The sequence below is a fragment of the Desulfomonile tiedjei DSM 6799 genome, from assembly GCF_000266945.1.
GTDB classification, from domain to species: Bacteria; Desulfobacterota; Desulfomonilia; order Desulfomonilales; family Desulfomonilaceae; genus Desulfomonile; species Desulfomonile tiedjei.
Window position 1 is genome coordinate 1,268,773 of record NC_018025.1, and the last position, 115,343, is coordinate 1,384,115.

Annotated in this window: 97 protein-coding genes, 1 tRNA gene and 1 pseudogene (2 of these 99 only partly in view); 59 read left to right on the plus strand and 40 right to left on the minus strand. The window is 50.1% G+C overall.

The genetic code is table 11. From position 1 onward, the window contains the following. Window positions 1-713: the beginning of a translation elongation factor 4 gene (lepA, locus tag DESTI_RS05295; RefSeq protein ID WP_014808934.1), read on the minus strand. Its footprint begins 1,087 nt before the window's first position; only the first 713 of its 1,800 coding nucleotides appear in the window; the start codon lies at window positions 711-713; its stop codon lies off the left edge, out of view. Window positions 714-731: 18 nt separating this feature from the next. Continuing rightward, window positions 732-2,324, minus strand: a complete 1,593-nt coding sequence (locus tag DESTI_RS05300; protein ID WP_014808935.1) for a CDP-alcohol phosphatidyltransferase family protein — start codon at window positions 2,322-2,324, stop codon at window positions 732-734. Window positions 2,325-2,827: 503 nt separating this feature from the next. On the opposite strand from DESTI_RS05300, the gene DESTI_RS05305 reads away from it, so the two are divergent. The 7 genes from DESTI_RS05305 (at window position 2,828) to DESTI_RS05335 (ending at window position 9,650) form a co-directional block, all read left to right on the plus strand. Beyond that, window positions 2,828-3,457, plus strand: coding sequence for a histidine phosphatase family protein (locus DESTI_RS05305; RefSeq protein WP_014808936.1), 630 nt, complete (start codon window positions 2,828-2,830; stop codon window positions 3,455-3,457). A gap of 789 nt (window positions 3,458-4,246) precedes the next feature. After that, window positions 4,247-4,705 (plus strand): Hsp20/alpha crystallin family protein, encoded by a 459-nt coding sequence (locus DESTI_RS05310; RefSeq protein WP_014808937.1) that lies wholly within the window; start codon window positions 4,247-4,249, stop codon window positions 4,703-4,705. Between the two features lie 21 nt (window positions 4,706-4,726). Then, window positions 4,727-5,443 (plus strand): Na/Pi cotransporter family protein, encoded by a 717-nt coding sequence (locus tag DESTI_RS05315; protein ID WP_041285982.1) that lies wholly within the window; start codon window positions 4,727-4,729, stop codon window positions 5,441-5,443. A gap of 90 nt (window positions 5,444-5,533) precedes the next feature. Continuing rightward, complete coding sequence (locus DESTI_RS05320; RefSeq protein WP_014808938.1) at window positions 5,534-5,980, plus strand: universal stress protein; 447 nt, start codon at window positions 5,534-5,536, stop codon at window positions 5,978-5,980. 612 nt (window positions 5,981-6,592) lie between these two features. Then, on the plus strand, window positions 6,593-7,639 hold the full coding sequence (locus tag DESTI_RS05325) for an arginine N-succinyltransferase (RefSeq protein ID WP_014808939.1): 1,047 nt from the start codon (window positions 6,593-6,595) through the stop codon (window positions 7,637-7,639). A gap of 33 nt (window positions 7,640-7,672) precedes the next feature. Beyond that, a complete protein-coding gene (gene astD / locus DESTI_RS05330) occupies window positions 7,673-9,139 on the plus strand; it encodes a succinylglutamate-semialdehyde dehydrogenase (RefSeq protein ID WP_014808940.1) in 1,467 nt (488 codons plus the stop codon). A gap of 103 nt (window positions 9,140-9,242) precedes the next feature. After that, the gene (locus tag DESTI_RS05335; protein WP_014808941.1) at window positions 9,243-9,650 is read left to right on the plus strand and encodes a hypothetical protein; all 408 of its coding nucleotides are present in this window, start codon (window positions 9,243-9,245) and stop codon (window positions 9,648-9,650) included. A 726-nt stretch (window positions 9,651-10,376) separates the two neighbouring features. On the opposite strand, the gene DESTI_RS05345 is transcribed toward DESTI_RS05335, so the two are convergent. From DESTI_RS05345 to DESTI_RS05375, 6 genes are all read right to left on the minus strand, one after another. Next, window positions 10,377-13,322: a cation-translocating P-type ATPase gene (locus DESTI_RS05345; RefSeq protein WP_014808942.1), complete on the minus strand. Its 2,946-nt coding sequence runs from the start codon at window positions 13,320-13,322 to the stop codon at window positions 10,377-10,379. 515 nt (window positions 13,323-13,837) lie between these two features. Continuing rightward, entirely contained in the window at window positions 13,838-14,641 is an 804-nt protein-coding gene (locus DESTI_RS05350; protein ID WP_014808943.1) for a cytidylate kinase-like family protein, read from the minus strand. Window positions 14,642-15,273: 632 nt separating this feature from the next. Beyond that, window positions 15,274-16,059, minus strand: a complete 786-nt coding sequence (locus DESTI_RS05355; RefSeq protein WP_014808944.1) for a TerC family protein — start codon at window positions 16,057-16,059, stop codon at window positions 15,274-15,276. A gap of 395 nt (window positions 16,060-16,454) precedes the next feature. Next, window positions 16,455-17,885: an efflux RND transporter periplasmic adaptor subunit gene (locus tag DESTI_RS05360; protein ID WP_014808945.1), complete on the minus strand. Its 1,431-nt coding sequence runs from the start codon at window positions 17,883-17,885 to the stop codon at window positions 16,455-16,457. A 313-nt stretch (window positions 17,886-18,198) separates the two neighbouring features. Next, entirely contained in the window at window positions 18,199-20,307 is a 2,109-nt protein-coding gene (locus DESTI_RS05370) for a site-2 protease family protein (protein WP_014808946.1), read from the minus strand. A gap of 61 nt (window positions 20,308-20,368) precedes the next feature. Beyond that, the gene (locus DESTI_RS05375; RefSeq protein WP_157212100.1) at window positions 20,369-21,814 is read right to left on the minus strand and encodes a TolC family protein; all 1,446 of its coding nucleotides are present in this window, start codon (window positions 21,812-21,814) and stop codon (window positions 20,369-20,371) included. 426 nt (window positions 21,815-22,240) lie between these two features. On the opposite strand from DESTI_RS05375, the gene DESTI_RS05385 reads away from it, so the two are divergent. After that, window positions 22,241-24,412: a hypothetical protein gene (locus tag DESTI_RS05385; protein ID WP_014808948.1), complete on the plus strand. Its 2,172-nt coding sequence runs from the start codon at window positions 22,241-22,243 to the stop codon at window positions 24,410-24,412. A 548-nt stretch (window positions 24,413-24,960) separates the two neighbouring features. Here DESTI_RS05385 and DESTI_RS05390 read toward each other — a convergent pair. Genes DESTI_RS05390 through rffA form a run of 3 tightly spaced genes read right to left on the minus strand, consistent with a single transcriptional unit; the run spans window position 24,961 to window position 27,884 of the window. Beyond that, complete coding sequence (locus DESTI_RS05390; protein ID WP_014808949.1) at window positions 24,961-25,935, minus strand: glycosyltransferase family 2 protein; 975 nt, start codon at window positions 25,933-25,935, stop codon at window positions 24,961-24,963. A gap of 40 nt (window positions 25,936-25,975) precedes the next feature. Then, a complete protein-coding gene (locus tag DESTI_RS05395) occupies window positions 25,976-26,734 on the minus strand; it encodes a hypothetical protein (RefSeq protein ID WP_014808950.1) in 759 nt (252 codons plus the stop codon). Continuing rightward, window positions 26,724-27,884 (minus strand): dTDP-4-amino-4,6-dideoxygalactose transaminase, encoded by a 1,161-nt coding sequence (rffA, locus tag DESTI_RS05400; protein WP_014808951.1) that lies wholly within the window; start codon window positions 27,882-27,884, stop codon window positions 26,724-26,726. Before rffA ends, DESTI_RS05395 begins: the two co-directional genes overlap by 11 nt. 358 nt (window positions 27,885-28,242) lie before the next feature. Here rffA and DESTI_RS05410 point away from each other — a divergent pair, with 358 nt between their 5' ends. The 9 genes from DESTI_RS05410 (at window position 28,243) to DESTI_RS05455 (ending at window position 41,413) form a co-directional block, all read left to right on the plus strand. Beyond that, window positions 28,243-29,430, plus strand: coding sequence for an ABC transporter permease (locus DESTI_RS05410; protein WP_014808952.1), 1,188 nt, complete (start codon window positions 28,243-28,245; stop codon window positions 29,428-29,430). Window positions 29,431-29,443: 13 nt separating this feature from the next. Beyond that, a complete protein-coding gene (gene ald, locus DESTI_RS05415) occupies window positions 29,444-30,604 on the plus strand; it encodes an alanine dehydrogenase (protein WP_014808953.1) in 1,161 nt (386 codons plus the stop codon). Window positions 30,605-31,114: 510 nt separating this feature from the next. Then, window positions 31,115-32,068 carry a zinc metalloprotease HtpX gene (locus tag DESTI_RS05420; protein ID WP_014808954.1) on the plus strand — a complete coding sequence of 318 codons (954 nt, stop codon included), beginning with the start codon at window positions 31,115-31,117 and terminating at the stop codon, window positions 32,066-32,068. Between the two features lie 336 nt (window positions 32,069-32,404). Further along, window positions 32,405-32,899 carry a 2-C-methyl-D-erythritol 2,4-cyclodiphosphate synthase gene (gene ispF / locus DESTI_RS05430; RefSeq protein ID WP_014808955.1) on the plus strand — a complete coding sequence of 165 codons (495 nt, stop codon included), beginning with the start codon at window positions 32,405-32,407 and terminating at the stop codon, window positions 32,897-32,899. Between the two features lie 105 nt (window positions 32,900-33,004). After that, window positions 33,005-34,447 carry a cysteine--tRNA ligase gene (gene cysS, locus DESTI_RS05435; protein WP_014808956.1) on the plus strand — a complete coding sequence of 481 codons (1,443 nt, stop codon included), beginning with the start codon at window positions 33,005-33,007 and terminating at the stop codon, window positions 34,445-34,447. Between the two features lie 8 nt (window positions 34,448-34,455). Next, window positions 34,456-35,310 (plus strand): ATP-binding cassette domain-containing protein, encoded by an 855-nt coding sequence (locus DESTI_RS05440; RefSeq protein ID WP_014808957.1) that lies wholly within the window; start codon window positions 34,456-34,458, stop codon window positions 35,308-35,310. Continuing rightward, window positions 35,307-35,999, plus strand: a complete 693-nt coding sequence (locus DESTI_RS05445) for a LolA family protein (protein ID WP_014808958.1) — start codon at window positions 35,307-35,309, stop codon at window positions 35,997-35,999. The genes DESTI_RS05440 and DESTI_RS05445 overlap by 4 nt, the downstream gene beginning before the upstream one ends. Beyond that, a complete protein-coding gene (rimO, locus tag DESTI_RS05450; RefSeq protein ID WP_014808959.1) occupies window positions 35,986-37,296 on the plus strand; it encodes a 30S ribosomal protein S12 methylthiotransferase RimO in 1,311 nt (436 codons plus the stop codon). The genes DESTI_RS05445 and rimO overlap by 14 nt, the downstream gene beginning before the upstream one ends. Window positions 37,297-38,329: 1,033 nt before the next feature. Then, on the plus strand, window positions 38,330-41,413 hold the full coding sequence (locus DESTI_RS05455) for a type IV pilus secretin family protein (RefSeq protein WP_014808960.1): 3,084 nt from the start codon (window positions 38,330-38,332) through the stop codon (window positions 41,411-41,413). Between the two features lie 399 nt (window positions 41,414-41,812). Here the strand turns inward: DESTI_RS05455 and DESTI_RS05460 are convergent, their stop codons facing one another. The 8 genes from DESTI_RS05460 to DESTI_RS05495 form a co-directional block, all read right to left on the minus strand. Beyond that, window positions 41,813-42,670, minus strand: coding sequence for a hypothetical protein (locus tag DESTI_RS05460; RefSeq protein WP_014808962.1), 858 nt, complete (start codon window positions 42,668-42,670; stop codon window positions 41,813-41,815). Window positions 42,671-42,857: 187 nt separating this feature from the next. Further along, a complete protein-coding gene (locus DESTI_RS05465) occupies window positions 42,858-43,382 on the minus strand; it encodes a hypothetical protein (RefSeq protein ID WP_041285990.1) in 525 nt (174 codons plus the stop codon). A gap of 28 nt (window positions 43,383-43,410) precedes the next feature. Then, window positions 43,411-44,667, minus strand: coding sequence for a glutamate-5-semialdehyde dehydrogenase (locus tag DESTI_RS05470; protein WP_014808964.1), 1,257 nt, complete (start codon window positions 44,665-44,667; stop codon window positions 43,411-43,413). 324 nt (window positions 44,668-44,991) lie between these two features. Next, a complete protein-coding gene (locus DESTI_RS05475; protein ID WP_014808965.1) occupies window positions 44,992-45,597 on the minus strand; it encodes a methyltransferase domain-containing protein in 606 nt (201 codons plus the stop codon). A gap of 79 nt (window positions 45,598-45,676) precedes the next feature. Further along, the gene (locus DESTI_RS05480) at window positions 45,677-46,696 is read right to left on the minus strand and encodes a class I SAM-dependent methyltransferase (RefSeq protein ID WP_014808966.1); all 1,020 of its coding nucleotides are present in this window, start codon (window positions 46,694-46,696) and stop codon (window positions 45,677-45,679) included. A 72-nt stretch (window positions 46,697-46,768) separates the two neighbouring features. After that, complete coding sequence (locus DESTI_RS05485; RefSeq protein WP_014808967.1) at window positions 46,769-49,795, minus strand: efflux RND transporter permease subunit; 3,027 nt, start codon at window positions 49,793-49,795, stop codon at window positions 46,769-46,771. Continuing rightward, on the minus strand, window positions 49,792-50,988 hold the full coding sequence (locus DESTI_RS05490; protein ID WP_014808968.1) for an efflux RND transporter periplasmic adaptor subunit: 1,197 nt from the start codon (window positions 50,986-50,988) through the stop codon (window positions 49,792-49,794). The genes DESTI_RS05485 and DESTI_RS05490 overlap by 4 nt, the downstream gene beginning before the upstream one ends. 6 nt (window positions 50,989-50,994) lie before the next feature. Next, window positions 50,995-51,576, minus strand: coding sequence for a MarR family winged helix-turn-helix transcriptional regulator (locus tag DESTI_RS05495; protein WP_014808969.1), 582 nt, complete (start codon window positions 51,574-51,576; stop codon window positions 50,995-50,997). 325 nt (window positions 51,577-51,901) lie between these two features. On the opposite strand from DESTI_RS05495, the gene mobB reads away from it, so the two are divergent. Further along, window positions 51,902-52,399: a molybdopterin-guanine dinucleotide biosynthesis protein B gene (gene mobB, locus DESTI_RS05500; protein WP_014808970.1), complete on the plus strand. Its 498-nt coding sequence runs from the start codon at window positions 51,902-51,904 to the stop codon at window positions 52,397-52,399. A gap of 6 nt (window positions 52,400-52,405) precedes the next feature. Here the strand turns inward: mobB and DESTI_RS05505 are convergent, their stop codons facing one another. Then, the gene (locus DESTI_RS05505) at window positions 52,406-53,212 is read right to left on the minus strand and encodes an IclR family transcriptional regulator (RefSeq protein WP_014808971.1); all 807 of its coding nucleotides are present in this window, start codon (window positions 53,210-53,212) and stop codon (window positions 52,406-52,408) included. Between the two features lie 1,155 nt (window positions 53,213-54,367). Between DESTI_RS05505 and DESTI_RS05515 the strand changes: the two genes are divergently transcribed. The 5 genes from DESTI_RS05515 (at window position 54,368) to DESTI_RS05535 (ending at window position 59,154) form a co-directional block, all read left to right on the plus strand. Continuing rightward, a complete protein-coding gene (locus tag DESTI_RS05515; RefSeq protein ID WP_014808973.1) occupies window positions 54,368-55,255 on the plus strand; it encodes an FAD binding domain-containing protein in 888 nt (295 codons plus the stop codon). Window positions 55,256-55,290: 35 nt separating this feature from the next. After that, entirely contained in the window at window positions 55,291-55,773 is a 483-nt protein-coding gene (locus DESTI_RS05520) for a (2Fe-2S)-binding protein (RefSeq protein WP_014808974.1), read from the plus strand. A 1-nt stretch (window position 55,774) separates the two neighbouring features. Further along, a complete protein-coding gene (locus tag DESTI_RS05525) occupies window positions 55,775-58,120 on the plus strand; it encodes a xanthine dehydrogenase family protein molybdopterin-binding subunit (RefSeq protein WP_014808975.1) in 2,346 nt (781 codons plus the stop codon). A 128-nt stretch (window positions 58,121-58,248) separates the two neighbouring features. Continuing rightward, complete coding sequence (thiS, locus tag DESTI_RS05530) at window positions 58,249-58,452, plus strand: sulfur carrier protein ThiS (protein WP_014808976.1); 204 nt, start codon at window positions 58,249-58,251, stop codon at window positions 58,450-58,452. Window positions 58,453-58,605: 153 nt separating this feature from the next. Beyond that, entirely contained in the window at window positions 58,606-59,154 is a 549-nt protein-coding gene (locus DESTI_RS05535) for a class I SAM-dependent methyltransferase (RefSeq protein ID WP_014808977.1), read from the plus strand. Between the two features lie 59 nt (window positions 59,155-59,213). Here the strand turns inward: DESTI_RS05535 and DESTI_RS05540 are convergent, their stop codons facing one another. Continuing rightward, window positions 59,214-60,023, minus strand: coding sequence for a hypothetical protein (locus DESTI_RS05540; protein ID WP_014808978.1), 810 nt, complete (start codon window positions 60,021-60,023; stop codon window positions 59,214-59,216). Between the two features lie 402 nt (window positions 60,024-60,425). Between DESTI_RS05540 and DESTI_RS05545 the strand changes: the two genes are divergently transcribed. The 6 genes from DESTI_RS05545 to DESTI_RS05570 all read left to right on the plus strand — a co-directional run bounded on the left by DESTI_RS05545 (window position 60,426) and on the right by DESTI_RS05570 (window position 66,416). Next, window positions 60,426-61,184 (plus strand): slipin family protein, encoded by a 759-nt coding sequence (locus DESTI_RS05545; RefSeq protein WP_014808979.1) that lies wholly within the window; start codon window positions 60,426-60,428, stop codon window positions 61,182-61,184. 80 nt (window positions 61,185-61,264) lie between these two features. After that, window positions 61,265-61,696, plus strand: coding sequence for a phage holin family protein (locus DESTI_RS05550; protein ID WP_014808980.1), 432 nt, complete (start codon window positions 61,265-61,267; stop codon window positions 61,694-61,696). Window positions 61,697-61,762: 66 nt separating this feature from the next. Beyond that, window positions 61,763-62,935, plus strand: coding sequence for an exo-beta-N-acetylmuramidase NamZ family protein (locus DESTI_RS05555; RefSeq protein ID WP_014808981.1), 1,173 nt, complete (start codon window positions 61,763-61,765; stop codon window positions 62,933-62,935). Window positions 62,936-63,195: 260 nt separating this feature from the next. Next, window positions 63,196-64,422, plus strand: a complete 1,227-nt coding sequence (locus tag DESTI_RS05560; RefSeq protein ID WP_041285993.1) for a M20 family metallo-hydrolase — start codon at window positions 63,196-63,198, stop codon at window positions 64,420-64,422. 126 nt (window positions 64,423-64,548) lie between these two features. Beyond that, a complete protein-coding gene (locus DESTI_RS05565) occupies window positions 64,549-65,961 on the plus strand; it encodes a TolC family protein (protein WP_014808983.1) in 1,413 nt (470 codons plus the stop codon). A gap of 11 nt (window positions 65,962-65,972) precedes the next feature. Further along, window positions 65,973-66,416 (plus strand): hypothetical protein, encoded by a 444-nt coding sequence (locus DESTI_RS05570; RefSeq protein WP_014808984.1) that lies wholly within the window; start codon window positions 65,973-65,975, stop codon window positions 66,414-66,416. A 219-nt stretch (window positions 66,417-66,635) separates the two neighbouring features. Here the strand turns inward: DESTI_RS05570 and DESTI_RS05575 are convergent, their stop codons facing one another. After that, window positions 66,636-66,953, minus strand: a complete 318-nt coding sequence (locus DESTI_RS05575; RefSeq protein WP_014808985.1) for a TusE/DsrC/DsvC family sulfur relay protein — start codon at window positions 66,951-66,953, stop codon at window positions 66,636-66,638. A gap of 217 nt (window positions 66,954-67,170) precedes the next feature. Continuing rightward, a complete protein-coding gene (locus DESTI_RS05580; protein ID WP_014808986.1) occupies window positions 67,171-67,605 on the minus strand; it encodes a tetratricopeptide repeat protein in 435 nt (144 codons plus the stop codon). Between the two features lie 245 nt (window positions 67,606-67,850). On the opposite strand from DESTI_RS05580, the gene DESTI_RS05585 reads away from it, so the two are divergent. Next, a complete protein-coding gene (locus DESTI_RS05585) occupies window positions 67,851-70,448 on the plus strand; it encodes a 1-acyl-sn-glycerol-3-phosphate acyltransferase (protein ID WP_014808987.1) in 2,598 nt (865 codons plus the stop codon). Window positions 70,449-70,456: 8 nt separating this feature from the next. Here DESTI_RS05585 and DESTI_RS05590 read toward each other — a convergent pair whose 3' ends face one another. Next, the gene (locus tag DESTI_RS05590; RefSeq protein WP_014808988.1) at window positions 70,457-70,804 is read right to left on the minus strand and encodes a hypothetical protein; all 348 of its coding nucleotides are present in this window, start codon (window positions 70,802-70,804) and stop codon (window positions 70,457-70,459) included. 435 nt (window positions 70,805-71,239) lie between these two features. Here DESTI_RS05590 and DESTI_RS05595 point away from each other — a divergent pair, with 435 nt between their 5' ends. Together DESTI_RS05595 and DESTI_RS05605 are read left to right on the plus strand one after the other, a co-directional pair. Continuing rightward, window positions 71,240-71,722, plus strand: coding sequence for a Crp/Fnr family transcriptional regulator (locus tag DESTI_RS05595; RefSeq protein WP_014808989.1), 483 nt, complete (start codon window positions 71,240-71,242; stop codon window positions 71,720-71,722). Window positions 71,723-72,540: 818 nt separating this feature from the next. Beyond that, window positions 72,541-74,079: a putative sulfate exporter family transporter gene (locus tag DESTI_RS05605; RefSeq protein ID WP_014808990.1), complete on the plus strand. Its 1,539-nt coding sequence runs from the start codon at window positions 72,541-72,543 to the stop codon at window positions 74,077-74,079. 98 nt (window positions 74,080-74,177) lie between these two features. Here DESTI_RS05605 and DESTI_RS05610 read toward each other — a convergent pair whose 3' ends face one another. After that, entirely contained in the window at window positions 74,178-75,602 is a 1,425-nt protein-coding gene (locus tag DESTI_RS05610; RefSeq protein WP_014808991.1) for an MBL fold metallo-hydrolase, read from the minus strand. 439 nt (window positions 75,603-76,041) lie between these two features. Between DESTI_RS05610 and ndk the strand changes: the two genes are divergently transcribed. From ndk to menA, 12 genes and pseudogenes are all read left to right on the plus strand, one after another. Beyond that, window positions 76,042-76,455, plus strand: coding sequence for a nucleoside-diphosphate kinase (gene ndk / locus DESTI_RS05615; protein WP_014808992.1), 414 nt, complete (start codon window positions 76,042-76,044; stop codon window positions 76,453-76,455). Beyond that, window positions 76,455-77,519, plus strand: a complete 1,065-nt coding sequence (gene rlmN, locus DESTI_RS05620) for a dual-specificity RNA methyltransferase RlmN (RefSeq protein WP_014808993.1) — start codon at window positions 76,455-76,457, stop codon at window positions 77,517-77,519. The genes ndk and rlmN overlap by 1 nt, the downstream gene beginning before the upstream one ends. Then, window positions 77,480-79,114 (plus strand): bifunctional aminoglycoside phosphotransferase/ATP-binding protein, encoded by a 1,635-nt coding sequence (locus DESTI_RS05625; protein WP_014808994.1) that lies wholly within the window; start codon window positions 77,480-77,482, stop codon window positions 79,112-79,114. The genes rlmN and DESTI_RS05625 overlap by 40 nt, the downstream gene beginning before the upstream one ends. Before the next feature lie 57 nt (window positions 79,115-79,171). After that, on the plus strand, window positions 79,172-80,065 hold the full coding sequence (locus tag DESTI_RS05630; RefSeq protein ID WP_014808995.1) for a tetratricopeptide repeat protein: 894 nt from the start codon (window positions 79,172-79,174) through the stop codon (window positions 80,063-80,065). Between the two features lie 156 nt (window positions 80,066-80,221). Then, window positions 80,222-80,800: pseudogene (locus DESTI_RS05635) on the plus strand (IMP cyclohydrolase); the annotation flags it as partial. A 42-nt stretch (window positions 80,801-80,842) separates the two neighbouring features. Beyond that, complete coding sequence (purE, locus tag DESTI_RS05640; RefSeq protein WP_014808997.1) at window positions 80,843-81,340, plus strand: 5-(carboxyamino)imidazole ribonucleotide mutase; 498 nt, start codon at window positions 80,843-80,845, stop codon at window positions 81,338-81,340. A 484-nt stretch (window positions 81,341-81,824) separates the two neighbouring features. After that, the gene (locus DESTI_RS05645) at window positions 81,825-82,517 is read left to right on the plus strand and encodes a TetR/AcrR family transcriptional regulator (RefSeq protein WP_014808998.1); all 693 of its coding nucleotides are present in this window, start codon (window positions 81,825-81,827) and stop codon (window positions 82,515-82,517) included. After that, the gene (locus DESTI_RS05650) at window positions 82,517-83,458 is read left to right on the plus strand and encodes an ABC transporter substrate-binding protein (protein WP_014808999.1); all 942 of its coding nucleotides are present in this window, start codon (window positions 82,517-82,519) and stop codon (window positions 83,456-83,458) included. The genes DESTI_RS05645 and DESTI_RS05650 overlap by 1 nt, the downstream gene beginning before the upstream one ends. Further along, complete coding sequence (locus DESTI_RS05655) at window positions 83,439-84,200, plus strand: ABC transporter ATP-binding protein (RefSeq protein WP_014809000.1); 762 nt, start codon at window positions 83,439-83,441, stop codon at window positions 84,198-84,200. Before DESTI_RS05650 ends, DESTI_RS05655 begins: the two co-directional genes overlap by 20 nt. Beyond that, the gene (locus DESTI_RS05660) at window positions 84,197-84,940 is read left to right on the plus strand and encodes an ABC transporter permease (protein ID WP_014809001.1); all 744 of its coding nucleotides are present in this window, start codon (window positions 84,197-84,199) and stop codon (window positions 84,938-84,940) included. Before DESTI_RS05655 ends, DESTI_RS05660 begins: the two co-directional genes overlap by 4 nt. Continuing rightward, window positions 84,925-85,662, plus strand: a complete 738-nt coding sequence (gene ubiE / locus DESTI_RS05665) for a bifunctional demethylmenaquinone methyltransferase/2-methoxy-6-polyprenyl-1,4-benzoquinol methylase UbiE (protein ID WP_014809002.1) — start codon at window positions 84,925-84,927, stop codon at window positions 85,660-85,662. Before DESTI_RS05660 ends, ubiE begins: the two co-directional genes overlap by 16 nt. After that, window positions 85,659-86,549, plus strand: a complete 891-nt coding sequence (gene menA / locus DESTI_RS05670) for a 1,4-dihydroxy-2-naphthoate octaprenyltransferase (RefSeq protein ID WP_014809003.1) — start codon at window positions 85,659-85,661, stop codon at window positions 86,547-86,549. Before ubiE ends, menA begins: the two co-directional genes overlap by 4 nt. Before the next feature lie 364 nt (window positions 86,550-86,913). On the opposite strand, the gene DESTI_RS05675 is transcribed toward menA, so the two are convergent. From DESTI_RS05675 to DESTI_RS05715, 9 genes are all read right to left on the minus strand, one after another. Then, on the minus strand, window positions 86,914-87,168 hold the full coding sequence (locus tag DESTI_RS05675; protein ID WP_014809004.1) for a hypothetical protein: 255 nt from the start codon (window positions 87,166-87,168) through the stop codon (window positions 86,914-86,916). Window positions 87,169-87,338: 170 nt separating this feature from the next. After that, the gene (locus DESTI_RS05680; RefSeq protein WP_014809005.1) at window positions 87,339-89,837 is read right to left on the minus strand and encodes a spermidine synthase; all 2,499 of its coding nucleotides are present in this window, start codon (window positions 89,835-89,837) and stop codon (window positions 87,339-87,341) included. Between the two features lie 3 nt (window positions 89,838-89,840). After that, window positions 89,841-90,608 (minus strand): protein-L-isoaspartate(D-aspartate) O-methyltransferase, encoded by a 768-nt coding sequence (locus tag DESTI_RS05685; RefSeq protein WP_014809006.1) that lies wholly within the window; start codon window positions 90,606-90,608, stop codon window positions 89,841-89,843. After that, complete coding sequence (rimI, locus tag DESTI_RS05690; RefSeq protein WP_014809007.1) at window positions 90,608-91,108, minus strand: ribosomal protein S18-alanine N-acetyltransferase; 501 nt, start codon at window positions 91,106-91,108, stop codon at window positions 90,608-90,610. The genes DESTI_RS05685 and rimI overlap by 1 nt, the downstream gene beginning before the upstream one ends. Before the next feature lie 27 nt (window positions 91,109-91,135). Continuing rightward, a complete protein-coding gene (locus tag DESTI_RS05695) occupies window positions 91,136-91,831 on the minus strand; it encodes a PTS sugar transporter subunit IIC (RefSeq protein WP_014809008.1) in 696 nt (231 codons plus the stop codon). Between the two features lie 376 nt (window positions 91,832-92,207). Further along, entirely contained in the window at window positions 92,208-92,702 is a 495-nt protein-coding gene (locus DESTI_RS05700; protein WP_014809009.1) for a PTS sugar transporter subunit IIB, read from the minus strand. Window positions 92,703-92,743: 41 nt separating this feature from the next. Continuing rightward, complete coding sequence (locus DESTI_RS05705) at window positions 92,744-93,154, minus strand: PTS sugar transporter subunit IIA (protein WP_014809010.1); 411 nt, start codon at window positions 93,152-93,154, stop codon at window positions 92,744-92,746. 25 nt (window positions 93,155-93,179) lie between these two features. Continuing rightward, on the minus strand, window positions 93,180-94,040 hold the full coding sequence (rapZ, locus tag DESTI_RS05710; RefSeq protein WP_014809011.1) for an RNase adapter RapZ: 861 nt from the start codon (window positions 94,038-94,040) through the stop codon (window positions 93,180-93,182). Beyond that, window positions 94,037-94,519, minus strand: a complete 483-nt coding sequence (locus DESTI_RS05715) for an HPr kinase/phosphorylase (RefSeq protein WP_083846635.1) — start codon at window positions 94,517-94,519, stop codon at window positions 94,037-94,039. The genes rapZ and DESTI_RS05715 overlap by 4 nt, the downstream gene beginning before the upstream one ends. A 137-nt stretch (window positions 94,520-94,656) precedes the next feature. Here DESTI_RS05715 and DESTI_RS28485 point away from each other — a divergent pair, with 137 nt between their 5' ends. The 5 genes from DESTI_RS28485 (at window position 94,657) to DESTI_RS05745 (ending at window position 99,746) form a co-directional block, all read left to right on the plus strand. Then, window positions 94,657-95,283, plus strand: a complete 627-nt coding sequence (locus DESTI_RS28485) for a peroxiredoxin family protein (RefSeq protein WP_014809013.1) — start codon at window positions 94,657-94,659, stop codon at window positions 95,281-95,283. A gap of 195 nt (window positions 95,284-95,478) precedes the next feature. After that, a tRNA-Val gene (locus DESTI_RS05725) sits at window positions 95,479-95,553 on the plus strand. A gap of 107 nt (window positions 95,554-95,660) precedes the next feature. Beyond that, complete coding sequence (thrS, locus tag DESTI_RS05730) at window positions 95,661-97,571, plus strand: threonine--tRNA ligase (protein WP_014809014.1); 1,911 nt, start codon at window positions 95,661-95,663, stop codon at window positions 97,569-97,571. A gap of 52 nt (window positions 97,572-97,623) precedes the next feature. Then, window positions 97,624-98,160: a translation initiation factor IF-3 gene (gene infC / locus DESTI_RS05735; RefSeq protein ID WP_014809015.1), complete on the plus strand. Its 537-nt coding sequence runs from the start codon at window positions 97,624-97,626 to the stop codon at window positions 98,158-98,160. A 614-nt stretch (window positions 98,161-98,774) separates the two neighbouring features. After that, window positions 98,775-99,746, plus strand: a complete 972-nt coding sequence (locus tag DESTI_RS05745) for an IS110 family RNA-guided transposase (protein WP_014809017.1) — start codon at window positions 98,775-98,777, stop codon at window positions 99,744-99,746. 424 nt (window positions 99,747-100,170) lie between these two features. On the opposite strand, the gene asnS is transcribed toward DESTI_RS05745, so the two are convergent. Beyond that, window positions 100,171-101,463: an asparagine--tRNA ligase gene (asnS, locus tag DESTI_RS05750; protein WP_014809018.1), complete on the minus strand. Its 1,293-nt coding sequence runs from the start codon at window positions 101,461-101,463 to the stop codon at window positions 100,171-100,173. Between the two features lie 139 nt (window positions 101,464-101,602). Between asnS and DESTI_RS05755 the strand changes: the two genes are divergently transcribed. Together DESTI_RS05755 and DESTI_RS05760 are read left to right on the plus strand one after the other, a co-directional pair. Beyond that, window positions 101,603-102,421, plus strand: coding sequence for a hypothetical protein (locus DESTI_RS05755; protein WP_014809019.1), 819 nt, complete (start codon window positions 101,603-101,605; stop codon window positions 102,419-102,421). A gap of 92 nt (window positions 102,422-102,513) precedes the next feature. Continuing rightward, on the plus strand, window positions 102,514-103,833 hold the full coding sequence (locus tag DESTI_RS05760) for a 3-deoxy-D-manno-octulosonic acid transferase (RefSeq protein ID WP_014809020.1): 1,320 nt from the start codon (window positions 102,514-102,516) through the stop codon (window positions 103,831-103,833). 640 nt (window positions 103,834-104,473) lie between these two features. On the opposite strand, the gene DESTI_RS05765 is transcribed toward DESTI_RS05760, so the two are convergent. Genes DESTI_RS05765 through nrdR form a run of 3 tightly spaced genes read right to left on the minus strand, consistent with a single transcriptional unit; the run spans window position 104,474 to window position 106,734 of the window. After that, window positions 104,474-105,082 (minus strand): L-threonylcarbamoyladenylate synthase, encoded by a 609-nt coding sequence (locus tag DESTI_RS05765; RefSeq protein WP_014809021.1) that lies wholly within the window; start codon window positions 105,080-105,082, stop codon window positions 104,474-104,476. A 13-nt stretch (window positions 105,083-105,095) separates the two neighbouring features. Next, window positions 105,096-106,292 (minus strand): bifunctional diaminohydroxyphosphoribosylaminopyrimidine deaminase/5-amino-6-(5-phosphoribosylamino)uracil reductase RibD, encoded by a 1,197-nt coding sequence (gene ribD, locus DESTI_RS05770; protein ID WP_083846636.1) that lies wholly within the window; start codon window positions 106,290-106,292, stop codon window positions 105,096-105,098. Next, the gene (nrdR, locus tag DESTI_RS05775; RefSeq protein ID WP_014809023.1) at window positions 106,216-106,734 is read right to left on the minus strand and encodes a transcriptional regulator NrdR; all 519 of its coding nucleotides are present in this window, start codon (window positions 106,732-106,734) and stop codon (window positions 106,216-106,218) included. The genes ribD and nrdR overlap by 77 nt, the downstream gene beginning before the upstream one ends. Before the next feature lie 318 nt (window positions 106,735-107,052). Between nrdR and DESTI_RS28490 the strand changes: the two genes are divergently transcribed. Both DESTI_RS28490 and DESTI_RS05785 read left to right on the plus strand, forming a co-directional pair. Then, on the plus strand, window positions 107,053-107,421 hold the full coding sequence (locus tag DESTI_RS28490; RefSeq protein WP_014809024.1) for a NusG domain II-containing protein: 369 nt from the start codon (window positions 107,053-107,055) through the stop codon (window positions 107,419-107,421). Further along, on the plus strand, window positions 107,418-107,972 hold the full coding sequence (locus DESTI_RS05785) for a Gx transporter family protein (RefSeq protein WP_014809025.1): 555 nt from the start codon (window positions 107,418-107,420) through the stop codon (window positions 107,970-107,972). The genes DESTI_RS28490 and DESTI_RS05785 overlap by 4 nt, the downstream gene beginning before the upstream one ends. Window positions 107,973-108,010: 38 nt before the next feature. Here the strand turns inward: DESTI_RS05785 and DESTI_RS31190 are convergent, their stop codons facing one another. Then, window positions 108,011-108,355, minus strand: a complete 345-nt coding sequence (locus DESTI_RS31190; protein ID WP_014809026.1) for a hypothetical protein — start codon at window positions 108,353-108,355, stop codon at window positions 108,011-108,013. Window positions 108,356-108,675: 320 nt separating this feature from the next. On the opposite strand from DESTI_RS31190, the gene DESTI_RS05795 reads away from it, so the two are divergent. Continuing rightward, complete coding sequence (locus DESTI_RS05795) at window positions 108,676-109,878, plus strand: coiled-coil domain-containing protein (RefSeq protein WP_014809027.1); 1,203 nt, start codon at window positions 108,676-108,678, stop codon at window positions 109,876-109,878. 365 nt (window positions 109,879-110,243) lie between these two features. Here the strand turns inward: DESTI_RS05795 and DESTI_RS05800 are convergent, their stop codons facing one another. Next, on the minus strand, window positions 110,244-111,143 hold the full coding sequence (locus DESTI_RS05800; RefSeq protein ID WP_169316372.1) for a LysR substrate-binding domain-containing protein: 900 nt from the start codon (window positions 111,141-111,143) through the stop codon (window positions 110,244-110,246). A gap of 140 nt (window positions 111,144-111,283) precedes the next feature. On the opposite strand from DESTI_RS05800, the gene DESTI_RS05805 reads away from it, so the two are divergent. From DESTI_RS05805 to DESTI_RS05830, 5 genes are all read left to right on the plus strand, one after another. Then, window positions 111,284-112,234 carry a carboxymuconolactone decarboxylase family protein gene (locus DESTI_RS05805; RefSeq protein ID WP_014809029.1) on the plus strand — a complete coding sequence of 317 codons (951 nt, stop codon included), beginning with the start codon at window positions 111,284-111,286 and terminating at the stop codon, window positions 112,232-112,234. Between the two features lie 362 nt (window positions 112,235-112,596). After that, window positions 112,597-113,706, plus strand: a complete 1,110-nt coding sequence (locus DESTI_RS05810) for a PilZ domain-containing protein (protein ID WP_014809031.1) — start codon at window positions 112,597-112,599, stop codon at window positions 113,704-113,706. Between the two features lie 466 nt (window positions 113,707-114,172). Further along, window positions 114,173-114,484: an RNA-binding regulator gene (gene rbp / locus DESTI_RS05815; RefSeq protein ID WP_014809032.1), complete on the plus strand. Its 312-nt coding sequence runs from the start codon at window positions 114,173-114,175 to the stop codon at window positions 114,482-114,484. Between the two features lie 509 nt (window positions 114,485-114,993). Next, a complete protein-coding gene (locus tag DESTI_RS05825) occupies window positions 114,994-115,326 on the plus strand; it encodes a hypothetical protein (RefSeq protein ID WP_014809033.1) in 333 nt (110 codons plus the stop codon). Further along, a protein-coding gene (locus DESTI_RS05830) for a hypothetical protein (RefSeq protein ID WP_014809034.1) crosses the window boundary here: on the plus strand, window positions 115,310-115,343 show its beginning. It continues 1,694 nt past the right edge of the window; the window shows 34 of its 1,728 coding nt (coding positions 1-34); its start codon is at window positions 115,310-115,312; the stop codon falls past the right edge of the window. The genes DESTI_RS05825 and DESTI_RS05830 overlap by 17 nt, the downstream gene beginning before the upstream one ends.

Here is a 115,343-nt window from a genome sequence, read left to right on the forward strand (position 1 = left end):
CCGATTTCTTCCACTTTATACGTAGCGTTATTGGACCAGAATTTGATAACCTCACCGGGTTTGAGCTTCCCGTCAAAGAGCCGTAAATGGACGATTGTGCCCCTGTACGGGTCCCAATGGGAATCGAAAATAAGAGCTTTCAGCGGCGCATTCGGGTCCCCTTTCGGGTGAGGAATCCTGTTCACCACGGCTTCAAGCACTTCTTCTATTCCGGTTCCTTCTTTTGCCGAAATAGCCAGAGCATGATCGGAATCCAACCCGAGATCTTTTTCGATCTGGGCCTTTACTCGATCCACATCGGCGGAAGGAAGATCTATTTTGTTGATTACCGGAATCACTTCCAGATCCAATTCCAAAGCCATATAAAAATTGGCCAGCGTCTGCGCCTGAACACCTTGGGCCGCATCGATCACGAGAAGAGCACCTTCGCACGCGACCAGAGCCCGGGATACCTCGTACGAAAAATCGGCATGCCCCGGTGTATCAATGAGATTCAGAACGTAATCTTTGCCGTCTGAAGCACGATAGGGAAGCGCCACACTCTGGCTTTTGATCGTAATCCCTCGTTCACGCTCGATATCCATGGTGTCGAGCATCTGATCCCGAAATTCGTGGTCTCCAACTACACCCGTAATTTGGAGGAGCCGATCTGCCAGAGTAGACTTGCCGTGGTCTATATGAGCAATAATGCTGAAATTTCTAATGTTGTCCATGAACTCTTCGCCATCTCCTTAATGAGGAGTTCTCTTTGAATCCGATTTTTGAGTCGTCACAAGAAAAGCAGCCAGGGGCAATTTGTAAAGCTTACCTTCCGGAGAAAGCACCACGAGACTGTCGCCATAGATAGCCGGTCCGAACACATCATCCCGTGGAGCAAAAAAAGAAGTCTTGGCTGCATCCATCAGGTTCGTTCCTGCAATAACAGATTTCAGAGGAGCAGCATAGATGAGTTTTTGGAGTGGAGAGCGATTGTACTCGATGACTGTACGATCGCGGATTACCATGCCGTGTGGATATCCGGCATTGACGTATGACGCGATAAGCCCACCCAAAAGGTAACCTTTCTTAAGCGCTTTTTCAGGATCTATCACGTAGGTCCTTCGAGTGTATAGATAATTTGCGGCGAGCCACACTTTCTTGCCTTTCCACTCTCCCGTGGTCATTGCCGTCACCCTCAGGTACTTGAACGGCAAAGTCATCACCATCACCGCCTGTCGTGCAGCGAATGAAGCGTCAAGATCGATGCCCATGAGAAGTCTTGTCGTATCGTCCGGGATCAACAGAATGTTCCGATCCACGGGAAAGGTCCCGAACATGGGAGAAACGTATTCCGGAATAGTGAAACTTTGTCCGGCTTGTCCTGATTCGGAAAAACGAGTGACTTCGAGGTGGTCGTCGGGCTTTCGACAGAGCACCAGAAAATCTTTATTCTGAATTCCGAATCCCAGCAATTGTTCGGTCTTCTCTTCAGGAATCAACGGAATTCCTTGAGACCACGAAACAGACTGTTTCGGTATATCGATCATTGCTCGCAGCGGAATCCAATTACCCCAGATCAGGATGATCAACAACACCAGAGCGGGAATGGCCAGGTTAAAGATATAATTCAACTTTCCCGAATACGGATCTCCAGCCGAAAAGCGTACTTCGGAGTCAAATTTCTTTCTGATCCCTCTCTTGAGTCTAAGATAGCCTATGAGCACCTGCAGAGCCATAATTGCAGAGAAAAAGGTCATCATAGGGGCGAAGAGATTCACTTCCCAAATCGCCCATGCAGCGTACGTGAGATACAGGAAATATTTGCTGGTAACCGTGATACGGGTTTTGAGACCTATGGCATTAATAATTACACCGAAAACGACCACCATCAGGTAAAGCGCCATATACACGGCTCCAATGAGCGGCGCCACCATATGGTGGAAGATGACCATCAGCGAGACAACGACCATTCCGAACTGATCGCATACGAGATCGGTGAAAGCACCGGATTGCGATGCTTTGCCCGTGTGCCGAGCATATGCCCCGTCAACTCCGTCAAAAAATACGTGTCCCGCCAGGAAAAGCACTGCCACAACGGGATTTCGCACAAAATAGAGGATTACTCCTGCAAGAAAGGTAATCCCTACGTACGAGATTGTATCGGGTACGATTCCCATTCGGGAAAAGATCGGAACAATGTGTGAAATAAGTCTGGTTCGGAATTCTGCAAATCGGTCATGAACGACACGTTCTTCACCGAAGTAGTTGAAAAAATCTTTATAAGATTTCGACTTCGGAGGATTCGCTCCTGCCGTTTCGTTTTTATTATCAACTGGTTCTAACATTTAGAGACGCCGAATTCTTTCTTATATGATGCACGTTACCGAATAGTTCGCAAACAAGCAAGGACTATTCGAGTCTGCATTCTCCCTCAAAAAATGAATAGTTAAGCAGAGTAGCGAGACTGTCCCGGAGGGATTCGGTGAATCGTCGCAAACAAAATGTCCTTAACTTTGTCGATAGCTAAGTATCGGTTGCGGATATCTCTGGAAGACTGGTTACGGTGCGAATTGAGATGAAAAACAATGGGCGACCACCAGCAGAGTCGAACCGGAATACACTGAAACCATCGGATCATCCATGAGAATCCCCTAACGTCCCGGGAGAGAAGCAAGTTGTCTCGCAGGAAACGGTTTAATAATAGCAAAAATTCTTGTCATCAGGAATCCCCAACATGCCGCGACGAGGATAGTCACGCCGGGTCGACTTGATAACCCCGGTGCACCTGCCTAAAATCAAAGCAATCACCATAATGAGAAATGGTAACTGACGCAAGGAATAGGAACGAATGAACACAAGCAGCGAACCACGAAGAATTATTCTGATGCGACACGGAGAAACCAAAGCAAACCGCGAGGGTCGTGTCTTGGGCTCGGCAGATTCGCCATTGACTGCCGAAGGCTTGGAGGCTGCAAATAAGTTGACTGCATTCGTGTCGCGGCAAGAGGTGGGCACAGTGTTCTCAAGTCCTCTTGGAAGAGCAGTCACCAGTGCCGGGATCTACACACAGGAGAAGAAAACGATCGTCGTCCGACCGGCTCTTGCCGAATTATGCGCGGGAGAATGGGAGCTGAAATTAAGGGCCGATGTAGTCCCCGGCAAGCCTCACATTCGCCCCACATGGTGGGATAGACCTCCGGGGGGGGAGAGTTACGCGGATGCGGAAACCCGAATGAGTCAATTCCTGGAAGAATTGCGGGTTATGGTTCCGGAAGAGCCTGTTCTTCTGGTAGGCCACGCAGGAATTAACAGAGTCTTCCTCAAGCTCTGGCTCGATCTGTCTCCGGACTATGCAGTGAGAGTCGATTGTCCGCACGATACTGCTTACGTCCTGAACGGCAGGTCAGTGTCCGGGTTTTCCGTGAGTAGAGGTCCCATTCACGAACTTCTTGTTTGGGCGAATCCGTCGAGCAGTTAGATCGCCTTTCTTGGCGGGATTTGACAATGTGTAAAAAAAGCTGACATCGCCATGTGAATACGCGATGTGACAGGCTCCGGAAAACCGTTATTTCTTGGGGATCACGAGAACCCTCGTGGAAAACGATTCTCTGGTACATTATTTGCTCTTTTTGAAGATAGCTTTGTCCTCCTTCCAAACTCAGGTGCCACGCTGATCGATGCGCTATCCAAGCCGGCGCATCGTTTACTGTAGGGGTACGCCGGCCGTGCCCCTACTTTAGTATACCATGTCAGAATTTTTGTCCGATTGCGAAAGCGCTTCTCCGAAAATTGGCGGGTGTCGGCCTGCGGTGCCGTTCGGTTTGCCTCACATCTGTTTAGATCTTGTCTTTTTCTACCTGAAGAAACTCGTACGTACGCGGGCAGATTTCAGAATACTTACTCGTGATACCATTTCGCAGTTATGCTCATAAGATAGCGAAGGCTGGGGTGTCCCGAGCGGAGTGATTAGACGGCTTTGCGTCGTCCGGAGCGAAGGATACTCCAGCCTCCCAGATTATGAGAAGATAAGCAAATCGGTATGAGACTCAGCGGCTCATTGTTTTCTCTTTGTGATTATTATACTCGGCAAGAAGCTTCGGTTGTTACGAATTCACTCGGGCACTAATCACAACTTGTCATGCGAGGATTCGGAGCTACATTATTATAAGAAAAGTGCTCAAACAATTAATTATGGATATTCATAGATATTTTCACGTATTAGCAATGTCAGCAAAAAAACAATTTTTCAATAAAGGGGATTTGCATTATGTTTGATCTTATATCGCGTGGAGAAAATGAACGGGAAATTCGGCCCTCCGATCGGATAAGAAAATTATATCAAGAAATGGACGCGTTTATCAGCCGGTTCAAAGAATTCGGGATCGCATCTGCAGAAGGGTTCTTTCCGGCAGTCGACGTTTCGGAAACTGAAAAAGAGATGATCGTCAGGGCGGAATTACCGGGAATGACGTGCGAAGAATTGGACTTAAGCGTTAGCAGTAACGTACTGACCATCCGAGGAGAAAAGAAAGCAGAACATATGGAAAACCAAGAAGATGTACGCATGAATGAGTGCTTCTTCGGCCGTTTTTCCAGATCGGTGACTCTGCCAAGTCAAATTGACCAAGACGCGGTAGAGGCTGAATACAAACAAGGGGTGCTCACGGTAAAGCTTCTGAAGTCTGGGGCCTCCGAACAGGGAGTGTCGCAGATAACAGTTCAATAACATGAAGAAAGGGACTTGGATATGAAAGACAAGCACATTTTTTTCAATCCGTTGAGAATGATCAGCCCAAAATTGGATCACGAAGTTGCCAGAATAGAAGAGCTTCATGAGGCACCGGTGTCTGAATCCGTGACACTGGAAGAAGGCCTGGTGATCATGTTGAGCAAGCTCATTAAGATGACCGGGCTGCTGGAGACCGGATTTGTTCGTGATTGTCCCGACGAATTCGGGACGTGCGATCAGTTGGCTTCGGAAGTGCATCAACAGGAAAAACTGCTTACCAAAAATCTTCTCTGTTCAATAGATGTCGCTCCGGAGCTGTGCAGATTGATTGTGATGTTTCCAGCTCACCTCGAGCGCGTAGGAGATTCGCTCGAGAGCATTCTCAACTGCATACGAATAAAATGCCGAGAACAAGTTCCTTTTGATGACAAAACTATAGAGGAAATCCGTGAAATGTTTGCGGAAACGAGTGGTATTTTAACCGATTTCAGGGACGCAATCATCGCACCCAACAAATTTCTTCTGGAGAGCGTGATTTCACGACAGGCATCCCTGGATCAGAAATGTCAGGATTGGGAACTGGCGCACGTGGATCGTTTGCTCAATGGAACGGCTTCACACCTCAGTTCTTCTATATATTTGGATATGCTCGAGTCCACGCAAAACCTGAGCAGGCACGCAAAAGAAATGGCTGGGCGCATGCTTGAGCTTCTCGCTCGACAGCAGGCGGCGTAGAACGATTCATTGCCTTAACTGCGGTGTGAGTGCTTGAAAGCATTCGCACCGCTTATCCTGCAATGCAGATAGGTGTGAGCGGGTGCCATCATGATTCCCAAGAAAATACTTGTTTGTACAGATTTTTCCGAGAACTCCGTTCCGGCGAGGGTCCTTGCCATCGAATTTGCGCGCGCTTTTCAGGCCGAGCTTTTGATCCTTCATGTCGTAAATACCCGTTTTTTCGGTTATCCTACCTTTGCAGACCGTATTCCTATGGATTTGGCTCTGATTCAACAGAATATCGAAGAAGGGGCTGCTGAAGAATTGGAGTTGCTTGCAAATGATAGCAGCCGGGAAGTAGAGCACGTTCGAGCGTTCCGCCGTTCCGGAGCCCCCGCAGAAGAGATTATCAAATTCGCGGAGGAAGAAGGCGTTGGGCTCATTGTGATGGGCACTCACGGCTGGACCGGTGTGAGACACCTTATACTCGGGAGTACCGCAGAAAATGTGGTTCGGATGGCCAATTGTCCGGTGCTTACCGTACGCGTCGAGTAGACCCCGGGTGATCCTTATCATCCATTCCTTTCAGCCTGTATCGCGCACTGCTAAGTTACGATTCAAATCCTGACAGCCACGGCAAGCGTCCCTGCCGGCCAGAACCAATTGATGTTTATAGTGTTTCTCAACAATTTTGAAGTAAACCGAAAACTGTAAAGAACTGTAAAGAAAAGTATTGGTAGCGCCCGGCGTCTCTGCCGGGCAAAACTAATTGATTTGTTTAGATATTGTCCACCGGCACGGAGGCCGTTGGCTACCAATTTCGAGGAATCGCTGTTCACAATCCGCGATTACTCTCGAGAATTACTATATCCGAAAAATGTACCGGCACAGAGGCACGGCACCTACCAATTGCGAAGAAGTGCTTTCCGCAATTGGACGCTGTTTTATACACTTGCTATAGGAAAGACCAATAAATCGATTCAACGTCATAACCATGACCCTGCTTTGGAGAGTCTGCCTCTCTTGAACGTATTCATCTCATCAAAATTGAACCATTCGGATACTACATTAATATAAGAATACGTGAAATTCACTTCCGAAAAGCTCTCAAACCATTTCGAAATGCATTAAACTATGAGTGGAGTATACGATTGCGAGGGTAATGCGATGCTGGTTATTCGTCCAGTTGAATTAAGAGATTTGGACCGGTTGTATGAGCTGGCTAATCTGGCGGGATTCGGATTGACCTCACTGCCCAAGGATAAGGAAGTACTGAGGAAAAGAATCCTTGAATCTGTGCATACTTTCGAAAAGCCAATACATCGACCGGGAGGAGAGTTGTATATTTTTGTTTTGGAGGATCTGGAGAAAAACATTGTCGCCGGGACCAGTTGTATTGTCTCAAAAGTTGGCGGATTCGAACCCTTTTACGCATACAAATTGCAGACAATGGTGCATCGGTCGAGACCGTTGAACATTTCGAAGGAGATACCCGCTCTTGTGTTGGTTGCTGAACACAACGGGCCCACGGAAATCGGCGGACTGTTTTTGGCTCCGGATTATCGGAAACACGGGGCCGGACGCTTACTGTCTCTGTTTCGTTTTCTCTACATGACCTTGCACGCGGACTCCTTTGAAAAAAAGGTCATTGCCGAGATGCGAGGAGTTGTCGACGACAGCGGATATTCCCCATTCTGGGAAGCTCTGGGGAGACATTTTTTCGATATGGATTATGCAAAAGCCGATCTTCTCAGTGTTGCCGATAAGAGCTTTATTGCAGACCTTATGCCCATATATCCCATTTACGTATCGCTGCTGCCTCCTGAAGCTCGAGAAGTTATCGGAAAAGTTCATGAAAAAGCGCAGCCTGCATTGAGCATGCTCCAGGATGAAGGTTTCACCTTCAGCGGAATGGTAGACATCTTTGAAGCAGGTCCAATCATCGAATGCGCCCTGGATCGGGTCCGCATCATTCGGGAGAGCCGTATTACAGCGATCGACCAAATCACGATTGAAGAGGTTGATTCCCCCACGTTTGTAATTGCACGTGCTGAAGGCAGTTTCCGAGCCGGCATTGCTCCGTTGGATCAGACCCCCCGAGAGGGAATTCGCGTAAACGCCCGCATTGCAAAGGCTCTTGACCTTTCCCTGGGTGCAAAAATCATTGTCTCTCCTTTGCGGCCTTCTGATTCGCTTCAAGGCGGCCCAGGGTAAAAACGGTTGCTCGATTTTTTGCGAGTGAAGAAAATGGAAACACATTACATAGATGACCTTTGGATCGAGGGAAGTGGCGACGAGTTTGTCTCCACCGATCCGGCCACTGAAAGGATCAACTGGAAAGGCCGGGCCGCGACAGGGAAAGAGGTTGATGCAGCATATCGTGCAGCACTCCGGGCATTCGAGAAGTGGTCGGACCTTCCTGCAGAAGAGCGTATCGGGTACTCGCAGTCCTTCAAAGAAAAGGTCATTGAACACAGAGACGAACTCGCCGAGTGTATCAGTCGAGAATCGGGAAAGCCACTGTGGGAATCGTACACTGAGGTAGACGCCATAGTCGGAAAAGTCGGCTTATCGATAGAAGCCCACAAAGAGCGGCGACACGACGCGAAACAAGACCTCGGAGGTGCCGCATCTGCACTCCGATACAGACCCCACGGTGTTATTGCCGTTTTCGGACCGTTCAACTTACCCGGACATCTACCTCACGGACACATTATCCCAGCGCTCATTGCAGGAAATACGGTCGTATTCAAACCAAGCGAACAGGCTCCCCTGGTTGCTCAAAAGCTAATGGAATGCTGGATTGAAGCGGATCTTCCCCCTGGCGTTCTCAATCTGGTTCAGGGTGGCCGCGAAACCGGCATGGCAGTAGCACAGAGTCCGCTGCTCGCCGGACTCTTCTTCACAGGAAGTGTTGCTGCCGGAAGAGCGCTCCACATGTCGTTCGCAGGTCAGCCAGAGAAGATTATTGCGCTGGAATTGGGCGGCAACAATCCTCTGATAGTCACTGAGATAGACGATACTGAATCCGCAGCCTACATTGCCGTTCAATCCACGTACATTACATCAGGGCAGAGATGCACTTGTGCTCGAAGACTGGTCGTCCCCGCGGGAAATGAAGGAGATCTCTTTATCGCGGCACTTATGTCTCTGATAGACAGAATACAAATCGGCCCTTATACGGATACTCCCGAACCGTTCATGGGACCGGTGATCTCCCGAAAGGCTCGGGATGAACTGCTTGCGGCTCAGGAACGGTTGAGTAAGCAAGGTGGACGTATTCTGACGGAAATGACATCGCTCGATAGACCGGGACATTTTCTCACGCCCGGTCTCATAGACGTAACGCAGGTTCCCGATCGGCCGGATGAGGAGATCTTCGGACCGTTGCTCCAGGTCATAAGGGTTGCCAATTTCGAACAGGCTCTGCACGAGGCGAACAATACTGCATTTGGACTGTCAGCCGGTCTGATCAGTAGAAATCCGAAGCTATATGAACGATTTAGGAAGAGAATTCGTGCCGGTGTAGTAAATTGGAACCGCCAGACAACAGGTGCAAGCGGCAGATTACCGTTCGGCGGCCTTGGTAGGAGCGGAAATCACCGTCCCAGCGGTTTTTTCGCTGCTGATTACTGCTCGGACCCTGTTGCCTACCTCGAAGTGGAGCGGCCCGCGACCATGCCGGATCGCAGCATCGGCATCATTCCCCGTTGATAATTCGCGTTTTTAGCCGAGTTTGAGGTCCACTTCCCTTCAAGGCGTTGCCCAAAACGTTTTATGTCCTACATTTATTTAAAAGAATTGAGGTGGATCGAGAATGACACAGGTCAGAATTATGAGGATTATTCTTGAGGGAGCGGGCCCTTCCATGAAGGAAGTAGCCAATCTCTTGGAAGCGTTCGTGGCCAAATCCAAACCTTCACTTTACCTGAAAGAATATGGAGGCAATCCTTACGACCTGAATTTTGACGAAGACGATCGCAACCGTGTGTACGTTCAAATACTGATGACTTCAGAAATTGACAAAAAAGAAATGCAGGACGCTCTTCGCACTTTCCTGATGAATGGAGGCTATCGAATCGTAGACTCAATTGATATTGAAAATGTATCTGAAGACGAATCAGAAGTAGTCCATCTGTTTCAGCAGACTTCCGGCGGAGAAATTCAAAGACCGCTCAAACCGGAGCGGCCTGATTTCAGGGAAATCGACTATCCGAATGCATGACTTCGTCAGGAGAGGTCAAGGCACACGACAAATAGGCTCCAAGAAAGAGTTCTCCGGAATTCCCGAACGTCAAAATTACGAAACACGTTTCAGTGCAGGGTAGGTCGGGATGAAGATTTGGTTCTCTTGAGCCGATTGAGCCACTCTTGCATTCAAGATGCTAACTGCAGTGACCTGGCTCCGCAGGTCAGTCGCACCCCTGTAATCGGGTTCGAATGCTCAATCTTGGGTGCCACGGACCTGCCGTATAGTCCGTGCTACCGCATCAATGAGAAATATCTTGACTGCAAGTCTGTATAAGGGGCTCTCTGCACCCAATTGGATGAGAAAAAATGTGTGTGCGGGTGCGAAAAGGCTCCGGGATATTTTTTATGAATCCTGGAGCTTTCTTCTTTCATAGCGATTGCTCAAAATTCTCGAAGGCAAAGAAACGTGCCACGATTCGCCATCCTGTAGGGGCAGGTCTCGTGCCTGCCCTTCCCAGAATGACCGGCACTGAGGCCGGTCACTACCGGGCACCCACGAGGGGCGCCCCTACAATCAGGTCGTGAAGATGATGAGAACTTCGTGCCACGATCTGGGACAAATTTCGATTTTTGAGACAGTCTCTCCCTGCCGGTACATTCTATTGATATCATGTATTATTTTGAACATGTGCCGACACGGAGGCCGGCACTCACCAATACTCTTATCCTCAATCGGACATTAACTTCGATTGCATAAAAATCATGCGGTACGTTCTTTCATCCGCAAATACAGTTTGGTGAATTCTTCCGTTACCGCGGGGATGAGCGCCAATCCAAGGACCACAGTCCATTCATTCAGGGTCAGTGGCGTGGTGTTAAAGATAGGGTTGAGGAACGGCACAAATACCGTCATCAAGAGGACCGCCACGGAACCCAGAACCGCTGCTATCAGATAAGGATTAGAGAATGGCCCGATCTGGAACAGTGAAAGACGTTCCGAGCGAACAGTAAAGGCACGGAATAACTCACACAAAGAGAGTGTCACGAATGCCATGGTTTCTGCCGTAATAACATCAACTCCAGTCCAGTTAAGATTGAAAACATGTGACAGGGGATTCACACCGGCGGGAACGGCATTACTCTCGCTGAGATGCCAAACAAGTCCTATCACAAAAGCTGTGAGCGTGGCACCGGTCTGGGCTATGGTTTGAACGATAATCCCCAGACGCATGGGGCCGTGAATGATGGGTTCCGATTTGGGACGGGGCTGTTGCTCCATAATATCCGGATCGCCTTTTTCCATTGCCAGAGCGAGTGCCGGAGCTCCATCCGTAACCAGGTTCAACCACAAAAGTTGAATTGCCGTCATCGGGGAGGGCAGGGCGAACAGCGTGGGAAGGAAGATGATCATGATCTCGGCAACATTCGATGAGAGCAGGAAGAATACGAATTTCCGGATATTCGCATAGATGATGCGGCCCTGTTCTACTGCCGAAACAATACTGACATAATTATCGTCGGTAAGCACCATGTCCGCGGTTTCTTTGGCAACATCCGTTCCCGTGATTCCCATGGCAACACCGATGTCCGACCGCTTGAGAGCGGGAGCATCGTTGACGCCGTCTCCCGTCATGGCAACTACCTCCCCGCGCGATTTGAGCCCGTCCACAATACGCATCTTGTGTTCCGGATTCACGCGGGCAAATACGTCTGTAGTCTCCAGAGCCTTGGCCATACCGGCCTCATCCAACCGGTCCAGTGCCGCTCCGGAAAGCACTCCATGACCGGTTTCCAGTAAACCGATGGTGGAGCCGATCGCAGCGGCCGTATCCGGATAATCTCCGGTAATCATGATAGTTCTTATTCCAGCAGTTCTGGCCTTTGCTATTGCAGGAAGCACTTCCGGCCTGGCCGGGTCTATCATTCCGAAGAGTCCGAGAAAAACAAGGCTATGTTCGATTGTCGAAGCTTTTACCTCTGCCGGTGGGCTGTCGGTTATACGATAGGCTACTGCCAATACGCGCAGCGCCTCCCGTGCCATGCTTTCATTTGCCTCAAACATGCGTTGGCGCATTTTGTCCGTCAGCGGCGCCGGCTGGTTGTCGATACGCAGATAATGCGTACACAACTGCATAATAACATCAGGAGCCCCTTTGCATGCGGTAACATACAAATTCCCATTCTCACCCGGAGCAACCTGAAAGACGTTTGCACCCAGTGCGCCCAACGGAGACGGATTGCTCATACTCATAACCGTAGACATACATTTTCGTTCGGAATCGAAAGGAACCTCACAGACTCGGGGGTAACAGATCTCCAACTCTGTCTTGACAGCTCCTACTTTGGCCGCGGCTACTACGAGCGCACCTTCCGTGGGATCCCCGATTATGCGATAAGTCTCGCTTTCATCTGAAGATCCGGACGGTTCTATATAAGCATCTGACGCGAGCACTGAGGACCAGAGCGCAGTAAGCGCGGCCGGATACTCTTTCAGATCGACTGTCTCCCCATTCAATGAGAAATCCCCGCGAGGTTCGTATCCTTTTCCGGTAATTGCGAATGCGTGTTCGTCAACCCATAGACGGACCGTAGTCATCTGGTTCTGTGTGAGGGTGCCTGTCTTATCCGAGCAGATCACACTTGCGGAACCAAGGGTCTCCACTGCAGCCAGCCGCCGGATCAAGGCATGTCTTTTGATCATCTCACGCATACCTAACGCCAGAGTGACGGTAACGACCGCAGGCAAGCCTTCCGGTACTGCTGCTATTGCCAGACTCACAGCCACCATGAACGTTTCGGTGAGCACTGTGGAGAACGTCCGCAGGTACTGCAGGAATCCGCCGTCAGGAGCAAAAATCATACTGAGTTTTGTCTGATTGAACACTGCGACGACGAACACGAGTCCACAAATTGCCAGGCAGGCATACCCGAGCTGTTTTCCGAGCTGATCGAGTCTTTGCTGCAATGGGGTGGGTTCGGCTTCAAGAGTCTGGAGCATCGTAGCGATAAGCCCCATTTGGGTGTGCATCCCGGTCGCGATTACAATTCCCAGGCCGCGGCCGTACGTTATAAGGGTTCCCATAAATGCGGTATTGTGACGGTCGCCTAAAGGAATGTCGGGTTCGAGACAGACTTGGGCATCTTTTTCCACAGGAACCGACTCACCTGTGAGAGCCGCCTCGTCAATCTGCAAATTTATTGCTTGTATCAGACGTAAATCTGCCGGGACGTAATTTCCCGCTTCAAGTACAACGATGTCGCCGGGGACAAGATCACGGCTGGCAACAGTCTCGCGGGTTCCACCACGGATAACCAGCGCATTGGGTGCGGTCATCTTCTTGAGAGCCGCAAGTGCTTCTTCGGCCTTGGATTCCTGGACCACTCCAATTATAGCGTTGAGCAACACGATAGCCATAATTGCAGCCGCTTCGACATAATCACCCAGACAGGCAGAGATAATGCTTGCGACAACAAGCATCATAACGACAAAATTCTGAAATTGTTCAAGAACGAGTCTCCAGAACGGAGGCCTGGGCATTTCCTTTAGTTCATTCGGCCCTATTTCTTTGAGTCGTTTCGCCACAACTTTACGACTGAGGCCCTGTTGCAGGTGTACGGACAATACTTTGGCGCAATCCTCTGCAGTCTGGCTGTGCCAGGCTTGAGCAGAGGGAACTTGTTCTTTGTTCGTCGTACCAGCCGTCATGGAACGCTCCTCGAGAAGGATGGAGACAGGTGCACAAATGTGCAGTTACAGCTTCAACAAATTTACTGGCGTCGTTTTAAACCGAATGATACGCATTCTCCTCAATTCACTGCCGAACCGGGAATGATGCGCTCGTCTTGGCGGCTTGAACTATTTTGCACGATTTGGGTGCGAAGGAATAGCTGCGCTGACATCTAAAGGTTGTAATCTAATTCTACGCCCCGAATCGTAGTAATAGTGTCCAATCGCCGAGCATACCTTACCATCGGCTTATCCGTCAAGTAGGACCTTACGGACGGCTGTACAACACCGTGAAATAGTCGATCAGGTCGGATTGTCAGGTAGAGTGGAACAAGACGGTACTGCTGCCGGTTTGCGCCCGGGATGACCGTTCAGGTATCATTTTAGTGATGGTAATCGTCCAGCACGTTATCTGATAATTGAACAGTCAACTCGGGCTCTATAACAAGACTCGTCCTTTTGAACCCTCAGGACGGGAAGGGGTGACTGGACTTCTAAGCGCGGAAACGGAGATTGATCGTCAAGGGAACCTTCCTGGCCAATAACTGAGCAGCCTCTTCAATTAGCTTGTATTGCTTGGCATTGTGAACGATGCCATGGAGCACCAACCCTGATTCAGTGGATTCGACGTCTAATGTGGGCACATAAAGCTGGGGGTCCGTAATGAGAGCGGACTTGATTCTGGCTGCCGCTGCACGCATCCTGAGAAGCTCCTGGCCCTCGGGTGTATTCAATTTGTCTCTCGCCAGAAGGGCCTCGGTGACTTGCGTCACTATCTCATCGGCAGAGATCTTACCTGTATCGTATATCGCATCATAATTCCGGAGATCGTTCAAATCCTTTCCATACTGGGCATTGATGAATCCTGCCCGATCTCTATCCGTCTCTTTCGCAATTAAGGCTGCCGTCTTTCGGTCGACGGATTTCCATTCAGCAATTCGTTCGATTCTCTGATCCATCGGTGCGATAAACCGAATTCTGTAAGCATGGGGAATACCTTCGAGAAGAAAGTTGGAGCCTCTTCCCGCCAATATCACGTTGTCGCGAAGAGCATGGCTGAGCAATACACTTTGGAGGATGGCCGCAAAGCCTTTGAAAGACCAATCGTGCTTTTCCCAGATACTAGGTGAAGTCTGATCGAACTCTCTCGCCCATTGCTCCCACTTCCCCCCTCTGGTTCGTATTTCATTCAGAATGCTCTCTTTGTCCACATATGCGTAATTCAACGTTGTTGCGATCCGTTGACGGATCTTCCTGATACCGCTTCCGAACTGTCTTGACATGGTCAAGATTGCCATTGAAACCTCCCGACCTCGCAGTCATTCGATCAAGCTCAGCAATCTGCATCTTGATCAAAAACGCGTTGTCTGTCCTACGTAAGTCTATTCATGCTCAGTTAACAATGAGCGGGCATGGTTGACCAGTGAGTGATTGTCTCAAAAATCAAAATTTGTTCCAGATCGTGGCACGAATTCTCGTCGATCCTGACAGCCTGATTGTAGGGGCGGGCCTAGTGTCCGCCCAAATAGGGGCAGGCACGAGGCCTGCCCCTACAGGAATGGCGAATCGTGGCACGATTTGTGTGCATACCACGTGTCCAGTAATCTTGGATCAGTATTCTGAGACAGTTTCGTGCCCCTTGTCCACAATTTCGGCAGATCCCGAATGCCAAGATCCCAATGCACAGAGCCGTTTCGCCAGGGGCCGGTCAACTTCATTCAAAACGGGCAAGTCATCTCCGAGTATGGCAAATGCTAAATCTCGGGAATCGATTCTTCTTACCGAGTAATCTGCACTAGAAGTTCCTCTAAGGTCAATACTTCCATGAAAGCACAGTTGTCTCTGTAGGTAGGTTCCACACTCTACCGATGCAACGGCGCTCACTGAAAGCGCTATCCCTAAGACAGAACACTCCCACGTTGAAGTGGGGCTAACTTTTGGGTCCCTTGTCCTTATAATTCGCCTTAACCGATGGACATGGGGTTGAAGTTGCAGTCGCTACTTTACAGGGTACAGCAGCAGACTCCGGCAGCGTGAAACGAGCCCAGAGCTTTCCTACAATAATGACCCCAACTGCTGCAATCGCCTCTACCCCATACAAGAACGCTTCGCTCTGGGGCAAAACCGTTACCAGCGTGGGATCGGTTACGATCATCTCGGCGCCGACTTTCCCGAGCAGAGCCGCACCTACGTAAACGATTATGGGATATCTGTCCATAAGCATAGACAGAAGGTTACTTGTAAATATCATGATAGGAATGCTTGTGGCCAAACCGAATAACAGCAGGAAAAAGTTTCCTCGAGAAGCAGCTCCGACGCCCAATACGTTGTCCAAAGACATTGTTATATCGGCAATCAGGATCAATTTGACGGCCTGCCAAATGCTATTTGTGTCTTGCTCGTGATTATCTTCTGTATTCACATCAGCGAAGAGTTTGACAGCAAGCCAGACAATAATGAGTCCACCTGCCAATTTGAGATAGGGGGTCTGAAGAAATCGCGCCACAAAGAATGTAAGGATCACCCTGAGAGCCACCGCGAGGGCAGTCCCGATAATGATTCCTTTCTGGCGTTTCGCTCTGGGCAGCGCCCTCACGGCCATAGCAATGACCACTGCGTTATCGCCGGACAACACAATGTTGATAAGGATGATGCTCGCAAAGCCTGAGAAAAATTCCCAATCGAAATTAACAGTTCCAAGTATTCCTAGATCCATAGCACTACATTTTCCTTTCGATAGGAGCGATTACCTGCGCTCCCGTTATATAGTCGATTCGTGATTGCACGAATGTGAAATATGTTGACACTATTCTTGCTCATTTTGCATAGCATTTCTCATGCCAAAATTGAGCGTGAAGCAGGAGGTTGGAAGACCAAAGCCCAGTGATGCTTTGAAACGCAGAGCCTCCCACTATCGCACTATTCTACGACCTGCAAAAAAAATTGCAACTGAAAACAACATCGGCATAACTATCGATTAAATGAGGAGAAATGATTAATGCAGAAATGCAAATTTAGTGACACAGTGTAGTCGTTTTTCTGAGTCCTATTATATTCGATTTTGTTTCACCGTCAAATAAACGCACCAAATGATAGAAAAAACAACTCTTGTTACAGGAAAAGCATAATTTCGTTCAATTTGGTTTTTATTCTCCGGGTCAGGATGAACCAGAGAGATTCGTTTTTTGTATCTATATGTGCTATGCCAAGCATACCCGGTTTGACATCCGGAGGCCGGTCCATCAGCTCTGCTCTGACTCTGAAGACCGCCCCAATTCGCTCCACCGTTTCCGATTTAGGAGCAATGTTCTGCACTTTGATGGCATATGGCTGATCGGGTCGGTAGTTGAAATACACCGAGCCTCTTTGATTCGGCTCTATGTACCCGATATCACTTTCTCGCACAAACACGTCAGTTGCAAGGTTCTCATGAGGTGCAATCCTGCAAAATGGTTCTCCGGCTTTAAAACGCTTTCCCACGAGCGTCTCCACTTTCTTGGTCAATACGATTCCGTCAATGGGCGACTTGATATTGAGAAATTGCCTTTGCCAATCGAGAAACTCTAACTGTTGTCGAGCTCGTATGCTTTTGATCTGGACCAGTTTGCTTTCTGCAAGCTTCAGCGGGTTCTCGGCTCCCATTCCTCGCAAAATTTCAGCTTCAGTCTCCAGGGCCTTTATTGCACGCTTGGCCTCTCTTATTTTGTAATCGATTTCCTGGGATTCCAATTCTGCCAAAATTTGATTCTTCTTAACGGATTCTCCCTCTTTCGTCATAATCTTGCTGATGACACCTTCGATTTCCACAAAAGAGACAAATTCGTGGTCCGGAACAACTTCTGTTTTTCCGCCGATAACCAGCGTGGTCGGGTACCATAGCACCACGAGCAGGAGAAAGAGACCGACTCCTGCGGTTATGAGTCGTATTCGAGACTTCTTCCGGTCTCGAACAGCATTTTCAGGCGACATGGCCTCGAAAAAAGACTTTCTCACCCGGCTGTCATGAGCAAGCAGCCATTTCTCTGCCAGTGCCGACGAAAAGAACGGGACCATATTCATGAACGTATAGGTCTCGATTTGTCCGGGAGGGACTTTTTCAAAGAATTCCAGTATGAGGTGACCGAGCACTTTATCGTAGAGAACAAAAGGAATTAGCATCAAAGACTGGCAACCGGTAGACGCGATGTACTCTCTCAGTTCCTCAGCAGTTTCAGGTGGAATGTCATCAGCAACAGCTCCATTTGAGAACAATACCAGTCCGGTTCGAATATCCCTGAGCTTCGGAGCCAACTCATTTATCTTTTGGACCAGTCCGGCTCGGGTTTCGAGTCTGGGCTGATTGTTCGCGGCTGCCAGGACCGATTTGCCGTTCATGTGAAGAATCAGCATTGAGCGATCGAACGGGAGCAGCGCCCTCGTATCGTTCACAAGAATGAACTGGAACTCGTCGAGAGTCTGGGCCCGAGCGGCGTTCTTTGCCAGTTCCAGCCCTATGGCAAGAGCCTTTCGTAGTCCATCGTGAGGTGCTTCGGTTGTATCCATCTATGAAAATCCTTTGATACCGATTCGCTTTTTTTTCTGGAAGGCTGGAGTATCCTTTGCTCCGGACGACGCAAAGCCGTCTAATCACTCCGCTCAGGACACTCCAGCCTTCGCTGTGTTACGTACAAAACTGCGAAATGGTATGATACGATTTCGCCAGAATGAATAAAACCGAGTGTCCTGTCGGGAAGATCGAGCCCTGTTACAATCCAGTAGTAGTCGGTTTCCGGGCCGATCAAGTCAGATTCAAGAGCGAATTCGTATCGCATTGTCCTTGGAGTACAAAAGTCTTGCCCTCAAAACGGAATGTACCTCAAAAAACGACTTCCCGATGGAATGTGCCGTACGCGGCATCGACAACCCTTCTAAAAATGCTCTTGGGCGGATGCTTCACGACAAGCCTGCCAGTCATTCCGAGAGGTATGCCGGTTGGATTGGGAAAATCCATCCTGCACAGATAGTACGGATCGAGTGGTGCATCTTTACCGATCTGATCCTTGATTTCCGTTGCTATTTCGCCTCCAAAACGGCTCGAAAAAGGAGAACCATCGAGGTTTTCCGTCTTAAACGGGTTGATCTCTCTTACAGTCAGATTGACTGACATGCCCGTGCCCACCGGCCACCAGGCAGATACGGTTCCGTTTTTCATGATTGCGGATACATCGGATTCCGGGAGGAGAGCCTGTACTTCACACGCTGTGCAGTTTGCCATTTCTCCCACGACTGAGCCCTTGCCAGGGCTTGCACCTGGTTGAAACACCGGCGACAACGTGGTTATCGCTCCATCGAACGGAGCTTTCCACTCGATGAGAGCGAGGTCTTCCTCGATTCGCTTTATGGCATCCTCAATCTGAGAAAGCTCGATATACTTCAAATCCAATTTATAGAGGTCCTGTTGACTGTCTCGTATGATGGCAATTTCCGTTCGCACCAGTTGGTGTTCTACTTGCTTGTTTTTCAGTTCGTACTTGAGTGGCAAAGGATTTAGCCGAAAGATGACTTCTCCCGAACGGACCGAATCGCCCTGCTTTACACGTACTTCACTGACCGGTGCTTCCGCTGGAACCACAATTTGCCTCACCAGCGCAGATTCCAAATAGCATGGGTACACGGAATGATCGGACCACGGAAATGAAATCAAGGCAATCACGCTGATCGAAACGATCAGGAACACAGCCACTCCCCCGGGCCGAAAACGCATTTCCGATTTTTTTGTGAAAAGGTTCATTGCTCCCTTGCTCAAGGGCCGTACGATAAACATGAAAAACGCCGTTGCTGCCAGAATTACTCCCAGAGTCTTGTCGAATTTCGTGTAGATTCTCTCCAGTATTCCGGCGTACAACACGAATCGATACAGTACGGCCGATACACCATAACTCACGAGGATACTGAATTCCCGTCCGGAGGAAGGGGGAGCTTCTACGGAATCGATACCAAGGACTCGATTCATGAAAAGATATCTTAGAACAGCGAACGATTTCGCCTGCAAATTCGGCATACGAAGCCAATCGATGAGTACGAAATAGCCGTCGAATTTCAGTAAAGGATTCCCATTAAAGAACAGGGACGATATGACAGAGATTGCCATAAGGTAAAAAGCTACCGAATTTACAATTCCCGGTTTTGTGAAATACCAAATGTAAATGGCAAATACTGCAACAGCGAACTCGGACAAAATGCCCGCCAAACCGATCAGCATGCGCTCCCTTCGATCGGAGAGCTGCCAGGCTGCCGTCGTATTGCAATACAGACAGGGAAAAAAGATGAGAAACGCGATGCCCATCTCAGGAACCCGCAAACCCCGGCTCTTGGCCACGTAAGCATGGGCAAATTCATGGACCAGTTTCACAAGCACGAGAGCAATCCAGAGCACAATGAGATTCTGGATGTTAAAGAAGAATAAGTACTCAAAATCAAAGCGCTGAAATCCCGTTATCAGGAGGTAAAACGCTCCGGGGATCAAACAAGACAGGATCGTAAGCGTGACTCGGTTTACGAGCATCCGCCATAGGAAGAGTGTCTTTTCAAGGAAAGCATCGGGGTTCAAAAGTGGAACGTAGAGATAGTAGAGTTTGAGTATGCTCCTCTTCTGGAGTTCCGTCTCGACCCTCTCCTTCAATTCTTTCTGAACCCCGGAGGTTCCGTAGATCGTTCCCAGGAGGAGTCCGGCTTTCGAGAATTTATCGACGAGTTTGGCCGCGTGATTGAGCGTAAAATATCTGCCGCTCAACTTCAAACGTTCAATCGCATCGCGGAGAGAGCGTGTTCCGTCCAATACTTTGAGGAGTTCGAATTCATATGAGGAGATACGGAAGAATTTATTGGATACAGGGTCTTCGAGAATTATCGATTGACCGCCATATGCCTCATCATGCGCGTGCAGGAGAATGTCCGGTCTGAAACGTGGTCTTGTATCATTCATCGAGATGTTCTGCCAAAGCGGAATGTGCAGAGCATCACCCGGAGATTTTTCCCGAACGGATCTACCAAGGAAGCGCTCTTCGGACGAGTCCGGCTGCACTCTTCAGCGCATTCACCGGATATCGAGAAACACGCGGTGGACTCGATTCGCTTACAGGAATGGCTGTGCTCACGGGATAATTCGTGCCCGCACAAGTGTTCAGGTCTGCTATGGCCGAATGAACTTCACCCACTGCATAGAGCCGGTCCAGTTCCGCCTGAAGCTGGTTCGCTTTAGCTTTTTCTCGAGTTATGCGAATGAGCGATTGATCGGCTCCTCTCATTTTGGCTGTTTCCACATCGACAGCTATCCGCAGAGCTTCACTCGCCTGTTGCGTCAATTCGGATGCTCTCTTGAAACGATCGATTGCCTTCATAGAATCAAGCGTCTTGAGTTTAACCTGAGTCAAAATGCCCATGGAAATAACAGCCCGGTCCTGATCGGTTTTAATGACCCTGTCTTTCGCTGCTCCATGCTCGAGGTAATTCGCTGTGAAATCCATGAGATCCCAGGTGATTCTCATTCCACCGTCAATCCAGTTTTTGTTGAGGAAAAATTTGTTCTCATCGCGAAAATAGCCGATGAATCCATCAACTCGTGGGAAGAATTTCACCATCAGCCGTTTTGCGTCTGCCACGGAATTTGCGAACACTAGATCAGCCTGATAGCATTCGGGTCGATTCACAAGAGCTGCTGCCTCTAATGCACATGAATCCAGCATTGTTGGCGGAAGCGGCAGGAGACTGCCTTCAAGCTTCAAAGTGCTGCAAGGACTGACGTTCATAGCTGCAGCCAATAGCTCCTTTTGCCTTTCAATGTCAGCGTAAACAGCCGCTAACTGGTTCTTGGCCTCAGTATGGAGGCTTTGTGCATTGAGGTATTCCTGGTTATCGATCAGAGCATTCTTCGCAAGGCTTCCGAGATCCTTCACAATGTTCTTGCGGTGATTCTCGAGAGCCTGGGCCTTGGGCAGTGCTTCATACAATGCAAGAAGCCGGTAAAATGCAGAAGTTACTGTTCCCACCAGTTGCTGTGCGACGCGAACACGCTGATAACGCGAGTACAGCGCGTCATTGCTTTTGATCTGCCCGAGGTACCCTGCCATGAGCGCATCCATGGGTGACCAGGCAGCCTGGACATTCCAGTAGCGCTGATTCCGTTCTCGAGCCGTGGAAAAGTTTGTCACACCCGTTGCAGGTCCAGGCCCGACCACTTCCCATGCACCTTCCTGATCGATAACATCACTGCGGCTCCATGCGGGCCGGTCGCGCTGCATGAGTCCATAAAATACGTCCATTCGGGGCAACATTTTGACTTGGCCGGCTCGCGCTATTTTGTCTCTAACCTGCTCTTCCCATAGCACAGCCTGCAAATCGAGACTATTCGCCAACGCTATTCGCGTGCAATCCTGGATTGTTAGAATTGTCTGTCCGCCGCTCACCGCTTCAAGAGGACGCGCACGATACATTGACATCACCGCCGAAGCATTTTCCTGACGGACAAATGACCAATTACTTGTGGTACAGGAAGTGAGACCCAGGAAAGCAACGACCAGCAACGGTAAGCAGGAAAGTAAAGAGCTACCACAACGATGTGGAATACCGAACCACCGGCGCAACTGAAGAATAAGCCTATGACCCACTCCACAAGTCGATCTCTTGTGGAGAACAACATTCCAGCCCATACGACCCTCCTGGAACGAAACTTCCAGAAATTTAAAAACATCAAAAGACAAGGTGAGATAAATCTACATATCAGAAGTCAATTGGGAAAGTCAAACTTATTGGCTGTAAATCGGCATTTTTCGCTTTTGAAGTTGATTTTCTCCTAATGTATGACGTACGTTTACCCAAAATATCGGCATGACTTTATGGGAAAGCTGCCAGGAGCGTGTATGAGTATTTCTTTGGATGCGTGGATGAAAGCCGCTTCAATTCTACCCGTAATAGATTCCCGAACAAGGACGATGATACGATGGCTGGTATTCGGCGTCGGATTGTTGCTGTTTATCTGTGTGCAGTCAGCCGTAATCTACGACCCTATCTGGAACAGGGCCATGCTTCCGGAAGTGGACGATTCCTACACATATCTCGTGAAAACAGCCGAAATGGAGCAATGTTTCTTCCAGGACTGTCCCGCGCTTAAGGACCTTCGAAAGCAGCTTGGGATTGCCTCGGGCGATCGACAAACTGAGATGGAGAAATACCTGGTGGAGGGCAGGATCTTTCTCGTATATCATCCGTTATTTTCATTGCTCATTATAGGATTGAAACAATTTACGGGCACATTGGGAACCGCTTACCAGATCCTGTGGACTCTGGGGCCTCTCTGGTTCGGACTTGGCTTCGGATGTCTGCTTGCGGCGATTTGGGGCCCGATTCCCGCAGGAATTGGCCTCATACTGTTATCATCCAAAGTGTTTCCGGGAAACGGTATTCATTATGTGGTGCCTTCCAACATGGCCATGGTAATTGCTCTATTCGTTTGGGCGCGAATAATTTCGCGTAAGGGAAATGCTCCTTTCACTTTGATAGTGGGCACATTGCTCATGGTAGCCATGCATCCGCTGGGACGCATTTTTTCCGCTATTGCAATTGTACTGTCTCTCTGGATGATATGGCCGACAAGACAACGCCGTGTGTTGATTGCTCTGATCGCTTCCACATGCATTGTTGCTCTGGCATTTTTGCTTCCCCTGTTCATTGACACACCGGTTTTATCCATACCTCCGGAGCCTTTTTTGCATGGTCGCGGTTTTTTCGCAGAAATAGGAATTTCTGTTCTGACGGTGCTCGTTGAAATGGTTCGTTTCGAGCCTGCTATCTTCGGCTCTTTTGTTTTCTTCGCTGCTTCCGTGGTCTTCGGTATTCTGGTACTGAACCCCGAGCGTCGTGATCGTCTCTTCATATTTATGATTCTTTACACGCTCATGTTGGGGGCATCGCTGGTGTACGTCCTGCCGCTCCATCCGGCGGACGTGTTTTTGAGGCTGTGGATACCTTTTTTGGCTGTGCTCGTCGGTGCTGTTGCCACCGCGATCTGGTTTAGTGCTCGCCAGGCAATAACAGCTATTTCAGACGCATGCACCAGGAATGCTCCTTTAACGCTTGAGAATGCATGGCCGTTGATTCTGTTTGCGGCTTTTACGGTATACGGCACACAAATGCTTTTTTCCGGCATTGAAGCTTTCGGTGCAACTCGGGAATACATGAAAGCCCGGCAACCACTACTGCTCGATCCCGAACAACCGAAACTGCTGTTGTCAAAAGCCGCGACAAAAGATCTGGTGCTCTATGACAATGTAACCGTCATCATGCCGTTCTATTTTGTTCATGGAGCCATGGAACTCGGTGCGATCTATTATCCACTCGTCAAGGGTACTGCAGAGGAGCATGCGTGGGTGAATCGGCCCGAGCTGAGATTTGTCGTCACGTACAATCCCATCGTATCGTTGAAGGAATTTCAATCATCAAGGGATGAAGAGTGGTGGATCAGCAGCCCGGAATTCCGTTTCTCGCCCCTCAGCAAACCCAGGAGCACGTACCAGATCGGCAAAGAAGGCAGAATTGACGCTAATCTTTTCAGATCGCTCGAAATAAAGCCAGGGACCCAGTCGATCGAAAACACGCTTCACGTATTCGTACATAATTCGGGCAACGCGAGTCGTTTTCAGGCAATGTTGGTCGATGCTGAAGGAAGGCAGATCTCGGGAACGAGCAGGAGCATCGATATACCGGCTCAATCCAAGAAATGGGTTGATACGGGACTATTGCCAACTCCCGGAACGTCTGTTCGGATCGACTTCCCGCCGAAAACGGATTTTTCCATTGCCGGCTTGAATTTTGGCACCAGTGGCACCATGTGGCCCTGGGCTACCAAATCTTCAATGAGACTGATTTCAAAAGGATCGGGTTCACCTGTAGGGATTCGTTTCGACCCCGAAGAAATTGTGCCGGCTTCATTAGCTGGGCGAGATCCCGTTGTCCTGGATGACAGAGGCTGTTCGGTGCTTGTGGACATCAGAGCGCCGGAAAAAAGTGGACGGCTGACGTTCATTTCTGATTAGCATCATAGAGCGATTGCCAAACATTCTGACGGTTATCCCACGCTCCAACACAAGGTATTACTGGGGACCGGCGTCCCTGTCGGTACAGCCTACCGATATCATTGGCCATATTGAAGATGTGCCGGCACGGAGGCACGGCACCCACCAATACTCCTCTTCAATCGAATAATTCTGGCAATTGTGTTAGGTGCAAAGTTTCTCGCCGGCTCGCAATCAAAGAAGGAAAATTCGGTGAAACTCTTCTTGTAATAAGTGTCTCCCCGAGCCCCGTTATGCGCTAACTTTGCTGTCCAGTCTCCTTCGTCCCGACGGGACGAAAAGAAAATAGCCCGGCGATTCATCGCCGGGAAAGCCCATTAAACAGACTTCCTCGTCCCAGAGGGACGATTGACAGATTAGACTGTCCCATTTGCGGATCAGCCGTTCCTCTGGAACTCAAAAATCCTTAATTTGACCCATTTACCGGCGATGAATCGCCGGCCTATTATCTGCTGTTCCTCTGGAACAAACGGCCAAATGAAGCATAAGTTAGCGCCTATGCCCAAATCTTACTGCTTTGAAAGCGCATTGGTTTGAACCGGCTCCGATGGGGGTACAATTTCCGAGCGTATTGCATATGTCGGGTGTTCCATCATGCGAAAGTGCATGCGAGCCAAGTATTCTCCTATTATGCCGAGGCAAAAGAGCTGGACCCCGGAAAAGATTGCGATTACCGACGCTAAGAAAGGAAATCCCGGCACGCTGCTCCCCTGCAGTAGATATCGGCCGATGACGTAGCAGAGGACTCCTATTCCGAAAAACATGAACCCGAATCCCACAAAGCTGGCCAGCCGTAAAGGAAGCGTGCTGAATCCCGTGATCATGGTCAACGCGTGCATCGCCAGTTTGGCAAAGGTGTAATTGGATACCCCGGCATGCCGAGGCTCAAAACGGACCGTCACTGATGTAAAATCCGAAGTCCCCCAGGTAAGTAACACATCGATGGAAACGAATGAGCCGCGATAATCTGCAAAGGCATTCCTGAGCGCTGTTCTAAAAGCGCGAAACGCACTGGATTGATACGCGATTTCAGATCCCAGTGCTGCTCTGAAGCTGAGTTTTGTTATTTGAGCAGCCAGATTGCGCCACAATCCATGCTGTCGAACGGATGGGGTCCCGTACACAACATCAAAACCTTTGTCCAGAGCGTCGAGAAGCAGAGGTATTTCTTCCGGAGGATTCTGAAGATCGTCGTCCATAGTGATCGTGATATCGAATCGAGCTGCTCTCATGCCGCACAAAAGAGCATTGTGCTGGCCATAATTCCTCATGAGGTTAATGGCTCTGATCCAGCTATGGTCAGATGCAAGAGCATGCATTATATCCCAACTGCGGTCTTTGCTTCCGTCGTTGACCAGAATCAACTCGTAGTTCCTGCCAAGACAATCCAACGCGGGCTTCAATCTCGAAATGAGTGCAAAAAGGCTCTTCTCACTGTTATACACCGGAATGACTATGGAAATTCCGCTTCTCAAATCAGTCATTGGACACCATGCAAAACCTTGCCATGAGAACTCAGATTCCCTAACGAACTGAGTTCAGATGAATCGTATAGTAACTGCGGGTAAGGAAAAAACCTTCTGAAACCCAGACGCGTTGCACAGCCAAATGCTCGAGCTGAGTCGAAAGAACTGTCAGGGGACTCTTTTCATCCATGAACAGCCCTACGGTGAACCGAATCAAATCCCGGTACATTCCCTTTGCCTGGAATTTGGGAATTATTCCGCCGAGCACCCACTGGCTATCGGTTTCGTCTATTTTGATCGCTGCAAATGCGCAGGGTTCGTTGTCGAGATATGCGATAAAACAACGTTTGTTATCGGTGGTCACATGCAGGCGGACCCATTCCTGATACCCTTCAACGAGATTGAAATCCGAGAGACGCGGATTCTTATTGTAATGATTGCGATACCCGGCAAAGATCTCCGCGGTCAAGCGATCGAGGAAAGGAAAATCTGAAATTTCCGCTTTTCTCAATTCTAACGGATTCTTCAAGGGGCGAGGTCGACCGACCTTGAGGTTGTCCCGGGAATAGACTACCAGACAATCCGCCAATACTGACGTCTGACACATAGCCCCCAATGGCTGCAGTAACTCGGACTGCGCAGTGGGAATGCGAACAATTGCAAGATCTGCTCGATCTTTCTGTATTTGCTCCAGCATGAGCGAAGGATCCGACCCTTCCAGTATGTATCGATATACCTCGCACGCGAAACGTTTCGATTCCTCGAGAGAATAGTACGAAACAAAGTCTTGATTAACTAAATGATTTTCATCGCCCATTTTGTCCTGCCTGCGGTTTGTAGAAATTCCAGATCAGCTCTACAACGCGATCGACTTCTTCCGGGGTCATTGCATAGTAGAGCGGCAATCTGACGATGCGTTCACTTAAGTCATCGGTCACTGTCATAGGACCGGCCACTTTGCCGAATTTTCTGCCAGCCTGAGAAGAATGAAGCGGAACGTAATGGAAAATGGCATGAACACCATTGGATTTGAGGCTCTCAATAAGGCCGGATCGCTCCTCGGGAGATCTCGTTATGATATAAAACAGGTGTCCGTTGGAAGAGCACTCTTCACTGATAAAAGGCAACCGTATGTGCCCGCTCCTGGCCAAGGGCTGTAGCTCGGAATAGTACCGATCGAAGATAATGCGCCGGGTTCGGTTGATATGCTCCGCGTGCTCCAATTGCGCGTACAGGAACGCTGCTATCAGTTCACTGGGCAGAAAAGAGGAGCCCAGGTCCACCCAGCTATATTTGTCGATTTCGCCTCGAAAGAACTTGGATCTGTTTGTGCCTTTTTCTCTTATGATTTCCGCACGTTCTGCAAATTCAGGCTGGTTCACCAGCAGTGCGCCGCCTTCACCGCTGATAACATTCTTCGTTTCATGGAAACTCAAACAACCGAAATGGCCCACTGTACCTAAGTACGCATTTTTGTACGTGCTTAACAACGCCTGAGCAGCGTCCTCGATAACAATGAGTTGCTTTGATTCGGCAATACTCATAATTGCATCCATATCGCAGGCTACACCCGCGTAATGCACCGGAACCACTGCTTTTGTTCTGTCGGTTACCGCAGACTCGATTACGCGTTCGTCTATATTCAGATTATCCTGTCGTATATCGACGAAAACAGGCACCGCACCGCGGAGTACGAAAGCGTTTGCCGTGGAAACAAAGGTGAACGACGGCATGATCACCTCGTCGCCCGGTTGAAGATCGCACAATATTGCAGCCATTTCGAGAGCGGCGGTACAGGAGTGGGTGAGGAAAGCCTTCTGCCCGTTTAGTCTCTGTTCAAGCCATTGATGACATAATCGAGTGAATCGGCCGTCTCCGGAAATATGAGAATCGACCATGACGGCCTGAGCCATATAGTACAGCTCTTTTCCTACGCAAAAGGGCTTGTTGAAAGGTATTTGGACCATATGCCGGAATCCGTTTCATATCAATGCGCGATCGACGAAGTGACTTCGTTGAAGCCGGTCCTGGCAAGTCTCCGAAGCGAAGTCAGGACCCACCGTTCGCAGCGGAGGAGACTTGCCAGGACCAGCCAAGAATGCTCATTTCAATATTCCCTGTGTGAAATCGCATTGGTATCAGGGCTGATCGAGAGTTCACCGGGTTTCAAAGCCAATCCATAATCTTATCAAAGGGGAAGTCTTCGGGCAATGTTTATGGCACAATTCGAGAACTTTGACTATTTCAGGATAAGCTGATAATGGTTATCTGTTAGAATAAATCTTTTTGAGTTTGAAATTATAGGCTTATACCGGAAGAAAACAGATGCTGCTCATAGATCTTCTGGAGACATCAATCCGGCAGATATACCGAAACAAGAGGCGCTACAAAGGTGCCGTCATAGGCACCGCCCTGGGAATTGCCGGTCTTATAGTTGTGGCAACCATCGGAGAGTCTGTTGAGAGTGCAATAGGCAGAAATCTGGAAATGCTCGGTAGTGCAACCATTGTAAAAGCAGCCTGGGATCACAGATCCCAGACCTGGCACAAAGGTCAGTACTATGAAAGCGATGTGGTGCAGCTCAGGCAATTGCCGGGAATTATGCAGGTGTCTCCGACCGTCTGGAAGGCCAGAGAGCAGATCGATTTTCAGAAGAGTAATATGAAGGCGCGTATCGGCGGGGTTGAAGCAAACTTCTTCGAAACACTCCACCTGCCCGTTGCCAAAGGAAGAAGCATACTCCCGCCTGATGCGAAGGAACGGCGCCAGATATGCATTATTGGTGAAACTATTGAAAAAGAATTCTTCCATGATGGACATGCCGTGGGGAATGCCATTTTAGTGCAAGGGCTTTCGTTTGAAGTGATCGGGGTACTTGGAGGAACAGAAGATCCTGAATATATGGAAACGGTGCTCATTCCTCTTACCGTTGCCAAAACGAAACTCAAAAATATGACTGAAATTACTGATATATATATCAGAGCAATCGATTGGGATGCAGCCCCGCAGGTGCATCGTGCTGCGACGTATCTCCTCAGGAAGAATCACCCCGGGTACGCGGAGGCAATGCAAATCACCTATTATGCTGACCGGATCTCGGCAATAAAGACTGTCGTGCTCATATTCAAACTGTTTCTCTATGGCGCAATAGCGGTCACGCTGATTCTGGGAGGACTCGGGATTACCAATGTGATGCTCGCGATCGTGAATGAAAGGACCCGCGAGATAGGTCTGAGAGAAGCCCTCGGTGCCACGGAACCCATGATCATGAGACAGTTCTTATGCGAGTCCCTCGCAGTCAGTCTTGTGGGGGCCTCTATCGGAATAACCGTTGGAATCACGATGGTTCAGACGTTGAATTCCGTGATCGGAACGTACGCCAACAATTCCGTATTTGTCATAAGCATTTTCTTGGCGGTCGCCATCGGCATTATACTGGGTGTGGTGTCCGGGTTGATTCCTGCTCGTCGTGCCGGAAAACTCAATGCAGTGGAAGCAATGAAATTCGAATGATTCGAGGGTACACATGATCGTCGGCATACCAAAAGAGATCAAAGAAGATGAATACCGTGTCTCAATGATTCCTTCAGGTGTCTCAGCGCTCGTCGGCCGAGGTCATCGTGTTCTGGTGGAAAAGGGTGCGGGACTTGGATGCCTTATTTCTGACGAGGAATATGTTGCCGCCGGAGCGGAACTTCTGGATTCTCCCGAAGCTGTCTATTCTTTGTCAGAAATGATCGTGAAAGTGAAAGAGCCGCAAGTTCAGGAATACGATCTGCTTCGAGAAGGACAGATACTGTACGCGTACCTGCATCTGGCACCCATGCCGGAACTCACCGCAGCTCTCTTGCGCAACAAGGTTACCTGTATTGCCTATGAGACTATTGCCCTGGATGACGGCACGCTACCGCTCCTGGTTCCCATGAGCCAGGTGGCGGGAAGAATGGCTGTACAGGTTGGAGCTCATTTTCTCGAGAAAACTCAAGGCGGTAGAGGCGTGTTGCTGGGCGGTGTCCCGGGGGTGAGAAGGGGCAGAGTCGCCATTATCGGAGCCGGCGCGGTAGGAAGGGCGGCACTGCAGATGGCTGTGGGAATCGGAGCAGATGTGTACATCCTGGACATAGACAGCAGCCGGCTGGAGCACCTCGATTCCGTGTACGGCAACCGCATAACCACGCTCATGTCAAATCAGGAGAATGTGTCCCAATCAGTGAGAAACTCTCACCTGGTGATAGGATCGGTCCTTATCACAGGAGCATTGGCTCCTCATGTTGTCACCAGAGACATGGTGAGAACCATGAAACCTCGAACAGTCATTGTCGATGTTGCCATAGACCAGGGCGGCTGTATCGAGACTTCCAGACCCACAACTCACAAGCATCCGACGTACATGGTTGATGATGTGATTCATTATTGCGTGCCGAACATGCCGGGTATTGTTGCTCGTACTTCCACGTTTGCGTTGACGAATAATACCTTGCCGTACGCGTTGAAACTTGCGGATCTGGGATTCGATCGAGCCATTAGCCTTGATAAGCCTCTTTCTCGTGGAGTAAACTGCTACAAGGGCTACGTCACATATGAAAATGTGGCCCGATCGCTCAATTACGAGTATATTCCGCTGCAGGAGCTTGGAATTCCCATTTACGACTTACCCTCCGACAGACACACACAAACACGCAAGTGACAGCATTCCCGCTTCAGTGATGATGTTTCGAAATTCGGGTCGATTTTACAGTGAATTATGGATTGTGAAGACTGATTCATTATATGGATTGCAAAAAAATTCTAACGTTTATCCCATGCCCCAATAGAAGCTACAGGTGGGACCGGCGTCCCTGCCGGTCCATTCTATCGATATCATTGATCATATTGAAGATGTGCCGGCACGGAGGCACGGCACCCACCAATATTCCTAATCTTCAATCGGACACTAATTTTGAAAATGGCTACAAGCCGCCGTCTCCGTGAGGGTGGACAACATGTGAATGAATTGATTGTACCAGGCGGGGACGCTGGGTGATTCCTATGGCCTTCCTCATAAATATCGGAATACTTCAAAAATTCGAGAAGCACCTATAGGATCTACTGTCCGATTTCATCTTCCACACATCGTTCTTTTTTTGTAAGAGAGGTTTTCATTCCGCCTCCGATGTAGAAATTTATAGGAATAAGAGCGTGTGGAGGCCGCTGAACAATGCCCAAAACTGTTGCACATCATATGATTCGCAATGTTGTTCATTCAACGCTTCTCATAATCAGTATGCTTCTTCTGAGTTCCGGTTTGGGATGGCTCATGTGGGGTACTGACGGTCTGTTTTGGTTGGGTATTCTTGGTGTAGGATTATTGATACTTGGGCCTGCCGTATCTCCTCAAATCGTGCTCAAGATGTATAAAGCGCGTCAACTTTCGGAACGCGATGCACCATATCTGTTACGAATGGTGAACTTCCTGGCCCGAAAAGCTCAATTGCCCGCGATGCCTCGCGTCTATTATATCCCAAGCAGCATTGCGAATGCCTTCGCAGTCGGCACGCGGAAGAACGGAGCCATAGCAGTAACGGACGGGTTGTTGAGAAATTTTTCATCCAGAGAGCTTCAGGGAGTCTTGGCTCACGAGCTCGGACACCTGAATAGTAACGACGGGTGGGTGATGAGTCTGGCGGATTCGCTCAGTCAACTGGTGAGTCTCATGTCGTGGATAGGCCAGTTTCTCCTCATAATCAATTTGCCGCTGTTCCTGTGGGGAAATTACCAAATCCCCTGGCTTTTTATTCTGATTCTCGTGTTTGCACCAACCGTAAGCGCTCTTCTGCAGTTGGCGCTTTCTCGTACCCGGGAGTTCGAAGCAGACCTGCAAGCGGCAATGCTCACCGGCGATCCAAGAGGATTGGCTTCGGGTCTCGCGAGGCTGGAACGGATATCAGGTAATTGGTTTGAAAATCTTTTTTTGCCGGGAAGAAGAGTACCGGAGCCTTCGCTGCTCAGGACCCATCCGCCCACCGAGGAGCGAGTGCGTCGACTCCTGGAGCTTGAACAAGACTTGACGTCCGAGATAGACCGGAAAGAACACTCCCGAGACCGGCTCCTTTCCAGTCAGGCTCCTGTCATGTCTCCACCGCGTTGGCACGTGAGCAGATTTTGGTATTGAACCATGAATTATCCACGATGCTGTTATTTCGCGATATAGCGGTTATCGAAAGTCTTGACGGAATCCAATGCCTGCAATGAGAAGAATCAGTAGCGCCGGCGTCCCTGCCGGCGAGAACTTATTGATTTGTTTGGTGAATTGTTCGCCGGCACGGAGGCCGGCGCTACCAATTGCTGGGAACTGCTCTTCACAATCCGTGATTACTTTCGAGAATCGGTATAAACGCGTAAGCAGTGTAATCACGGGGCCGTTCACGAATATTTCACATAAGGCTTTCTTGACGAAGTATACGTTATGAATTAATGTCGAGCACAGTACGTCACGGGAGAATACCCTTTGAAAATAGGTCAGGGTTTCGATAGTCACAGATTGGTTCCAGGGAGGCGACTTGTCCTGGGAGGGCAACACATCGAATATCCCCTCGGATTGGAAGGACATTCCGATGCAGATGTGGTGATTCATGCCGTGATTGATGCGCTTCTGGGCGCTGCAGGACTGGGTGACATCGGAATGCATTTTCCCGATTCCGATCCCGCTTACAAAGATGCATCAAGTGTTGCTATGCTGGAGACTGTGGCCCAGGCGATCGATTCCCTGAACTTCGTTATTGTTAATATCGATGTCACTATATGCGCTCAGGCCCCCAAAATAGGTCCGGTGCGACATTTGATGATTGGAAATCTCTCCGCTGCCCTGAAGATAGACCCTGATCGAATAAACATTAAAGCAACGACAACCGAGGGGTTGGGGTTTGTCGGAAGAGGTGAAGGAATAGCCGCCTTTGCAGTAGCGCTGCTGGAAAATAACTCGCCGGAAAAGGTTGATCGCTGAAGCCATCCGACAACGGCGATCAAAGAACTGATATAACGCCCGCTTACGGATCCGAACGGAACTCACCTCGTAAGAGCAGAAAGCGAGTACAAGGGATATACCATTATGGGGCTCAAGATATTTAACACAATGACCAGAAAGAAGGAGGATTTCAAGCCGAGAAATCCGAATCGAACCGGTATGTACGTATGCGGCGTGACAGTGTACGACTATTGTCATATCGGCCATGCACGGTCTCAGGTGCTGTTCGACATTATCTTTCGCTACCTGATGTTCAAAGGTTACGAGGTCACGTACGTGCGGAATTTTACGGACATCGATGACAAGATCATTAACAGGGCAAATGAACTGAAAATCGATTGGAAAGAGCTTGCGGAAAAATTTGTCCGGGAATTCTACGTCGATATGGATGCCTTGGGAGTGCTGAGACCCACCAGAGAACCCAAGGCCACGGAATTTATTGCTCAAATCCAGGCCTTGATAGCGAAACTTGTTGAAGGAAAATACGCTTACACCGTTGATGGCGATGTGATGTTTTCCGTCGCGAGCTTTCCCGAATACGGAAAGTTGTCTGGGAAAAAAGTGGATGAGCTCATGTCGGGTGCACGGGTGGATGTAAATGAAAAGAAGAAAAATCCCCTTGATTTTGCACTCTGGAAGGCTGCCAAACCCGGCGAGCCCTCATGGGAAAGTCCGTGGGGACCGGGACGACCCGGCTGGCACATTGAGTGCTCGGCAATGAGTATGTTCTACTTGGGGCAACACTTCGACATCCATGGTGGCGGGGCAGACCTGACCTTTCCGCATCACGAAAATGAAATCGCCCAATCAGAGGCGGCAACGGGTGAAACTTTCGTAAATTATTGGGTCCATAACGGTTTTGTGAATATACGGGCTGAAAAAATGTCCAAATCGCTGGGAAATGTCCTGAATATTCGAGACATTCTGAAAACCGTACATCCCGAAGCTTTACGTCATTTCCTGCTCACGAGTCATTACAGGAGCCCATTAGATTACAGCGACGCCTTTGTCAAAGAATCTTCGACTGCACTGGAACGGCTGTACGCTGCAATGGCCGCACTGGACGAACTTATTGAAGCCCGCGGCACATCGGACGATCTTCCCCAGGAATTGACGGGAATCGAAGAACGTTTTTCCGAAGCAATGGATGATGACTTTAACACCCCCAGAGCACTTGCGATATTGTTCGAGGCCGCACGGACGATCAACCGAATTTCGGGAACGAATTCGGTTCCCAAGCCTGAATTACTCAGAGAAGTCAAGGATCGCATACTGCATGTAGCACGCGAAGTGCTGGGAATCTTACGTGAGGATCAGACCGAATTTCTCGAACGCGCTCGAAAAGCCGGGGCCCCGGAACTTGGGATCTCGGAGGAGCTGATTCAACAGTACATCGTTGAGAGAGCTGAAGCGAGGAAAAGTAAGAATTTTGCCCGAGCGGATGAGATTCGAAACGAACTCGCTTCCAAGGGAATCGTCCTTGAAGATACCCCTAAGGGCACCATCTGGAAAGTGAAAGAATCCTAACGGAATTCATGCATATCTCTTTCGATCGAGTGACTCATACCTATAATAAAGATACACAGCTCGAGCTTACGGCTCTGAGTGGTATTTCCTTCGAACTGCCCTCTCATCGTTCGCTAGGAATCCTTGGGGGCACAGGCTCCGGAAAAACGACCTTGATAAAATTGTTGAACGGACTTCTGTATCCCACGAGCGGAAGAATATTGATTGACGGGAAAGATACGAGGGATTACGGTTCGGACCTCGCCTTGAGGGTAGGGGTGGTGTTTCAGCGTCCGGAACGCCAGTTATTCGAGGATACAGTTTTCAATGACATTTCTTTTGTACTCAGGAGGTTCTCGGGACTTCCTCACTCTGAAATCCGGGAAATTGCGTGGTCGGCCGGTCGGATGATGGGGTTGAACTTGGATCGTATCGGAGAACGGCATCCCGAATCGCTTTCGGATTCCGAAAAACGGAAAGTCGCCATTGCAGGGATACTGGTCAATCAACCACACATTCTCGTATTGGACGAGCCTGGAGTCGGCCTGGACCCCGCGGCTGTGTCAGATCTGGTACAATTGCTCGGCACTATGAAAACATCAGGAGACAGGTCGGTTATCATCGTATCGCATGACATGGGTCCCTTTCTGCCGATTCTCGATACCCTCCTGGTACTGAATCAGGGAAAGCTTTCAGCAATCGGCACACCGGAAGAGGTTTGTGGAGAGCTCGCTGAAGACCCGGAAATGAGGAACATTTTGCCTCCGATTGCTCTCCTTGTTCATGAACTCCGATTGGCGGGTTTTCCGATTCCTTTTGGAGAATATCGAATACCGGAGCTCGCGGAAGAAATCGCACGACTCGCGGGAGACCATAGAATATGAGAGGATTGATCGCAGGATTAGCATTGTGGCTGTTGTTCGGTCAGGGAATCGCTTCCGCCCAGGATCGCCCTGCTGCAATCGATCAAATTGTAGGAAAATTACAGGAAGTCTATTCGCATCATTGTTGTTTTAAGGCGCGTTTCGATCAGTTGACGGTAAATACGGCAATGGACCTGAGAGATAAGTTTCAAGGCGTCATGTTCGTGAAGAAACCCGGCTCCATTTCATTGGAAGTGGATTTCCCTGAACCACAAAAAGTCGTCGTAAAAGGAAAGACATACGCGATCTATTTTCCCCAGGACGGGACCTCTGCAAACGGTGAAATACCACCCGAGATGAACGTGGAGCAATTTTTCGGCTTTTTCACCAATATCGGAAATCTGGGCCGAAACTTCACAATCACCTTTCCTCCAAAGGCTCTGGACAAAGAAGAGAATATGTATTTTCTGGAATTGACCGATGCAGTCAACCCGAGCAGCACGTACAGGATGGTCCTCGGGATCGATGCTGCAAAATTCACGGTGAAACGTGCAATCATCTACGATGCTCTGGGTAATTACAACCGCTTTGACTTGACGGATTTTACATTTCTCGATTCTCTTCCGGATTCCCGCTTTGAAATATCGAGCGCGCCCCTGCACAAACTCCCCCCTGCACAAGGTTTTTACGGTAATCGTGAGAAACAGTAAGACAGTTCACATCATAAGTCTTGGATGTCCGAAGAACAGGGTGGACACGGAACGTATTCTCTCTACTCTCTTCGACCGGGGATATACACACTCGGACGATCCGTTGACCGCTCGGTATATCATCATCAACACCTGTGCATTCATCGAACCAGCCGTAGAAGAATCCATAGATGCAATTCTCGATGTCAAGTCAGAGCATCCGGATGCATTTGTTGTCGTGGCCGGCTGTCTGCCATTACGATACAGAGAAGACCTGGTGGATTCGCTCCCGGAGATTGACCTTTTTCTCACTCCGGATCGTATCCATGAACTTCCGGACTTGATTGCTGCCAAGACCGCACCAGATCCCCGGGGCGACACGATCTACGGAGCTTCCGTATCCGGACGAGTTCTCACCACCCCTGGCTATGCTTATCTGAAAATCGCTGAAGGATGCTCCAGAAGATGTACGTACTGCACCATTCCTTCCATACGCGGCCCGCTCAGGAGCTATGATAGCGAGATGCTGGCTCAGGAAGCGGAATCTCTGGCTTCCTGCAATGTCAGAGAACTGGTGTTGGTTGCGCAGGATCTCACGGCCTATGGAGTGGAAAAAAACGAGAAACACTCCTTAACCAATCTTCTCAAAAGATTGGAAATTATTCAGGATCTCAGATGGATACGTCTCATGTATCTTCACCCGGACGGCATACCTCGATCTCTTCCGGAACTGATGAAGAATTCCGAGAAAATACTGCCGTACATGGATATTCCGTTTCAGCACGTATCCGACCACGTGCTCAAGTCCATGGGGAGACCCTGGAAAGGAAACCGGATACGCAAATTGGTTGACAATCTGCGGAACGCAATTCCGGGCCTGGTCCTCCGTACGACCTTTATGGTGGGATTTCCGACGGAAAGGGACGAGGACTTTCAAGAATTGAGAGACTTTGTCCAAGAGTTCCGAATCGAACATGTTGGCGTTTTCGCATATTCCCCCGAGGAAGGCACTCCCGCGTTTGACCTGGGGAACCCGATTCCTGATCAGGTGAAAAATGCGCGATCCAGTGAAATACAAAACATACATTCTCGGTTCATAAAACGCAGATTGAAGGAAAAGGTGGGTACAACGCAGGAAAGCATTATCGAAGGAGTATCCTCGGAAACGGATCTATTGCTCCAGGGACGCACCTGGGATCAGGCTCCCGAAGTCGATGGTGTGCTCTATATCACTTCCGGAGATGGTATTGCGGGTGAAATACACAAAGTGAAAATTACTGCCACGCATGGGCCCGATCTTTTCGGGGAAATTATCTGATTTTTGTAGGGAATGCGCTTTCAAAGCAGTAAGATTTGGGGAACCTTTTCTGCAAAAGGTTCTCCAACCCTTTTCAAAAAACTTTTAACACTGGCCTAAGGAAACTGTCTCAAAAGTCGAAATTCATCCCAGATCGTGGCACGAATTCCTCATCTTCCTGCTGGCCTGATTGTAGGGGCGGGCCTCGTGTCCGCCCAAATGAGGGTAGGCACTAGGCCTACCCCTACGAAGATGGCGAATCGTGGCACGATTCTTTATGGATTCATGAGTTTTGAGACAGTCTCTAAGTCCCGGTGCTATAGCCGTTGACATAATTTCTAACCTTTTGACCACATTGTTCTTTGAAAGGACGGTAGGGGCCGGCGTGCCTGCCAGCCCGAACTGGTTGATTTGTATTTGAAAAATGTGCCGGCACGGAGGCACGGCACCCACCAATTGTCGAGCAGTGCTTTTCGCAACTGGATACTATTTTATACACTTGCTATAAATCCTCAGATTTGTTCCCCCTGGGTCGTTGCCTCCCCGCTTCATTTCGAAATGGAAAAAAGAGCCATTGGCGGATTTCCGGCTAGCCCGAGTCTCTGCCGGCCTTCTGCGGAGTGCTCCAGGACTGGAGTTCTTTATCTGTATAAGAACAAATAAAGTCCGACAGCGAGGGTGAATGTGGCAATCACAACGATTCTGATGACGAGATCCGTTTCCATAGGAGTAATGATACCCGAGCAGTGCGAGAAGCCCAAGGACAAAAAATCGTAGAAGTATTAAACAGAAAATTTGGCAGGTTGCAAGCGGTTTTAAATATAGATGTGTAAATTTTATAATCCATCACTTTAGTAAAATTAGCTATCCTCTGGTTTTTTAGGATTTTTTCGTTGACATAGTAGCGGTTCCTTTGCTATGATCCTTGCAGCTTAACATCCGATACAGGAATCGAATACTCGTACTGTATCGGACCATTTCAAACGATAACCCAGAGACGCCGTGGCTCCGCATGGTCTGGATCGCATCCACACGGTCTTCGAGAGAGGACAAAATGAGGTCACCTGAAAAAAGATACAAATCCCTATGGCTTAGCTGCCTTTTGATTGCAATGGTCTGCTCCTATGCTGGGGCCGATCCCGGAGAATTAACCGGTATCGATGTGAATGAAGAGGGGAAAACCCTTGTCATTGCAACCAAAGGAACGGCAGGCAAGCATCTGGCACGTGTCATCGGAAATCCCAATAGACTGGTTTTGGATTTTGAGGGCACCTCGTTAGGTAAAGTGCAGCGGAAAGTGAGTGTGAACAAGCGGGACATTCATGAAATCCGTATTGGCACGCACAAGTCCAATGCACGGATCGTCGTGGATTTTCAGGACCGGCCGGTCCCCCCGTTTACGGTGCGCCGCGAACAGGAAAAAGTCCTCGTCGCATTCGGGACTTCCATATCCGCGGAACTCGGTGAAGCAAACCCTGCGCACGAAGATAAGGAGCAATCAGCCAGAGGAAAAGCTCCATTGGATCCGAAGTTGGTGCCTGCTGCTGCAAAGCCGATAGAAGAGGCACCTGCGCCGCAGGAAAAGAGCATAAGAGTTGCAGTCAAGCCCGATAATTCTTCCGAACGCGGATCAAAGTTCGGTGAACTGCGTCAGGCAGCAGCCTCGAATATCCGACCGCCCGAGGTGAATGGAATCGGCAAGCTGTCCCAGAACATGGAGAGACACATCGCGCCTCCTCCCATGCTCAAGGAATCAGACGTGCAAACCGATGCCCCCGCCCAGGCCGGCGGCGCTTCGAGACGTGGAGGGGGACCTCAGATGGTGAAAGAGGTCCGCCCGCCTGTGACGCCCCCCACGCCCGATCCCAGGTTGTTGGTGCAAGAAATCACGGAACTCAAATTCATCCAGGTGGGACATAACGCTCGGCTTATGGTCATGGGTGGCGATCACCTGGATTATCGAGTGAACAAAATATCCCCCACAAAAGTCAGATTGGATCTCATCAACGCTGAGATTCCCAAGATCCATCAAAAACCCTTGAGAACAGACCTTTTCTCCACTTCGGTCGAGATGATAATTCCGGGAACGCAGAACATCTTCATTCAACTCAAAGACGCGGTGCCATATCAGGTTGAAAAGAAGAAGGGCGTCCTCATGGTTGACTTTCCTCCGCCCCGTTTCGTGATGACTCCGGATCAGAAAGGCCAGAAGGGACCTGATGTTGCCAAACAGCAGGCAGTCTCTCAGGCCAGGGAGTCGCGGCGAGAGGCTATGAGGATTATCAGAGAGGAACAGATCCTCAAAGACAACGAAGCGCGGCGTCGAACTCTGGATTCTCTGCAGAAACAAATAGATGAGCTCCAGAAACAGCGCACAGAGATATTGAAGAAACAGCAGGTTACTCCGGATCCTGAAATATTCAACAAACCGATAACCATGGATTTCCAAGGAATTTCGCTGAAAAATGCCTTCCGGCTCTTGGCGGAACAAGCAGGTATCAACATTATCGTGGGCGATGAAGTGACAGGAACCACCACTCTGAGATTGTTCCAGGTGCCGCTGGGACAGGTGATCGATACCATTCTCAATACGCATAAGCTGGATCGAGAAATGGTCGGCAACGTCATGAGGGTCGGCAAGCGAGAAGAGATGTCAAAGCTCAAAACCGAAAAAGCAGCTCAGGCATCGAAGGACCTTGCTGATTTGGACAACCGTATCGCGGCAATCCGTCAGGATATTCAGAAGAGACGGGAAGAGATGAATAAGGCTCTGGCGGATCTCGAACAAAAAGACGCGGGCGAAATACCGGTTGAGGAAGTCAACACCGAAGAGTTCGGCGAGGCCGGTTGTGTCGATATCGAAGGCGAGACAGTATGCTTCTACTACGCTCTGACGAAGCTCGTTTATCAAAAACCTTCGGATATCATACGAACACTCAACTGCGTGTTCAATCTCAAGTGTGGGGACGCCGGCCCCCGGCCTGGTACCGTAGCGGCTCTCGAAACGGACCGCGCAGAAAAGATGAAGCCGTTCCTCAAGCAAATCGAAGATCAGGGCAGATCTCTCTACGGTAGAGAGGGACGGGAATTGATGGAACGTGCGAGCCGCATGATAAGCGAGCAGCAGACTGCTGAAGCTCAAGCGAGAACTGCGGAAGCCATCCAGCGGGGGCCAAGGGTAGGTGTTGCAGCGCCCGGCGCAGCTCCCATGGATCCACGACTCGCGCAGATTATTGTCAACAGCATGATGTGGGCTGATGACACGAACCGTACCATCTTCATCAAAGACACTGCAGAACGTCTTGCTCAGATCAAGAAGATGATTTACTCCATGGACAAACCATTGCCGCAGGTCCTTATCGAGAGCCGAGTAGTAGTGGCATCCAAAGGTTGGACACGAGGCGTGGGTATCACCTGGGGTGGTAGAAATGCCCAAAGCGGTCCCTTGACCAATAACAGGAAATCATTCTGGGGCATTGCCGGTGGCGGCGCAACAGCAGCGAGCCCTACCACAGGGGTAACGTCTCCGGCGCAGCCTGAAGGAACTCCTGCTACCTCTGCATTCGCTGTCAACCTTCCGGTCTCAGCCGGTCAAGGCGCACTGGACCTGCAGTTCGGATTCCTGTCAGGAAACTACGCGACGGACCTCAACTCTATCATTAATATCGGGGAACTTAACCGACAGGCCAAGACGATCTCCAGACCCAAAGTTCAGGTGCTGGACGGCAAAGAAGCCAAAATCACAATCGGTAGCAACATAGCCTACCCCGGACTCTTTGAAGTGACCTGGGTGAAAGCGGCTCTGGAACTCACGGTCAAACCTCTGATCTATGCAGATGGAAGAGTCCAGATGGACATAAAGATTACGGATGATGCTCCTGGAGCGGTATTGAACGGGTTCACGTCGATCGATACCCGGGCCGCCAATACGGTCATGATAGTAAAAGATGGCGATACGGCCGTAATCGGCGGAATAAATCGAACAATCTCCAGCTCCACACGAGAGGGTTGGCCTGGACTCATGAATGTGCCGGTAATCAACTACCTCTTCTCAAACAGGAACAAAGACAAGTCAGGTGACGACCTGTTGGTCTTCATAACCCCCACCATTGTGAAGCGCCCGCCGCTTGCATCCTGATTGCACCTAATGCCATCACTCCAGGCTTCTCTTCCTTCGGGGAGAGAGGCCTTTTCTTTTCTCCCATCTTACCGTCGGAGCCTTGCTCATCTTTCGTCCCGGAGGAACGCACGAAGAAAGGCTATAGCGATTGCCAAAGATTCTGACGTTTATCCCGCTTGTGAATTACAGGATATTGGTAGGGGCCGGCGTCCCTGTCGGTCCATTCTATCGATATCATTGATCATATTGAAGATGTGTCGGCACGGAGGCACGGCACCCACTAATACTCTTTTTCTGAATCAAACATTAGTTTTGACACTTACCTATATACTTTTGAGAATCATGCATGAAGGGAGGCTTCTTACAAATAGTCAGCTCTACATTTTGCTTTCATTACGAATCGTGCAATTGCGAAGCTCATTCATTCGGGCGAGCATTTGCGCCAGTGCTTGCTTTTGGGCCAAGAATCGGTTCGATCAACACTTCCAGAGATTGCACCGTAGGCAATGTTTGTTCCCACGAGTGGGTGAGCTCGTCTCCCTGGACAACGAGTTCTTCAGCGAGTTTTTTTGCCGCCGCAGCAGCACGCGCAAGTCTCAGAGATGACTCTCTGTCCCCGGAATCGCCTGAAACTGCGATCAGTACATTGGCATGCTGCAATACGGCATCCCACATTTGTTTCGTCCGTTTCCTGTGTGTCTGATCTGCGGTATTGCATGGAAGCACCTGAGTCGCGGAAATTGCTTTCACCACGGCAAGCCTGACTTCCTGCAACTTTCTGTGTATGTCACTTTCATACGATCCCGCATTACGGTAAGGGGAGGGGCTATCGGGGCTGAGGATTTCCAGGAGCTGGGTCGAACGTTTATCGTACGCTCTCCTCAATCGCCGAAAATCGTCCATAGCCTTCAAATCCCGATTGATTATGTCCTGCAGTTTGTGGAAAGCAACTGAAATCTTTGCAAAAGCACTCTTCTGATCGTCATTGCCGATTTGCTTTTCGATAGCTTTCAGGTAGGCGTTCAGGGCCTCATTGTTCTCACGGATCTGCTGGACAAGCACCAGATCCCCGGAATCCAGGTAAGCACTCAGAAGCAAAGGGATAGACTGCACACCGATCTGGAATGAATGAACAAGGTGATCCAGAGGATAAGGCTTGCCATCCGAATCCTCAGCACGCCCGTCAAGAGCAAAAAGGCTGAGTGACATGGCAGTCCCCCATGCAAAAACGACCAGGAGCGTGGAAACCACAAGACCGAATAGGAACTTTTTCATGGGATTCTCCGGCTAGAAAAAATCGGCAATCAGGGTGAGGGAGTAGTCATCAGAAACAGGCAAAACGATCGGCCCGACAACAGCTCGTTCCGAGATCGTCATCCGGACAGGGTTTCACTAACATGCACATATTTGCTTCGTATTAGACGAAGCACCTCACCCCTCAAGATAGGCTTCGCGGCAAGATTCAAGCCACGGCAGAATCAGCCAATTTTTCTCGAAATTCTTCGATGACGGAGACGAAATCGTCTTCTTCAGCTTTTGTACCGATCTTGGGAACGACCGCGCTTCCGGAAATTCCCAGTGCTGACAGACGCTTCCGTTCTTTATGCACAATCTTCTTTTTGTCCGACAAAGAATCCTTCATTTCCGACCTGAAAGCTGCTCTGAATTCCTTCAGAATCGGTGCCTTATGCGGAGCAAGCAATTCCATCACTTCCGTATACTTGAGGACCTCCTCCTTACGCCGCAAATCTTCAACGAGAAGATTCCATAAATTTCGCCGAATCAGCTTCCGATCGGACTCCGGCTCCTGGTTCAAAGCAGCAAGTGCTTCGTCGCGGATTGCGATGTCATCAAGGAGTTTGAGTTTGTAGCCTTTTGCCTTTTTTAGCATTTCTTCACGGCGAATGTCTTCGCGTTCTTCCGCAGACAGAGACATTCCCTTGGTTCTCGCCATAATGAGATCGATAGTACTTGGAATTTCGCTCAATTTTCACCTGCAGCATGTCTGGTAAGGTTTATTCGCGGATTTGACCTTCACCCAAGACGATAAATTTGGTCGTCGTCAGATCTTCAACTCCCATGGGGCCGTAGGAATGGATCTTCGTGGTGCTGATGCCGATTTCCGCTCCGAGCCCATACACATATCCGTCACTCATCCTGGTGGCTGCGTTCACGATGACCGAGGACGAATTCACTTCTTTCAAGAATTTCTGAGCCGCCTCATAATCCCTGGTTACGATGGATTCTGTGTGCAAAGACCCATATTTGGCGATGTGCGAGATAGCCGCGTCGATACTGTCCACTACTTTGACAGCAAGGATCAGATCGAGATATTCAGCGTACCAGTCATCTTCAGTGGCTACTTTCATTGAGTTCACGATAGCCCGGGCTCCATCGCATCCACGCAGCTCCACGCCTGCCGCTCCAAGGGAATCCGCTGCAACGGGAAGGAATCGTGCGGCAATGTCTTTGTGGACGAGCAGAGTTTCCAGAGCATTGCAGACTCCGGGACGTTGCGCTTTGGAATTGACCGTCAGCTTAACGGCCATTTCCAGGTCCGCTTCCTTGTCCACGTACAGATGGCAGACTCCTTTGTAATGCTTGATAACCGGAATCCTGGAATTGGCCGCCACAAAGCGGATCAGTTCCTCTCCTCCTCGCGGAATGATGAGATCGATAAGCTCCTCGAGCTTAAGCATGTGAAGGATGGCATCTCGATCGGTCGTGGGCAGAAGATTTACGACATCTTCATTGACACCGTTTTCTTTCAGAGTTTCCTTGAACAGATTCACAATGGCCTGATTCGATCGATGAGCTTCCGACCCACCCCTGAGGATCACGGCATTTCCCGCTTTGAGGCACAGGGCGCCGGCATCGGCGGTAACATTCGGCCTGGATTCGTAGATGATTCCGATAACTCCCAGGGGAATGCGCATTCTGCCGACTCGCATTCCATTGGGCCTTGTCCACATTCTCACCACTTCTCCCACCGGGTCGGGAAATGCAGCTATTTCTTCAAGGCCCGCAGCAGTCTGCTCGATCACCTTGTCGGATAACGTGAGCCGGTCGATCATTGCCGCGGAAATTCCCTTGTCCTTTGCTGCTCTTACATCTTCTGCATTCTGCTGCTGAAGCTCGCGGCGCTTCTCGCGCAATTTGGCCGCCAGTTCTCTCAGGATTTTTTCTTTAACGCTCATGGGAAGTATCGCTGCTTCTCGGGCAGCGTCATGGGTGAGCGTAGCGATACGAAGCACTTGTTCTTCTAATGACATGGTAACTCCAGGTTGGGAGAGATTTGCCGGAGTTCTCGAGATGTGCCGCAACGCAGAACTATGGAACGGCTTAGGAATCCGGTCCTCTCGTATCCGAACCGCTCAAGCAATGCCGCGGCTGGATGACATCTGAAAGAATCTAGCACCGGATGTCTTCCTGCGTCAATCCCTGAAGAAAATCACAGCCGAATCTCTCGGGTACACTGTTTTGCCGAAGAAGTGAACGTCGGTCCGAAAAGCAAGTACGTATTAGAGGAACGAGAGCGTATATTCTGCCGACATCGTCCAATGTGCGATACGCGATACTCAATAGATTCTGTTTGTCTATGCAACAACAAATTTGATCATATAGTTGAGTCCAAGATCGGTCAGCCCTATCTTCTCGTAGCCGAAAGGCGCTATTGAGATGTCGATATCCTCCGACGCCAGCCGGATGTGCTCTGGTGGTCCCCAATACCAGTGTTCCTTCTTGCACTCGACAATTGCCACACGACCATGCGGTCTTAGAACACGGCGAACCTCCGAGAACAACATATTCTTGCTTCTGGCGACATTAGGAATATGGAGGACAGTCGCTATGAGGCAGACGTCGATGCAGTCGTCCTGTATGGGAAGAGGCGCGGTGATGTCAGTCGCGATAGCCTTGATATTTCGCAGTCCCTGGGCATTAGCCTCCTTGCTCAGGTCGACAATCAGATCCGCGTCTTTGTCCAGCGCGTATACGGTTCCCGACTCCCCGACGATCTTCGAGGCATGGACGGAATACTCTCCTGTACCGCATCCTACATCAAGAAACCAATCACCTTCTTTGAGAGCGAGTTCACGAAAAACACGATCCGGATCATGCGTCCAGAAGCTGCTCGGATGGCGATGTCTAGGTTCCTGCCGTCCATGATGTCGTCGATGATCGCATCCAGGTTTCTCGCTCATGTTGTTCACGTTTTTTGCACTGCCGAAACACTGACGCGGTTCCCGGCCGGAAAGGGTTGCTGTCCGCGGCACGCTGACATCATGACTTTTGTTTCTTCCTAGCCGCCAAAATCAGGTTGATTTCTTCTTGGCTTGTGCTTCCTACCACGAAATCCGCGAATCCTGCGATGCTCAAGGCTGATTCGAGATCGACTCGCGAGATAAAATGGCTGGTCCCTAACACGAGGTACGAGATTAAGTTGACGATGGATCTGTAATTCCTGGCTGCCTCGCTCTCAGGATTCATGTGGTTGGAGACGAACCAGCCTCCTGGCTTGAGACACGTAGCGATTTTCTCAAGCACGCTTCCAAGATCATCCATAAACACATGAAGAACCTCAGAAGTTAACACCAGGTCAAAAGCCTTTTCCGGCAAATCATCTGTGCGCATGTCAGCGGCCAATACCGACAGTCTTTCCCCGTAACCCGCTTCGCGGCACAGGTCCTCGATAGCAGGTGTGACATTGGGGAGGTCCACAATTACAGCGGTCATATGCGGGTTACGATCCAGCAGCGCCATCGTGTAACGACCATGGTTGCCGCCGATATCACACATTGAACGCATGTCCATAAAGCCGGGTAGAGCAACGATGAACTCAGTTGCGTTCTGAAGCGACCCTCGCATGGCATATTGGAGCATACCTTGAAGAGAGGCGGGGGATGCAAATTTCTCGGTGAAGTGATTTCGGACTCTGCCGGGCTTGCTCAGGAGAGAAGGCATTTCACGCACAACAAAGTCGCAAGTTCCCTGGTGAAGTTCGAGTACCTGTCCCTGATAAAAAGGTGAGTTCGTCACGAGAAACTCGGACGCCAGTGCCGTATTTTGATACAGAGCTTCTCTCTTGACAATCAGACCTGTGATTTCGAGTACATTCAGGAGCGCTTCCGTGGCTGACTCTGATGTCTTCATGGAAGCTGATATTTCCTGAATGGTCCGCGGCATCTCCAATGCATCGAATAGCCTCATCCGAACTGATTCCAAGATCGCTTTGGATATGACCGATCCCATAAAGAACGCTTCTATCGATTCAAAGCTATGTTTCGGTTTCAACATTTGCATAGCATCCTCCGTTGTGGTGTTTGTTCGGGCACACGTGGGTCCCTGATAGAATGTTAGGCCTCTCAGAGGCGCCTACCGGCGAATTCTGAAAAATGTGCTATATAGCACGGGTACAACAACGAGAGTCAGTATTGTTGCGAAAGTTAAGCCTCCCATAATGGTCGCTGCCATGGGAGCGAAGAAAGGATCCCACAACAGCGGAGTCATCCCAAGTACCGTGGAGAACGCGGCCATGCTTACAGGTCGCACGCGGCTCACGGCAGCGTCGATGACAGCTCCGTAGCGACTCTTGCCCTCTGCTATTTCAAGGTTTGTCCGATCGAGCAGAACGATTGAGTTTCTTATGAGCATGCCCGACAGGCTGAGAAAGCCCAACATAGCCATGAAGCCAAAAGGTTTTGCGGTAAGGAGCATTCCAGCCGTTACACCGATCACGGCCAACGGAAGGCAGAGGAAAATGATGAGGGGGTGGCGAAATGTATTGAACAACATGATCGAGATGAGGAACATGGCAATGAATGCGATGGGGACGTTTGACATGAGCTTCTGGTTCGCTTCCTCATGCTCCTCGTGTTCACCACCCCATTCAAGCTTATATCCTGGGGGCAATTCGATGCTTTCGATTGGCATGCGCAACTGTCGAAATAATGTATCGGTTGTTCCAGTCACTTGCTTGCAGGACACGCGGATTGTTCGAATGCGATTCAGCCGATGGATCACAGGATCTTCCCAGCAACTCACAGCTCCCTCCGTTACCTGGTCAATAGGAACCCATCTACTCTGCGCAGTACTCCAAACCTGGACGTTATCCACGTTGTCAACGCCGCATCGCTGATCGCGAAGGGGGCGAAGCATGACCGGCAGCAGGTCATCTCCTTTACGGTACAATCCGGCTGCAGAACCTGAAAAGTTCATGGCCAGAGATCGGGCAATGTCTGGACGAGTAACACCAATCTCGCGCGAGCGCGCGTCTGCCAGACGCAGTGATTCGACTTTAACGCGATCTCCCCAATCAGTTCTTATGCTACGGGTGTTGCCATGTGCGTACATGACAGCTCTGACCTTCTCGGCCAAATCACGCAGTGTATTCACATCATGCCCACTGAGACGCGCTACCACAGCTCCACCACCGGGTCCTAGCTTGAATGCATCCACGCTCGTGACAGCGTTGGGATGATGATTTTTCAAGTAGGTTGTGAGCTGCTCCCGCAGTGTCGAGATTCTCTCATAATGATCTACAGTTACAAGCAGTTGACCGTAGGCGCTATTCTGCATTTCCGGTTCGTATGTCAACAGAAATCGCAGTGGGCCGCGTCCGACAAAGCTCGTTACGTCCCTGACGCCATCCAGGGTGCGAACGAACGTTTCAATGGCGGCCACTTGGTTGGAGGTCTCATAAATATGGGTACCTTCCGGCAGCCAAACATCCAACGTGAACTGAGGGCGATTCATGTCCGGCATGAAGTCCTGCTTGACGAATCCGAAACCCCATATGGCAATCAGCAACTGGGCCATCACCACAGCCAGCGTGATCCAGCGATGATCGATGCACCACCCTACCAATTTTCGGTACGAGCGATAGAACGGATTATCATGGGGATCTTTTTCGCTACGTTTTGCTAATGGGAGAAAAGTGACGCACAGGTATGGTGTAACCGTGATTGCGAAGACCCAGCTCAAACCGAGCGACAGGCATATAACTTGGAAAAGGCTTTTCAACCATTCACCGGTCATGTCTTTTGAAAGCGTGATGGCCGCGAATGCAAGGATCGCGATGGCCGTCGCTCCGAGCAGTGGCCATTGGGTTTCTGCCACCGTTTTTTCAGCCGCTTGCGATCTACTCATGCCTTGATGCGATTTGATAACGGTTCCCTCCACTACCACAATGGCGTCGTCAACCAGCATTCCCATTGCAATGATCAACGCGCCCAGCGAGATGCGCTGCAACGTGATACCCAACGTGTACATGCACAAAAACGTGACAAAAACGATGATGAGAAGAACCGCGCCCATGATGCACCCTTCGCGCAGCCCCATAAAGACCACCAGGAGCAGAATCACAATGAGCACACCCTCGAAGAGGCCAAGCACGAACTCTCGCACCGCTTCCCTCACCTTTTCACCCTGGTGCGCGATCGGATGGATTTCGATGCCTACAGGAATCCGTGCCTCCAATTGGGCGAGTCGTTCCTTTATCGCTTCGCCCATGGCAATGACATTTCCCCCGGAACCCGTGGAAACGCCGAGGCCGACAGCGGTGCTTCCGTTCCAGCGCAAGATTTCGTTGGGTGGATCGAGATACCCTCGCTCGATTCGAGCCACATCCTTCAAGCGGATCATGCGTCTTTGCGATCCGCCTTGAACAAGTTGTTCCCCCAGGTCTTCTATGCGCGAATAATCGCCAGTAACGCGGAGACGAACATCTTCGGGGCCTACTTTGACCCGTCCCGCTTCTGTGACCGCGTTCTGTTGGTTGATCGCATCAAAAATCGCCGTGGGCGGCAGTCCGAGTTGGGCAAGCTTGACCCGATCTACTTCGACATATATTGCTTCGCTGTGTATGCCCCAGAAGTCGATACGCCCAACGTTCGGGCATAATAACAGCTCTCGGCGCAGGTCCTCTGAGACCTCTTTCAAGTCATGCTGGGAGTAACCGTCGCCTGTGATGGCAAAGAGGACACCATACACGTCTCCGAAATCGTCGTTAACAACCGAGGCCTTGCAGCCGGGAGGCAAGTGACTCGCAGCTGTGTCGACCCTTCGGCGGAGTTCGTCCCACACTTGCGGAAGAGTTTCTTTGTCATAGATTTCCTGCATCTCAGCGAAGATGATCGAGAGTCCAGGCCGGGAAATGGACCGCACCTCCTTCAACTGTTTTAGTTGTTGGATGGCTGTCTCCAGAGGCTCGGTGACTTCCAGTTCAACTTCCTCGGCGGTGGCCCCCGGATATTCGGTATAAATCACTGCTTCCTTGATCGTGTACTCCGGGTCTTCCAAACGACCGAGTTTTCCGTACGCCAGAATTCCTCCCACGGTGACCAGAATGATGGACACAAGCGTGACGACATTGTGTCGAATGGCATATCCCGCAAGATTCATCCGTCGAGTCCCTTCTTACCTGCGATCATTGGTCGAACCCTGATGTCTTCTCGCAATGTGCGCAGCCCGGCTACGGCTACGTATTGTCCCGGTTGGAGCCCAGAAAGAATCTCGACACCTCCGTCGCGCAACACACCGACCTGAACCCTCGTTTTATGCGGTGGCCCGCCATTGGGTTCTACTACCCAGACGTTCGACTCTCCATTAGTGTCGGCCCAAACCGCTTCAGCAGGAATCAAAGCGACTCGTTGCGGCTGTTGGGATCTCCCCGGAAACGCTGTTACCTCAGCTCGTACCGTCGCTGTCATTCCAGGATAAACTGCTAAATCGGCCGGCGGGTTCAGGCCGACTACAACGTCAAATGTGCGGGTCACGGTATCAGACTGCAAACTGAATTCTCGGATGGAGGCATCAAACCAGCGATCGCCGTCAGCGTCAAAGTGGACCTGTATGCTCCTAAGCACTTCGGCTCCGCCATGAGCAATGAGTCGCTCCGGCAGTTGAATGACGACTTCGATTAGAGAGATGTCCTGGAACGAAAGAATGGGTTGCTTGGCTTGAACATGCTCGTGATTCTCGACATGTCGCTTGGCGACCACGCCATTGAACGGAGCGGACAACACGGTATCTTCCAGGGCTTTTTCACGAATGCGCAATTCTGCCCAGGCAATATTGCAGGCAGCCTCAGCCTTATCAAACTCAGCCTGGCAGACGACTTCCTTGGCTCTCAGGGACTGAGTCCGATCAAAAGCCCGCTTGGCGTCCAAATATTTTGCCTTGGCCGCATCCAAAGCATTCCGATAATCTCGTTGATCCAATTCGGCCAGCACTGCACCTTTTTTGATCTTCTCACCTTCCCGCACTGTCAGCGTTTCCAACAAACCGGGAACTGAGAAGGCCAATTCGGCCCGCCGATTCGCCTGCACCTTGCCTGGAAACGAGCGAACACAACTGTCGGAGAAAGGCTGCACCATGAAGGTCGGAATAGGGCGCACTACCGTCGCTGATACCGAAGGTTCCCCACCTCGTTGGGGTCTCGTCACGAGCGCTCCGCCCCAGGTCGCCACGGCAAGAGCCACGAGTCCAACGGCCCCAATGGTAATGAAACGCATCCTTTTCACAAATTCGCAGGTGGCCGGCGAGGCGATACCTTCAGTTGTCACATTAGTTAAGTAGCTTAACCAACACCACATAAAAAATTATTCCTTGGTCAGGCGCTCGTCCATGATGCTCCCAATAGCTTCCAACAGCACCGATAGAGTCGCGATTTGCTGAAGCGAGAATACGCTCAAGCGGTTCGTTATATAAGTCATGTCCGCGCCGTGAAAATGCTCATGGGCATCAAAGGCCCGCCACCCTAACTGCGTGAGGGAAAGCTCCAACTCCTTATTGCTGTGCGGAGCCTGCCTCTTCTGCAGGAAGCCCTTTCCCGCAAGCTTCGTCGCTAGTTGAGAAGCCGCGCTCTTCGTGACGCCAAAGTGAATCGCCACGTCAGTGACACTCATTTTCTTGTGCTCGCCAACGGCCTGGATCATATGGGCTTCCTGGGTGGTGATTTCTACACCTTCCTCAACGCGGATCGGCAGCTTCTCGATACGCGCGTATTTTTTCGCGACCCGCAAAAGCTCTCGTATCGCTGCCTTGATAAGGTCATCTTTGGTTTCCATACCGAAATGGTACAGGCCATTAACCATTAAGTCAAGGGGAAAATTATCTGTCAAAAGCTCAGTCCGATTCAAATCCTCCCAGCCCCCTTTACGAAAGGGGGTAAGAGGCAACATCTTAATTCCCTCCTAATTTAAAAGAGGCAGGGGGATTTTTCGACCAAACATCTGAACCAAGTTTCGGTCGTTTATCTTAGCAATGACTATGGATGGCTCGTTTTCAGATAGAGATGTGAATGAAGCATTTTCCTCTTATCAACAATATCAATGAGATAAGATTTGTACGATTCAGCGGATTGTGTGGCGATCGGAGGACTCTTTCGAGGAGGTCTCTATGGGTGGCAAAGATGATGCTCTTGAGATGTCGTTGCTTTTGCCCAAGAGCCGATATAAGAAGGATGTAGGCTTTTCTTGAAACAAGACGCATGTCGGAGTAGGCTATATGATCCCAATTGTATCCATTGTCGGCAAATCGGATTCCGGAAAGACTACACTGCTGGAGAAAGTTGTCAGGGAACTGCGATCTCGGGGTTATCGCATCGCGACCATAAAGCATGACGCGCACAGCTTTGAAATCGATCACGAGGGCAAAGATTCATGGAGGCACAAGCAAGCCGGCGCGAATCTGACAATCATATCATCTCCCACGAAAATGGCTCTTGTAGCGGATACCGATCACGATCATTCTCTCTCTGAATTGCGGGAAAAACTTATAAAGGATATGGACCTGATCATCAGCGAAGGATACAAACGAGAAGTCCATCCAAAGATCGAAGTATTCAGGAGTGAAATGAAACGCGACCTGCTTTGCGAGAAAGATGACAATCTCGTGGCAATCGCAGGGGATCCGTCCAATCCTCCGGAAGGAATCCCTGTGTTCGATCTGAACGATCCCGGACCTCTGTGTGATTTTATTGTGAAACGGTTTATCCGAACCTGAACTTGATTATTGCGGTTCCGAATGATTGCTGATCACTTTCGAGAGCGTTTCGCCTGTCAAACGGCTAAGTCGTTCGGCTCGTGCGATACTTTCGCTACTCAATTCAGTATCCAGACTGACGATCCAGAATCCGGCAACCATTCTCCTCCTGGCCTTTTTGCCGTAAAAAATCGGAACAGCCACTGCCCAAACATTGGGAAGATACTCTTCCACATCGTGAGCTATTCCGTTCGATCTCACTTTTTCAAGTTCGGCAAGGTACACGTCAGGCTCGACTATCGAATGTTTCGTAAATCGAGGCAACGGCCTGGAACGTACAATTCTGCTCACCTCGTCAACATCGTGATGTGCCAGGAAGACCTTACCTGCTGCTCCGGCAAACATGGATATCCTCGTTCCCGGTCGCGCTCTTATCTTCAACTCTTTTGAAGACTCGATCTGATCCAGGATAAGCAATTGCTGCCCCGCCCAGATGCCGAGAAAAATATCTTCATCCAACTCCTGTCCCAGCTTTTCGAGGTGCGGCCGTGCAAGCTCCACGAGAGGCATTCTCACGACGGCATTCGATGCCAGATCTTTTACCGCGTGTCCGCAGGTATACTTTCTTGAAATGGGATCCCGTAGCACCCACCCGGACTCTTCCAGCGCAGCCAGAATACCGTGAGTCGTGGATTTCGCGAGAGAGAGCTTGGATGCTATTTCGCTGATTCCGGGATTTGCGGAAGCGCTTATGATCATTTTGAGCACCCGCATTGCCTTGGAAACGATGGGAGCCGAATACACTATATGTGACGAATCCTGTTTTGCAGCCATGAAGTCACCCGATCTTTATCGATTCTTTATCGTTCTTTATCCGAGAACATCATTTCGATCAATTGACAACGACCCGGAAGAGACCCGAATCGATGGTGTGTGAATTTGCAGCAATCAAAGTGCCGTAGAAAATCTTTGCTCGACTGTCGCTTACCGAATCCGGGGACGACAATGTTCCCTCTGGTTCATGGTAGTGAACGAGAGTATTTGTAACTTGTCCTCGCGCAGTTGTCAAATGTTTTCATCAGCTCTCTTCTTTATCACTTGACAAGATGGCTGCTCGAAAGCTATGCTAAAAATGAAAGTTCCTGATACAGAAATTTTATCCGGGCTGCACATGCTCCAGATCAAACTCACTGATATTCATCGGGCCACTCTTCCCGTCAGATGCGGGAATGAAGGTTGGATTGGAATTTCCCCAGCCGGAGATCGATATCACGTCGTTGTTCCTGTTGACGTACAAATTGCCCGAGGAGTATTAGCCTGCAATCTTCCTACAGACGGAACGCCCTTCGGAGGTTATTCCGGCTGGCTTTATTTCAGATGCCCGCCATTTGAGAGTGAATCCGAGAATGAGGACGTCGAACGTCAAGAATGTGTTGCAAGGACGGCCGAAGAACTCATCTGTTTTCTCGAATCGTATGATATTCACGCCGCCTTGATTCCCCATACTGATCCAAATTCCCCTGCGAAACCGAATACCGACACTGAGGCTTGTTCCCACAGTTCGGATGAAGCAGATTCCCCGGCTATCTGCTGTGACGGTTGCGGCAAAGAATGGAATCGGCTTGCACCTTTCTTGAGAGATCCGGATTTGACGTTGATTCGGTACAAGGCATTTTGTGAAGACTTTCAAAAAGGGACCTACGTCTTCTCCCATTCGTGCGGCTCGAACCTCCATGTTCCGGTTTCACGCTTCATTCGACCTCGATCCGGGGGAAAGTCACTGATAGCTTCTCATGCATGCCCCGGATTGTGCTATTACGAGACATCCCTTCTGACCTGTTCCGCAGTATGCGATGGTTCCCCATATAGGAGAATTGCACGAAAAATAAGTTCAAAACCTTAGAAGGTCATTGGCTGTACCGTGACCTTATTCTTAACTGCTTTTCGATGTTTGTTGAAAACATTTCTTAGTCTCAGGAGGAAAAAAGTATGCTCCTGCCGAAATTCGAGTACCACGAGCCCACTACGCTTGAAGAAGCTCTGCAATTACTGTCCGAACTCGGAGGGAATGCAAAGATTCTCGCTGGTGGAACCGATCTTCTCGTGAAGATGAAATTGAAGATAGATCGACCCAAGCACGTAATCTCTATCGCCCGCGTTCCGGGTCTTGATTCAATCGTGCCCAGGGACGGTCATGCGATAACCATAGGTGCCGGCGTGAGTGCTGCAAGTCTCGCCCGTCACGAGAAGCTACGAGACCGATTCACTCCTCTTGCATTGGCTGCCGGTCGTCTTGGTGCTCCCATGATACGCAACCGGGCGACTATCGGGGGAAATCTTGTCAACGGCCGACCTGCTGCAGATCTTTCCCCGGCATGCATGGTACTCAATGCGAAATTCAGGCTTAAGTCCGCATCTGCAGAAAGAGAAATCTCGGCAAACGAATTCTTTCGCGGACCGGGAGACACCGCAATCGAACCGCATGAACTAATGGTGAGCATTCACGCTGAAACACCTCCACCCTGGAGTGGGGGCGCGTACATAAAACTCGGGGCTCGCAAGACGCTGGAGATTTCCATGGTGAACGTTGCGGTGCTCCTGACTTTGAAGGCTCCCGACGGTCCTATTGCGGAAGCAAGAATCGCCCTCGGTTCCGTTGCCCCTACTCCGGTAAGGGCATACGCTGCGGAAGAGTTTCTTGTGGGAAAAGAGCCAAGTGACGAGCTGTTCCAGCAAGCCGGTGAAATCGGAGTAGGGCTTTGCAGCCCGATAACGGATCACCGGGGGACAATGGAGTACCGGTGCATGATGATCGAAGTGCTTACGAAGCGTGCACTGAAACAGGCACTCGAGCGTGCCAAAGTATGGCAGCCGTGACCGTTGCCGCAGAATTCCAGGGGAGACGAATACCTATGAAGACCATCATACAGCTCACAGTAAACGGGCAACCGACAGAAGCCGCTGTGGATTCAAATACAACGCTCCTGCAGTTCTTGAGAGAGGACCTGGGACTCACCGGCACGAAACACGGATGCGGTCTCGGTGATTGCGGCGCTTGCACGGTCATTTTGGATGGAAAGCCTGTAAATGCGTGCCTTGTTCTCGCAGTTCAGGCACGAGGCAGAGAAGTCATCACCATCGAAGGACTCGAAGAAGACGGCCGACTGCATCCCATTCAACAGGCTTTCGTGGACAAGGGCGCAATTCAATGCGGTTTCTGCAGTCCCGGCATGATACTCTCTGCAAAGGCCTTGCTGGACGAAAATCCCAAACCTACGGAAATGGATATACGAACCGCGATCTCGGGTAATCTCTGCCGATGCACTGGTTATCAAAAAATCGTGGAAGCTATCGAGGAAGCGTCCCGCACGCTCCAGGGCACGGAGGTATCCTGACATGAGTGACTACCAGGTTCTCAACTCGAGGGCGCCTCGTTTGGACGGTCCGGTCAAGGCAACAGGTCGGGCAAAGTACGCTGACGATATCAGTATGCCGGGCATGCTCTATGCCGGAATACTGCAAAGTCCGCTGGCACATGCCAAGATACTCCACATCGATACTTCAAAGGCCAAGAAACTGCCTGGAGTAAAAGCGATAATAACGGCCAAGGATGTAGGGCTGATAAAATACGGGGTTTCTCCGGCTCGGTACGACGAGACCCTGTTCGCGTTCGATAAGGTCCGGTACGTGGGAGACGAAATTGCTGCAGTCGCTGCGGTGGATCAAGCTACCGTGCAGGAAGCGTTGAGTCTCATCAAAGTCGATTACGAAGAGCTACCCGCAGTTTTCGATATGTTCGAAGCGATGAAGGAAGGGGCTCCTCAGCTTCATGCAGAGTTTCCCGGCAATTTGAATGCCGAGGTTCATCAGGAATTCGGAGATACGGAAGCAGCTTTGCAGGGATGCGATCTTGTTGTGGACCACACGTTCCTCAACAAACGGCAGGATGCGGCGTTCATAGAGCCCCAGTCCTGTATCGCTGTGTTCGATTTGGACGGCAAACTGACACTGCATACTTCTACCCAGGTTCCTCACTATGTCATGCGGACCGTGGCAATGGTCCTTCAGATCCCTGTGGGTAACGTGCGGGTTGTAAAACCGTACGTGGGCGGAGGATTCGGCCCGAAATGCGAAGCAAACCCAATGGAAATGAGCTGCGGGTTTCTCGCTCGTCAAACAGGGCGGCCTGTGAAAATGACGTACAGCAGGGAACAGGTATTCCTTCACAGCCGCGCAAGACACCAGTTCTACGCGGAAATGAGTCTCGGCGTGAAAAAAGACGGGACCATGGTTGCGCTCAAGAATAAAGCCGTTCTGGATGGCGGAGCGTACACCAGTTTCGGAATAGCGACCGTGTATTATTCAGGTTCGCTCCTTGGTGGACCGTACAAGCTCCAGGCCATGAAATACGACGGAATGAGAGCCTACACGAACAAGCCGGCCTGTGGGGCCCAGCGGGGACACGGAGGAGTTGCCCATCGTGCAGCTTTCGAGCAGCTTCTGGACATGACTGCGGAGAAACTCGGAATGGATCCCGTGGAATTCCGGTTGAAGAACATGATGGTAACGGGAGACATGACGATAAATGAGCTGGATATGTCCAGCCTGGGAATGAAAGAGTGTATAGAAGCCGTGCGCGATGGTTCGGACTGGTCCAATAAGAAAGGAAAACTGCCGAAAGGAAAAGGAATCGGCGTGGCATGCGGATTCTTCGTTTCCGGTGCAGGATATCCCATATACAGGTCCGATACGTATCATTCCACCGTGGTGATCAAAGTCAGTGAAGATGGCGGCATAGTCAACGTGTTGACCGGTTCCGCGGAAATAGGGCAGGGCTCTGACACGACTATGGCCATGATTGCCGCCGAAACCTTGGGAATTCCGCTGGATCATGTCCGGGTGACATCCGGCGATACGGATCTGAGCGTTGACCTGGGAGCATATTCCAGCCGCCAAACTCTTATGACCGGCCATGCCACAAAGGAAGCGGCAGAACAGGTACGCGGCCGAATCGTGGAGTACCTCGCGGAGGCTATGGGATGCGATCCTTCTTCCATAAGCTTCAAGAATGGAAACGTGCTGTTCGATGGCGGTCCGGGCAATTTTGAACAGATCCGAAGCTTTTACATCAAAGAGCATCGCGGCTGGACAGATCCTCCGACAGGCGACTACCTGACTTTCAGAGAGGCAGCCCGGCTCGCATTTATCAAGGGTGGTACACTCGTCGGGACCGGAAAATACAAACCACCCCGACTTGGAGGGTCGTACAAAGGGGCTGCGGTAGGCACTTCCCCTGCGTACGGGTGCTCGGCACAGGTTGTAGAAGTTACAGTCGATCTCGAAACCGGAGAAGTGACTGTGGACAAGATGACTGATGCGCATGACTGCGGCTTGGCCATCAACCGGACTCTGGTGGAAGGGCAGATGCAGGGATCTCTCTCCATGGGACTTGGCGAGTGCCTCTTCGAGGAAGTCAAATTCGATTCCAGAGGCCGTATCTTGAACGCCTCCCTGGGTGAGTATCGTATCCCTACTGCTCTGGACATGCCGAATGTAAAAAGTATCATTGTCGAATCGCATGAGCCCAATGGGCCGTACGGAGCGAAAGAGGTAGGGGAAGGCGCGATCATGCCAACCATCCCGGCGATATTGAATGCCATTTACGATGCGACAGGTGTTCGGGTCACCGAATTGCCGGTCTCCTCTGAACGGCTCTTCATGGGAATAAAAGCCAAAAAGTAATCGGATAGTACGGAAACACAAGACGGGAAACGCTTCTCATAGGAAGTGTTTCCCGAATATCCTTATACTGCATTCCGCCCCAACGAGATTTCGTTATTTCGGAAAGTGTTCCACCCCAGAGGATTCTCTTGCAGTTCTTGTTCAACGGATTTCCGGAAAAAGTCGAAGAATCCAGCCTGACGATTCAGCAGTTGCTCGACCGCACCCATGAGGATGACCCCGCTGTCATTGTGGAACTGAACGGACGGTACGTACACAGAAAAGATTTTGCCATGACAATGATTGCAGAAGGGGATCGCGTCGAATTCATCCACCCCTCTTTCGGCGGCTAAGGATCTGAAATCGGGGAGAACTTCTTGTAATCGTCATGATTAGTCTGCTGCCTCTCCTAAATAACAAATAAACAGATCTTGTTTGGTTCAGCAGTTGCAACATACGTTTCATTCCTCTATATTAATTAGACTAAACTATTGCAGAGGAACGGCATGGAAAAACACGTATGTCCCTGGTGGATAGGGTACCTCTTGGTAAATCCGATTCGCCGCTGGCTCCAAAACCCGGATAAAATTCTGGCTCCCTATGTCCGTGATGGAATGACCGTGCTCGACATCGGTCCGGGAATGGGATTCTTCACTATTCCTGCATCTCGGCTGGTAGGAGCCAATGGAAAGGTCATAGCCGTAGATGTTCAGGAAAGAATGCTTACTGCATTGCAGAGAAGAGCACGCAATGCAGGCATGGCCGAACGCATCGTCACCAGAGTGTGCCGGCAGGATGACATCATGGTTTCCGAACCGATAGACGTATGTCTTGCATTGCACATGGTGCATGAAGTTCCCGATCCGGATCGTTTGTTCTCTCAGATCAAGGACATTCTGAAGCCCGGGGGAATAGTACTTTTGGCTGAGCCGCGGGGGCACGTGTCGAAGGAAGAATTTCAGACTACTCTCGATGTCGCATCTGCGGCAGGCCTGAAAATAATTGACGAACCTGAAATACGTCGCAGTCGGTCGGCAGTCCTTGCCATCAACTAATAGCGACAGGGAGGCTGCCGGGAAGATGGATCGAACAGTCTGGCACAGGATTCGTGAGGTCAGAATTCCGAATCGTCCGGAGGCACAGCCAACCCGTGTCCGGGAATGAATGGAATTGCAGCAACGGGAAACCCTTTGATCCAACGAATGCCGCAGCGAACCACCGATTTAACCGGAGCAGCATGAACAAAGTCTTCAGGGTTGCCCAACAATGCGTCCTGTTCCAACATGGATGGTATTATCCTGATACTGTGTCCCTGGTTCGCATCATAGCTGTAGAACGGCTTTAACTCTTCCGGAATGTACCCGGGATAATCTTCGACCGTCTTCGGTTTGCCGGATCCTTGTGTTCCTTCAGGCCGGAATTCAATGAGTTCCCAGAGGTTTTCTCTCGGATAGGATTGGGCACAGAACCCCCGCACCGCACGGTCAAACTCGATGTCTGTCCAGGGCGCGGTTTTCCTGATCATGGGTTCCAAGTACTTGAAGAATTTTTGAAAAGAGTTCGATGTGGCTATGGAAAATTCTTTGCCACTTTCATCATAGAAATGTACGGTGAGTGTATCTTGTTGTGAAATACGTTTGAAATCCTCATCTTCTTCTTCGGAGTAGAAATTCCACCAGATATCGAATATTTCTTCTATTTCCTCGGAGTACACTCGGATCATGGTCAGCACGAGGAGAACATCGTTGAATTTTATGGCCCCTGCGCGTTGCTGAATGCCTATATTGCCGTTGGATTTGGGGAACTCGGCCACAGAACGGACAAAGAACCCGACCTGACCCGGGGCGTTGGGGCCTGGAGCATACAATCCGTGAAAGCTTTGCCCGGGAAACAATTTAACTTTCTCGGGATTTATCATTTTCATGAATGTCCTCTCCTTCGCTCAAATATTAGCAAAAGGATGAAATCCGGTCCATCGAATTCAAACAACCGGTTTTGAGAAGGTCGCACCTCTCTAATCTGTCCCCTGCTCCAGTTTGAAGTTCCGTATTTGACTTTGGAGTTCATAAACCGACTAAATAAAGTTATTCCTGTTTAGGAAATGGGCAAGAGCTTTGATTCTGAACAAATTTCTCATGTGAATAAGGTAATTTGATCCCAGTGAAAAAGCAGTTGGTTTGCACGGCAGAGATTGACGCAGATCAAGCCTTGTTCCATTATAGTCCCAGGAATTGGGGGGGTGCAGTCGGTTACCAAATAGCATTCCCCGATCGCGAAGTTCCGGGCCTTCTATTACGGGACGGTTTTCTACAACGAGGAGGAGTCCATGTATGCACTCGGTATAATCATATTTCTCATCGTGATTTTCCTGTTCATGGCCATCAAGATCCTGAACGAGTACGAGCGGGCAGTGGTATTCCGTCTCGGAAGGATCATCGATCACAAAGGCCCCGGTCTTATCATTCTGATCCCTATCATCGATCGTATGGTGAGAGTGAGTCTCCGCACTGTTGCCATGGATGTGCCTTCCCAGGACGTGATCACCCGTGACAACGTGTCCGTGAAGGTCAACGCGGTCATTTATTTCCGTGTCATGGACCCCACGAAAGCTGTTATAGAAGTTGAGAACTATTTGTACGCAACTTCGCAGTTGGCTCAGACGACTCTCAGAAGCGTGTGCGGACAATCGGAACTGGATGAGCTCCTTTCCGAGCGGGAAAAGATCAACATGGAGATTCAGGAGATTCTGGACCGGCACACCGATCCCTGGGGGGTTAAGGTGAGCATGGTCGAGGTAAAGCATATCGATCTGCCTTCCGAGATGCAGCGAGCTATTGCCCGCCAGGCGGAAGCCGAAAGAGAGCGACGAGCCAAAGTCATCAATGCCGAGGGCGAATACCAGGCTGCTGCACGCCTTTCCGAAGCAGCTATGATTATAGCCAAGGAACCCACGGCTCTCCAGCTCCGCTATCTCCAGACATTGGTGGAGGTTGCTGCGGAGAAGAATTCTACGACCATCTTCCCCATACCGATTGATCTTCTGGAGCCCTTTATCAAGAAGACCGGCGCAATCGAAGAAAAATGAGGCTTCCCACGGTAGCTTCAAACAATCGGTATTGGACCTGAAATTCGAAGAAAGCTGAAGACCGGGGAGAAGGACCGATCATGCACGGAATAGTGATAAGGTGGCTCATAACTACAGTCTCCATTCTTCTCATCCCGTACATTTTGTCCGGGGTCCGGGTAGAGAGTGTCTGGAGCGCATTATTTGCCGGAGCAATACTCGGAATATTAAACGCAGTGGTGAGACCGGTCCTCATAATACTCACGTTTCCGCTTACAATAGTCACTCTGGGGCTCTTTATTCTCGTTATAAATGCATTGCTCTTCCAACTGGCCGGGGCTATTGTGCCCGGGCTTCACATCGCTTCTTTCTGGTCGGCTCTCTTTGCTTCAATTATCGTCACTATCGTATCCTGGTCCATGAATTCCCTGGTCTCCGGAGGAGGCGGCGAAAGGACAGTTTTCGTACGCCGATGGGAAAGCGGACCGATAGACATGCACAGAGGCCGGTCGGGAAAATGGGAGCGAGATTAGAGTGAATCTTGAGGCACGGCAGGTTGTTCATACGTTTCTCTCAGTCCGAGATCATAGAATAGCTGCATGGTAATTACAGGTCTCGAAAGAATTCTCCGGGAACCTCAGGTGCTCTCGCGCGCCGGGAGACTGGGGCTTTTGTATAATTACGCCTCGGTCAATACTCGGTTCGAGTCGAGCGCGGATCTGATTGCTGCACGATTCCCGGGCAGATTGAGAACATTGTTCGGACCCCAGCATGGTGTGGGCGGAACCGAGCAGGACAATATGCGCGAGACCGGCCACGGGATGCATCCATATTTGAACATTCCCGTGTACAGTTTGTATTCCGAAACGCGAATCCCGCGACCCGACATGCTCGAATCCGTGGACACCGTGCTTGTCGACATCCAGGACGTAGGGACCCGCGTCTATACCTTTGCCACGACAGTGCTGAATCTTATGCACGCGTGTGCAGAGACCGGGAAAGCTGTTTTTATCCTTGACAGGCCGAATCCGATCGACGGTAAAGACGTTGAAGGCAATATCCTGAATCCTGCATTCGCCAGTTTTGTAGGGCCATTTCCCATTCCCATGCGGCACGGCATGACACTGGGTGAACTCATGGCCTTGTATCATGCGGAACTGGACATAGGGTGCGAACTGGAAATAATAACTCTTGGCGGCTGGAATCCGAACACGTATTTCGAGGACACCGGTTTGCCGTGGATTTTACCATCCCCGAACATGCCGCTGGTGGAAACTGCTGTTGTATATCCTGGACAGGTGATTCTGGAGGGGACGAATCTCTCTGAAGGGAGAGGAACCACGAGACCGTTCGAGATATGGGGCGCTCCTTTCATTGAACCCGGACATGTGACAAATCTCCTGGAAAAGAACTGCATTACTGGCGCAGTGTTGCGGGAGACGGATTTCAAGCCGACCTTCAACAAGTGGGCCGGTCAACATTGCAGAGGGTATCAGATTCACGTCACCGATCGAGAGCTGTTTCGACCTTTCCGAGCTACACTGGCCTTTATTTCTGCACTGCTGAAACTCTATCCCGAAGAATTCAGATGGTCTGAACCGCCTTACGAGTACGTCTCGGACAAGCTTCCCGTGGATGTCATTCTCGGGGATGACAGGCTCCGTCTGGACCTGGAGCAGGGACGCTCTATCGAAGACCTTGAGCATAGCTGGTCCGAGGATTTGGACAAATTCCTCTCATTACGGTCCCGATTTCTTCTCTACCCGCGATAATTTATCGGTCCTCTTTCGGAACCCATCTGTAGAACCGTCTCGTTCCGTTCGATAAACAAGAGTTTCCTAAATAACTCTTCTTGCGAGAAAGGGGTTCCCCGATTTTACTCGTCTGGGTGCGGATCGGTATGAATACTTAATCGATAGCTCCCTTTCCCCGATTTTTACCAAGTTTTCTGGTTGACAATCATCCAACCCTTCCCATAACATGCTGGATCGAACTGTGTTCTGCCGGGACGACGTTGTACGTCTTTGGAGGAATGGTGGATTTTCAAGAAATAGCGCGAAAAATTGATGGCCTTTCCAGTGAATGTACCGAATTTCTCGTACGGATCTGTTCTATTCCGGCGCTTGGTCCGGATAACAACGGAACCGGAGAAATGGCAAAGTACCAGGTTGTGAAAGATGCAGTGACAGCGCTGAATCCCGATCTCATCGAGGAAATCCACGCACCGGACGAGCGGGTTCCCGATGGTGTTCGACCTAATCTCCTGGCGGTTTTCCATGGTAGAGACAATGCCAGAACATTATGGATCTTGTCCCATATCGATGTAGTTCCGCCCGGGGAACAGAGATTATGGGAGCATGATCCGTTCAAACCTGAGGTCCGGGACGGGTTTATTTCGGGACGCGGCGTAGAAGACAACGGGCAGGCAGTGGTGGCAAGCATTTTTGCAGCCCGCGCTGTTAAAGAGACCGTTGGATTCGGGATGAATGTGGGCTTGGCTCTCGTCTCTGACGAGGAGACCGGCAGCTTGTACGGACTTGATTACATTTTGCATCAGCGGCCGGACCTTTTCAAACCCGAAGATCTGATTCTCGTTCCTGATGCCGGAAATGCCGATGGTGATGTCATCGAGATAGCGGAAAAACATTTGCTGCATGTGAAGTTCACCATAAAGGGACTTCAGGGACACGCGAGTCGCCCGGACAAGTGCAGGAACACTCTGAGGGCTGCTGCACATTTCGTTGTCGAGCTCGATGAGCTGCTCCACAGCAAGTTCAACAGTAAGAATACTTTTTTCAATCCGCCCGAGAGTACGTTCGAGCCGACTCGTAAAGAAGCGAACGTGCCAAACGTGAACACCATTCCTGGCGAAGACGTCCTGTTCTTTGATTGCAGGATTTTGCCGGATCTGGATCCCAGGCAGGTCTTGGACGAGATGGAACTGGTGGCAGAGTCTGTCCAAGAACGATTCGGCGTCCAAATAGCTGTCGATGAGTTTCTCAGGTCGGATTCCCCGAATCCCACGCCTGCCGATGCACCTGTAGTGTTCGCTCTCGCACAGGCTGTCCAGGAGATCTATGGGGTTCAACCGCGGCCTCATGGAATCGGCGGACAAACAGTTGCGACATTTTTTCGAAAAAGAGGACTGTACGCAGCAGTCTGGGAAAAGATTCTCCAAATGGCACACGCGCCCAACGAAAGAGTGTCAGTGGAAAATCTGATCGGGAATACGAAAGTATTCGCGAGGATGATGGTCTGAAGGAACTCCCTCTGCTGCACTTTTCCGCACGTTTCAGACTCTCGCTTCCGCCTGAAACACGCTCTGCATAAGGAAGCGCTGTATTTTTTCCCGGATGTCCGGGTTTTTGCTTAAGGAGGACGAGGTATGGGTTGTTCGAATGCCTCGAAGTGTCTATTTACAATTGCTATCCTCGGATTGTTGTTGGCCGTCATTCCACTCGCTGCGAATGCAGCCGAGTCTAACAGAAGGAACAGGGCCGACAGCAGACTCTCTCTTGCTCAAGCTGTTTCAATTTCTCTGACCAGAAATCTCAGAATGGCCGATGCCAGATTGGATGTCAGAGAGAAAGAGTCTCAGCGTCGGGAAGCATATTCGGATTTTTTCCCCACAATCGATCTGCAGTACGCCGGGACGGGGTACAGATATCAGAGTTCTACAGCAATTGCTTCGTTGACCGGAACTCACCCAAGCCGATGGGCGATCCGTGGAGACCCCTCTGGCGGTACCGGACTTGCGCCCACTTATCCGTACCGTATCGATCCCTTCAAGCTTTTCAGCATGTCCGCGACGATAACCCAGCCTCTGTATACCGGAGGCAAGTTATTAAATGACTATAAGTACGCCCGTCTCGGGGTGGATTATTCGGCGATTCAATTTGACGTGGAACGCCAGGACCTTACCCTGGATGTGTATGAAGCGTACTATCAGCTCGTGCAAGCGGAAAAATTGTTGGAAGTGGCGGATGCATCGATCCGAGCGCTCGAGGCGCTCCGTAATCAGACTCTGGAGTTTTACAAAGCCGGCGTGGTTCCCAAAGTCGATGTTCTGTCCACCGAAGGCCAGCTTGCCACGGCAAAGATCCAGAGAACCCAAGCTTTGACCGACATAGGCAAATCCAAGGCTACTCTGAATTTTCTATTACGGTATCCTCAAGAGACTCCGATAGATGTCATCCAGGACACGGCATATCGGCCGAACAATTACGCTATTCCCGCTATTTACGGAATAGCGGCAGCGAACAGGGTTGAAATCCGGCAGGCGAATATATCTGTGGAGCAGGCTCTGGCATTGGTAAAATCCGCAAAAGCCGACCTGTTGCCATCCATCCAGGTGCAAGGTCAGGCCTCAAGGATAAATGACGACTGGAACACATTCGATCCTGAAGGCACCAACGATTGGCGGCTCCAGGGAATCCTCTCATGGACTTTCGACATGTTCCGGCAGCGTGAGACCGTCCAGGAAAGGCGAGTCACCCAAGCCCGGGCATTCGTTGCCAGGGAACAATTGGTCGAACAGATTATGGAAGAAGTGAAGACTTCGTTCCTGGACATGAAACGCTCCGAAAGCGACATAGAGAATAACCGCAAGGCAGTTGAATTCAGAAGAGAGAATTTCCGTATCAACCAGGAGCGGTACAAAGAGCAGGTTGCAACGTACATAGAAGTTCTCGATGCGCAAAGGCAGCTTTCGTCGGCAGAAGGCGATCTGATAGTTTCTCTGATCGGGTACAAGACTAACCAGGCAAATTTGGAAAGGCGGCTCGGCACCATACGGTAAAGGTTTCTACAATGTTCCGTCCACTTAAATGCATTTGGGCTACAGCCTATATAGTATTGGCTTTGGCAGTCTCGCCGGTTCTCGGACAGGATGTCCCAGGACAAGCAACACCTACTACTGCTTCTTCCGGCAGGCCCAGCACCATTCGAGTTAAACAGAATATCTTGGTGAAAAAACAGGAAGCGTTGCAGCGACAGGTAAACGACGCTCTCCGCTGTATCGAAAATGCGAGCAATCCTCAAACGCTTCGTGACCCACAGGGTAACATCAACCTGGTTCCTCAAACGGACCTCGTCAACTGCAGAAGGCAATTGGCAACATATCAGCGGGAGCTGCAATCACTTCTACGGCAGAGTACGAGACTCGGCCAAGACGCTACTGCAGCTTCACTGCAGCTTCAACGTCAATTGCAGGTTGTGGAGAGAGCAGCGCGACTGAGATGGCTCAGTGAATAAAAGGTAGGATTTCCGGAAGATAGCAGAAGAACAGTGACGAAAAGCTGTATGCCTCAATGTACACGGAGTCTCCCCGGCAATGGGGGAAGAATCGACACCTCAGCCTGACAGTTCACTTCCCGCGTAAACAACAGTAAATTCGTGCACCCCCAGGAGTGAACACCTCATCTCTGGCTATGGATGGAGCGCACTCCCGGGGAACACACAATTTGCGAAAAACTAAACGCACCCGGTGGGTTTGGGGAGTCCTGCCACTTTACAGGCGCCCTTGGCCGGTCCGGATGGAAACAGCTCATAGATCTTTTTGAGTTTGAAGCCGGTATCTTTGCAGACTTTGCGGATCATCGGAGCAATGTTGAATTCCAGGTAATAATTCCTGAGATAATGGACCACTTTCCAGTGCTCGTCCGTCATTTCCTGGATACCTTCGGTCTTGGCAAACAGTTTTGCAACTTCTTCGTTCCACAGATCCGGATCTTGGAGAAAACCGTCCTCATCAACTTCAAAAGTTCTACCTTCGATTTCGAGCGTAGGCATTCGAAAGACCTCCTTTATCTGGAAAATTTGCCGGGAAATAACCGGGCAAATCGTGTAATCCTACAGATGTTATCACTAGTGCTCCGCAAAAACAACATTCAACATGTTTTTTTTTCCAAGGATTCCTGCACCGAAGGTATCACGCGTCGTTCGGGTGACCCAACCTACATGACAGGTCCGAATGGGCAAGAAATCCTGTCGTCAGCACACGATTTAACTACTTCTTCTTAATCTTTGTCTCCACATCCTGGATGTATTTTTCGAGATTCCTTCTTACTACAGGCCGTTTCTCACGTGTAAGCGCTTCCTGGTAAGCCTTTAGGGCCGAAGGATAATTCTTCTGAATCTCATACACCAGTCCCATGAGGCCGTATGCCTCGGGATAGTTCGGATTCAACTGAACCGCTTTCTGAAGATCCAGTATGCTCTTGTCATATTCCCCCATCTTGGAATACGCAATAGCTCGATTGTGATAGGTGAGATAAAAGTTTGCGTTCTGTTCGATGGATCTGGTGAACAGGTCTATGGCCCGTTCCCATTTTTCCACGCGCAACGCGAATTCCCCCTGCTCATAGAAATCCAGGTAATCGTCGCCCGTTGCAGTTCCGACAAGAACCGCGCACAGAATCACCAGAGCCCAAAGAAATCGCATTGGTTTCGTTCCCATACTTGCCACAACCGGAGCCCCTGAAAGATGTGTATATTAACACAAAATTATCTGAAGAAAACCTTTTCTTTACGGCACATTTATTTTTCTCCGAGCAGACAAACTCCATTGCCCAACGATGCTCGGATCTGATAGCCTCTCTTCACACGAGCCCGCAAAACGAGTATCGACCCGTTTCCCCTCCGCGCGGGCGGATCCATGATATGACTCAGAGGAGGCCCAGGCCGCATATGAACGAATCCGTTAACGGAAAAACCGTTCCGGAACATTTGAGAAACGGTCATTTCACGCATGTTGCAGGGATACTGGACCAAGAACCGCCCTGGATACTACGTAAACTCATCCCGATACTCTCAAAGCAAGTCCGAATTGACGACGAAGTTATTGGCAGGCTCCGTGAGCTCCAGGCTGCCGGGCCTGTCGTCTATGCCATGAAGTATCGCAACATCTACGATTTGCATTTTCTCCGTATGCGATTTGCGGAACTTGGCCTTCCGGTTCCTTCTTTTGTTTTCGATACTTCCGCAGCAGCCACAGGATCGTTCCGGAAATTTTTCAAGGTGTGGGGCGCGACTTTGAGCGGAGTCATCCAGCAGCACCGATTTCCGAGACCATCGGAGGACGTGCTGAAGGAAATACTCGAAAACCGCGGCAGTGCAGCAGTGACATTCCTTGTCGATGAAAAAACGACAAGAGATCGATACGTATATCCTGACAGCGATCCGATAAGAATCCTTCTGGACGTACAGGGCCGGCTTTCCGCTTCCATAGCCATTGTTCCGTTGATCATCCTCTATGATCGCAGCCGTCGCAACGTGGTACCTTCATTCTGGGAAACCCTTCTGGGCGATCCGGATAATCCCGGCTTTGTGCGGAGGATTGCCACGGCATTCAGAACGTGGACCGTCCCGGAACTCTTGATAGGCGAACCGGTTCATCTGGTCGCGGAATTCGAGGAATTCGGTTCCAGTCCGGAATGGGACGAGTTACCCGTTCGAGTGCGGCAGAAGCTTGTCGATTCCATTAACTCACGAATTCGAGTGAACAGGGGGCCTGAAAAGTTATCCCGTACGGAAATGAAAGAACGGGTTCTGCAAGATGCGCGGGTACAGCGGTCGGTCAGGGAAATTGCATCGAAGGAGGGAGAAACCGAGGAGAAGACGAAGAAACTCGCCGAATCCTATGTAGACGAGATTGCCGCGAATCAGCAACTTCAGATTCACCATTTCCTTTATTATGTACTTAGGGCGCTCTTTGCCAAAGTCTTTGACGGCGTAGATAGCCAAGCATCTGATTTTGCGAAGCTGAAAAAAGCGAACGCAGAATCGTCTTTGATCTATGTTTCGTGCCATAAGAGCCATTTTGATTACCTGCTTGTCGGGTATTTCTCATTTATCAACCAAATGGCCATTCCTCACATGGCCGCAGGCAAGAATCTTTCATTTTGGCCCATCGGACCGATACTGCGTCGAGGCGGAGCATTCTTCATTCGACGGACGTTCAGAGGACTGGGGCTGTATACGTATGTTTTTACAGCATATCTCAAAGTCCTTGTTCGGGAAAAAATCAATATAAACTTCTATATAGAAGGCGCCAGGAGCAGAACGGGTAAATTGACGCCCCCTAGAATGGGCATGCTGGCCTTTCTCCTCCAGACCATAGAAGAAGGGGCGGTCCCGGATCTCATTTTTGTGCCGACATACATAGGATACGATCGCGTACCGGAAGAAAAGTCTTATCTCAAAGAATTAGCGGGAAAAGAAAAAGAAAAAGAGAGCTTTTGGCAGTTTCTTCAGGCTCGGACCGTACTCAAGAAGCGATTCGGAAAAGTGTATGTAAGGTTTCGAGATCCGGTTTCCTTTGTGGAATTCTGTTCTCTCGCAGGACATCAAGTGCAACCAGGAAGCTCTTTTCTGAAAGAAAATCGGAAACTGCTCCAGGATTTCGCATACTACCTGATGTATGGAATTGTACGGGCCGGTGTGGTGAGCCATATCGATCTCACCGCAGCAGGGTTGATCTGCAGAGGAGCGGAGCAAGTCACTCGTGAAGAATTGGTTGAAGCGGTACAATGTTTTTGGGACGTATGTAACCATGAAGGTTTCGAGCTTTCTCAGACTGCCAAAGATCCTGAATTCGCAGTAAGAAATGCTCTTGATTCTTTCGTGGCACGAGGGTTCCTGGAAACAGGTGAAGGAGCATCCAATGAGAATACAATATTCAAGGTGAGTCAATCCAGAGTTCCCAATTTAGATTTTTATAGAAATGGAATAGTGAATTGCGTGTGGGACTCGTCGTTGCTAGCCATGATTCTCCTGGGCAGAGGCCCCGAAGCTCTGGAGAACCTCTCGGTGATATCCGAGGAATTTGAACTCTTGAAGGATCTCCTTTCAAAAGAGCTCATCGTTAACCCTCTCCAGAAGACGTCGAATTCGCTTGCAGAAAAGATCCGGTTCTTCAGGGAGCAGAACTGGATTTATTCACAAGGAGAATCGCTCATACTGCGTAAGGCCCCGCTGGAGTGCCTGGCCGGAGTGCTGCGCGACCTCGTTGAAATTTACTATGTTGCTCTGGTTGCTTCGGAAGATGCTCGGGAAGTAAGCCAAAAAGAACTGATGAAAAAAATGGCATTTCTCATGGAAGAAGCCCGAAACACGGAGAATCCTCGTCTCAAACCGGCTCTTGCCGCAGTTCCCGTTAATAACGCGTTGACGCGTTACTCGGAACTGGGGATTCTCGAATATCGGACTTCCAGAAAGTATCTGACCGGAGTAGCGGATCACCAGCAACTGACATCAGTGAAGAACCTGTTGAGCAGCCTTCTGTGAACTCCTGCTCACTTGCCCCGGTGATGTCTTCGATAATTGGCCGCCCAGTTGGTGAAGACATCCTCACCATGGCCGATTACGCCGTACCCGCCGTAAAGGTCGTTCCAATGTTGTGTTGCCTCGAGTGTGGCTTTGAATTCGGCCGATCCGGAGTGTTGAATGGGATTGAGCCATCTGCGAACACCAAAAGTGTATTCGTATGGATCTCCTTTGTGACTGGGATATGGCACATTCCTGGTGAGGGGATATTCCAGGCTATAGGGAAGGACTTTCGTATGCATAGGCTGCATGGCCCATCCACCGCTAAAGCTCAGGAGAACAAGACCTACTGCTGCTATGAGGAGAGATTTTCTCATGGGTGCTCCGCTTAAAGAATGAATACCTCGACGTTTATTGAACAATATCATATATCATTCTGATTTGGCAAGTATAAATTACTGGATAGTCCGAGATTACAAATAGCAACTGGTACTGTATCTTTCGATTTCACAACAAAAATTGCATCCATTTCATGGAATTTTACTCTGGTATTCCATTTCAATCTAAAACAATTCCTTATCATGGTGTCAGTTTCTCTTACAGTTCATCCAAAGAATTTACAGATGCCATTATCGGAAGGATGCGTAATATTGTGTCGTTTTGACGGATATTCCAGAGATGTTACTTGGCACTCTCATTGCATAGTTGTCTTTTTGTCACCTTGAGGACGAGAGGAAATCCACCGAGCGTGGCAGGGCTGAACGAGAACGCCTAAATGTACGAGCATCACGACCCCAAGTAGGAGGTGAGCCATGATAATTCAGAATCACGAACTATTCAGGGAATTGAGCCAGGAAACGATATTCGAGATTTCCAAAGTCATGGTCGAACAACGTTTCAACAAAGGAGCCATAGTTTATACGCAAAAAGATCGTGCTCTCTATTTTTACATTTTGGGCGAAGGAAACGTCCGACTCACCATGGCGGAACAAGCCGAAATCGATTACAGCGTCACCAGGACAGGAGAAGTTTTTGGGTGGTCAAGCATGGTAGGACGTCGTTACTACACTGCGAATGCCGAGTGTCTTCAGCCGAGCAAGGTGTACATGATCGACAAGGAAAAACTTATAACTATTTTTCAGAAGAACCCCAGAGACGGAATGAAGTTTTATGAGCGTCTTGCGGCTGCAGTAGTGCAACGACTGGTAGACAACTACAACGCTTTTATTACAGGCGGGACTCTTCAAGGGGTTACCTACGGCTCCGGTCAGGTCATGGGCGCGGGCGAGGAATAGAGGGAAAGCAAAATTGAAGGGATCTCCGGAAAACAGGGGGTCCCCTATAAGCGTTAAAACAAGAATCCGGCGTAAGATGTGATGACCAAAGCGATCCGCATCTTTTTTGCCAGAGTTTCTGAATGACTGTCATTGCGAGCGAAGCGAAGCAATCGCCTGAAATTGAGAGCCTGAATCCCAGGCGATTGCCACGTCGCTGCGCTCCTCGCAATGACAATTATCTGTTTTCTTTGATGGTTTATGCCCCGCAAACGTAATCATGAAACAGATATTCCTTTCTTTACAGATTACACATAATGACTCCACATGTGTAATCGAGAGTGTATCAACAAAGCAATTGGAATTGCGCCCCCTCTATACGCGAATCAAGCTCGCATTTTGCCGCGCTAAAAAATCGCGTGATACCAATGTGCGTTCAAAGAAGTAATCCCGCCACCGGCGGGACCGGCCCAAAACAGATCTCTCAATACTCCTTCTGTGAAAGTATATTGGTATGACACAGAATTAGAGCAATTTGCGGGCATCTGAAACAGCACAATTTTGTTCTTTGTGCAGGAGAATTGTTATATAGATTAACTGAACGAGAGAAAGCCGGCTGACGTCTGCCGGAGCCTTTGAATCGTTGCTCTATGGCGCTGCGACAGCCTGTTCTACGAGTCAACATACGAAAACGGGTGCCTTTGCTTCATTACATTTTTAGATCGGGGGAGGTGATAAGACCAGTCATTTGCAAAAGTCTCTCTCATACTAATCCATTCAGTTAAAGACTGTGGTCTATGTATCGCGCTCGGACGCACCGAGAAAGGAGCTGACAAGCTATGTCAAACGGCAAACTAGGTTGGTCAGTACTTTGGAAAACAGAAGATTGGCTGGCTGTATGGATAGGATTTCTCATCATCGGTCTGGTGCTCGCAGGACTCACGGTAAAACCGCCGAAGTTCAAATGGGCCACCGAGGGTGAGTTTAAAACGTTTGTCAATGAGATGACTCCTGTAGTGGACAACTTGGCCAAACAGGCTGCTGCCAAAGGCGAACAGGACCTTCAAACCCAAGCTGCAGCTCTGAAAGCGGCCATGGAAAAGGGCGACAGAAAAGCAGTTGGAGACGCGGCGAAAAAACTGGAGTCTACGGCCAAGAACGTCAAAGATAAAGATTTGAAGAAAAAGGGAGCCGATCTGGGCAAGCAGATTTCCGGAAACGCCGGAAACTTGATCGGCAAAGTATTTTCCTCAGACAACATTCTCTGGTCCATATACATAGCAATCGGTATTCTCATTCTGAGCGTCATTGCCCTATCTCTCCTGGGAGTAAATGTAGGGCTCTTTGTGATAGGTTTTCCCATAGTGTTCATTATTGCGTGGATTTCATTACTTCTTGCGGGTAATTACACGATCAATGTATATGGCCTGGAATATGTCCTGTGGTGTCTGTTTCTTGGACTTTTCATAAGTAACGTAATTGGTGTACCTGATTGGCTGAAACCTGCTGTTCAGACCGAGTTTTATATCAAAACAGGTCTCGTGGTTCTCGGTGCAGGTATTCTCTTTGGAGAGATTATCCAGGCGGGAGCGCTCGGCATTCTCCAGGCAGTGTTGGTGGTCGGTGTCGTCTGGTACATGTGCTACTGGATTGCCCGTAAACTTCAAGTAGATGAAGAATTTTCGGCAATTCTGGCAAGTGCCGTTTCCATCTGCGGTGTATCGGCTGCCATTGCAACTTCGGGCGCAATAAAGGGCGATCCCAAGAAATTGAGCTACACAACATCCATCGTGCTCATCTGCGCGGTTCCCATGATGGTTCTGCAGCCAATCATATCGAAGTACTTCGGCATACCGGATGCGGTTGCCGGAGCATGGCTTGGCGGGACTCTCGACACGAGCGGGTCCGTTGTTGCTGCGGGCTCTCTTATCAGCGAAACGGCCATGAAGGTCGGCGTTATCGTCAAAATGTCCCAGAACGTGCTCATCGGTGTTGCCGCCTTCATCTTGGCTGTGGTCTGGACCTTCAAGAAGGCGGAGGAAGTACCTGGCGGCGAAAAACCCGGTGCGATCGAAATATGGAACAGATTTCCCAAGTTCGTTCTCGGGTTCATGATTGCATCGTTGATTTTCTCATTCTTGCTGCCTGAAGCGACAGTGAAGGCAACAAAGGGTGTGCTATCCGGCTTACGGACATACTGGTTCGCTCTGGCCTTCGTTTCTATCGGATTGGAAACCAGATTTGCAGAATTGGCGACTCTTGGCGGCGGCCGACCTGCGATAGCATTCCTTATAGCTCAGGGAATCAACATACTCTGGACCTTACTTCTGGCTTATCTCATTTTTGGCGGAATTCTGTTCGCCGCACCCGCCTTCTAGAATCATCAAAGCTCGAAGCGCGTGCCTGTTTCTGTGGTACGCGCTTACTCTTCTGTGAACCCCTTTTCAGGGCGGAGACGATCATTGTCTTACTTTCATTATTGTGAATCAGTGAGAATGATTTTTTGTTCGGTCGCAGGCTGAAGGCTCAGCGCTTCCGGATGCCGTTCTGAAAAACTGTGGTTCAGCCATTCGGTTGATTCGGGTTCGCCGTGAACCCATACAGCAACTCGGGGATTGAAATGATCCGCGATACTCAGCAGATCGTCGCGAGTTGCATGAGAGGAAAGAGAGAAACGGCGCCGGTGAGGACAAATCACCCGTATGCGGCGGTCACTTTTCAGATCCGGTTGCACAAAGTCGCCGGTGGCCGCTCCGGCGAGTTCGTAGCCGAATTCCTCCGGTGCTACATAGCTCGTGAAAAAGATGCCGTTCTTCTCCGATTGCACCAGTTCTTCCGCAAGCCGTGCAGAAGGGCTTCCTCGCGACAGCATGCCGCTTGTGAACACGAAAATTGAAGGAACCCGCGTGAGTTCCTGGGCTGTCTTGAATTCGTCGTTCACGTTGAATGCAGTTACTCTGCGAGATGCAATGCTGATGATCTTGGGATCGTAACCGTTGAGGTACTCCGGATACATCTCGTACACTTTGTTGATTGCGGAGGAAAGCCCATGATGATAGAGGACCGGAGTATCCACAGGTATCAAACCATCCCATTTCATGGATTCCAGAAGAACGATAAGTTCTTGTGTCTTTCCCAGGGCAAATGAAGGGAGCAACACATGACCGCCTCTCTGGAGTGTGTCGTTGATCTCTTCCGCGAGGGCGTGAGTTTCGGCTTTCCTGTCATTGTTGGGATCGGATTCTATTGAACCTCTGGTGGATTCGATGAGGAGAAAGTCTATGTCATCCGCTAAATCCGGTAGCATGCATCCGTTGTGGATCGTCTGTTTGTGTTTCGCAATGTCGCCCGTGTAGACCAACGAGTGCCCCCCGTCCCACAAGACAACTCCTGCTGCACCGAGAATATGCCCTGACGGAAAGAAGGAACCGAACAGGCCGTCTGCAATGCGGAATTTTTCTCCGAATGTGTGGGCAGCGAAAACACTCCTGGAAGCAAACATCTTTGAAACAGACTGCCTGTCGAGACACCATTCGTACGGATAATCTTCGCTCTGTCCACGCGGACAAACCTGCATTTTGGCCGAATCCATCAACATGAGAGGAATAAGCTTCTTGGACGGGACAGTCACGTGTACGCGGCGTCCGCGGCCCAGGTACGCATCCATAATGATGGGGAGACTGCCGACATGATCGATATGAGCGTGTGTGACAATGACAGCATCCACCCCCCTCTTGCCCAATGCGTCAAAGCGCGGAAGCGATTCGTATCCTTTCTTGGTTACGTCCAGGCCGCAATCCAGGAGAATTCTCGAACCTTTCCAGTCCAGAAGATAGGAATTTGCTCCTATTTCCCGGCCACCCCCTAAGACAGTGATACTGATGGGTTTTCTACTGGTCACCGGCATTTCCTGTTAGTGAAAGTTTCGCGTAAATAAGGCGTCGAATGCTCTCCTAGAATGTGAACGGCACAGTGATCTGTAAAGTCTTTGTACCATATTTTCATACATTTCGTAGCCTCAATCGGACAGTATGGCGATCTCTCTACATCCATATGCACGTGCATGTTGCTTTCGGCGTAGTTCAATTCTAAAATCGGAACGGATTATGTCGTTAGTTCAGTTGAGAGACAGTCAGACATTCTGGTAATGACTGTTCCTGGTGTCGCGGATCACGGCCTCCGTGCACCGGTAGGGGTCCCGCGAACACCCGGGATGGGTGCCCGGTAGCGGACGCAGGGCACCGATACTTTTCGAAACTTTTAGAAGACACGCGGACGGGTTCCGCTTTGATTGACCGTTGTTCCGGCCTCGAGCCGGACTTATTATTAAGGAGGATCGCATGGAAAAGACTCTTTCCATCATCAAACCGGATGGCGTATCGAAGAATCTCATAGGAGAAGTAATCAAGACATTCGAGTCGCAGGGAATCAGAATTGCGGCAGCGAAAATGAAGCTTTTGAGCCGCAAAGAAGCAGAAGGATTCTACTATGTTCATAAAGAACGCCCTTTCTTCGGAGAACTGGTAGAATTCATGATGTCGGGACCCGTGGTCTTGATGGTGTTGGAAGGAGAGGACGTGATTCGACGGAATCGTGAAATCATGGGAGCGACCGATCCTGCAGAAGCGGCGCCTGGAACTATCCGAGCAAAATGGGCTGACAGTAAACAGAACAATATTGTGCACGGATCCGATTCTCCTGAAAGCGCGGCATTTGAGATAGGGTACTTCTTCAGCGGAATAGAAATATTTTGATGAGCGTTTCTCACAAATCTCAACCTGAGACATGCGTTCCGGACCTGGTGGGAATGCCGCATTCCGAGATGGAAGACTTTTTCCGCGGACTCGGAAAAGAACGGTACAGAGCCGCCCAGGTAATGAAGTGGATACACCAGGACTTGTCCGATTCATTCGCGGGCATGACCAATCTGTCCAAGAGACTCAGGGACGAACTGAATGAAAGAGCAGGGTTGTGTATCCCGACGCTGATCGACATGCAGTGTTCGGAGGATGGTACCACCAAGTTTCTCCTGGGCCTGGAAGACGGACTCAGGGTTGAAACGGTGCTGATCCCTTCCGAGGATCACGACACGCTGTGTGTGTCCACTCAGGTGGGATGCGCCATGGGCTGCAGAATTTGCAGAACCGGTTCCATGGGATTTGTGAGAAATCTTACTGCCGGAGAAATCGTTTCTCAGCTTCTGACTGTGCGACGGCGCTTGCCGAGCAGTCGGATCACCAACATAGTCTTTATGGGAATGGGAGAGCCACTCGCGAATTTCGATCAAACCGTGAAAGCGCTGAACATACTGAGCCACCCCAATGGACCCCAGGTTTCCTGGCGCAGGATAACGGTGTCCACTGTTGGGCTGGTTCCTCGAATAACCGAGCTGGGAAACCGGGTGAGAGCCAAGCTTGCGGTCAGTCTCAATGCGGTGACCGACGAACAACGGGATCAGATAATGCCGATCAACAAAAAGTATCCCATCGGCACGCTTATGGAGACGTTGAGAAAATATCCCGTCACCAGAGGTGACCGTATTACCATCGAGTACGTGCTGATACGAGGTCTGAACGACTCCGATGCGGATGCACGACAATTAGTGCGATTGCTCAATCCCATTCGCGCAAAGGTGAATCTCATTCCGCTCAATGATGAGGCAACAGGCGATCTCGAATCACCTTTGCCTGAACGGGTGCTCAAGTTCCAGGACATACTCCTGAACCGTTCGCTCATGGCTATTGTCCGCAAGTCCAGAGGCAGGGATGTTCTCGCGGCATGCGGACAATTAGCGTCCCGTGGGACAGAACTCCCGTGACCGACCATTTCCCGGAACTCATTGCCGCATTATCCAACCCCGCGGTTTATCCTGTGCGGCCTGATTCCGTACAAGTCTTGCAGACCCACATTTCTGTCGTTTTTATAGCAGGAGACCTGGTTTACAAAATCAAGAAGCCGGTGAATTTCGGATTCCTAGATTTCACCACTCGAGAGAAGCGTACATATTACTGTCACCGCGAAGTGGCACTCAATTCCCGATTTTCAAAGGGGATTTACCTTGATGTTGCAACCATTTACCGGACGGATTCCGGAATCGATCTGACAGGGCCGGGTGAAGCGATCGAGTCCGCAGTCGTTATGCGGAGAATTCCGGAAGAGGCACTCTTGATAAGTATGGTTGATCGGGATCGTGTAACTCCGGAACTCCTGGACCGCATTTCCTCCTGTATTGCATATTTCCATGCACAAGCCGAACGAGGCCCGCAAATAGATGCCTTCGGATCTCCCCGGGTGATTCGAAATAATGTGACAGAAAACTTCGTGCAGACAGAACCGTACATTTCCCGAACCATCGATCGTTCCGTGTACGATGAGACGCGAGCGCTCTCCATTCAGTTCCTGGCGGAGAATGAACCACTGTTTACAAAAAGAGTTCAAGAAGGATTCATTCGGGACTGTCACGGAGATCTGCATCTCGATCACGTAATCGTACTGGATGAGATAATGTTGTTGGACTGTATCGAATTCAACGATCGTTTTCGGTACGGAGATACTGCTTCCGATCTTGCATTCCTTCTTATGGACTTTGAATATCGAGGATATCCCGCTTTTGCAGACCGCGTATCAAAGCAGTACGCAGCCGCATCAGGCGATGAGGATGCATTGAAGCTCCTGGGATTCTACAAATCCTATCGTGCCTTTGTTCGAGGTAAAGTGATCGGATTTACTCTGGACGAACCTGAAGTACCGGAGCAGGACAAGGCTGCGGCGGCAATGAGGGCGCGCTCGTATTTCGATCTGGCTCTTGCAAATCTGAAAGCTCCCCCTGAACCGGTGCTGATCGTCACATGCGGGCTTATGGGAAGTGGAAAAAGCTTCATTGCGGAGAAACTCGGGAAACGGCTCGGAATAACCCCTATACGATCGGATGTGCTGAGAAAACGCATGTACGGCCTCTCTCCTGCAGAACATCAGCTTGACAACTATCGCGAGGGGTTCTATACGTCTGGGGCGACGGAAAGGACGTACCAGGCGCTTCTGGCAGACGCTCGGGAAGCTCTTACGCGTGGTTCATCCGTCATTCTCGATGCCTCGTTCGCTCGATACGAGGATCGGGTCAGAGCGGCCCGGTTAGCGCTCGATGCTGGCGCACGTTTCAGAATCGTATGCTGCTGGGCACCGGACAAGACAATTCATGCTAGGCTCGTAGATCGCTCAGCCAAATCGAACGAACCCTCGGATGGTCGGTGGGAAATCTTTTCACAACACAAAAGCGATTTCGAAAACATCCGGGAAGACGAGAAGAAACATTGCAGAACGTGGGATTCTACAGGGGATACGAATACGTTTCTCAGAGAATTTGTCAGAGAATTGACGTTCGACAGGAATATCAGCCGAGGCGTATACGATTAGCAGGTCTTTCCTACCTTTTTTCCACACTCCCTATCTATGAAATGCGAGGAATATGCCATGAGTTGCGGGAAACTCCTTAGGTTTCTTCCATTGGTTTTGGTTCTGCTGGGCTGCGTTCCCCAACAACTCGGACTTTCGTCAGCGGACAAGAAAACCGTTCAGTTCCATTATCAGTTGGGGATCACCTATCTCGGCGAGGGCAAAACACCTCAAGCCATAAAAGAGCTCACTACAGCGCAGAGCTTGTATGCTGGTAGCGCCGATATCGAGCACGCACTCGGATTGGCTTATCAGCAAAAAGGCATGACCGACAAAGCTATCGAACAGTATGAGAAAGCCATAGGACTGGACGAGAAGCTCACGGAAGCCCGAAACAACTACGGAACTGCTCTTCTGGCAAAAGGCGAGTACGATAAAGCTTTGGAGCAGTTTGAAAAATGTTTGGCCGATCTCCAGTACGCAACTCCGGAAAAGGCAGCGTATAATATGGGGGTAGCGTATTTCAACAAGAAGGACCTGGATAAGGCAACAGAATATTACGAGAAAGCCATCAAACTGAAGGACGACAATCCGAACGCACTGTTCAATCTGGGATACATTTACGAGGAAAAGAAGAATTTCGGAAAGGCCCTGGATGCATATAAGAAAGCAGCCACCCTGGATCCGTCTTTTAAAGAAGCTTTCTATCGATTGGGAGTCATCTACGACAACCAGCAGGAATACGGTAAGTCACTGGAAGCACTTAAAAATGCGGTTCAAGTCGATCCGGATTATCTCGCTGCTCAATATCGCCTTGGAATGGTCTTTCTCAAAACCGGCAACATGGAAGGCGGGCTCAAGAAACTGGAGTTCGTTGTGAAAACCGATCCGGAAAGCCAATTCGCGAAGGACGCTTTGGGAGAACTCAACAAACAAAAAATAGTTCCTTTGAAGAAATCCACCAGCCGATAAAGAACGTGTAATGCCATTTCGCAGTTATGCATATAAGATAGCGAAGGCTGGGGTGTTCTGAGCGGAGTGATTAGACGGCTCTGCGTCGTCCGGAGCGAAGGATACTCCAGCCTCTCGGATTATGAGAAGAAGAGCGAATCTGTATAAGGAGTTTCCATGCCGAGAATTCAACGGGCTCTCATAAGTGTGACGGATAAGTCGGGTATCGAAGTTCTGGCTCGCGGTCTAGCGGAATTTGGAGTGGAAATCCTGTCCACAGGGGGAACCGCTGCCGCATTGGGCCGAGCAGGCCTGACAATCCGAGAAGTTTCCGATTTCACAGGCTTTCCGGAAATGCTGGACGGACGGGTAAAGACCCTGCACCCCAAAATCCATGGAGGCATTCTCGGCATCCGGACGCGGCCTGAACATGCTCAAGCTATGGAAAAGCATGGCATTTCACCTATAGACATGGTCGTGGTGAATCTGTACGCGTTCGAAAAGACCATAGCGAAAGAGGGATGCACGTTGGAAGATGCCATTGAAAATATCGATATCGGCGGGCCGACCCTCCTGAGAGCTTCAGCGAAAAATTATCCATTCGTTACTGTTGTGACCGATCCTGCGGATTACTCCTTGATCCTGAACGAAATGCGAAGCTCCGAGGGATCGGTTTCATTGGAAACCAATTTCCGGTTAGCCAAGAAAGTCTTTCAACTCACTTCAGCGTACGATGCAGCGATTACCGATTATTTGAAATCCGCAGAGCTCGATTAGTTTTCCGGCAAGAGAGAAGTTATGGGAAATATTCAAGTTGGAATTTTGATGGGCAGCGATTCTGATTTGCCCGTAATGCAGAGAGCCGCTTCAGTGCTGAGAGAATTCGGGATAGAGTACTTCATGACTGTCGCTTCCGCTCACCGGACGCCGGACAGAGTGATTGAGCTGGCCAAGCGGGCTGAAAATGAAGGATGGAAAATTCTCATAGCAGGTGCAGGAATGGCGGCCCATCTGGCGGGCTTCATCGCTGCGCACACAGTGCTGCCGGTAATCGGAGTTCCCATGGATTCGTCCCCCCTTGGAGGCCTGGACGCACTCTTATCCACTGTGCAGATGCCAGGGGGAGTTCCTGTTGCTACGATGGGCCTGGGGTCTGCAGGAGCCAAAAATGCCGGACTCTTCGCTGTGGAAATTCTCGCTTTGCAGGACCCGGAATTGAAGCAAAAACTCAAAGATTACCGGGAAGAACAGCGCAAGCTCATTGAAGAAAAAGCAGCAGCACTTTCGCAGCAATGACGAGGGACGACAGCGCTCTGCCGACCTTTCTCCTTAATTCCAAACGTGTCAGAACCTGCCGTACATCTTGATCTGCATGCAAATCTATTTTAGAATGACCGGGTGGTCATCACACCGGGAAGCCTGACAAGTAGGTCGCTTTGTCCGGATGAACGACTGACCGATAATGTTGTCTCCTCAGGATTCAGCCTTCCCTCCAGGACTCAAGAATCCTGAGGGCTGTGAACTGGAGAATCGAAATTTATCCCAGACCGTGGCACGTATTTCTCATCACTTTTCCGGTCTGATTGTAGGGGCGGGCCTAGTGCCCGCCCAAATAAAGGGTAGGCACTAGGTCTACCCCTACAAAGATAGCGAATCGTGCCACGATTTGTATGTTTTGGATAATTTTGAGACAGCCTCGCGAGACGCGAGACCTGCCCCTACTGTGGCTTCCATCTGTGAGTAAGAGTCCCAGGTTTGATTTTCTTAACCGAGTGGAGAAATGCACGACCATTCAGAATCCGGAACAGAGCTTTTCAAAAATCTTCCCCTGGAAAAAAGGGAAAAAGTCTTTGACGCTGCTGTGGCAGAATTCGCTTCAAAAGGCTACAGAAATGCTTCCATGAATTCACTGGTGCGAGCTGCTGGAATCAGCAAGGGAAGCATATTTCAATATTTTAGGACCAAGCGGAACCTTTTCGATGCAGTTCTGGAACTCGCTGTGGATCAGGTGAAGAATTATTTACGCAAAGTGCGTTCCGATACTGAAGAGATGCCTTTTCCGGTACGTCTGGGAACACTGCTCAGGTCGGGATTTGCGTTTATAGATAAGCATCCTCTTCTGTCTGCCATCTATTTTCAGCTCCTCCAGTCTGGTGATGCTCCATTCGGCACGGAGAGGATACTTCGGTTGCGCAAGCTCGGAAATGAGTTCCTTACTGAAATGTTGGATGAAGCGATTTCCCGCGGTGAAGTGCGATCGGATCTCGACCGGCAAAAGGCGGCATTCCTGGTGAACTCTCTTATGGAGACTCTCCTGAGGGCTTATTACACGGAATTTCTGGATTCGGGGCTCGGTTTGTACAAAGGGTCTGTTCAGAATCGAGAGGCATGGATAGAAACGGCGGTTGCATTCATTGTGTCCGGTTTGGGTAACGGATCTTCAGATAAAGTCTGTGAACAAGGGAGGAAATAATGCGGATTCGCACAATTTTAACTTTGTCTGCACTGGTGCTTTCAGTTTTCATCCCATACAGTGGGGCCCAGGCACAGGAGAAGATACGCTTCGGCGTGCTTCCCGTACTTCAGGCGCTGCCTTTGTTTGTCGCCCAGGACAACAAACTCTTCGAGAAGAACGGGATCCAAGTGGAATTGATCCCGTTCAACACGGCAACAGAAAAGGACGTGGCACTTACTACGGGAAACATTGACGGCTACTTTGGCGACCTGTTAACTGCTGTCGTCCTCCAGGCGAATCGGCATAACGTAAGAATCGTTGCGACAAGCTATGACACTCGCAAGGATAAGCGCATGTTTGCAGTCCTGGGTAAACCGAAATGCGAGTATAAGTCGGTGAGCGATTTGGCTGGTATTCCGGTGGCCATCTCATCGAATTCCGTTATCGATTTCGTGACGGAGCGGCTCCTCACCGGAAATGGAGTGCCTCAGGATAAAGTAGCAGTGGTTGAAGCCAAGAACATCGGGCTGAGAATGCAGATGTTACTTTCCGGTCAGGTCGAAGCAGCGACGCTCCCGGAACCTCTGGCAACGGCAGCAATCGGGAAAGGGGCCATCCTTCTCGCGGATGACTCGAAACTGGGTGAAAGCCAGACAGTGCTGGTTTTTTCCGGCGGATATCTGGACAAGAAACCTGCTGCGGTCAAAGCGTTTCTTATGGCTCAAAATGAAGCAAGCAAGCTCATAAACGAGAACCCGGATTCCGCCCGGACCACCATGGTCGAGCATGTCAGGCTGCCCGAACATCTCAAGGCGAGTTATCCGGTTCCTCGATTTCCGGAACTCGCAGCGCCTGAAAAAGACAATGTTCAGACGATTATCCAATGGCTTACCAAGAAAGGTGTAATTTCGGAATCGCTCACATACGAGCAGGTTGTGAATGCTTCATACCTCCCATGAACTCATGGGCTGCATTGCGGCAGCCAAAATGTATCTCACTGACAACGGTCCGATTCCGGCACTGAGCGCGACCGATTTTGCCCTATGTCCCGGTGAGACAGCGGCAATTGTAGGGCCGTCAGGTTGTGGCAAATCCACCTTGCTCTTACTCATGGCAGGACTCGAACAACCTACTTCGGGACACCTGCTCTTTAAGGGTGAACCTTTACGCAGGCCTCATCGGGAAATAGCGCTGGTCCTCCAGGATTACGGCCTCTTCCCGTGGAAGTCGGTGCGGGACAATGTGGAACTCGGCCTCAAGATACGCAACGAGCCTATCGAAGAAGACCGGACGAACGAGCTTCTCACCGAACTGGATATCGGAGAAAAAGGCTCGGTTTATCCCCAACAGCTTTCAGGCGGTCAAAAGCAACGGGTCGCACTTGCCCGCGCCCTGATCCTGAAACCGTCACTGCTGTTGCTCGACGAGCCGTTTGCAGCACTGGATACCTTGACCCGAGAGCGGCTTCAGGACCTTGTGGCGGATCTATGGGGTAAGCTCGGATTCGGCATGGTCGTTGTCACGCACAATATTCAGGAAGCGGTGCGGCTCGGTCGAAGAATTCTCGTCATGGGAGGCACTCCGGGCAAGGTGCTCGAAACGGTCGAGAATCCTCTAGGGTGTACAGAAAATTATCGCGGGACCGACATATTTTATGAAATGTACAAACAGGTACGCGGTCTTCTGGAGCAGAACGGATGACGAATTCCCGTACAAGCTACTTCTGGGGAGTTCTCGTTCTGCTGGCGATCTGGCAAATCGGCGCGTGGATAGCTGGAGAAATGGTCCTGGCCGGACCGTTCACGGTCCTGCGAAAACTCGTGAGCGAGGCCGGCACGCGAAAGTTTTGGCTCCATGTGAGCACTTCATGGATGCGGGTGCTTGCCTCGCTGGCGATCTCCTTCATTACTGCAGTACCTCTTGGATTACTGCTCGGGTCGAATCCACGAGCGGATCGTCTTGCCAGTCCATTGATTTATTTGACCTATCCGGTTCCGAAAATCGTTTTGCTCCCCCTGGTGCTGCTGATTTTCGGTCTTGGCGATATGGGCAAAATTGCCATGCTCTCACTGATTCTCTTTTACCAATTGCTTATTACGACACGTGATGCGGCGCGATCCGTGCCCCGTTCAGCCAGATATGCACTTTTTAGCCTGGGGGGAACTAAGCGGCATCTGTTTGCCCACGTGATATGGCCGTCCACGCTTCCGTCGGTATTCACCGCATTGAGAATCGCTACAGGAACCGTCGTTGCCGTGCTATTCTTCGTCGAATCCATCGGTACGCGATACGGCATGGGATTTTACATACTGGACGCATGGGGCAGGGGCGACGTGCCTCAGATATTTGTAGGAATAGTCGTTCTGGCCCTTATGGGCGTTGTTCTGTACGAAACCTTCGATATTCTTGAAAGAGTCTTCTGTAAATGGAACCAGCTTTAGAAAACAAACCTTTGAAACAATGGACGGATCAGGAACGAATTCACGCGGTAAAACGCATTTTCAACACCATCAGCCCGCATTACGACCTCTTGAACAGAATCATGTCCGCGCGAAGGGACGTTTCGTGGAGACGTTTCGTAGTAAAACGATTACCTGAAGATGCTAAGACCATCCTGGACGTTGCCACAGGGACCGGCGATCTTGCCATCGAAATTGCCGCAAGTCGGGACAGGAAGGTTTTCGGGGCCGATTTCGTCGAAAACATGATGCGTCTGGCAATCGAAAAGACCAACGATCGGAATCTATCCGAAAAAATCTCCTATACCGCGGCTGATGCTTTGCATTTGCCGTTTCCGGATAACACGTTCGATGCTGCAACTGTTGCATTCGGCATACGGAACATGCCGGACAGGCTTGCGGCAATTAAGGAGATGAAGCGTGTCGTCCGACCGCAGGGAAAAATCCTCGTTTTGGAAATGACCTTCCCGAGGAACCTGCGTCTCAGGCGCTTCTTTACATGGTACTTGAATAATGTGATCCCTTTTGTTGGTGGATTGATCTCGGGAAACAAGAGCGCGTACACGTACCTGCCCGACTCTATCCAGGATTTCCTCCACCCGGACGATCTGACCGACCTGTTCGACAGGGCCGGACTGAAATCCGTGAAAGCGTTTCCGCTGACCTTTGGTTTGACGTATCTTCACGAGGGATACGTATCGTGACCCACGAGCGTTTAGGTGCATGGATTCAGGCAAGTCGTGTTCCTTTTTTCGTTGCAACGCTCATTCCCCTCACTCTCGGTGGAGTCGTGGCTGCTCGGGCAGGCGCATGGAATACGGGACGCTGGACCATCGTTCTGATTGCTTCTTTTCTTGTCCATCTGTGTACGAATCTGGCGAACGACTATTTCGATTATGAAACCGGCGCGGATTCAGGCGAATCCATCGGGGGAAGCAGAGTCATTCAGGAAGGCAAGATCGCTCCCCAAGAAATCCGGAATGCTCTCATCCTTCTGTACACAATAGCGTTCGCATGCGGAGTCTGGATTGTGTGGGCATCGGGAGTCTGGTGGCTTGCAGGTGTAATGGGGTTTTCTTTTTTCTCAAGCGTTTTCTATACCGCTCCGCCTATTCGATATGGATATCTCGGACTGGGGGAACTCTTTGTAGGGATCAATATGGGACCCATCATGGTCGGGGGAACAGCGGCTGCCGTTGCAGGAGGTTCCATCGAGAAAGCCTGGGCGGTTTCGATCCCCATTGGTCTCATGGTTGCGATGATTCTCTATTACCAATCTCTTCCCGATATCAAGACGGATAAGAGTGTAGGCAAGCGCACCATAGCCGTACGTCTGGGGAACCCGGCCGCAATCTGGGGGTTCAGAGTCTTTGCTGCAGCTTCGTTGATCTCCATTGCCGGGCTCGTACTTTTTGGGGTGGTCCACCCCGTAGCACTCCTGTCCCTTGTGACGATCCTTCAGGTATATGGAATAGACCGTATGATTCGAATGAGCCGGGACTGGCAGGATTTGCACGATCGGGGCGGGCGCATGCGCCTGTTTTATCTCACGAACGGATTGTTGTTGATCCTGGCCGCTGCACTGTCTTGAAAGCAATCGGCCCGTAAAACCCAGCAGGGTGAATGCGACTGTTGAACGATTACTTCGCATCAATTTGCTTTAAAGTTAGACAAAAATTCCCTCTAACTCCCCTTTATTAAAGGAGGGAATGGGGGCGTAGGCGCTAACTTATGGCGTTTTTGGTCGTTTGTTCCGGAGGAACAACTGACAATAGGCCGGTGATTCATCGCCGGATAAGGAAAAACCTAATGATTTTAGAGTCCGGGAGGGACGGCTGATACACAAATTCCCGGCAATGAATTACCGGGCTATTTTCTTTGGTCCCTGCGGGACAAAGAATTGCAGAAAAATTAGCGCCTATGGGGAATGGGGGGTTTTGAACGCAAATTGATTATTAGAGACTACCTTCTCTGGACCAGTGCTCGGATTGCTGTTTCTTGCGCTCGTCCCACTGTTGGCGTGCTTCGGAGGGTGGGGGGATGATATTGGAAAGGGATCTGAGGCCGGGAACTTTTCTCGTGAGCCATCCTTCTTCCTGTTCTGTGTCGAATCCTGCTTTCACAGGGTTTCCAGCCTTCAAAGCGGAACATGAACTGAGCAACGGCATGAAGAGAATGGACATAACCAAGAGCATTGCATGAAATTTCATAAATATCCCCTGTTCATGAAGGGTTGATTAAATGCGACCAACCGGGGATGAGCTTATAACGATTATCGCCTGCGGATACAAGAACTTTTCTCTCATACATTAAAAAAGTTTTTAAATTTTCCGAGTCATAAGGGCAATGATGAGAATCGATGCCAGGAAATTGGATGGATCTATTTGATACCTTTTTGATTCAAAGGTGAATAGCAAGGGGAATCCCCCTGCAAGAAGCCACGATTTCCTATTTGGCGGAATAAACTTCCTGCAATCACATATACCGCTGCTGCAGAAACCAGGAGTGCGTCGAACCCCCACACCATGGCAATCAGGACTGCCGCGCATGCCGATATGACTGATGCGAATCCATTGATCGCCCATGCAAGGGGAACTGCGGGGGCAGCATTTTCGTGCACCTTCATCAATCCGGAGGGGAAGGGCATTCCCATGAAGAAAGCGGGAATCGCCATGACTCCTATTCCAATGGAATATTTGCAGAATTCGGAGGCTCCGGCTGCAGACTCGAGAAGAAGGGGGAATGCAAAAGTAAAAGCGAGCACAAAAAGACTTATAATGCACCCCACGGAAACAATCCCCCCAGGGATACTGCGTGAAACGGAAGACGAACAGAAACTGCCTATTCCTGCAAAAAAGAGAAACGTTCCTACCACCACTCCCGCAGCGATCACGGGATCGCCGAAGAAACGTGTGAAGATCTGAACAAAACTCATCTCCACGAACATGAACCCAATTCCCAGACATCCGAAGTAACCCGCCAAAGAGATCACGTACCTGAACGACGGACCTTCTGCACTTCGAATCAGCAGGATCGCCGGACCGGGAATCAATATCGAAGCGAAAGTGATTGCCCATAACAATGAGATCAGCAGCACGAGAAAACCCATTTCAGCCCGGGCAGGCCACAACGGACCGAATACTTCCGCCAGGCGCGCCAACGATCTCCATTTGAAAAAATCGTAGAAGAAAGGACTGTCGTCACGCGCCGGTTCGATGCGAAAGAGCCAGGTGTCGAGGAATTCTTCACGATTCGTTGGGAGCAGCTTATTGACCGCTTCGTGATACCAGGATTTCCCACCCGGTCCGGGAAGCACGTGAATCTTATTTGTGTCTTCAGGCCGTATTCCAGGAAACCATTCAACTTCCCACGACATTTTTCGAGCTGCCTCTCGGAAAGCATTCACCTCGGTATCGGTGAATTCCGATCTTCCTACCAGGGTCACAAAGGAAAGCTCGTCCCGTGCAAGCAGCAGGTGATTACCGGGCGCCTTTGCTCCCGCTCTCTCCAGAGCTTCTATCCAGGTTGCAATAATCTTGAGATTATCCCGGGCAGGCTCCTGTATTCCCCGTACCACGCAAGCAATTCCCCTTTCCGAAAGCCGGGAGAGGCTCTTGCCATATCCCTCGACGGTAGCCAAATAGTCTTCCCGCAGCCCTCCTATGCCGCCTGAGCCTGCGGCAAATCCTTCCAGTCCGGCAAATTGTATGACATCGAATACCTCATCGGTTGAATCGAGAAACGCCCGAGGTTCCTGTACGCCGATCCGTACACGGGGATCGTCGAACACATGGCTCGCGTGCTCCCGCAGGACTCTGACGATATTGGCATCCGGCTGAACCACGGTAATCGAATCGGCCGGTGTGAGCCGTGCCGCCCAGATGTGAACTCCCCCGGTTTCTCCCAGAATCAGAACTCGTTTGGGTGCGATTATCTTGTAGGGCAGGGAGTAAAGAGCGCTGTCAAGAAACCGTGCGTCCTTCTCTGATTTTATGTCGAGAATGGATCCGACCTGGAATCCGTCCACCAGGAGCATATCCATGGGAGGAGGCGCTTCCCGAGAACTGAGAGCAAGCAGCGAATGGAATAGCGAGCTCGAGAACACATCTATTCGACCTCTCGGACCGGATCGCGATATCAGCCTTTCAGCAGCTCCCTGTTTCTCCAATTGCTGCACGTAAGCCAAGGGTTTGTACTGATCCACGTTGAGCGGGAACGACCGGTCGGGGGGCAGGGCAAACCCAGCCGAAACGATGATTGCCGTCCCTGCAAGAACCCACGAGTACGCAGCACTTCCTGTCCGGGCCGCGAAGAGAAGGAACAAGCCTGATACGAGGACCACAAGCGACAGAACCAGCACAAGCCCGTTGGCTGGAAAACGTGCGAGTAGCACTATGGACCCGATCGCTCCAGCAGCACTCCCGGCGAGATTGGATGCGTAGATTCCCGGTACTTCCTCTTTTCCCGCCATGAGGGCAAGTCCTATGAGCAATCCGGCCAAAAGAAAAGGCAGACTATGGACGACCCAGAAGAGCGTCCACCAGGCAATGGTGCTTCCCCACGCTATAGGCGGAAAATAGACATTCAAAGGGAGCAATTCCCCGACCTTGAAACTGGCCGGAAGACACAAAGCGAAAACGAGAGTCCCCCATCTCAGCACATTCTCAGAGTTCTTCTCAAACCATGCCCCACCCAATGCGAGTATTGCTCCACCCGCACCAAACCCCAGCAGCGCACAACTGATCACGAGAAATGAGAAATGATGATAGCGCGCGATAAGCAGACAGCGCATCAGTACGATCTGCCATCCCACCGCGACGAACGAAATAAGGAAAATCGCGGCAAGAAAAAACCCGTACCGCATCGAAACAGCATTCATTTATCAATGTGTTCCACGGAGCAGGGGAACGAATCGTACGAGTTCCAGAGTCTGTGAAGTACGGCCACCCTGCTGGTCTTTTGACACGAGCAGGAGTCTTTGCGTTTCGAAACCGCCCCCCACCGGGATAATCATTTTGCCTCCGGGCTTGAGCTGATCGAACAGGGGGGCAGGTATGTGCAATGCTGCACAGGTTACAATGATGCGATCATAGGGAGCACCCTCGCTCAGGCCGAAGTATCCATCCCCCTGGCGAACGACGACGGATGAATAGCCCAGATCCTGAAGTCGCTTGGATGCCGACCGGTACAGCTCTTCGATAATTTCCACCGTGTACACGTGAGGCGTAATCTGTGCCAGAACTGCAGCCTGATATCCGGAGCCGGTACCGATTTCGAGAACCTTCATTCCCGGTTCCACTCCCAGCGCCTGAGTCATGAGAGCAACGATGTACGGCTGGGAAATGGTCTGACCGAATCCTATGGGCAAAGGAGTGTCTTCATATGACAACCGCCTGTGACTGCTCGGCACGAACAGATGACGAGGAACCGTGAGCATAGCTTGCAGCACTGCAGCGTTTTCTATGGGAGTGCGGCCGAGACCCTTGAACTGAGTCTCCACCATGCGCTTGCGTTCCTGCTGCATTTCGGAAACGGGTAGAGATTGTGCGGATACAAGGATGTCAATCGAGCAGACGATCAGGAATGCCAATAGTGCGGCAACCCGGGTAAAGCAAAAAACATGTTGTCGATTTTGCGGACAGTTATACATCAGCGCGCAATTTCTTCCGAATTCTGGGGTGCTGATTCTGTCTGGTTACCCAACCATTTTTCCATGACAAAAGCATCGTCATCGACCACTGCATAGTATTTCTTCCGAAACCCGACGGAGTTGAATCCTGCTTTCTTGTAGAGCGCTCGAGCAGCGGAATTCCGTCGTGCGACCTCGAGGATAATACGATTCATGCCGTTCCCCCTGCAGATCTCTTCGAGGTGTTGCATGATCTTGAAACCAATACCGCGGCCTCGCTTTGTGTCGGCAACCGCGATATTGAACAGGTGAGCCTCATCGAGGACTTGCCAGAAACACATGTACCCCACAATTTGCCCGGACTCCCTGAACACGATCAGTCGCGAATGCCTGTGGGCCAGTTCGTCGAGAAACATTTGTCGCGACCAGGGGGTTGGAAAAGAGACAGCCTCGATGCTCAAGACTTCGTCCAGATCTTCGGCAGTCATCGGTTCAGGCGTTATGTCGAGAATGTCGTACATGTACGTGTTTTCAGGCGCTCGCGTTTTCTAGATACCAACCAGCAGCCCTCCCGCCAAAGCAGTTATCAGACCTGCCATAAACAACGCAATATGTCTCTTTTCGGCGAATCCCTGTAATAATTCCATTGCTCCCACCAGAGGGACGGAATAGTAGCCCAACTCGAGCGCACGCTGAGCCGGTACAGGAAACCACGTAATAAAGATATCCACCAGGGTAGCTCCTGCAAGTACCGCCATGAAGATCATACCAAATGCACAGCCGAACCCGAGCAGCAAGCCTCCGAAGAAATATCGGGATAGAGGCGGTCCAAAGCCGTCAGCCAGAGACTTTTCGGCTTTTTGTGCCAGACCGCCCAGTCCGAGCCTGACCAGATAATCCAATCGGGCACCGGCAAATGCCAGGGGAAGAAGGATAAGAAAACTGAGGAAAACCACTGCAGTAATCGAGACAGAAGAGGTCTGTTTTACAATGACTGCAACCGCAGCAGTGGAAACTGAAGCGATGGTGACATCCGGCGGAACATATCCTCCAACCGGCGGCCTGTCCAACCACAAGACCTCATACAGGAGCCCTGCTGCAAGGCCGACTGTGAAATCTCCAAGGGCGAACCCGATCAAAGGCGCTGCCACGAGCGGTCTCGAGATCATGATTTGAAAGACCTGGAACCTGTCCAACCAAAGCAAGCCTCCGAGGGTTCCGGCCAGCAATGCGTCATAAAACATGGCAACAGCCCCAGGATTGAATTGTCACCGGGTGACAATCGGTGCAATCTTCGCCTTCAATACAGCGCCCATGGCAAATGTCCGGATTCTTGTCCGATTGCGGAAAGCGCTTCTCGAAAATTGGTGGGTGCCGGCCTCCGTGCCGGCACATTTTTCAAAATAAATCGACCCGTTCGGCCCTGCAGGGACGTCCGCCCTACCGTTCCTTGTTAAGAGTAGGGTGTTCAAAAAGGTCAGATCATGTCAACTGCTGTAATCGCAAATCGTGAATCCAAGTAGCGTCGGTCCACTATGATGAGGACATGGTTACATCAAAGATCGCTTCTGAGTGGCTTTATGCGTTCCCGAGCACATGCACGGAGAACGTAAGTGTCGATCACCTCTCTTCGGGCAGGCAATCGCACACCTCGCAAAAATCAACAGACTTTTCAAAAGGCACACTCTGAATATGCACGCGCACCCCTTCCTCAACAATGTTCAAAAGTGCCCGAAGACTGTCATTGCCCAGTATCACGGATCTGCTCAAAGAAGCTACAGCGCTGTTTGCAGTTAAGTTGCCCAGGTTGAGGCGGTCGAAGTTCACTCCCAGTTTTTTGAGCCTGAGGGCGTCAAGGGGATTGTCCACGAGGATCATGCGTCTCACGTCTCTCTCGTTTTCACGCATGAGCAACGAGGCAATCCGATCGACACTGTCGATCACGACTTTGACGGAAAATGGGACCGCAGATGAAAGAATTTCCTGTTGTATGAGATCATCGGCCAGGGCATCATTCGCAATGAATAATTCCTCTGCCCTGGTGGAAGGGACCCACCCTTCCAGGACTTGTCCGTGTATGAGCCTCTCGTCAACTCGTACGAGGACTATGGGCATCTATATACCTCGACGGCTTCCAGGCGCAGCGGCACTGTTCTTCATTTCATTCTCCGTCTCAAAAACTCGCCTGCGAGGTATATGTTCTCTTTGCCCGCATCCGCAACGAGTTTTGCCAGGCCGGTCAGATCCTGTTCGTTTCGTGAGTTGACTGCTTTAATGATCATGGGAAGGTTCAATCCGGTGACTACTTCAACGCTTCCCTCCTGGAGAAAAGCCAGCGAGAGATTCGTTGGAGTGCCTCCGAACAAATCCGTTAGAATTAACACACCGTTACCCTGACCGACCTTCTTGATGGAGTCGGCAATCTGATTTCTCAGAGAATCCGGTGAATCACCGGGATCTATACTCAAAGCTATTAACGAATCTTCAGAATTCAATCCTATTAAACGAGCGGTATTGATGAACTGCTGTCCCAACTCGCCATGGGTCAGCACAAGTATTCCAATCATAGTTTACATTCCTGAGGTGTATGAATTAAGTGCCTAATTCCCTATGCTTGACTTCCACTCTCGTATAATCGTTCCGAACGAGCAACTGCGCTATGTGTTCCGCAACGAGCACCGATCTGTGAAATCCACCCGTACATCCGATTGAAATAGTAAAGTACTGCTTCCCTTCCCGTATGTAAAGAGGTAATAGGAACGTCAACAATTCTTCAAATTTATCAAGGAACTTGCGGGTAACTTCATGTCCGAGCAACCAGTTTGCCACACTAGGATCGCGGCCGTCTTTTGCTTTCAACTCCTCGACAAAAAAGGGATTCGGCAAGAAACGCACATCCAGAACCATGTCGGATTCCACGGGGACACCTTTTCCGAATCCGAAAGACATGACCACAACTTTTAAGTAATCGCTTCTATAGCTGTTGAATATTTTCCTGATTTCGTCACGGAGTTGATGAACCGTCATATCGGAGGTATCGATGATCCAGTCCGACCGCTCGCGTATTTCCTGCAGTTCTTTTCGTTCTTTATTGATCCCATCCAGGAGGTTTCCTCTTGGCGCAAGAGGATGCTGACGTCGAGTCTGGCTGTAGCGCCGGACCAACACATCGTCTCTCGAATCCAGGAACAGAACGTCCAGACTCACCCCAGCCAATTCCAACGATTTCATGATGCTGGAATAGCGAGGAAAGAATTCCCTTTGTCTCAGATCTATTATCAAGGCGAGGCGAGCGATTTCGCCCCCCGTGCTGTCCGCCAGTTCCAGGAGTTTGGGGAGAAGGTCCACAGGCAAATTGTCCACACAGAAGAATCCGACATCTTCCAGAGTCTTCGCTGCCGTAGATTTTCCTGAACCGGACATGCCCGTTACAATGACAATTTTCCTATTCATGAGTGTTTCACTGTGTCTGCATCACAAAAACGTCGTGCGAGAATCTCAATGAGGAGCGAAGGGTCAATGCTTTCAGTCACCGGTACGCGGACACTGGGGATCTCCTTGTCCAGGAGATTTGTAGTTCGCGTTTCCGGTTCAACTCGTCCCGAATCCCGCATTGGATCGTAAGCGTCCAAATCGGCAATGAAGTCTATTCGTGCCGATTCGGCCACTCCGTGGGGGAACAGCGAACGGGCTTCAAAAACACCCAATCCCCGGACTTCTATTCTGACGTCTTTCTCCAGTGCCCTGCCCACCAGCGTTCCATCAGGTCCGGCGGTAATGTTGACAAGATCGTCCGCGACCAGACGGTGACCCCGATTCATGAGCTTGATGGCTGTGGCGGATTTGCCCGAACCGGAAAGCCCCCGGATGAATACGCCAACTCCGTAAACTCTGACGAGAGAACCTCGTAATTTCGCGGATACCATGCTCATTCATACCATGTGTTGATTTGCGGATCAAATTATTAGCATTTCACATGCAATGAGAAAATGGTTGACATCCGGCTAAATATACATTAATTGCAATATTGCTGTATATCAATATTGTTCACCCGAAAGGAGCAAACCGAGTGCCTCTCTTCAAAAACATCATGGCAATCCTGACGATCATTCTTATAAGTGTTTCTGCTGCTCATGCCACTGACCTTACCCAGGCTGCAAACATTTTCCTGTATCCCAAGCGGTTCCAGGTCGCGAATATGGAACTGAAGACATCTTCCGGGCAAACGGTATCATTAAAAGACTATCGCGGAAAGGTCGTGCTGTTACATTTCTGGTCTATAAACTGCCCAGCCTGCAAAGTTGAAGAACCGCTGCTCCATCAGTTAAAGAAAAACTTTGGACCACTGGGATTGGAAATTCTGGCAGTCAACTTCGTTGATTCACCTCAGGAAATTATGGGGTATGCAGCCACACACGGATCGCCGTTTCCTGTCCTGTTTGACGCGGGCAAAGGGTTTGGGCTGAAAGTCGTGAACATGAGCGGCCGGAACACCGCATTTGTCGTGAACCCCATGCAAGAGGCAATACTTGAAGTTCCTGGCTTTCCAACAACCTACATTGTAGATTGCACAGGAAACGCTGTGGGATACAGCGTGGGTGTCGCCCGGTGGAACAATCAAGCTGCAGTACAGCTCATTCAGTCTCTCGTGGCTGACAAGAAATTCTGTGTGGCGGCGAATAATACCATTCGATAACCGGTCGCAAGTGAACGTCACACATTTGATCTAAGAAGATGCGATTAGCTGAAGTTTCAGGGTAAAACAACTCCTCTCTCTTCGTCATGACGGGAGAACTGTTCGATAAATGCGTGCAGAGTTGGACCTGTACGCTTGGGGAGTGCCAGTTTTCCCTTGACAAGGGGGGTTTAGATTGTTAGCTTTTTTCGATGAAGGCGCGTAGCTCAGGGGGAGAGCATCACCTTGACGCGGTGAGGGTCTGGGGTTCAAATCCCCACGCGCCTACCAGAGTACGAAGTTTTCCTTCCCGAATAAGAAAGAAAGAGGAGGGTTTTCCATTCAATGATAAACAACGGGTTTCGGTACCCACCTGTTAAGATGTGTTTGCTTAAAGTATGAACCCCTCCGTAGATATCCAAGTACAAGGCGAAAACAAGTCCTATTCTTCCGGAATAACCCCTGGAGACATATTGCAGGATCTTGGCATCGGCAATGGTCGTGAAATCGTTGCAGCGGATTTTAACGGCCACTCCATCGATTTGAGCACTCCGCTTACCGAATCGGGATCTCTCGATTTCATTGCGGTTCGGTCTCCCAGAGGTCTTGACATACTCAGGCATTCAACCGCACACGTGATGGCCCAGGCGGTCAAGGAACTGTTTCCGGATGCGAAAGTTACCATAGGACCGGCAATAGAAGACGGCTTTTACTACGATTTCGACACTTCGAGGCCCTTCACGCCCGAAGATCTGGAGAAAATCGAAACTCGCATGCAGGAGATCGTCAAAGGACGCCTGCCGTTCAGGCGTTTCGTTCTCCCGAGAGATGAAGCGACAAGATTTTTCCAGGAAAAGAACGAAACCTACAAAGTCGAATTGATCCGGGACATTAATGAAGCGGAGCTGAGCCTCTACACGCAGGGGGATTTCACGGATCTTTGCCGCGGACCTCATATTCCCGATTCCGGGTTCATCAAAGGTTTCAAGCTCACGAAAGTAGCAGGGGCTTATTGGCGGGGTGATGAGCGCAATCCCATGCTGCAGCGTATTTATGGTACAGCGTTTCCCTCCAAAGATGAACTCAAGGGTTACCTGCGTCTTCTCGAAGAAGCGAAAAAAAGAGATCACCGCAAAATCGGACGGGAACTGGATCTGTTTTCCATAGTGGATGACGTCGGTCCGGGTTTGGTTATCTGGCATCCGAAAGGTGCCATGCTCAGGTATCTCATCGAAGATTTCGAGCGGGTGGAGCACATTAAACGCGGCTATCAACTGGTCCAGGGACCGCAGATTCTGAAACGGGAGCTTTGGGAAAAATCAGGTCATTTTGATAATTACCGGGACAATATGTATTTCACCACTGTGGACGAGATAGATTACGGTATCAAACCGATGAACTGCCTTGCTCATATGATGATATACCGATCCAAGATCCGGTCTTATCGCGATCTGCCGCTCCGATTTTTCGAATTAGGAACCGTTCACCGGCATGAGAAAAGTGGTGTGCTTCACGGCTTGTTGAGAGTGAGACAGTTCACTCAGGATGATGCACACATCCTGTGTACTCCGGAGCAGCTCAATGACGAGATCCTCGGCATCATCAATTTTGTCCGAGATGTTATGGGCATGTTCGGATTCGAGTACACCATGGAACTGAGCACCCGCCCCGAGAAATCCATCGGTACGGATGAAGATTGGGAACGTGCGACCAATGCCCTGGAGAGCACTTTGAAGCAACTTCAGGTAAACTATGAGATCAATGAAGGCGACGGCGCATTCTATGGACCGAAGATAGACATTAAACTGAAGGACGCTCTGTCACGCTCATGGCAATGTGCGACGATTCAGTGCGATTTCACTTTGCCGGACCGATTCGATCTCACGTACGTCGACTCTGACGGGCAACGGAAACGACCTGTCATGATTCACCGGGTGGTACTTGGAGCCATAGAGAGATTCATAGGAGTGCTTATCGAGCACTATGCAGGAGCATTCCCCCTGTGGCTTTCGCCTGTCCAGGCAATCATTATGACCATCACGGATCGTCAACATGCATATGCCGAAGAAGTTGCACAGAAACTGAAAGATCGGGGTGTCCGGCTCGAAGCGGATTTACGAAATGAGAAGATCGGGTTCAAAATCCGTGAAGCGCGTAATCAGAAGATTCCGTACATGATTGTCATCGGCGATAAAGAAATGGAAACCGGGACGATTGCAGTTCGTAAAAGGGGAGAAGATCAAACGAAAACTTATTCTTTCGAGGAATTCATTGCACAGTTCAGAGACGAGGTAGACAAACGGGTATGAGAAGACTCAGATCGGCACAATCTGAATGGTTTGTTTCCAGGGGGCTTGTGGCATGAAAGGAAGACCGCGAGCGGCCGTTCCTGCGGAACCGAAGGTCCGGGTGAATCAGAGGATCCGCGCTCCAAAAGTTCGGGTAATCGCTCCTGAAGGGGAGCAGTTGGGAATACTCGATGTGATGGAAGCTTTACAGCGGGCCGAAGAATTCGGTCTCGATCTGGTCGAGGTTGCCCCAAACTCTGACCCTCCCGTATGCAAGATTATGGATTACGGGAAATTCCGCTACGAAGAAAGCAAGAAAGAGCACGAACGCAAGAAGAAACAGGCTACGGTTGTACTGAAAGAGATCAAGCTCCGGCCTAAAACGGAAGAACACGATCTCGAGTACAAGGTAAAAAAACTCATAGGCTTCCTGAAAGAAGATTGTAAAGTAAAAGTCACTATCATGTTCCGAGGACGCGAAATTACGCATCCGGAACAGGCTCATGTCCTGATGGACAAGTTGCTGGAACTGGTGGGAGACGAAGCCCAGGTCGAGCAGAATGCGAAATTCGAAGGGCGTAATATGACAATGGTACTCGCTCCGAAGTAATTGCATCATAGCGGAAGCGAGGAAACGGAAGCCGAACACCAATCCGCCTGTGAGCGGGAAGAGCGGACATGCGCTTCTTCCCCCACATTGTTTCCTTCACATCATCTTATTCCAAAGATATTCGTTCTCTCCCTCACCGACTCAAACCCAAAAATAATGTCCGATTGAAGGTCAAGAATATTGGTGGGTGTCGGCCTCCGAGCCGGCACATCTTTCATATGATTATAGCAGTTGACATAATTACTGACCTTTTGACCACATTGTTCTTTGAAAGAACGGTAGGGGCCGGCGTCCCTTGTATGTTTCTGTCCATGAAGTACTGAATCTCTGGAACCGGTACCGAGCTGAGGGGAGGGGCTGATACTGGATCAATGATACGAGGTACTTCAAAAAATAGGACTCTTGGTTGCCAAGATATAAGAGTCCTGATAGAGGGGGGATGCACGTCTGTCAGACTCTCTGCAGGAGTCGGGCAGAGGCACCGGTAGATCGTTCGTCCCTTGGTCCTCTGAGACTGCCCGGCAGCTGGATCACCGGAGGCCTTCGTGTAAAAAGCCCGAACAGTCGCCTGGACTCGTTGAGAAGTCCGTATCCACAAGGGTGGGATGTTACACATGCATGAAGAAGTTTTTGTTGGCATAGATATCTCTAAAGATCAGTTGGATGCGCATGTGCTGCCAAAAGGCATGCACACCACCGTCAAGAATGACACTCAAGGCATCGACTCGCTGATTGAGATCCTCCACGCAGAGACCCCCATGGTAATCGTGATGGAAGCCACCGGAGGCTACGAGATAACCGTTGCGGCCCAGTTAGGTCTCGCCGGCCTGCCGATCGCTGTCGTCAACCCTGGTCAGGTGCGGGACTTTGCTAAAGGCATCGGAAAACTCGCCAAGACAGACGCCATCGATGCTTATGTGCTGGCACGCTTTGCCCAAACGGTTAGGCCCATACCGAAGCCGCTGCCAACGGAGGACGAAAAGCAAATCAAGGAACTCGTAACACGTCGAAAGCAGCTTGTTGATTTGCGTGCATCAGAAAAGAATCGCCTCCATCGAGCCCGTTCCAATCGCGTGCAGCGCAGCATTCAAACGGTCATAGCAGCCCTAGATAAGGAAATCGAAGACATCGATAAAGATGTCGATGACCTTATCAGGAAATCGCCTCTGTGGCGTGAAACAGAGGAACTCCTCCGAACCTTCAAAGGCGTGGGCCCCATAACTGCCAGAGTGCTCATGGCAAAACTGCCCGAACTGGGACATGTCAGCCGTCATGAAATCAGTCGCCTCGTCGGCCTGGCGCCTCTCAACAAAGACAGCGGAAAGAAGAAAGGCAAGCGCGAGATTTCGGGTGGACGGGCGGATGTACGCTCAACCCTGTATATGGCTGCAGTCGCGGCCATAACGTCCAATGTAGTCATCAAGCCTTTCTATCAACGCCTCATTGAGGCTGGAAAACCTTTCAAGGTTGCCATCACGGCTTGTATGCGTAAGATGATCGTCATCCTAAACGCAATGCTCAAGAAAACAGCCTTTCCAGGTAGTTTTTCCTTGACAAGAAACACAGTCGCTGCCGGCCTGAACTAGTTGATTTGTATTTGAAAAACGTGCCGGCACGGAGGCACGGCACCCACCAATTGTCGAGCAGCATCAGTCGAGGCCTTTCGCGACCGATCCGGTTCGAAATTGTCTCAAAAGTCGAAATTGATTTCAAATCGTGGCACGAATTCTCATCGATTCTGACAGTCTGATTGTAGCTGACGTAGGATGTGATGAGCGAAGCGAATCGCATCTGTCGAGAAATACCTCGACTGATGCGGTTATCGCTGGTCACCGCATCCTACATTGGCTACGCCGTCTACCCCACAAGGATGGAGAATCGTGGCACGATGTTGTTGTCTTAAATAGTTTTGCGACAATCTCGGTTCGCTTTGCTCACCACATCGTGAACTGGAATATAGGGGGCCGGGAAAATGCCTCTTACAAAGAAGGATTTCCCCGGTTGTACTCCTTAAGGATAGAGTCGATCCATAAGACGGGGGAAGGGGATAGTCTCTCTTACATGATGGATACCTGCGATCCAGGTGACCGTCCGTTCGATTCCCAGGCCGAACCCTGCGTGTGGAACGGAACCGTACCTGCGCAGGTCGAGATACCATTGCAGCGGCTCTCGATCGAGACCGTGTTGTTCGATTCTGTGTTCGAGTTGCTCTAATGAGTCTTCCCGCTGGCCTCCTCCGATGATCTCGCCGTATCCTTCAGGCGCCAGGAGATCTACTGCCAATGCGAGCCTTGGATCGTGCGGATCTCGTTTCATGTAGAACGCCTTAACATCTGCTGGGTACCGGGTCACAAAGAGCGGCTTGTCGAATGACTCTGAAAGCACGGATTCTTCGTCCGCTCCGAAATCGTCACCCCAGTTGAATTCCACGCCTTTTCCCTTCAACAAATCCACTGCCTCTGAATACGTGATTCTCGGAAACGGCGGCTTTATCTTTTCGAGAAAAGAAGTGTCCCGCTCCAGTATTTTCAGTTCGTCGCGGCTTTTCTCCAAGGAGTCTTCAACGATTTTGCCAATGAGCTGCTCTGCCAGGTCAATGGTTTCGTCGAATTCCCAAAAAGCCATTTCAGGCTCGATCATCCAGAATTCGGTGAGATGTCTTCTCGTTTTGGATTTTTCAGCTCTGAAGGTAGGCCCGTGCACATAAATCTGTCCGAGCGCCATAGCCGCGGCTTCGCCGTACAACTGCCCGGATTGCGTGAGGTACGCGGAACGATCGAAGTATGCCACTTCAAATAGTGACGTGGTTCCTTCGCATGCTGTAGGAGTCAGCACCGGTGCCTCTATGGAAATGAATCCGAGGTCGTCGAAAAAGGTTCGGGCTGTACGGGTGATCTGGGAGCGGAGTTTCAGGAGCGCATGTTGTTTTGAGGATCGAAGCCACAGGTGCCTGTGATCCATGAGAAAACCTACTCCGTGATCCTTCTTCGCTATGGGATATTCTTCGGCCTCGAAGAGCATCTCCATATCCGTGACGCTTATTTCATACCCAATGGGGGATCTCGGTTCTTTTTTTGCGATTCCTCGAATGACCACCGACGATTCGTAGGGAATTCGATCAGACAAATCAAATACTTCGGCCGACGTTTGATCTTTGGTAACGACACACTGAATTATGCCGTGCCCGTCCCGAAGATGGAGAAATCTGATTTTCCCTGAAGACCGTCTGTTCGCGATCCAGCCGCGAAGTTCTACTTGCTGACCTTCAAACTTGTGAACCTTGTCCACAGTGAGCCAGTTCATAATACCCTCCTGGACTCATTCATCCGGCAACATTGTGCATCAGACAATCCCACGGGTCAAGGACGGTGGCCTGTCTTATTGTTGAAGAATGGTTGTTCTCCATTGCATCATGGTGATGCCTCTGGTAAGAAGACCATTTATGGAAAAACAGTTTTTTCAAGGGCGGTTCACCCTCAAAATACAAATCCCGGGAAAATGGTTCACGACCTTACTTTTTTGCGGAGTCCTGGGTATCGTCTCGGTTGGGGTGACTTCTTCGTCCGCGGTCGAATCGGCTGCAACTCCTCAGGAAATTCAGACAAGACTCACTGACAAGGGAAAAAACCTTTCCGCGCTCAAGGCGGTAATGAATATTACCAGCTCCTATGAGCAAGGAAAATCCAGGCAGGATGTAAAAGGATTTCTCCTGTACCGGCGGCCGTCGGACTTTCGGTTCCAGGGAGTTGCTCCTGGCGGAAATTCCCTGTTCGAGTTGATCATCAAATCCAACTTTTTTGAGCTGTACATTCCTTCCGAAGGAAAAATCATCAAGGGAAACAAGGATTGTTTCAGCCGCAAGTTTCCCGATGTCGCGGAAATAGAGTCGCTCATTCCTCTCGTATTGCTGCAATGGAAAGACGTAAGACCGGATAGGCTGCTCTCCAGAGACAATCAAAAAATAGTGATGCGCATGAGTTTTCGGGGAAAAGTATGGGCCGCTACTCTCGAGCCCCAGACTCTTCATTTGAAGCGACTGGTTCGCCTGAACCCTTCAGGTGAAATCGATCTGACTGCCGATTTCTCGGATTTTAAAGCAGGAACTGAAGGCTGGTTACCCACGCGCTTCGACGTCCAGTCCACTTCAGCAGGATGGAAGACACTTGTCCGCATCGGTCAGTTGGAGCCAAACCCCTTTCTTGTGGAAAAGAATTTCAAACTGGAGACAACCTTTTCACCGAGAATTGAAGACTGCAGATGATTGCGGTCCGTGCTGTGCCCGTGTGACGTCCGTCATATGCAGTTGTGAACGGCCCTTGTGCGAGCATTGGAGCATTCTCGGAAAGACCTGCAATGAATCTTCTTGCGTACAATCTGTTTCTTCACACAGTAGCCGCTCCATTCTTGGCGGCGTATTATGCGCCGCAAATCATGTTCAAAGGAAAATATCGGAACTCTTTATCGGGAAAATTAGGAAAGATCGCAGCCGATTTTCCTTTGAGACCTCTCCGAAGACCGAGGATCTGGTTCCATGCCGTTTCGGTCGGTGAAGTCACTGCTCTGAACCCTCTCGTGCAAGCAGTGAAAGAACTCGTACCGGAGAGTTCCGTGATTGTCTCGACTGGAACGGAAACCGGTCAGCAAAAAGCTCGGGAATCGATAAAGAATGCTGACGGATTCTTGTACATGCCACTGGATTTTCCCGAATTCCTGAATCCCGTGATCAAGACGATCGATCCCGATCTGTTCGTGCTCATGGAAACGGAATTGTGGCCGAATCTTATACACCTCCTCAAACATCGGGGCACAATGCTTGCCATTGCCAACGGACGCATCTCTGACAGATCGTTCCCGCGCTATAGAAAGCTCCGGCGCTTCTTTTCGTCTACATTGGAAAAGCTGGATCTGTTGCTTATGTCTACAGATACGGATGCAGCGAGAATACGTGACATGGGTGCTCCTGAAACGGCAATTCATGTGACGGGCAATACAAAATTCGATGCTGCTCTCACTGCGCTGCCTTCCATTCCTGATCCGCAATTGTGCGCTGCTCTGGAACTCACTGGTGAAGAGCCTGTCCTTGTCGCAGGAAGCATTCATCCCGGGGAATTTGAAATACTCCTGGACGCGTACGACTCGCTCACGGCTCGATTTCCGGAACTCATTCTCATCCTTGTCCCTCGGCATATAGAACGAACCCCCCAGATACTGGCGCTAATCAATGAGAAGAAGCTCGACGCGCCTCTTCTGAAGACTGCTGCAGACCGCGGAGAGAAACGAAACGGCCGAAGCATTATCGTAGTGGATAAAATTGGGGAGCTGTTCCAAATCTTCTCACTCGCATCGGTGGTCTTTATCGGGGGATCGCTCGTGAAGAGAGGCGGACAGAACATCCTGGAGCCTGCGGCCTGGGGAAAAGTGGTGCTGTTCGGTCCCTCAATGGAAGACTTTCGCGAAGCGAGGGATGCGCTGGTTTCCGCAGGAGCCGGAATTCAGGTGAGGGACACGTCCGATCTGGTTCGCTGGGTTGCAGCAATGCTGTCCGACAGATCTGACGCAGAAGAGCGGGGGATGCGAGGCAAGCAGGAGATAATGAAGCATATCGGCAGCTCGAGGAGAAACGCGCAAATTCTCGTCAATAGCTTAAAAGCAAGGCGCATTGACAGGCAATGAATTAGGGAATCGTTTGTGAAAGAAGATTCCCAATTCTTTCTGGAGAGGGGCTCAGAATAGCGATCCGAGATTTTTGGCATCTAGGTTGACATCGTGATTGCCCGAATTTTGCGTGCACGCGCCGGTGTGCCCCTACTTCACGAATAGCATCCGAACCGTCCATTCGGCAATTCCATTATAGCGATCCTATAAAAATCCCCGTGGGGAGTGATATCGCCAGACGGTTAGGAAGATTCCTAGGGCAGGGTTGCACAGGATTTTTATTTCGTTGTAGCTTTATAGCTATGGGTGTTGCCAAGAATTCTGACGTTTACCCCACGCTCCAGTGCAAGATATTAGTAGGGACCGGCGTCCCTGCCGGTCCATTATATCGATATCATTGATCATATTGAAGATGTGCCGGCACGGAGGCACGGCACCCACCAATACTCCGATCCTCAATCGGACATTAATTTTTTATAAATGTTGTCATTGCGAGGAGCACAGCGATCCCACGTCTCGCGGGACAATCTCCTGACTCAGGCGCCAACGTTCAGGGGATTGCTTCGCTTCGCTCGCAATGACAGACGTCATATCAACCCCCCTGGATGCATTTAAGATCTTGGAATTTCGATCAGGAGAGGACGTTTTCGGGAAGCTCTTACAAAAACGGTGTCACATCTCCTTTGCCTTCACGCAACACCACCGGTGCACCATCCACCAGGCTTATCACCGTAGAAGGCTCGGGAACGAAATCTCCTCCATCTACAACCAAATCCACCTGACCCTTGTATATGCGATCGATCTCTTTCGGGTCCCACAGAAGTTGGTCGTCCGGGAGCCTGACGGAGGAACTCAGAATAGGGTTCCCCAATTCGGTTACCAGCGCCTGGCAGATCTTGTTGTCAGGGATTCGAATTCCCACCTCGTTCCGTTTCGTCAAAACGATGCGGGGTACGAGTCTCGTGGCATTGAGCACAAACGTGTAAGGGCCGGGAAGATACTTGCGGAGAATCTTATAATCTGAATCTTCGACTTGAGCGTACTGGGCAATGGATTTGAGATCGGCAAACACGAAGGATAACGGCCGCTTGTTATCCATCTTCTTGATGCGACGTACTTTATCCAAAGCTTTCTTGCTGTGAATATCGCAGCCAAGGCCGTACACGGTATCCGTCGGATAGATAATGGTTCCTTCCGATCGGAGTACCTGGACAATTTTTTCTATACGTCGAGGCTGCGGGTAAGCCTCATTGATCTGCAAAATCATAGTGAAGTCCTAACTATTTCTGAGTGAGACGGATCCCCATGGTGGGATAACTGACTCTTCCGTCCAGAAGAATGTCAGGACCGATCCGATAGGCTTTCACGTCGATAAGTCTTGGAGCTTCCTCCAACCGATTAATGCCCATTCCTTCCACGCCGGAGGGAGCTGTCTTTCCACCGATTATGATGGGAGCATAGAAGAAAAGGCACCGATCCACGACTCCGGCCTCAAGCGCGCCCCATGCCAGCCCGGCTCCGCCTTCTATTAACAGGGACGTAATCCCTACCAGATAGAGACGCCTGAGCATGTCTTTTAGGTCCACCCGCTCGGTCCCGCACGTTCTCAACACCTTGGCGCCTCGAGATTCCAGTTTGTATTTTCGATCCAACGGCGGATTCTTGCTGCTCGCGATGATGACTCCGGCAGTGCTCGATGGATTGAATATGGCAGAATCCGCAGGAGTTCTGAGTTGCGAATCCGCTACAATCCTTATGGGGTCTCTGCCTCTCCCGTCAGGGAGTCTGGTGGTGAGTAACGGATTATCGGATATGACGGTTTCTACGCCCACCATGATAGCGGAAACACGATCTCTCAGCCTGTGAACTTTGCGGCGGGATGCTTCAGAGGTGATCCATTGCGAATGTCCGGACCGTGTCGCGATCCTTCCATCCAGGCTCATGGCGAGTTTTAAATATACGAATGGTCTATGCTGGGTGATATTGACGAGATACGCTTCATTGACTCTTCTGCACGCATCTTCAAAGACATTTCCCACTACTTGAAGTCCGGCTTCCCTCAAACGGAGGGCGCCTCCACCGCGCACGCCCGGGTTCGGATCGTCTATTCCGTACCATACAGTCGCTATTCCGGCTTCGAGAATGGCTTCACAACAGGGGGGGGTTCGACCGTGATGATTGCAGGGTTCCAGGGTGACATAAAGATCCGCGCCCCGTGCCTCGGATCCGGCAGCTCGTATTGCCTCAACTTCCGCATGAGGTTCGCCTGCAGCCCGGTGATATCCTTTGCCGACAACCTTCCCGTTCTTGACGATGACCGCGCCTACTGCAGGATTCGGAGACGTGCGTCCCAAGCCTCGGCGGGCCAGCTTGAGCGCCATAGCCATAAAGCGCTTGGCTTCACGGGGAATTTCGGATTTCTGCGACTTCTTCCGGGGGCTCTGCTCGGCGCTGCTCCCGGGCTTCCTTGAGTTCATACAATTCCTTTATTTCACGCACAAATTCTTCGATGTCCCGGAACGATCGATAAACCGATGCGAATCGTACGTACGCGATATCGTCCATCTGCTGCAGCTCGGTCATAACGCGTTCGCCTATATATTGGACGCTTATCTCCTTTTCCGGTCGTTCCATCAGCTCTTGCTCTATTGCATCAGCTACGGACTCAATCCTGTCGATACTGATTGGTCTTTTTTCGCATGCTCTGCGCATACCTTCAACTATTTTTCGTCGATCGAAAGGTTCACGCCGCCCATCCTTTTTTATCACGTACGGCAGGATCTCCTCAATTCTCTCATAGGTTGTGAACCTTTTCTGACAATTGAGACATTGTCTTCTCCGCCGGATTACGCTGTTATCTTTACCAAGGCGGGAATCGATTACCTTGTCGTCTATTGCGCCGCAGGCCGGACACTTCATGGTAGCCGCCTTCTGCGATGTTGGTGCACAAATTTGTTTCGTCACGATATTTATACCGGAATCCCGCCCAGATGCAAGAAAAATAAAGAATTCTCTGCAACTCTTCAGTTATGGTGAAGAAATCCTGAATGATCGTCCTAACATCTGCGGCGTTCGCCACTGTGCAGCAAGAGAATCCCGCATGACACAGGTTCATTACTCCTTGCCGCACAGGCCAAGATACGCGAGAAGGAAATCTTCGACGACCTCGGATCCGGACAGACCGGCACATTGCAAATATCGCAAGATTCTTTTAGAATTCCGGATGGATGGAACCGCATGCATACAACCGCCGCCGATAAAATTCTCCTGATTACCATGCTTTTGCTTGCAGTCTCGTCTTGTTTCTTGGTTCCGCACTGGGTCTTTTCCGGAGTGCCCGATGTAGAAATTCGTGCGGGAGACCGGTTTATTGGTACATACGGACTCGACAAGGACAGAGTCATCCCCGTTGACGGTCCTCTGGGCACGACTTTCGTGGAAATAAAAGCCAAGAAAGTGAGTATCAAGTCCTCCCCTTGTCCGAATCAGACATGTATTCGCATGGGACATTTCGGCCCGGAAGGAGGCTGTCTCATTTGTTTGCCGAATAAGGTGTCGGTCAGCAGCCGAACCCGCCACGACGGACTGGATGCTATAGCCAGATGAAAGAGAATGTTTCCAGACTTGCGCGGCTTTCACTACTTCTGGCTCTTGCAACAGTAATCCACACTGCGGAATCGCTCATTCCCTTCAATGTACTGTGGTTCAGGTTTGGTTTCGCAAATATCGTGGGGATTGCCACTCTCTACATGTTCGGGTTTAGCGATGCTTTGATAGTCACGCTGGGAAGAATATTTCTGGGCTCTCTCGCTTCCGGCACGTTTGGTTCGCCCGGTTTTGCGCTTTCCTTATCGGGAGGACTCTGTGCCATTGCTGCAATGGGATTTGCGCACAATTGGGGAAGAAACCTTTTTTCAGAAATAGGTGTGAGCCTCATTGGAGCTTTGGCGCACAATACAGCTCAATTAACGGTCGCTTATTTTCTCCTCATCCGAAACGACAGTATATTTCTGCTTACTCCAGCTCTCCTTTTTGTCGCGGCGGGAACCGGCTTGCTTAATGGGGTTGCTGCCAGATTCTTCCTGCAAACCGCGGAGAAACGCGTTGCAACCCTTCCAACCTTCAGTTTGAAGGCTGAAAAAGATTCGCAGAATTGAAGTGAAGGCGATCGTAAAATCACCTTCACCTCAACAGCTTACCAGCTCCATGCGTAGCCGCCGTAAGGACGATAATTGTAGTAATAATACGGCCGGTACGAATACCTGCCGTAATAGGGGTACCTGTAATAGCTACCGTAGTACGGATATCGATAAGAGTATCGGTAAGGATATCCGTAATATCCTCCTCGCCAATAACCTCTGCGGCGCACCAGCTCTATCTGAGCATCATGAGAGGAGGAGAGTGCTATTACCTGATCCCCCGCCTGAATGGACGTGCTCCCGGATCTGTCATTCGCATTTGCCTGGACTCCGGAGAATTGAACAAGCAACAATGAAAACGCCAGGATCAGGAGCAGTTTTCCTATAGATCTTGCTATCATCGAACTCTCCTCGAACTTGGAAATTTACGTTTTGGCACAAGTTTTTTGACCTTGTACAAAAACGTTATTCACTGATGGCAGAGGGGCAAGTAAAGTAACGAGTTATCTCGTAATCAGGACTTACTTTGTTGCGTTGACATATCCCCAAGCGTCTCACCTCCGTGAGTAAACCGAAAGATTACGAGGAGGATGATTTTTTTTCTTTGCAATTCAATACAATACAGATATTCTTCGCGCCCAAAATAAGGATGGTCTCTAATCTCCCGGACTGTCCTGAAAGCTATCAAACATCTGGATTTTAATCCGTCAGGAGAGAGAAGATGGGACTCATTGACCAATTTATGGAACTCAACGGCAGAGTTCTGAACAATGTGTTTGACTGGCCTTTCTTGGCTTTTGTGTTCCTGGTGTGGTTAGCGAACCGATATCGAGATCAGATCGGTTCCATGCTGGATAGAAGAAATACCATTCCTTCCGGAGAACTAGCCAAAAACGTTAAAGTCCAATTAGAACCGCTCGTGCGAGATGTTGCGCAACTCGGGTCAGAAGTATCCGAACTGAAGAGCAAAATGGTTGAATCGTTGCATCCCGGGACTGCAGACGACATGCTGAATCCTATCAACGCAAGGATTTCTGTTGTTGAAGATACGCTGGGCTCTATCAGAACCAAAATAGAGGGATTCAACCACAAAGACCTTCCCGAACTCGTCACTCGCGGTTTGGAGCCTTTGAGCCGGGAATTGGATAAGATGAAAGATGACCTCCAGCAAATGCGTTCGGATACCGAGTCTTACGTTTCGCAAGAAATGGTAGCGGATTTCAAAGGCGCTCTGGATCTGCTCAGCTCGGATCTGGCGGCCTTAAAATTATCCCTGAGCGAGTTGGGTGCCATCACAACCTCCTTTGCCTCAAAAACCGATGTGAAGGAGATTCAGACAGCATCCGTAGCGGCAGTGGAACAGGTGAAGTCTTCTGTGAGCGGCATGCAAGCTCAATTGTCCGATCTCGGGGCAGGATTGACGAAACTGGAAAAACAATTAAGCGCAGGCGCTTCCAAGGATGCTCTGACGGAGCTTCAATCTGAACTCAAACTTTTGTCCTCCGGTGTCAGTACAATGAGAGAAACCCTAGCATCAATGCAACCGACGTTCGTCTCACGCGACTCTTTTGACGAGCTTCAAAGCGTGATGACCGGCATGCAGACTCGTGTCGACCAAGTCACGGCCAATCTGCTCCAGATTGAAACCACAGCGCTGGATGACGTAAGAACACAGGTGAACAACCTTGAGAAATCCATATCCGGCCTGCGGGATTTCGTGAACAGTTCGCCTGCCGAATTAATGGCTCGCTGGAACGAGGATATTCAACCGCTCAGCAGAGACCTCGGCATGCTGAAAGTGACGGTAGAGCAATTAGCGGAGGCAAATGCACGATCTCAGGAACCGGTTGTTGTTGAATCGAACAAGACCCGGGAATCAGGTAAGAAGAAAGGGAAGTCAAAACGTCCCGAACTGCATCGGTAGTTTGTTAACCCGGTGAAGACTCGTTTGCTGAGGTGTACTCCACTGCTGAATACAGGAAGGTTCTCCCATTCTCCATAGGCGCTAAGTCTGTCCCAATTCTTTTGTCCCGAAGGGACTAAAGAAAATAGCCCGGTAATTCATTGCCGGGAATTTGTGAATCAGCCGTCCCTCCGGGACTCGAATATCATTATGTTTTTCCTAAACCGGCGATGAATCGCCGGCCTATTTTCAGTTGTTCCTCCGGAACCAACCGAAAACATTCTAGGTTAGCGAATATGCTCCCATTCTCTCTCATCAGTAATTCGGGGAAGGACTTTTACAGTGAGTCCCTCCCCGTTACCTGATTTTCAGCCCCTCGCTACGGTTCAAGAAGGTATTTCCTGACCTTCCTTCTTCGATGGGCTCATGTCTCGAATGGTGGCTATCAAATTGTCCAGGCCCGGCAGTGCAGCCTGTTCTTGCCAGACAAGCGATAGCTCAACCACAGGAAGATCTCCTGCCACATTGCGATAAACTACCCCCGACCTCATGTGTTTCCGAGTCGATTGAGGAACGAGAGCTACGCCGAACCCAGCCGCTACCAGCGCGACGGATGCAAATTTAGTGGTAGTCTCCTGTGAGATGACAGGGTTGCAGCCGACAGCTTCCAGGCATTCGATCATTCTGTCATGCAATTTTGCGTGAAGACGCCGGGGGAAAAAGATAAGTGGCTCGCCGTCCAGTAAGGCAAGAGGAACCACATGGAGCGACTCAAATCGATGTCCCGATGGAATCGCCAGGATGTAGGGTTCTTCTACTATTTTCTCGGTTAGCAGGCCTTTCAGATCGTGTTGGAACAATCGCATTACGCCCATGTGAATGTCTCCCGCCTTCAGAGCGGTTAACTGAGCGTTTGAGCCCATCTCCAGCAACTGGATTTCAATCAGGGGATTCTGCAACCTGAATTCGCGGATTGCATCAGGCACAAATGTGTCCATAGCCGGAAGAACCAGTCCCAGTGAGATTCGGCCGAGAACACCGGAAGCAATGCCGTGAGCCCTTTCTGCAGCACAGCGTGCTCTGTCCAGAATGGCCCTGGCATCTTCCAAGAAAGCCGCACCTGCATCGGTCAAAGATACTTTCTTGTTTTTTCGATGAAAAAGCTGTGCCCCCAATTCTTCTTCCAGGTTCTTTATCTGTTGACTGAGAGGAGGCTGACAAATGTTGAGCCGTTCCGCTGCACGTCCGAAATGCAGTTCTTCAGCCACTGCAACAAAGTATTTCAATTGTCTCATTTCCATAGTTTGATATGTATTTCATATCGAAAAGGAATGCAAGATATATTAGACATATGAATATCTCCGGCTATCCTGGAAGAGAGACGCCTGTATGGGCGCAACCATGATTCGATTTCCGGAGAGAGACAATGAAATCACTCCATGAAGTGAAACTTACGTTGGTGAGGAAATCAGGAACGGAACTCGGCAGACTGGGCATGTTTTGTCTGATCGGGTCTGTCTGTGCATTTTTGGCCTTAGTTCCGGCCATCAATTCAGGAGCAAGCATGAATTCCGAGCAAGAAAACGAGCGTTACAAGAGAGGGCTGACGACCCTCAGGTCTTTGGATGCCGAAGCTGCTGATAAGGTCCTGAGCAGCCTTCAGGATATTGCCCCGGACATGGCGAAATTCATCATAGAATTCGGGTACGGTGATATGTACAGTCGTCCGGCACTGGACCCAAAATCCAGACAGGTAGCGACCATCTCCGCATTGACGGCTCTTGGCAATGCGAAACCTCAATTGAAGTTCCACATTGCCGCAGCACTCAATGTTGGACTGACGCCTGATGAAATCATTGAAACCATGTACGTCACCACGGTCTTTGCCGGTTTTCCCTGCGGCCTAAACGGGATTAATACCGCCCGAGAAGTTTTTCAGGCAAAGGGCGTTTCCGTCAGCGCTACCGGTACCTCTCCCTATGGGGAAAAGACAGGTCGTCGCGAACGCGGACTCGAAGCGGTTAACCTGACAAGTAAGGGCGCCGGAGAGCGGGTGTTAAAAAGCCTTTCTGACATTGCACCCGATATGGGGAGTTTCATTATTGAGTTCTCTTATGGTGATGTGATTTCGAGAAATGTCCTCACTCCAAAACACAAAGAAATAGCAATGATAGCCGTGACTGCAGCCAAAGGCACCATGGAACCGCAGATGAAAGTGCATATTCATGCAGCATTGAATGTTGGCTGTACCAAACAGGAGATAGTTGAATTAATGTACCACACGGCAGTCTATGCCGGATTTCCGGCGGCTTTGAACGGTATCAGCGCTGTCCGAGAGGTGTTTCGACAACGTGAACAACAGGAGTCGAAACCGTAAGAGAATCCTTCAGGAGCGCTGAAATCGCAGCAATGTGATCTAAGATGGTCCTGGAAGCTATCAGCCTCACTCTCTGTATCTTTGTCATGATATGCTGTCGTTGCGAGAACCCCTCGCAATGACACATTCGCATCGCCTCACGCCTGTGACTTGATTCTAGGGTGGGAGTAATCCATCATGAATGCCGCTGCTTGACGAGATATATTACCGGATTAGTTTAGGATTAGTTCCGGCAATTTGCGGTTCAACGTCCTGGATTTCGAGGAGGCTTGCGCGCAATCTCGAAGAACTCTGAACGCTTTTTTTACTCAATAAAAGAGAATATTTATGGTATAATCGCATGAATTTGCAGTGGAGGAATCATGAAACCACACCCCGCCACGGACCAAATCATAGAGGATATCCGTTCAGATTTGATCGATTCCGAAATTATGCAGAAACACGAGATTTCCGCGAGAGAATTGCAGAAGATCTACCAGGAACTCCTCAAATCGAATTCAGTGGATCTGGCCGAACTCTATTGCAGGCCGGTTCTTTGGGATAACAGTGTAAGTTCGGAGCATCAGAGGGAATTTCCACGATTGCTGCTGGCTTTTGTGCTGCCGGTTCATGATGCCTTAAATCCTGACATCAAGGGGATAGTCGGAGATCTGACCGAACGAGGCATGAAGCTCGAAGGAATTCTTGCGGAAGTCGGTGATAAACGCCAGTTTGTGGTGAATCCCTCCAAACTCGGGCAGATGGAACCCATCGAGTTTGAGGCGGAATGCAGGTGGATGACCAAAGAAGGTCAGGATGAGCGACCGGTCGGCGGTTTTCAAATCACAAAAATTTCCAGCGACGCCCTGGGGCAATTACGCAATTTCATAAGTTTTCTGACTACAGGAAGAGAACGCAAGCAAGAACCAGCCATACCGAGACGCGAAGAAGAAACGACCCCCCCACAAGAAGCACCATTGCCCGATTCAAAATCACAGACCGTCGAGGAAGTGATTCCTGTTTTGAAGAAGCCGGTTTTCCGGGTCTCATTCAACTTGAATTGCCCGGACGCCTATAGAGGTAAACTGAGCGAACTTATTGGGACCGAGCTTCAGAAGATTCCGGATGTGGCCATTACCGAGGAACAAAAATCCATGTTCCATATCGCGATTTTTGCCGTGGAAGTGGAACCGCGTCTCTTCTGCTCGGTGGCAATAACCCGCACAATCTGGACGGATGTAGAATTTTGCATCCGTCGTGCGCTCCTCGATATGTGGGAACGAGTCTCGGATAAATCAAAGGACGGGCTCTTGTACAGGGGCGCAGTGATCAATGAAGTGTTGACCAAGATCGGCCACGATTATTCGTTGAAAGGCATTCAGGATCATTGGCCGATGGTGGTGACTCCGGATTCTCTGGATAAAGCGTGTGAAAAAATAGTAGCCTACTTGGACTCGAAGTTTCTCGAAGTCAGACGACGTAAGCGCAAATAAGAATGAACAAAACACTTATTCTTCCGGATTCTGATTGCATCAATTATGAATGTTCCAGGTTGGCGAAAGCATTATTCCTCCACCGTACCTGACGGAGTTCTTTTGTCACAAAATGTTCCCGATTGCAAAGATTTAGGAAAGGATTCTCCTGCCGTTTCATCTGTGCGAAAACGTTTCGCCACATTTTCGGTTCAAATGAGCGAAATTGCCCTTGGAGAAAGGCTTTTGCCTTTAATCTCCTTGCTTTTTGGTGTCGGATACACTATACATGTGGTACCTTGACTTGTGTTACTCCAGTCGACCTGTATCGGGACACGGGCGTATACAAGGATTGAGAATAGAGGACAGAGGCGCCCGGTGCCGAGGATTACCCAGCCGGTTTATCCCCGTTCACAAAGAGCCATTGTTCCCCACATCACATAGGCACTCCGGAGTGAAGAGTGCTACAAGTAAAGGAGTTTTGAGTATGAGTATCAACATCTATGTCGGAAACCTGTCTTTTAATGCAAACGAGGGTGAACTGAGGGAATTGTTCGAGCAGTTCGGTTCCGTAGATTCTGCTAAAATCATTACGGATCAGTTTACAGGTCGATCCAGGGGATTCGGATTTGTGGAAATGTCAAACCGGGAAGACGGGTTACGCGCTATAGAAAATCTCGATTCGAAAGATTTCAGCGGCCGCAGCCTGAAGGTAAATGAAGCCCGCCCGAAGAAAGCCATGGGCGGCGGTGGTGGCGGCGGAAAAGGCCGTGATGGAGGCGGAAGGTCTCGCTGGTAAGCATCTCACCGATACAATAGGTTGACTCAGGCAAAGGCCTTCACCGGCTTTTGCCTGTCGCTTTCCCGGCTCTCCAAGTGCTCTTACGAGCGCAGGACACTAGCACGTATTCCTGCCTTTAATCATCCCTTCAACGAAATTTCTTTCTTAGACAGTTGATTTACAGAAGTCGGCATAATTTATGTCCTTTTGAACTCATTGTTCTCAAAAAGAACGGTAGGGGCCGGCGTCCCTGCCGGCTCGAAGTGGCTGATTTGTATCTTAAAAATGTGCCGGCACGGAGGCACGGCACCCACCAATCGTTAAGATTTTTTGCAGTCGGACACTATTTCGTACACTTGCTATATACCTCGGCAGGATGATACCTGTTAAGAATCCACTGTCTTGCGTAATGTAACGGCATCACGTGACTGTGATACCTTTTCGCAGTTGCGCACATAAGATAACGAAGGATGCTTCCAGCCTCCCGGATTATGAAAAGAAAAGTGAACCGGTATGAGAGGGCTTTCATGAAAACGTTTCCTTTAAGAGATTTGGCTATACGTGAAGGCGGAGAATATGTTCTCGGGTACAAGGATTTGCATACCCGCTCCTGTTATATGATCTACGGTGTTCTCAGTCCTCTGGAGAAAGATCGCGTTATGAAACCCGGAAAAGGTTACGAAGAGATACTTTGCGCTTCCGGAGGGCCTCTTCTACTACAAACCGCAAAAGGAACAACCCGGCTCGAGAAAGGCCAGGCCGCTCACATGGGCGAAGAAGAGTCTATGACCATTTCAAATCCGGGAGAAGAACAAGTGGAATACATTATTGCCGGAGGGCCGCTTGAAGAATCAAAGTAGTACGGAATCTGCTGAAG

Excerpts from the sequence above, each read along its gene's own strand:
- DESTI_RS05300 (WP_014808935.1), bottom strand. The coding sequence starts at position 2,324 with ATGTTAGAACCAGTTGATAATAAAAACGAAACGGCAGGAGCGAATCCT.
- DESTI_RS05305 (WP_014808936.1), top strand. The coding sequence starts at position 2,828 with ATGAACACAAGCAGCGAACCACGAAGAATTATTCTGATGCGACACGGA.
- DESTI_RS05310 (WP_014808937.1), top strand. The coding sequence starts at position 4,247 with ATGTTTGATCTTATATCGCGTGGAGAAAATGAACGGGAAATTCGGCCC.
- DESTI_RS05315 (WP_041285982.1), top strand. The coding sequence starts at position 4,727 with ATGAAAGACAAGCACATTTTTTTCAATCCGTTGAGAATGATCAGCCCA.
- DESTI_RS05320 (WP_014808938.1), top strand. The coding sequence starts at position 5,534 with ATGATTCCCAAGAAAATACTTGTTTGTACAGATTTTTCCGAGAACTCC.
- DESTI_RS05325 (WP_014808939.1), top strand. The coding sequence starts at position 6,593 with ATGCTGGTTATTCGTCCAGTTGAATTAAGAGATTTGGACCGGTTGTAT.
- astD (WP_014808940.1), top strand. The coding sequence starts at position 7,673 with ATGGAAACACATTACATAGATGACCTTTGGATCGAGGGAAGTGGCGAC.
- DESTI_RS05335 (WP_014808941.1), top strand. The coding sequence starts at position 9,243 with ATGACACAGGTCAGAATTATGAGGATTATTCTTGAGGGAGCGGGCCCT.
- DESTI_RS05345 (WP_014808942.1), bottom strand. The coding sequence starts at position 13,322 with ATGACGGCTGGTACGACGAACAAAGAACAAGTTCCCTCTGCTCAAGCC.
- DESTI_RS05350 (WP_014808943.1), bottom strand. The coding sequence starts at position 14,641 with ATGGCAATCTTGACCATGTCAAGACAGTTCGGAAGCGGTATCAGGAAG.
- DESTI_RS05355 (WP_014808944.1), bottom strand. The coding sequence starts at position 16,059 with ATGGATCTAGGAATACTTGGAACTGTTAATTTCGATTGGGAATTTTTC.
- DESTI_RS05360 (WP_014808945.1), bottom strand. The coding sequence starts at position 17,885 with ATGGATACAACCGAAGCACCTCACGATGGACTACGAAAGGCTCTTGCC.
- DESTI_RS05370 (WP_014808946.1), bottom strand. The coding sequence starts at position 20,307 with ATGAATGATACAAGACCACGTTTCAGACCGGACATTCTCCTGCACGCG.
- DESTI_RS05375 (WP_157212100.1), bottom strand. The coding sequence starts at position 21,814 with ATGTATCGTGCGCGTCCTCTTGAAGCGGTGAGCGGCGGACAGACAATT.
- DESTI_RS05385 (WP_014808948.1), top strand. The coding sequence starts at position 22,241 with ATGAGTATTTCTTTGGATGCGTGGATGAAAGCCGCTTCAATTCTACCC.
- DESTI_RS05390 (WP_014808949.1), bottom strand. The coding sequence starts at position 25,935 with ATGACTGATTTGAGAAGCGGAATTTCCATAGTCATTCCGGTGTATAAC.
- DESTI_RS05395 (WP_014808950.1), bottom strand. The coding sequence starts at position 26,734 with ATGGGCGATGAAAATCATTTAGTTAATCAAGACTTTGTTTCGTACTAT.
- rffA (WP_014808951.1), bottom strand. The coding sequence starts at position 27,884 with ATGGTCCAAATACCTTTCAACAAGCCCTTTTGCGTAGGAAAAGAGCTG.
- DESTI_RS05410 (WP_014808952.1), top strand. The coding sequence starts at position 28,243 with ATGCTGCTCATAGATCTTCTGGAGACATCAATCCGGCAGATATACCGA.
- ald (WP_014808953.1), top strand. The coding sequence starts at position 29,444 with ATGATCGTCGGCATACCAAAAGAGATCAAAGAAGATGAATACCGTGTC.
- DESTI_RS05420 (WP_014808954.1), top strand. The coding sequence starts at position 31,115 with ATGCCCAAAACTGTTGCACATCATATGATTCGCAATGTTGTTCATTCA.
- cysS (WP_014808956.1), top strand. The coding sequence starts at position 33,005 with ATGGGGCTCAAGATATTTAACACAATGACCAGAAAGAAGGAGGATTTC.
- DESTI_RS05440 (WP_014808957.1), top strand. The coding sequence starts at position 34,456 with ATGCATATCTCTTTCGATCGAGTGACTCATACCTATAATAAAGATACA.
- DESTI_RS05445 (WP_014808958.1), top strand. The coding sequence starts at position 35,307 with ATGAGAGGATTGATCGCAGGATTAGCATTGTGGCTGTTGTTCGGTCAG.
- DESTI_RS05455 (WP_014808960.1), top strand. The coding sequence starts at position 38,330 with ATGAGGTCACCTGAAAAAAGATACAAATCCCTATGGCTTAGCTGCCTT.
- DESTI_RS05460 (WP_014808962.1), bottom strand. The coding sequence starts at position 42,670 with ATGAAAAAGTTCCTATTCGGTCTTGTGGTTTCCACGCTCCTGGTCGTT.
- DESTI_RS05470 (WP_014808964.1), bottom strand. The coding sequence starts at position 44,667 with ATGTCATTAGAAGAACAAGTGCTTCGTATCGCTACGCTCACCCATGAC.
- DESTI_RS05475 (WP_014808965.1), bottom strand. The coding sequence starts at position 45,597 with ATGAGCGAGAAACCTGGATGCGATCATCGACGACATCATGGACGGCAG.
- DESTI_RS05480 (WP_014808966.1), bottom strand. The coding sequence starts at position 46,696 with ATGCAAATGTTGAAACCGAAACATAGCTTTGAATCGATAGAAGCGTTC.
- DESTI_RS05485 (WP_014808967.1), bottom strand. The coding sequence starts at position 49,795 with ATGAATCTTGCGGGATATGCCATTCGACACAATGTCGTCACGCTTGTG.
- DESTI_RS05490 (WP_014808968.1), bottom strand. The coding sequence starts at position 50,988 with ATGTGGTGTTGGTTAAGCTACTTAACTAATGTGACAACTGAAGGTATC.
- DESTI_RS05495 (WP_014808969.1), bottom strand. The coding sequence starts at position 51,576 with ATGTTGCCTCTTACCCCCTTTCGTAAAGGGGGCTGGGAGGATTTGAAT.
- mobB (WP_014808970.1), top strand. The coding sequence starts at position 51,902 with ATGATCCCAATTGTATCCATTGTCGGCAAATCGGATTCCGGAAAGACT.
- DESTI_RS05505 (WP_014808971.1), bottom strand. The coding sequence starts at position 53,212 with ATGGCTGCAAAACAGGATTCGTCACATATAGTGTATTCGGCTCCCATC.
- DESTI_RS05515 (WP_014808973.1), top strand. The coding sequence starts at position 54,368 with ATGCTCCTGCCGAAATTCGAGTACCACGAGCCCACTACGCTTGAAGAA.
- DESTI_RS05520 (WP_014808974.1), top strand. The coding sequence starts at position 55,291 with ATGAAGACCATCATACAGCTCACAGTAAACGGGCAACCGACAGAAGCC.
- DESTI_RS05525 (WP_014808975.1), top strand. The coding sequence starts at position 55,775 with ATGAGTGACTACCAGGTTCTCAACTCGAGGGCGCCTCGTTTGGACGGT.
- DESTI_RS05535 (WP_014808977.1), top strand. The coding sequence starts at position 58,606 with ATGGAAAAACACGTATGTCCCTGGTGGATAGGGTACCTCTTGGTAAAT.
- DESTI_RS05540 (WP_014808978.1), bottom strand. The coding sequence starts at position 60,023 with ATGAAAATGATAAATCCCGAGAAAGTTAAATTGTTTCCCGGGCAAAGC.
- DESTI_RS05545 (WP_014808979.1), top strand. The coding sequence starts at position 60,426 with ATGTATGCACTCGGTATAATCATATTTCTCATCGTGATTTTCCTGTTC.
- DESTI_RS05550 (WP_014808980.1), top strand. The coding sequence starts at position 61,265 with ATGCACGGAATAGTGATAAGGTGGCTCATAACTACAGTCTCCATTCTT.
- DESTI_RS05555 (WP_014808981.1), top strand. The coding sequence starts at position 61,763 with ATGGTAATTACAGGTCTCGAAAGAATTCTCCGGGAACCTCAGGTGCTC.
- DESTI_RS05560 (WP_041285993.1), top strand. The coding sequence starts at position 63,196 with ATGGTGGATTTTCAAGAAATAGCGCGAAAAATTGATGGCCTTTCCAGT.
- DESTI_RS05565 (WP_014808983.1), top strand. The coding sequence starts at position 64,549 with ATGGGTTGTTCGAATGCCTCGAAGTGTCTATTTACAATTGCTATCCTC.
- DESTI_RS05570 (WP_014808984.1), top strand. The coding sequence starts at position 65,973 with ATGTTCCGTCCACTTAAATGCATTTGGGCTACAGCCTATATAGTATTG.
- DESTI_RS05575 (WP_014808985.1), bottom strand. The coding sequence starts at position 66,953 with ATGCCTACGCTCGAAATCGAAGGTAGAACTTTTGAAGTTGATGAGGAC.
- DESTI_RS05580 (WP_014808986.1), bottom strand. The coding sequence starts at position 67,605 with ATGCGATTTCTTTGGGCTCTGGTGATTCTGTGCGCGGTTCTTGTCGGA.
- DESTI_RS05585 (WP_014808987.1), top strand. The coding sequence starts at position 67,851 with ATGAACGAATCCGTTAACGGAAAAACCGTTCCGGAACATTTGAGAAAC.
- DESTI_RS05590 (WP_014808988.1), bottom strand. The coding sequence starts at position 70,804 with ATGAGAAAATCTCTCCTCATAGCAGCAGTAGGTCTTGTTCTCCTGAGC.
- DESTI_RS05595 (WP_014808989.1), top strand. The coding sequence starts at position 71,240 with ATGATAATTCAGAATCACGAACTATTCAGGGAATTGAGCCAGGAAACG.
- DESTI_RS05605 (WP_014808990.1), top strand. The coding sequence starts at position 72,541 with ATGTCAAACGGCAAACTAGGTTGGTCAGTACTTTGGAAAACAGAAGAT.
- ndk (WP_014808992.1), top strand. The coding sequence starts at position 76,042 with ATGGAAAAGACTCTTTCCATCATCAAACCGGATGGCGTATCGAAGAAT.
- rlmN (WP_014808993.1), top strand. The coding sequence starts at position 76,455 with ATGAGCGTTTCTCACAAATCTCAACCTGAGACATGCGTTCCGGACCTG.
- DESTI_RS05625 (WP_014808994.1), top strand. The coding sequence starts at position 77,480 with ATGCGGACAATTAGCGTCCCGTGGGACAGAACTCCCGTGACCGACCAT.
- DESTI_RS05630 (WP_014808995.1), top strand. The coding sequence starts at position 79,172 with ATGAGTTGCGGGAAACTCCTTAGGTTTCTTCCATTGGTTTTGGTTCTG.
- purE (WP_014808997.1), top strand. The coding sequence starts at position 80,843 with ATGGGAAATATTCAAGTTGGAATTTTGATGGGCAGCGATTCTGATTTG.
- DESTI_RS05645 (WP_014808998.1), top strand. The coding sequence starts at position 81,825 with ATGCACGACCATTCAGAATCCGGAACAGAGCTTTTCAAAAATCTTCCC.
- DESTI_RS05650 (WP_014808999.1), top strand. The coding sequence starts at position 82,517 with ATGCGGATTCGCACAATTTTAACTTTGTCTGCACTGGTGCTTTCAGTT.
- DESTI_RS05655 (WP_014809000.1), top strand. The coding sequence starts at position 83,439 with ATGCTTCATACCTCCCATGAACTCATGGGCTGCATTGCGGCAGCCAAA.
- DESTI_RS05660 (WP_014809001.1), top strand. The coding sequence starts at position 84,197 with ATGACGAATTCCCGTACAAGCTACTTCTGGGGAGTTCTCGTTCTGCTG.
- ubiE (WP_014809002.1), top strand. The coding sequence starts at position 84,925 with ATGGAACCAGCTTTAGAAAACAAACCTTTGAAACAATGGACGGATCAG.
- DESTI_RS05675 (WP_014809004.1), bottom strand. The coding sequence starts at position 87,168 with ATGAAATTTCATGCAATGCTCTTGGTTATGTCCATTCTCTTCATGCCG.
- DESTI_RS05680 (WP_014809005.1), bottom strand. The coding sequence starts at position 89,837 with ATGAATGCTGTTTCGATGCGGTACGGGTTTTTTCTTGCCGCGATTTTC.
- DESTI_RS05685 (WP_014809006.1), bottom strand. The coding sequence starts at position 90,608 with ATGTATAACTGTCCGCAAAATCGACAACATGTTTTTTGCTTTACCCGG.
- rimI (WP_014809007.1), bottom strand. The coding sequence starts at position 91,108 with ATGTACGACATTCTCGACATAACGCCTGAACCGATGACTGCCGAAGAT.
- DESTI_RS05695 (WP_014809008.1), bottom strand. The coding sequence starts at position 91,831 with ATGTTTTATGACGCATTGCTGGCCGGAACCCTCGGAGGCTTGCTTTGG.
- DESTI_RS05700 (WP_014809009.1), bottom strand. The coding sequence starts at position 92,702 with ATGCCCATAGTCCTCGTACGAGTTGACGAGAGGCTCATACACGGACAA.
- DESTI_RS05705 (WP_014809010.1), bottom strand. The coding sequence starts at position 93,154 with ATGATTGGAATACTTGTGCTGACCCATGGCGAGTTGGGACAGCAGTTC.
- rapZ (WP_014809011.1), bottom strand. The coding sequence starts at position 94,040 with ATGAATAGGAAAATTGTCATTGTAACGGGCATGTCCGGTTCAGGAAAA.
- DESTI_RS05715 (WP_083846635.1), bottom strand. The coding sequence starts at position 94,519 with ATGAGCATGGTATCCGCGAAATTACGAGGTTCTCTCGTCAGAGTTTAC.
- thrS (WP_014809014.1), top strand. The coding sequence starts at position 95,661 with ATGAACCCCTCCGTAGATATCCAAGTACAAGGCGAAAACAAGTCCTAT.
- infC (WP_014809015.1), top strand. The coding sequence starts at position 97,624 with ATGAAAGGAAGACCGCGAGCGGCCGTTCCTGCGGAACCGAAGGTCCGG.
- DESTI_RS05745 (WP_014809017.1), top strand. The coding sequence starts at position 98,775 with ATGCATGAAGAAGTTTTTGTTGGCATAGATATCTCTAAAGATCAGTTG.
- asnS (WP_014809018.1), bottom strand. The coding sequence starts at position 101,463 with ATGAACTGGCTCACTGTGGACAAGGTTCACAAGTTTGAAGGTCAGCAA.
- DESTI_RS05755 (WP_014809019.1), top strand. The coding sequence starts at position 101,603 with ATGGAAAAACAGTTTTTTCAAGGGCGGTTCACCCTCAAAATACAAATC.
- DESTI_RS05760 (WP_014809020.1), top strand. The coding sequence starts at position 102,514 with ATGAATCTTCTTGCGTACAATCTGTTTCTTCACACAGTAGCCGCTCCA.
- DESTI_RS05765 (WP_014809021.1), bottom strand. The coding sequence starts at position 105,082 with ATGATTTTGCAGATCAATGAGGCTTACCCGCAGCCTCGACGTATAGAA.
- ribD (WP_083846636.1), bottom strand. The coding sequence starts at position 106,292 with ATGAACTCAAGGAAGCCCGGGAGCAGCGCCGAGCAGAGCCCCCGGAAG.
- nrdR (WP_014809023.1), bottom strand. The coding sequence starts at position 106,734 with ATGAAGTGTCCGGCCTGCGGCGCAATAGACGACAAGGTAATCGATTCC.
- DESTI_RS28490 (WP_014809024.1), top strand. The coding sequence starts at position 107,053 with ATGCATACAACCGCCGCCGATAAAATTCTCCTGATTACCATGCTTTTG.
- DESTI_RS05785 (WP_014809025.1), top strand. The coding sequence starts at position 107,418 with ATGAAAGAGAATGTTTCCAGACTTGCGCGGCTTTCACTACTTCTGGCT.
- DESTI_RS31190 (WP_014809026.1), bottom strand. The coding sequence starts at position 108,355 with ATGATAGCAAGATCTATAGGAAAACTGCTCCTGATCCTGGCGTTTTCA.
- DESTI_RS05795 (WP_014809027.1), top strand. The coding sequence starts at position 108,676 with ATGGGACTCATTGACCAATTTATGGAACTCAACGGCAGAGTTCTGAAC.
- DESTI_RS05805 (WP_014809029.1), top strand. The coding sequence starts at position 111,284 with ATGAAATCACTCCATGAAGTGAAACTTACGTTGGTGAGGAAATCAGGA.
- DESTI_RS05810 (WP_014809031.1), top strand. The coding sequence starts at position 112,597 with ATGAAACCACACCCCGCCACGGACCAAATCATAGAGGATATCCGTTCA.
- rbp (WP_014809032.1), top strand. The coding sequence starts at position 114,173 with ATGAGTATCAACATCTATGTCGGAAACCTGTCTTTTAATGCAAACGAG.
- DESTI_RS05825 (WP_014809033.1), top strand. The coding sequence starts at position 114,994 with ATGAAAACGTTTCCTTTAAGAGATTTGGCTATACGTGAAGGCGGAGAA.